The 115,343-nt window shown below is 63.9% G+C and carries 98 protein-coding genes and 13 pseudogenes (1 of these 111 only partly in view); 47 read left to right on the top strand and 64 right to left on the bottom strand.

Annotated elements, in window-relative coordinates:
* Together RHA1_RS41570 and RHA1_RS52680 are read left to right on the top strand one after the other, a co-directional pair.
* Positions 1-319, top strand: the end of a protein-coding gene (locus RHA1_RS41570; protein ID WP_011600037.1) for an SDR family NAD(P)-dependent oxidoreductase. The gene continues 479 nt to the left of window position 1, outside the view; only the last 319 of its 798 coding nucleotides appear in the window; its start codon lies beyond the left edge, outside the window; it ends in the stop codon at positions 317-319.
* 2 nt (positions 320-321) lie between these two features.
* A pseudogene (locus RHA1_RS52680) lies at positions 322-528 on the top strand (AMP-binding protein); the annotation flags it as partial.
* A gap of 151 nt (positions 529-679) precedes the next feature.
* Here the strand turns inward: RHA1_RS52680 and RHA1_RS41560 are convergent.
* The 9 genes and pseudogenes from RHA1_RS41560 to RHA1_RS41520 all read right to left on the bottom strand — a co-directional run.
* A pseudogene (locus tag RHA1_RS41560) lies at positions 680-1,652 on the bottom strand (IS110 family transposase); the annotation flags it as partial.
* 171 nt (positions 1,653-1,823) lie between these two features.
* Complete coding sequence (gene scpC, locus RHA1_RS41555) at positions 1,824-3,341, bottom strand: succinyl-CoA:acetate CoA-transferase ScpC (RefSeq protein WP_029537820.1); 1,518 nt, start codon at positions 3,339-3,341, stop codon at positions 1,824-1,826.
* An 869-nt stretch (positions 3,342-4,210) separates the two neighbouring features.
* On the bottom strand, positions 4,211-5,305 hold the full coding sequence (locus tag RHA1_RS41550; protein WP_011600034.1) for a HoxN/HupN/NixA family nickel/cobalt transporter: 1,095 nt from the start codon (positions 5,303-5,305) through the stop codon (positions 4,211-4,213).
* 422 nt (positions 5,306-5,727) lie between these two features.
* A complete protein-coding gene (locus tag RHA1_RS53070) occupies positions 5,728-5,979 on the bottom strand; it encodes a helix-turn-helix domain-containing protein (RefSeq protein WP_011600033.1) in 252 nt (83 codons plus the stop codon).
* A 120-nt stretch (positions 5,980-6,099) separates the two neighbouring features.
* Positions 6,100-7,806 carry a hypothetical protein gene (locus RHA1_RS41540; RefSeq protein WP_011600032.1) on the bottom strand — a complete coding sequence of 569 codons (1,707 nt, stop codon included), beginning with the start codon at positions 7,804-7,806 and terminating at the stop codon, positions 6,100-6,102.
* Between the two features lie 11 nt (positions 7,807-7,817).
* On the bottom strand, positions 7,818-8,117 hold the full coding sequence (locus RHA1_RS41535; protein ID WP_011600031.1) for a hypothetical protein: 300 nt from the start codon (positions 8,115-8,117) through the stop codon (positions 7,818-7,820).
* A gap of 18 nt (positions 8,118-8,135) precedes the next feature.
* Positions 8,136-9,680 carry an FtsZ/tubulin family protein gene (locus RHA1_RS41530; protein WP_011600030.1) on the bottom strand — a complete coding sequence of 515 codons (1,545 nt, stop codon included), beginning with the start codon at positions 9,678-9,680 and terminating at the stop codon, positions 8,136-8,138.
* A 209-nt stretch (positions 9,681-9,889) separates the two neighbouring features.
* The gene (locus RHA1_RS41525; RefSeq protein ID WP_011600029.1) at positions 9,890-10,927 is read right to left on the bottom strand and encodes an aliphatic amidase; all 1,038 of its coding nucleotides are present in this window, start codon (positions 10,925-10,927) and stop codon (positions 9,890-9,892) included.
* A 383-nt stretch (positions 10,928-11,310) separates the two neighbouring features.
* Complete coding sequence (locus tag RHA1_RS41520; RefSeq protein WP_011600028.1) at positions 11,311-12,384, bottom strand: substrate-binding domain-containing protein; 1,074 nt, start codon at positions 12,382-12,384, stop codon at positions 11,311-11,313.
* A 54-nt stretch (positions 12,385-12,438) separates the two neighbouring features.
* Between RHA1_RS41520 and RHA1_RS41515 the strand changes: the two genes are divergently transcribed.
* The 3 genes from RHA1_RS41515 to RHA1_RS41505 all read left to right on the top strand — a co-directional run bounded on the left by RHA1_RS41515 (position 12,439) and on the right by RHA1_RS41505 (position 14,730).
* Positions 12,439-12,897: a MarR family winged helix-turn-helix transcriptional regulator gene (locus tag RHA1_RS41515; RefSeq protein ID WP_011600027.1), complete on the top strand. Its 459-nt coding sequence runs from the start codon at positions 12,439-12,441 to the stop codon at positions 12,895-12,897.
* Between the two features lie 448 nt (positions 12,898-13,345).
* Positions 13,346-13,567, top strand: a complete 222-nt coding sequence (locus RHA1_RS50055; RefSeq protein ID WP_016880374.1) for a hypothetical protein — start codon at positions 13,346-13,348, stop codon at positions 13,565-13,567.
* Between the two features lie 698 nt (positions 13,568-14,265).
* Complete coding sequence (locus tag RHA1_RS41505) at positions 14,266-14,730, top strand: hypothetical protein (RefSeq protein ID WP_041813600.1); 465 nt, start codon at positions 14,266-14,268, stop codon at positions 14,728-14,730.
* A 31-nt stretch (positions 14,731-14,761) separates the two neighbouring features.
* On the opposite strand, the gene RHA1_RS41500 is transcribed toward RHA1_RS41505, so the two are convergent.
* The gene (locus tag RHA1_RS41500; protein WP_011600023.1) at positions 14,762-16,594 is read right to left on the bottom strand and encodes a sigma-54-dependent Fis family transcriptional regulator; all 1,833 of its coding nucleotides are present in this window, start codon (positions 16,592-16,594) and stop codon (positions 14,762-14,764) included.
* Positions 16,595-16,824: 230 nt separating this feature from the next.
* Here RHA1_RS41500 and RHA1_RS41495 point away from each other — a divergent pair, with 230 nt between their 5' ends.
* The 9 genes and pseudogenes from RHA1_RS41495 to RHA1_RS41460 all read left to right on the top strand — a co-directional run bounded on the left by RHA1_RS41495 (position 16,825) and on the right by RHA1_RS41460 (position 30,093).
* Positions 16,825-18,753, top strand: a complete 1,929-nt coding sequence (locus RHA1_RS41495; RefSeq protein ID WP_011600022.1) for a hydantoinase/oxoprolinase family protein — start codon at positions 16,825-16,827, stop codon at positions 18,751-18,753.
* Between the two features lie 35 nt (positions 18,754-18,788).
* Positions 18,789-19,211 (top strand): acetone carboxylase subunit gamma, encoded by a 423-nt coding sequence (locus tag RHA1_RS41490; protein WP_011600021.1) that lies wholly within the window; start codon positions 18,789-18,791, stop codon positions 19,209-19,211.
* A gap of 27 nt (positions 19,212-19,238) precedes the next feature.
* On the top strand, positions 19,239-21,395 hold the full coding sequence (locus tag RHA1_RS41485) for a hydantoinase/oxoprolinase family protein (protein ID WP_011600020.1): 2,157 nt from the start codon (positions 19,239-19,241) through the stop codon (positions 21,393-21,395).
* A gap of 29 nt (positions 21,396-21,424) precedes the next feature.
* Entirely contained in the window at positions 21,425-23,755 is a 2,331-nt protein-coding gene (locus RHA1_RS41480) for a hydantoinase B/oxoprolinase family protein (protein WP_011600019.1), read from the top strand.
* A gap of 121 nt (positions 23,756-23,876) precedes the next feature.
* The gene (locus RHA1_RS41475; RefSeq protein ID WP_011600018.1) at positions 23,877-24,686 is read left to right on the top strand and encodes a hypothetical protein; all 810 of its coding nucleotides are present in this window, start codon (positions 23,877-23,879) and stop codon (positions 24,684-24,686) included.
* Between the two features lie 2 nt (positions 24,687-24,688).
* Positions 24,689-25,255: pseudogene (locus RHA1_RS48185) on the top strand (CoA transferase subunit A); the annotation flags it as partial.
* A gap of 532 nt (positions 25,256-25,787) precedes the next feature.
* Positions 25,788-25,982 (top strand): hypothetical protein, encoded by a 195-nt coding sequence (locus tag RHA1_RS50050; protein ID WP_148228533.1) that lies wholly within the window; start codon positions 25,788-25,790, stop codon positions 25,980-25,982.
* A 441-nt stretch (positions 25,983-26,423) separates the two neighbouring features.
* The gene (locus RHA1_RS41465) at positions 26,424-26,819 is read left to right on the top strand and encodes an SCP2 sterol-binding domain-containing protein (protein WP_011600014.1); all 396 of its coding nucleotides are present in this window, start codon (positions 26,424-26,426) and stop codon (positions 26,817-26,819) included.
* Between the two features lie 2,080 nt (positions 26,820-28,899).
* Positions 28,900-30,093, top strand: coding sequence for an IS110-like element ISRhosp7 family transposase (locus RHA1_RS41460; protein WP_011600011.1), 1,194 nt, complete (start codon positions 28,900-28,902; stop codon positions 30,091-30,093).
* A 23-nt stretch (positions 30,094-30,116) separates the two neighbouring features.
* On the opposite strand, the pseudogene RHA1_RS48165 reads toward RHA1_RS41460, so the two are convergent.
* The 10 genes and pseudogenes from RHA1_RS48165 to RHA1_RS53880 form a co-directional block, all read right to left on the bottom strand.
* Positions 30,117-30,523, bottom strand: a pseudogene (locus tag RHA1_RS48165) (transposase); the annotation flags it as partial.
* A 244-nt stretch (positions 30,524-30,767) separates the two neighbouring features.
* Positions 30,768-30,929, bottom strand: a complete 162-nt coding sequence (locus RHA1_RS51020; protein ID WP_005569480.1) for a hypothetical protein — start codon at positions 30,927-30,929, stop codon at positions 30,768-30,770.
* On the bottom strand, positions 30,926-32,059 hold the full coding sequence (locus RHA1_RS41450; RefSeq protein ID WP_011600009.1) for an IS701 family transposase: 1,134 nt from the start codon (positions 32,057-32,059) through the stop codon (positions 30,926-30,928). Before RHA1_RS41450 ends, RHA1_RS51020 begins: the two co-directional genes overlap by 4 nt.
* A 52-nt stretch (positions 32,060-32,111) precedes the next feature.
* On the bottom strand, positions 32,112-36,935 hold the full coding sequence (locus RHA1_RS41445; RefSeq protein ID WP_011600008.1) for an AAA family ATPase: 4,824 nt from the start codon (positions 36,933-36,935) through the stop codon (positions 32,112-32,114).
* A gap of 258 nt (positions 36,936-37,193) precedes the next feature.
* Positions 37,194-38,465 carry an MFS transporter gene (locus RHA1_RS41440; RefSeq protein ID WP_011600007.1) on the bottom strand — a complete coding sequence of 424 codons (1,272 nt, stop codon included), beginning with the start codon at positions 38,463-38,465 and terminating at the stop codon, positions 37,194-37,196.
* A gap of 275 nt (positions 38,466-38,740) precedes the next feature.
* Positions 38,741-39,565 (bottom strand): alpha/beta fold hydrolase, encoded by an 825-nt coding sequence (locus RHA1_RS41435; RefSeq protein ID WP_011600006.1) that lies wholly within the window; start codon positions 39,563-39,565, stop codon positions 38,741-38,743.
* Between the two features lie 147 nt (positions 39,566-39,712).
* A complete protein-coding gene (locus tag RHA1_RS41430; RefSeq protein WP_011600005.1) occupies positions 39,713-40,078 on the bottom strand; it encodes a non-heme iron oxygenase ferredoxin subunit in 366 nt (121 codons plus the stop codon).
* Between the two features lie 29 nt (positions 40,079-40,107).
* A complete protein-coding gene (locus RHA1_RS41425; RefSeq protein WP_011599996.1) occupies positions 40,108-40,656 on the bottom strand; it encodes a 3-phenylpropionate/cinnamic acid dioxygenase subunit beta in 549 nt (182 codons plus the stop codon).
* Between the two features lie 22 nt (positions 40,657-40,678).
* The gene (locus RHA1_RS41420; protein ID WP_011599995.1) at positions 40,679-42,049 is read right to left on the bottom strand and encodes an aromatic ring-hydroxylating oxygenase subunit alpha; all 1,371 of its coding nucleotides are present in this window, start codon (positions 42,047-42,049) and stop codon (positions 40,679-40,681) included.
* 219 nt (positions 42,050-42,268) lie between these two features.
* Positions 42,269-42,501, bottom strand: a pseudogene (locus RHA1_RS53880) (IS1380 family transposase); the annotation flags it as partial.
* A gap of 62 nt (positions 42,502-42,563) precedes the next feature.
* Here RHA1_RS53880 and RHA1_RS49115 point away from each other — a divergent pair.
* Positions 42,564-43,063: pseudogene (locus RHA1_RS49115) on the top strand (transposase); the annotation flags it as partial.
* A 45-nt stretch (positions 43,064-43,108) separates the two neighbouring features.
* Here the strand turns inward: RHA1_RS49115 and RHA1_RS41405 are convergent.
* The 14 genes and pseudogenes from RHA1_RS41405 to RHA1_RS41340 all read right to left on the bottom strand — a co-directional run bounded on the left by RHA1_RS41405 (position 43,109) and on the right by RHA1_RS41340 (position 57,293).
* Positions 43,109-43,960, bottom strand: coding sequence for an LLM class F420-dependent oxidoreductase (locus RHA1_RS41405; RefSeq protein ID WP_011600002.1), 852 nt, complete (start codon positions 43,958-43,960; stop codon positions 43,109-43,111).
* Complete coding sequence (locus RHA1_RS41400; RefSeq protein WP_011600001.1) at positions 43,957-44,361, bottom strand: nuclear transport factor 2 family protein; 405 nt, start codon at positions 44,359-44,361, stop codon at positions 43,957-43,959. The genes RHA1_RS41405 and RHA1_RS41400 overlap by 4 nt, the downstream gene beginning before the upstream one ends.
* A 144-nt stretch (positions 44,362-44,505) precedes the next feature.
* Positions 44,506-45,282 carry a 4-hydroxy-2-oxovalerate aldolase gene (gene bphF, locus RHA1_RS41395; protein ID WP_011600000.1) on the bottom strand — a complete coding sequence of 259 codons (777 nt, stop codon included), beginning with the start codon at positions 45,280-45,282 and terminating at the stop codon, positions 44,506-44,508.
* An 11-nt stretch (positions 45,283-45,293) separates the two neighbouring features.
* A complete protein-coding gene (gene hpaH, locus RHA1_RS41390) occupies positions 45,294-46,097 on the bottom strand; it encodes a 2-oxo-hept-4-ene-1,7-dioate hydratase (protein ID WP_011599999.1) in 804 nt (267 codons plus the stop codon).
* Between the two features lie 50 nt (positions 46,098-46,147).
* Positions 46,148-47,005: an alpha/beta fold hydrolase gene (locus tag RHA1_RS41385; protein WP_011599998.1), complete on the bottom strand. Its 858-nt coding sequence runs from the start codon at positions 47,003-47,005 to the stop codon at positions 46,148-46,150.
* A gap of 120 nt (positions 47,006-47,125) precedes the next feature.
* Positions 47,126-48,043 (bottom strand): biphenyl-2,3-diol 1,2-dioxygenase, encoded by a 918-nt coding sequence (bphC, locus tag RHA1_RS41380; RefSeq protein WP_011599997.1) that lies wholly within the window; start codon positions 48,041-48,043, stop codon positions 47,126-47,128.
* A gap of 59 nt (positions 48,044-48,102) precedes the next feature.
* Positions 48,103-48,651 (bottom strand): 3-phenylpropionate/cinnamic acid dioxygenase subunit beta, encoded by a 549-nt coding sequence (locus RHA1_RS41375; protein ID WP_011599996.1) that lies wholly within the window; start codon positions 48,649-48,651, stop codon positions 48,103-48,105.
* A gap of 22 nt (positions 48,652-48,673) precedes the next feature.
* Complete coding sequence (locus RHA1_RS41370) at positions 48,674-50,044, bottom strand: aromatic ring-hydroxylating oxygenase subunit alpha (RefSeq protein ID WP_011599995.1); 1,371 nt, start codon at positions 50,042-50,044, stop codon at positions 48,674-48,676.
* Positions 50,045-51,107: 1,063 nt separating this feature from the next.
* The gene (locus tag RHA1_RS48150) at positions 51,108-51,578 is read right to left on the bottom strand and encodes an SDR family NAD(P)-dependent oxidoreductase (RefSeq protein ID WP_011599993.1); all 471 of its coding nucleotides are present in this window, start codon (positions 51,576-51,578) and stop codon (positions 51,108-51,110) included.
* A gap of 83 nt (positions 51,579-51,661) precedes the next feature.
* Positions 51,662-52,956 (bottom strand): annotated as a pseudogene (locus RHA1_RS52675) (CaiB/BaiF CoA transferase family protein).
* 17 nt (positions 52,957-52,973) lie between these two features.
* Positions 52,974-53,534 (bottom strand): annotated as a pseudogene (locus tag RHA1_RS41355) (acyl-CoA dehydrogenase family protein); the annotation flags it as partial.
* Between the two features lie 161 nt (positions 53,535-53,695).
* Positions 53,696-55,069 carry an NAD-dependent succinate-semialdehyde dehydrogenase gene (locus RHA1_RS41350; RefSeq protein ID WP_011599989.1) on the bottom strand — a complete coding sequence of 458 codons (1,374 nt, stop codon included), beginning with the start codon at positions 55,067-55,069 and terminating at the stop codon, positions 53,696-53,698.
* Between the two features lie 107 nt (positions 55,070-55,176).
* Positions 55,177-55,989, bottom strand: coding sequence for a 3-(cis-5,6-dihydroxycyclohexa-1,3-dien-1-yl)propanoate dehydrogenase (gene hcaB, locus RHA1_RS41345; RefSeq protein ID WP_011599988.1), 813 nt, complete (start codon positions 55,987-55,989; stop codon positions 55,177-55,179).
* 32 nt (positions 55,990-56,021) lie between these two features.
* Positions 56,022-57,293, bottom strand: coding sequence for an NAD(P)/FAD-dependent oxidoreductase (locus RHA1_RS41340; protein WP_016880391.1), 1,272 nt, complete (start codon positions 57,291-57,293; stop codon positions 56,022-56,024).
* Between the two features lie 767 nt (positions 57,294-58,060).
* Here RHA1_RS41340 and RHA1_RS51015 point away from each other — a divergent pair.
* The 3 genes from RHA1_RS51015 to RHA1_RS41330 all read left to right on the top strand — a co-directional run bounded on the left by RHA1_RS51015 (position 58,061) and on the right by RHA1_RS41330 (position 64,571).
* Positions 58,061-58,216 carry a hypothetical protein gene (locus tag RHA1_RS51015; RefSeq protein ID WP_020476725.1) on the top strand — a complete coding sequence of 52 codons (156 nt, stop codon included), beginning with the start codon at positions 58,061-58,063 and terminating at the stop codon, positions 58,214-58,216.
* A 938-nt stretch (positions 58,217-59,154) separates the two neighbouring features.
* The gene (locus RHA1_RS41335; RefSeq protein WP_016880393.1) at positions 59,155-63,945 is read left to right on the top strand and encodes an AAA family ATPase; all 4,791 of its coding nucleotides are present in this window, start codon (positions 59,155-59,157) and stop codon (positions 63,943-63,945) included.
* On the top strand, positions 63,942-64,571 hold the full coding sequence (locus RHA1_RS41330) for a response regulator transcription factor (RefSeq protein WP_011599983.1): 630 nt from the start codon (positions 63,942-63,944) through the stop codon (positions 64,569-64,571). Before RHA1_RS41335 ends, RHA1_RS41330 begins: the two co-directional genes overlap by 4 nt.
* A gap of 27 nt (positions 64,572-64,598) precedes the next feature.
* On the opposite strand, the gene RHA1_RS41325 is transcribed toward RHA1_RS41330, so the two are convergent.
* Positions 64,599-66,137 carry an AMP-binding protein gene (locus RHA1_RS41325; RefSeq protein ID WP_011599982.1) on the bottom strand — a complete coding sequence of 513 codons (1,539 nt, stop codon included), beginning with the start codon at positions 66,135-66,137 and terminating at the stop codon, positions 64,599-64,601.
* Positions 66,138-66,350: 213 nt separating this feature from the next.
* Here RHA1_RS41325 and RHA1_RS41320 point away from each other — a divergent pair, with 213 nt between their 5' ends.
* The 13 genes and pseudogenes from RHA1_RS41320 (at position 66,351) to RHA1_RS41255 (ending at position 76,718) form a co-directional block, all read left to right on the top strand.
* Positions 66,351-66,995, top strand: coding sequence for an enoyl-CoA hydratase/isomerase family protein (locus RHA1_RS41320; protein ID WP_011599981.1), 645 nt, complete (start codon positions 66,351-66,353; stop codon positions 66,993-66,995).
* A gap of 424 nt (positions 66,996-67,419) precedes the next feature.
* Positions 67,420-68,268 carry a 2-keto-4-pentenoate hydratase gene (locus tag RHA1_RS41315; RefSeq protein WP_011599979.1) on the top strand — a complete coding sequence of 283 codons (849 nt, stop codon included), beginning with the start codon at positions 67,420-67,422 and terminating at the stop codon, positions 68,266-68,268.
* Positions 68,265-69,053, top strand: a complete 789-nt coding sequence (locus tag RHA1_RS41310) for an acetaldehyde dehydrogenase (acetylating) (RefSeq protein WP_011599978.1) — start codon at positions 68,265-68,267, stop codon at positions 69,051-69,053. Before RHA1_RS41315 ends, RHA1_RS41310 begins: the two co-directional genes overlap by 4 nt.
* A 30-nt stretch (positions 69,054-69,083) precedes the next feature.
* Positions 69,084-69,993, top strand: a protein-coding gene (locus RHA1_RS41300) for an IS5 family transposase (RefSeq protein WP_255284983.1) whose coding sequence is annotated in 2 segments (ribosomal slippage) — positions 69,084-69,434 and positions 69,436-69,993 — 909 coding nt in all. Because the reading frame shifts where the segments join, the coding sequence is not laid out codon by codon here.
* A gap of 20 nt (positions 69,994-70,013) precedes the next feature.
* Positions 70,014-70,169, top strand: a pseudogene (locus tag RHA1_RS48120) (acetaldehyde dehydrogenase); the annotation flags it as partial.
* A complete protein-coding gene (gene dmpG, locus RHA1_RS41290; protein ID WP_011599975.1) occupies positions 70,166-71,176 on the top strand; it encodes a 4-hydroxy-2-oxovalerate aldolase in 1,011 nt (336 codons plus the stop codon). The pseudogene RHA1_RS48120 and the gene dmpG, both read left to right, overlap by 4 nt.
* A 488-nt stretch (positions 71,177-71,664) precedes the next feature.
* Positions 71,665-72,543 carry a hypothetical protein gene (locus RHA1_RS41285; protein WP_237727099.1) on the top strand — a complete coding sequence of 293 codons (879 nt, stop codon included), beginning with the start codon at positions 71,665-71,667 and terminating at the stop codon, positions 72,541-72,543.
* 548 nt (positions 72,544-73,091) lie between these two features.
* Complete coding sequence (locus RHA1_RS41280) at positions 73,092-73,547, top strand: hypothetical protein (RefSeq protein ID WP_011599972.1); 456 nt, start codon at positions 73,092-73,094, stop codon at positions 73,545-73,547.
* Positions 73,544-74,197 carry a hypothetical protein gene (locus RHA1_RS41275; RefSeq protein ID WP_011599971.1) on the top strand — a complete coding sequence of 218 codons (654 nt, stop codon included), beginning with the start codon at positions 73,544-73,546 and terminating at the stop codon, positions 74,195-74,197. Before RHA1_RS41280 ends, RHA1_RS41275 begins: the two co-directional genes overlap by 4 nt.
* Positions 74,198-74,207: 10 nt before the next feature.
* Positions 74,208-74,741: a hypothetical protein gene (locus tag RHA1_RS41270; RefSeq protein WP_007298122.1), complete on the top strand. Its 534-nt coding sequence runs from the start codon at positions 74,208-74,210 to the stop codon at positions 74,739-74,741.
* A 48-nt stretch (positions 74,742-74,789) separates the two neighbouring features.
* Positions 74,790-75,497 carry a hypothetical protein gene (locus RHA1_RS41265; protein ID WP_011599970.1) on the top strand — a complete coding sequence of 236 codons (708 nt, stop codon included), beginning with the start codon at positions 74,790-74,792 and terminating at the stop codon, positions 75,495-75,497.
* A complete protein-coding gene (locus RHA1_RS41260; RefSeq protein ID WP_011599969.1) occupies positions 75,494-76,141 on the top strand; it encodes a hypothetical protein in 648 nt (215 codons plus the stop codon). The genes RHA1_RS41265 and RHA1_RS41260 overlap by 4 nt, the downstream gene beginning before the upstream one ends.
* A 52-nt stretch (positions 76,142-76,193) precedes the next feature.
* Positions 76,194-76,718, top strand: coding sequence for a hypothetical protein (locus RHA1_RS41255; protein ID WP_011599968.1), 525 nt, complete (start codon positions 76,194-76,196; stop codon positions 76,716-76,718).
* 182 nt (positions 76,719-76,900) lie between these two features.
* Here RHA1_RS41255 and RHA1_RS45140 read toward each other — a convergent pair.
* Positions 76,901-77,621 (bottom strand): annotated as a pseudogene (locus RHA1_RS45140) (transposase); the annotation flags it as partial.
* A gap of 82 nt (positions 77,622-77,703) precedes the next feature.
* Positions 77,704-78,699 (bottom strand): annotated as a pseudogene (locus RHA1_RS52670) (tyrosine-type recombinase/integrase).
* 46 nt (positions 78,700-78,745) lie between these two features.
* On the opposite strand from RHA1_RS52670, the pseudogene RHA1_RS41235 reads away from it, so the two are divergent.
* From RHA1_RS41235 to RHA1_RS48110, 3 genes and pseudogenes are all read left to right on the top strand, one after another.
* Positions 78,746-79,129, top strand: a pseudogene (locus RHA1_RS41235) (DUF8462 domain-containing protein); the annotation flags it as partial.
* A 227-nt stretch (positions 79,130-79,356) separates the two neighbouring features.
* A pseudogene (locus tag RHA1_RS41230) lies at positions 79,357-80,305 on the top strand (phospholipase D-like domain-containing protein).
* A 343-nt stretch (positions 80,306-80,648) separates the two neighbouring features.
* Positions 80,649-81,140 (top strand): helicase associated domain-containing protein, encoded by a 492-nt coding sequence (locus tag RHA1_RS48110; RefSeq protein WP_029537841.1) that lies wholly within the window; start codon positions 80,649-80,651, stop codon positions 81,138-81,140.
* Between the two features lie 200 nt (positions 81,141-81,340).
* Here RHA1_RS48110 and RHA1_RS41225 read toward each other — a convergent pair whose 3' ends face one another.
* The 12 genes from RHA1_RS41225 to RHA1_RS41170 form a co-directional block, all read right to left on the bottom strand.
* Positions 81,341-82,138, bottom strand: a complete 798-nt coding sequence (locus RHA1_RS41225; protein WP_011599960.1) for a hypothetical protein — start codon at positions 82,136-82,138, stop codon at positions 81,341-81,343.
* Positions 82,138-82,287 carry a hypothetical protein gene (locus tag RHA1_RS50045; RefSeq protein WP_011599959.1) on the bottom strand — a complete coding sequence of 50 codons (150 nt, stop codon included), beginning with the start codon at positions 82,285-82,287 and terminating at the stop codon, positions 82,138-82,140. Before RHA1_RS50045 ends, RHA1_RS41225 begins: the two co-directional genes overlap by 1 nt.
* A gap of 5 nt (positions 82,288-82,292) precedes the next feature.
* A protein-coding gene (locus RHA1_RS41215; RefSeq protein WP_236603684.1) for an IS5 family transposase occupies positions 82,293-83,202 on the bottom strand; the annotation gives its coding sequence in 2 pieces (ribosomal slippage) (positions 82,293-82,826 and positions 82,828-83,202; 909 coding nt in all).
* Positions 83,203-83,232: 30 nt separating this feature from the next.
* Positions 83,233-84,933 (bottom strand): hypothetical protein, encoded by a 1,701-nt coding sequence (locus RHA1_RS41205; protein ID WP_011599957.1) that lies wholly within the window; start codon positions 84,931-84,933, stop codon positions 83,233-83,235.
* A 2-nt stretch (positions 84,934-84,935) separates the two neighbouring features.
* Entirely contained in the window at positions 84,936-85,355 is a 420-nt protein-coding gene (locus RHA1_RS53875) for a hypothetical protein (protein ID WP_011599956.1), read from the bottom strand.
* 238 nt (positions 85,356-85,593) lie between these two features.
* Positions 85,594-85,719, bottom strand: a complete 126-nt coding sequence (locus RHA1_RS53065; RefSeq protein WP_016880402.1) for a hypothetical protein — start codon at positions 85,717-85,719, stop codon at positions 85,594-85,596.
* Entirely contained in the window at positions 85,691-85,936 is a 246-nt protein-coding gene (locus RHA1_RS41195) for a hypothetical protein (protein ID WP_016880403.1), read from the bottom strand. Before RHA1_RS41195 ends, RHA1_RS53065 begins: the two co-directional genes overlap by 29 nt.
* A gap of 28 nt (positions 85,937-85,964) precedes the next feature.
* On the bottom strand, positions 85,965-87,266 hold the full coding sequence (locus RHA1_RS41190; protein ID WP_011599953.1) for an AAA family ATPase: 1,302 nt from the start codon (positions 87,264-87,266) through the stop codon (positions 85,965-85,967).
* A 70-nt stretch (positions 87,267-87,336) separates the two neighbouring features.
* Entirely contained in the window at positions 87,337-88,527 is a 1,191-nt protein-coding gene (locus RHA1_RS41185; protein WP_011599952.1) for a hypothetical protein, read from the bottom strand.
* The gene (locus RHA1_RS41180; RefSeq protein WP_016880405.1) at positions 88,524-88,718 is read right to left on the bottom strand and encodes a hypothetical protein; all 195 of its coding nucleotides are present in this window, start codon (positions 88,716-88,718) and stop codon (positions 88,524-88,526) included. Before RHA1_RS41180 ends, RHA1_RS41185 begins: the two co-directional genes overlap by 4 nt.
* On the bottom strand, positions 88,715-89,974 hold the full coding sequence (locus tag RHA1_RS41175) for a vWA domain-containing protein (protein ID WP_011599951.1): 1,260 nt from the start codon (positions 89,972-89,974) through the stop codon (positions 88,715-88,717). Before RHA1_RS41175 ends, RHA1_RS41180 begins: the two co-directional genes overlap by 4 nt.
* On the bottom strand, positions 89,971-90,600 hold the full coding sequence (locus RHA1_RS41170) for a hypothetical protein (protein WP_011599950.1): 630 nt from the start codon (positions 90,598-90,600) through the stop codon (positions 89,971-89,973). Before RHA1_RS41170 ends, RHA1_RS41175 begins: the two co-directional genes overlap by 4 nt.
* Before the next feature lie 242 nt (positions 90,601-90,842).
* Here RHA1_RS41170 and RHA1_RS41165 point away from each other — a divergent pair, with 242 nt between their 5' ends.
* The 8 genes from RHA1_RS41165 to RHA1_RS41130 all read left to right on the top strand — a co-directional run bounded on the left by RHA1_RS41165 (position 90,843) and on the right by RHA1_RS41130 (position 97,561).
* Positions 90,843-92,171, top strand: coding sequence for a hypothetical protein (locus RHA1_RS41165; RefSeq protein ID WP_011599949.1), 1,329 nt, complete (start codon positions 90,843-90,845; stop codon positions 92,169-92,171).
* A 289-nt stretch (positions 92,172-92,460) separates the two neighbouring features.
* A complete protein-coding gene (locus tag RHA1_RS41160) occupies positions 92,461-93,090 on the top strand; it encodes a hypothetical protein (protein WP_011599948.1) in 630 nt (209 codons plus the stop codon).
* A 14-nt stretch (positions 93,091-93,104) separates the two neighbouring features.
* Complete coding sequence (locus RHA1_RS48100; protein WP_148228530.1) at positions 93,105-94,223, top strand: helix-turn-helix domain-containing protein; 1,119 nt, start codon at positions 93,105-93,107, stop codon at positions 94,221-94,223.
* 463 nt (positions 94,224-94,686) lie between these two features.
* Entirely contained in the window at positions 94,687-94,953 is a 267-nt protein-coding gene (locus RHA1_RS41150) for a hypothetical protein (RefSeq protein ID WP_016880407.1), read from the top strand.
* Positions 94,950-95,279: a hypothetical protein gene (locus RHA1_RS41145; RefSeq protein WP_011599945.1), complete on the top strand. Its 330-nt coding sequence runs from the start codon at positions 94,950-94,952 to the stop codon at positions 95,277-95,279. The genes RHA1_RS41150 and RHA1_RS41145 overlap by 4 nt, the downstream gene beginning before the upstream one ends.
* Positions 95,269-95,769: a hypothetical protein gene (locus tag RHA1_RS41140; RefSeq protein ID WP_011599944.1), complete on the top strand. Its 501-nt coding sequence runs from the start codon at positions 95,269-95,271 to the stop codon at positions 95,767-95,769. Before RHA1_RS41145 ends, RHA1_RS41140 begins: the two co-directional genes overlap by 11 nt.
* Positions 95,770-95,920: 151 nt before the next feature.
* On the top strand, positions 95,921-97,003 hold the full coding sequence (locus tag RHA1_RS41135; RefSeq protein WP_011599943.1) for an IS630-like element ISRjo2 family transposase: 1,083 nt from the start codon (positions 95,921-95,923) through the stop codon (positions 97,001-97,003).
* Positions 97,004-97,036: 33 nt separating this feature from the next.
* Positions 97,037-97,561: a DUF2441 domain-containing protein gene (locus RHA1_RS41130; protein WP_011599942.1), complete on the top strand. Its 525-nt coding sequence runs from the start codon at positions 97,037-97,039 to the stop codon at positions 97,559-97,561.
* A 36-nt stretch (positions 97,562-97,597) separates the two neighbouring features.
* On the opposite strand, the gene RHA1_RS41125 is transcribed toward RHA1_RS41130, so the two are convergent.
* Together RHA1_RS41125 and RHA1_RS41120 are read right to left on the bottom strand one after the other, a co-directional pair.
* Complete coding sequence (locus tag RHA1_RS41125; RefSeq protein WP_011599941.1) at positions 97,598-97,858, bottom strand: hypothetical protein; 261 nt, start codon at positions 97,856-97,858, stop codon at positions 97,598-97,600.
* A 492-nt stretch (positions 97,859-98,350) separates the two neighbouring features.
* A complete protein-coding gene (locus RHA1_RS41120) occupies positions 98,351-98,620 on the bottom strand; it encodes a WhiB family transcriptional regulator (protein WP_011599939.1) in 270 nt (89 codons plus the stop codon).
* A 501-nt stretch (positions 98,621-99,121) separates the two neighbouring features.
* Here RHA1_RS41120 and RHA1_RS41115 point away from each other — a divergent pair.
* Positions 99,122-99,715 (top strand): hypothetical protein, encoded by a 594-nt coding sequence (locus tag RHA1_RS41115; RefSeq protein ID WP_237727098.1) that lies wholly within the window; start codon positions 99,122-99,124, stop codon positions 99,713-99,715.
* A 25-nt stretch (positions 99,716-99,740) separates the two neighbouring features.
* On the opposite strand, the gene RHA1_RS41110 is transcribed toward RHA1_RS41115, so the two are convergent.
* Genes RHA1_RS41110 through RHA1_RS41095 form a run of 4 tightly spaced genes read right to left on the bottom strand, consistent with a single transcriptional unit; the run spans position 99,741 to position 102,419 of the window.
* Complete coding sequence (locus RHA1_RS41110) at positions 99,741-100,466, bottom strand: hypothetical protein (protein ID WP_011599937.1); 726 nt, start codon at positions 100,464-100,466, stop codon at positions 99,741-99,743.
* Complete coding sequence (locus RHA1_RS41105; protein ID WP_011599936.1) at positions 100,463-101,332, bottom strand: RAMP superfamily CRISPR-associated protein; 870 nt, start codon at positions 101,330-101,332, stop codon at positions 100,463-100,465. Before RHA1_RS41105 ends, RHA1_RS41110 begins: the two co-directional genes overlap by 4 nt.
* A complete protein-coding gene (locus RHA1_RS41100; RefSeq protein ID WP_011599935.1) occupies positions 101,329-101,745 on the bottom strand; it encodes a hypothetical protein in 417 nt (138 codons plus the stop codon). Before RHA1_RS41100 ends, RHA1_RS41105 begins: the two co-directional genes overlap by 4 nt.
* The gene (locus RHA1_RS41095) at positions 101,742-102,419 is read right to left on the bottom strand and encodes a hypothetical protein (RefSeq protein ID WP_041813593.1); all 678 of its coding nucleotides are present in this window, start codon (positions 102,417-102,419) and stop codon (positions 101,742-101,744) included. Before RHA1_RS41095 ends, RHA1_RS41100 begins: the two co-directional genes overlap by 4 nt.
* A gap of 126 nt (positions 102,420-102,545) precedes the next feature.
* Here RHA1_RS41095 and RHA1_RS41090 point away from each other — a divergent pair, with 126 nt between their 5' ends.
* The gene (locus RHA1_RS41090; protein WP_011599933.1) at positions 102,546-103,400 is read left to right on the top strand and encodes a phosphoadenosine phosphosulfate reductase domain-containing protein; all 855 of its coding nucleotides are present in this window, start codon (positions 102,546-102,548) and stop codon (positions 103,398-103,400) included.
* A gap of 154 nt (positions 103,401-103,554) precedes the next feature.
* Here the strand turns inward: RHA1_RS41090 and RHA1_RS41085 are convergent, their stop codons facing one another.
* From RHA1_RS41085 to RHA1_RS41050, 8 genes are all read right to left on the bottom strand, one after another.
* Positions 103,555-104,307 carry an RES domain-containing protein gene (locus tag RHA1_RS41085; protein ID WP_011599932.1) on the bottom strand — a complete coding sequence of 251 codons (753 nt, stop codon included), beginning with the start codon at positions 104,305-104,307 and terminating at the stop codon, positions 103,555-103,557.
* The gene (locus RHA1_RS41080; RefSeq protein WP_007299950.1) at positions 104,304-104,696 is read right to left on the bottom strand and encodes a hypothetical protein; all 393 of its coding nucleotides are present in this window, start codon (positions 104,694-104,696) and stop codon (positions 104,304-104,306) included. The genes RHA1_RS41085 and RHA1_RS41080 overlap by 4 nt, the downstream gene beginning before the upstream one ends.
* Positions 104,697-104,818: 122 nt before the next feature.
* Positions 104,819-105,391, bottom strand: coding sequence for a 3'-5' exonuclease (locus RHA1_RS41075; protein WP_011599931.1), 573 nt, complete (start codon positions 105,389-105,391; stop codon positions 104,819-104,821).
* Between the two features lie 119 nt (positions 105,392-105,510).
* On the bottom strand, positions 105,511-105,927 hold the full coding sequence (locus tag RHA1_RS41070) for a hypothetical protein (protein WP_011599930.1): 417 nt from the start codon (positions 105,925-105,927) through the stop codon (positions 105,511-105,513).
* Positions 105,928-106,067: 140 nt separating this feature from the next.
* The gene (locus tag RHA1_RS41065) at positions 106,068-107,015 is read right to left on the bottom strand and encodes a C40 family peptidase (RefSeq protein WP_011599929.1); all 948 of its coding nucleotides are present in this window, start codon (positions 107,013-107,015) and stop codon (positions 106,068-106,070) included.
* A 272-nt stretch (positions 107,016-107,287) separates the two neighbouring features.
* On the bottom strand, positions 107,288-107,482 hold the full coding sequence (locus tag RHA1_RS41060; RefSeq protein ID WP_041813591.1) for a hypothetical protein: 195 nt from the start codon (positions 107,480-107,482) through the stop codon (positions 107,288-107,290).
* A gap of 56 nt (positions 107,483-107,538) precedes the next feature.
* On the bottom strand, positions 107,539-108,426 hold the full coding sequence (locus RHA1_RS41055; RefSeq protein WP_011599928.1) for a hypothetical protein: 888 nt from the start codon (positions 108,424-108,426) through the stop codon (positions 107,539-107,541).
* Positions 108,426-109,385 (bottom strand): alpha/beta fold hydrolase, encoded by a 960-nt coding sequence (locus tag RHA1_RS41050; RefSeq protein WP_041813589.1) that lies wholly within the window; start codon positions 109,383-109,385, stop codon positions 108,426-108,428. The genes RHA1_RS41055 and RHA1_RS41050 overlap by 1 nt, the downstream gene beginning before the upstream one ends.
* Before the next feature lie 403 nt (positions 109,386-109,788).
* Between RHA1_RS41050 and RHA1_RS41045 the strand changes: the two genes are divergently transcribed.
* A complete protein-coding gene (locus RHA1_RS41045; protein WP_011599926.1) occupies positions 109,789-111,801 on the top strand; it encodes a hypothetical protein in 2,013 nt (670 codons plus the stop codon).
* A 440-nt stretch (positions 111,802-112,241) separates the two neighbouring features.
* On the opposite strand, the gene RHA1_RS41035 is transcribed toward RHA1_RS41045, so the two are convergent.
* Entirely contained in the window at positions 112,242-113,105 is an 864-nt protein-coding gene (locus RHA1_RS41035) for an A24 family peptidase (RefSeq protein ID WP_011599924.1), read from the bottom strand.
* A gap of 542 nt (positions 113,106-113,647) precedes the next feature.
* On the opposite strand from RHA1_RS41035, the gene RHA1_RS52665 reads away from it, so the two are divergent.
* Entirely contained in the window at positions 113,648-113,863 is a 216-nt protein-coding gene (locus RHA1_RS52665) for a hypothetical protein (protein WP_016880425.1), read from the top strand.
* A gap of 100 nt (positions 113,864-113,963) precedes the next feature.
* Complete coding sequence (locus RHA1_RS41025; RefSeq protein ID WP_011599922.1) at positions 113,964-114,554, top strand: hypothetical protein; 591 nt, start codon at positions 113,964-113,966, stop codon at positions 114,552-114,554.
* The last annotated feature ends 789 nt before the right edge of the window (positions 114,555-115,343 follow it).

Genomic DNA, 115,343 nt, shown 5'->3' with positions numbered 1-115,343 from the left:
CCCGAATCAGTCGGTGTACAACATCTCCAAGGGCGCCCAGGCGAACCTGACCCGGTGCCTGGCCATCGAGTACGGAAAGGACCAGATCCGTGTCAACGGCATCTGCCCGACCTACGCCAAGACGGCACTGACCCGGGAGTTGTTCGACGACACGGACTTCGACACCTCCTTCACCGATTCCATCCCGCTGAAGCGGTGGGGAGAGATCGAAGACGTCGCCAACCTGGCCGTCTTCCTCGCCTCGGACGAGTCCAGCTACATCCACGGTGACCTGATCAAGATCGACGGCGGCGAAACCCTCTGCCGCTACTCGGTCTGACAGTGATCGGCGGGAACACGGGCCCGATCGTCGACACCTGGTGGCAGACCGAGACCGGCGCGATCATGATCTCCCCGCTTCCCGGGATCACCGCCACCAAGCCCGGATCGGCGATGGCACCCCTGCCCGGCATCTCCGCGAAGATCGTCGACGACGACGCCAACGAACTCGGCGCCGGCGGCTCCGGCTACCTCGTGCTCGACAAGCCCGTTACCTTATTTACGGTCCTTCACAGAAGGGCTACGGTCGCCAGACCCGGTATGACTCCTTGCCCCTGTCTCACGCATGATCCGGGGGGTGGTGTCGCCGGGTGTGGTGGCGTCGACGGACCGCTGATAGACCTCCGATCTTGTTATCGGGTCAAGCGGCGGCAGGCTCTGGCGTTGTTCCGTGACAGGGAAATGCTTTGATCGCGTCGTACTTCTGATCGGTTTGCAGGCACTGATCGAGCTGACCGAGCGTACGGTTGAACAGATGCCGGAGTGCAGCCGCGTGGCGATCACCATGTTCGCGCCGGGCAAGGTAGTACGCGCGGGCTGCACCTTCCTCGGCCGGCGGCGACGAATGCCCAGACAACCCCGACCGCGGCGAGCCGGTTGTATTTCACGTGGCGGTGAGTGACTGCGATACTGCGCCCCGATGCGCGCGTGACCGGTGCCGACCCAGCAAATGCCTTCAGCCCACGTGCGTCGGCAAAGCGGTCGCGGTCGTCGCCGATCTCGGCCAGCACCCGGGCACCGGTGACGTCGGCAAGTCCCGGAAAGCTTGTGATGACCGCATGGCCAGGGGGCTGCCGAAATGATTCGGACGCAGCCTCATTGAGTTCCTGCGCGTTCTTGCACTCGGCGTCCAGCGTCGCGACGAGGGCGCGAGCCTGGCGCCCCATCGCCTGCTCCACCAAGGGTGGCTGGCGCAGTTGCCGGCGGCGCAGCGCGTCCTGGATTCGAGCCGCGGCGTCATCGAGGCGCCGCTGCCGCCCCGCCCGACGCAACACCGCAAGGATACGGCTCTTGGTCAACCTCGCGCCCTGCTCGGGCGTCGGCGCCACCGACAGAATCGCTCTAGCTTCCACGGTGGCGAGGTTGGTGTGCACACCGTCCCCGAAGGCGTCGAGCAAGCCCGGGTAGTACTCACGCAATAAGGCTCGTAGTTCTTGAGTGGCCCTGGTGCGCCGCCAGATTGCATCCTGAGCAGCGCGGGCGAGCACCGCGATCGCCCGCGCGAGGTCGCTATCGCCCGGTAGCCGCCGATGAGCATGTGCGTCGGTCCGCAGTATGTTAGCCAGCGTCAGCGCGTCGATTTTGTCCGACTTCTTGCGGGCCACCGAATGTCGCTAGGTGGACGGGCCGATCGACAACCCAGGGCGTCCACATACCCTGCGTCAGTACGCTATCCGAATCTCCTCGACCATCGGGCCCACCAGGTCCCAGATCGCGTCGCCGACCCTCCCGGACGAGTCCCCGGAAGGTCCACCGCCCGACGGGAGAGCGGGAAGGTGACCGTCCTAGACTCGCATCGAGCCGGACTCCAGGTACCGCTGGTGGAACGAGAACGCCTCCCCAAGCAGGTGCGGCGTCTGGCCGGCTCCCGCAGTGGCCGTCGCCCGCTCGATGTAGTCGGTGAGCAGCGGCCGGAATTCCGGATGCGCGCAGCGCTCGATGATCACCCGTGCCCGTCGACGCGGCGACAACCCCCGCAGGTCGGCGAGGCCCTGCTCGGTCACCAGCACTTGGGTGTCGTGCTCGGTGTGGTCGACGTGCGGGGTCATCGGGACGATCGACGAGATCGCTCCGTTCTTCGCCGTGGACGGGCTGAGGAACATCGACAGGTACCCGTTGCGCGCGAAGTCCCCGGATCCGCCGATGCCGTTCATGATTTTGGTGCCCATCACGTGGGTCGAATTGACGTTCCCGTAGATGTCGGCCTCCAGCATCCCGTTCATCGCGATGATTCCCAGTCGGCGGACCACCTCGGGGTGGTTGCTGATTTCCTGCGGACGGAGCCGGATGTGCTGCCGGTAGAAGTCGATGTTGGAGGTCAACTCCTCGATCCCGGCCTCCGAGAGTGCCAGCGCGGTCGCCGACGCAAACCGGACGGTGCCGTGCTTGATCAAGTGCAGCATCCCGTCCTGGATGACCTCGGAATAGCAGGTCAAACCCCGATACGGGCCGCGCTCGAGTCCGCCGAGTACGGCATTGGCCACGTTTCCGATGCCCGCCTGCAGTGGCAGCAGGGTGTTCTCCGGGAGTCGGCCACACTTCACCTCGTGGTCGAAGAAGTCCAGCACGTGGGCCGCGATCGCCTCACTGACCGCATCCGGGGCGGTCAGCGCGCTCGCACTGTCGGGGGCGTTCGTCTGCACCACCGCAACAACCTTGGCCGGGTCCACCCGGTAGTGCGGTTGCCCGATGCGGTCCTCGACGTCGGTGAGTTCGATCGGCCGGCGGTGCGGGGGCAGGGCTGTGCCGTAGTAGATGTCGTGGATACCATCCATGGCGTCCGGGACCCACGAGTTGACCTCGAGAATGACTTTCTCCGCGACGTCGAGCCAGGTCTTGTTGTTTCCGACCGACGCGGAGGGGATCAGCTCACCGGTCTCGGTGATGCCGGAAACTTCGACGACCGCGACGTTCACCGCGCCGTAGTAGCCCTCCCACACCTGCTGGGCCACGTGCGAGAGGTGGATGTCGACGTAATCCATGCGCCCCTGGTTGATCTTCTGCCGGGCCGTGGATTCCGCCTGGTAGGGCATCCGCAGGGCGATTCCGTCGATCTCGGTGAGCATCCTCTCGGTCTCCGTCGACACGGACGCCCCGGTCAGCAGGTCGATGGTGAAATTCGCGCCGGCCGCGCGGGCGGCGTGAATCCGGTCAGCCAAGGCCGGGATGACCGCCTTGGGTGTCCCGGCACTGGCGAAACCGCTGACAGCGACGGTGTCCCCCGGACCGATGGCCTTCACCGCTTCCTCCGCCGACGTCACCTTCTGCTGGAGGGCCGAGTGTCGAATCCGGCTCGACTGCACCGGGGACGCGGGATCACTGATCTGGAGGCTCACGGCGGCCAGTGTAGGAGTGGGCGACGTGACGTGAACACCCCGAAAGGTCGTGATGTTCACCGGATCACATTCGGTGTTCGCCACTGCCCGCCGTCCTCGACCGTTCGTCGCGGCCGGGCCGCCGCTCGTCGGCTCCGTGAGGTCGCCCGTCGAGTCGCGCCCGAATGCGCCTCGAAGAGTGATCCTGCTCACTCCCCCGAGCTTCCCGGGTGAGAGCCGGGCGCACATGACGCCGACGGGTCTCGATTCCTGGCCTCCCGACAGCGGTCCGTCACCGCTATGGCGATGGCAGCACCGGACGGTGCCGGACACATCACGCCGATCAGCGATCCTGTGCCCTCCGCCAGGCCATCTCGGAACATCCGGCGCCGGACCCCGGGAATCGGGTTGGGCGCCGTGGGCGAGGGATCGGGCGGCGACGACGCGAGGGTACGTCGCGCGCCCCCGGCACCCCGATGACCTGGGCCCAGGATGTCCGGATGCGTGTACAGGAACTCTCGATCCCGCGAGAACAGCCATGTGAGAGCGGTCAGTACCGAGGGAGAACAGCTCCGCCGGTGAGATGGGGGATTCTTGCGAACCGCGTCTGCAGTTGATGGACGATCGCATTCCGAAGCAGGTCACGATACTCGACGAGGCTCACCCCGACTGTGCGGCAAAATGTCTCGGCGCGGGCGGTTCTTCCGAACGGGGAGCACACGATCGCGAGGCCGGGGATCTCGTTGTCCTCGACATGTTGCGTTGCGGTCGAATCTCTCTCCGCGCGATTGGTTGGTCCGATGGGTGGTCATCGTGCGGTCAGCGGCACCCTCGGTGGTGGTCCGGTGCTCTCCTGGTCAGAAGGCTGACATGGTTGGATCGGGAGCGCGCTCGGCTTCGGCTTTGTGGTAGTGCAGTTTCCAGAGCAGCACCGCGCCCAGCCAGGATGCAACAAAGAGACCGACGATGACGTATCCGAACAGTTCGAAGTGATCGGCGAGGGCGCCATACCAGCCGATCCAGCCGGTGGTTACTCCGAAGTGGTCGGTGAGTGCTCCGGCGAGGTAGACCGATGCCACGAACAGTCCGATGACGACGGTCATCGCGGTGGTGGCCAGGTTGTAGTATAGGCGGCGGCCAGGGCTACGGTAGGCCCACGAATACGCCCGGGTCATGAGCAGACTGTCGGCTGTGTCCATCATCGACATGCCGGCCGCGAACAGCAGCGGCAGGGTCAGGACAGCGGCGAACGACATGCCGCCGTTGACCGCGGTCGTCGCCGACAGCGCCAGCAGGGTGACTTCGCTGGCGGTCTCGAGACCGAGCCCGAAGAGGAAGCCGAGTGGCGCCATGTGCCAGGAAGACTTGATCAGGTTGCGGGCGCGGGAGCCGAGAACGCGGTTGACCAGACCTCGGTTCAGCAGTTGCAGGTCGATCTGTTCGGCGCGAAGAATGCCGACGCGATATTGGCGCCACAGGCGGGTCAGCCCGGTCAACACGACGGCGTTGAGCGCGGCAACGAGGGCGATGAAGCCGATCGCGACCAGGATCGATATTGTGCCGCCGACGCTGCGTATCCCGTCCAGGCTGGTGTCGCTGAGGTTGTCGCCGGCGAAGGCGACGAGAACGGCGAGGACCAGCACGACGGCGCTGTGGCCCATCGCGAAGAAGAATCCGACACCGACGGGCCGTCGTCCGCGCACGAGCATCAGCCGTGTGGTGTCGTCGATAGCGGCGATGTGATCGGCGTCGAAGGCGTGACGCATGCCGAGGATGTAGGCGAGGGTCCCTGCTCCCGCGAAGCCACTGGCGGCCGCGAGGTTTTCACTCTGCCATAGGTAGAGACTCCACCCGAGGACGTGCAGGACGGCGATGGCCGCAACGATCGCGGCGAGGCGCGATCGCTCGGCGCTGGTCCATCGGGTGGTGAACGAGTGGGCTACGGACGCCATGGTTGTCCTTTGTGTCTACAGCGATAGTTCGCTGGCCGCGAGGGTGGATACGGCTGTCGGCGTCTGGTCCGGGGTGCCGCTCAGCCTGAATCGCTCCGTCGGATCGGATATGTTGTGGCACTACGGACTACTTTGCAGTCCGCTGGTGATTCAGGCAGACGCTGAATCATTTCGATCTTCGGGCGTCTTCGAAGGATAGGAGCCGCCGATACATAGCACTTGACCCTCAGTGACAGTCACTTTTACTTTCAGCGCCATCGTCCGCTTCGCGGGCGATCAGCGACCTGTCCGGCCGCCGATCCGGTACCACGAGTCGTGGTCCGCGATGCTTGAACGGATGGCGTGAATGTGCAGCGCCCATCAGGAGCGCCGATGTAACTACTGACGTGCCGGCGCTCGGCGGATCGACTTTCACGCCTCGATCATCGGTGTTGTTCGCGGTACCGGCTCGGACTGATGCCGTGGGTCGCTGTGAATGCCCCGCTGAAGACCGACAGATCGACGAACCCGAACTGGGTTGCGATGTCGGTTAGGGATCGGGGGGTGTTACGTGGGGCCACCATCGCCTGGCGGCAGGCCTCGAGTCGGTGTTCACGAATCGTGGCGGCGGCGGTGGCGTCGAAGCCGATGCTTGTCCTGCCGAGAGTGTGGCCATGGCATTTTCTCCTAGTCAATAGCCGTGTAGGTGTGTGGATCCGGGACTTGTCGGGAACCCGGGGGGCATTGCCGCGGGCCGTAGCGCACTGCGCCGGGCGGGTGCGCTGACCACGCGGGTGCGCGGGGGAAGGCTTTGTTTACGGTGTGGGGACTACCGTTTGGACCGGTGCTTCCATGGCTGCGGTGGTGAGCTGCACCGCGGTGGGGAACCTTGTGACATCGCCGCGCAGCGCGGCGTAGGAGATGTCCAGTTTCCATCCGGTGGCCCCTGAAAGGGGTTTGCCGCACAGGCCTTCGAACTGTTCTGATGGTTCGGATAGCATGACGCCGAGCTCGAGCAGCCATGCGTGGGTTTTGAGACGCTCGCTCGGGGAGAGCGCGTCGTAAGCGTCACGGGCTTCGGTGAAGGCGGTGAGATCGGCCTTGGCCGCCCCGGTGATGATGACGTTCGTGTAGAGGGTCAGTTCGTCGAAGAACTCGCCCTCTGTCGTTCGGAGCGTTCCGCTGTCTCCGGGCAGGAGGAACTCGGAGAGCGTGTCTTCGAGCTTTTTCTGCAGGGTGGCATTCCATTTGGCGCGAGCGGCGAAGGTGTGGGCTTCGATGTACTCGGTCTTGAATCCCGGCCGCAGCCCGCACCATTGCGGGATGTACCCGATCCAGTCATTGATAGCTTTGCGCCACTTACCGATCGGCTCGCCGGGCAGGACTTGCACTCCCGGGTGCGTCAGCTTCGCGACGTCGAAGATCGTCCAGTTCCGGTCGCCGTAGCTGATCCGCTCGTGTGGGGCGCCGGTGAATCCGGCGGGCCGCAGGATCCGGAAGAGTTCACGGCCGTAGTCGTGGACGACGTAGCGGGCGAACGAGTCGTCAACGAACTTGTTGGTGACGTGCACGGCTTGCCGGTGGCGAACCTCGGGACGCACCCCGGGCTTGATGGTGGTGTAGCGGTGCAGGCGTTCCCACGATTGCTGTTGAGGCAGGGCGAGAAACCCGCCGGTGAAGGGGTTCTTGTACATGTCTCCCCAGATGGACACGATCTGCTCGTTCTTTGCCTCGTCCAGCATGCAGTCGATGTCGTTGAGCGTGGTGTACACCGACGCGCCCCGCTGGTACTCCGGATCGCCGGTGCAGGGCAGTACACCGACACCGATCACCGGGACCCGGCGGCCGAGCTGGCCGTTGGTCAGGTGTCGGGCCAGGTCGACTACCATGCCGCTGCCGGTGCCGCCCCCGATGCCGAAGGCCATGAGCACCATCGAGGGGAGCTTGGTGTCGTCGATGCTCCTGGCGAACTCCGCGAGTTCACGGTAGAGGGCCCGGTCCCCGTCGTAGTAGGCGCGCCCGTATATCGCTTTGGCCAGAGCCCGCGGGAAGTGCTCGTTCTCGGCGGGTTGCTCGAGCTGCGCGGCGTAGCGCTTCTCGGCGGTGGGGAAAGGCGTTCCCGTCTCGATCCAGGGCGCGAAGTGATCGGGTGTCCCACCGAACCGGGGGTATTCGGAGCCGAGGAAGGTGGGGAACCGCTGCAGGCTGTCCGCTAGCTCCTGCGGGGTGGGCACGGTGAGGGCGACCGTCTTGATCTGGGCCCGGTCGGCGGGGATTCCGCGTTCGGCGAGTCGCGCGTAGAACGAGTCCGCGTACTGCCGCAGCTGCCGCATGTCCGCTTCGCCGATGTCGACCGCCAGCGCGGTGAACCGGGCGCGCGGGTCGGCCAGGAGGTCCTCGACTTCGCCGGTCCGGAGGAAGGAGTCGATAAGTTGCGCACCCGCTTTGCCGAGGCCGACGATGTGGATGCAGTGCGGGGATTGCTTTCCGGTGGCGCTGTGGTACATCGAAAGTTGTGCCATTTTATCGTCCTTTAGTCCAGGTAGCCGAGGTCTTTGAGCACTGTGGCCGCGGTGGTGGGCCGCTCGTCGGCGATGATGGTCCGGTACTGATCGATGAAGTCGGCCGCGATTCGGGTCATCGTTCCCGCGGAAACCATCTCGATCGCACGCTCGAGATTGGTGCGGCTCAGTGAGTCCTTCCACAGGCGGTGTTTGACATAGATTTTCTCCTGGTCGGCGCCGCTGACCGACAGTGTGGCAGCGCCGGGGAGGGAGTCGATCTCGGCTCCGTCCCGGTACTTTTCGAGCACATTGTCCCAATCGAGTGTCATGGTGATCTTCCCTGCGATTCAGTGCGTGGTCTCGGTCAGTTCCAGTTCTCCGCGGATGGCCGCGTGCGGTACGACCACCCAGCACGCACAGCCGAGGAGGCATTCCCCGCCGACGCCTTCGAAGCGGGTGGAGGGCTCGCACAACAGCACTCCCAGATCGAGCAGCCACGCATGGCGCATCAGCTTTTCTTCCCAGTCCAGGGAGTCGTACACTTCGCGGCTGGCGACGAAGAATTCCATGTCGAGTTTGCTCAGGCGGGGGATGAAGGCGCTGACGGTGGGTGTTTCATTGGACGGGAAGACGAGGCTCCCGGGCCGCACGGCCGTGGTGACCACCGCGGCGAGTGCGCCGGCGGCCGTGTCGCCGTCCTGGTCGTCCGTCTCCTTTCCGAAGACGCGGACTTCGGCGAAGTCGGGGACGGCACTGGCCGCTAGTTCGCGGGCGCTGACAATGTCCTGACCCGGACCGGCTCCCACGCTCAGCAGGTTGATCCACCGATCGCTTTGTTCTCCGCGCGTGGCCGGATGCCAGGCGTTGGCAGGAACGTTCAGCCAGTTCAGGGCCTTGATGGACTCGTAGAGATGAGTTCCGCCATCACGTAGGACGAAATCGGCGAGGTCGCAGTCGATTTCCGTGTGAGTCTGCTGGATGTCGCCTGTGCGCTCGTAGACAGCGTTCTGCGGCACGGCGAAGAACCCTGCGGTGAAGGGGTTCTTGTAGAGGTCGCCCCACACGGCCATGACGCCCTTGTTCTTTTCCGAGTCGATCATGCAATCCAGCTCATTGATGGTGGTGAACATGCGGCCGTCCTGCAGCTCCACCGGGTCTCCGTCCGAGGGCAGGACACCGATGCCCAGGACCAACGCCCGCCGTCCCAGCCGAATCGTCGACAGATGCCGGGCCAGCTCGACGACAATGCCACTACCGGTTCCGCCAGCGAGACTGAAGACGATGCACACCAGGGGTGTCTGTGTGCTGTTCAGGACCGACTCGGCGAAGGAATCGAGTGCGGAGGTCACCTGGCCGCCCTGGTAGTACTCGATGCCATAGATTCCCTTGGCGAGGGCGCGCGGGAAGTGTGCCCCCGCGGAAGGTACTTCGAGATCGTTGGGCAACCACGGTTCGTAGTTCGGGTTCCAGTAGTAGCGGGGGTATTCCGTCTTGAGGAACTCCCGGTACCGCCGAAGCCCCGCGAACAGGGTGCTGTTGTCCGGTGCCGGAAGGCTGACGGTCTGCACGTGCACTCGGTCGACCGGGGCGTCCTCGGCTGCGTGCCTGACTCCCACGAGTTCCGCGTCCCCGATATCGACGGCAAGTGCATGGAAGGGCGTCTCGGTGTCGGCGGCGACGTCTGCGTGGGCGCCGATCATCTCCTCGATGACGTTGGCGCCGGTCTTCCCCAGACCGAGCACGTGCAGGGAGAACGGGCCCTCGTGGTCCCCAATCCGGTGCACGCCCTGAGTCACCAGCGCCTCGATGCGAGATAGATCGGTGGTCAGCCCCAGCGATTCGCTGTCACAGGCGTCGTGGTTGTGGCCGTGGTCATGTCCGTGGTCGGGCATCTATCTTTTCCTTTGCTCGAAAGTGAAAGTGAACTTGCGCGGGCGGTGACGGCGGAAGTCAGGTCAGGCCGGTATGCGTTGCGGGGTGCAGCGGCTGTTCATTCGGAAGCCCTGGGCAGGACCCGGTGGCACCCAATCCGGCTCCGGTCGAGGTCGACCGAAACGTCTGGCGGGACAGGGGCTTCTCCGGTTGGCCTTCTCGGCCGCGCTCAGGCTTCCGAGACGTTGTCGGTGGGCAGGTCGCCGACCGGGCATTCGGCGACGCCGATCGTGTCCCGGGTGAAGGCTTCGACCGATTCCTGCGCCTTCTGGGCATCGTTGACCCACAGCTTGTAGAAATCGAACGGGCAATCAGCGACGCCCTTGTCGCCGTCGCCGGCAGCGTGAACGCCGGTGTACCCACGGTGCAGAAGCTTGAACAGGTGGTTCTGGGATTGGTCGTGCCTGCGCGCGTTCCGGATTTCCGGAATCGACAGCTGCGCATACTGAATCCCGTATTCTTCCGCGCCCGTCTCCCCCAAGGTGCGGCCATCGAACCCGATGATCGCGGAATGACCGAAGTAGGTGTAGACACCGTCGAAACCGGCGGCGTTTGCGACGGCGACGTACGAATTATTGGCCCAAGCCATAGCTTTGGCCATCAGGACGGTCTGTTCCGCGGCGGGGTACATGTAGCCCTGACTGCGCACGATCAGCTCGGCGCCCTTCATGGCGCAGTCCCGCCAGATTTCCGGGTAGTTGCCGTCGTCGCACACGATCAACGAGACTTTGAGGCCTTTCGGGCCGTCGGCGACGTACGTCTCTCCGCCCGGGTACCACCCCTCGATGGGAGTCCACGGCAGGATCTTTCGGTACTTCTGCACGATTTCCCCGCGGTCGTTGATCAATACGAGGGTGTTGTACGGGGGTTTGTTCGGATGATCCTGGTGTTGCTCGCCGGTGATACTGAAGACACCCCAGGTGCCCGCGTCGCGGCACGCGGCGGAGAAGATCGCGGTCTCGGGACCGGGAACCGTTGTCGCGGTGTCGAACATCTCCTGCTGGTCGTACATGATTCCGTGCGTGGAGTATTCCGGAAAGATCAACAGGTCCAGGCCCGGCAAACCGGACTTGATGCCCCGGACCATCTCGCCGATCTTGCAGGCGTTCTCCAGCACCTCGGCCCGGCTGTGAAGCCGCGGCATCTTGTAGTTGATGACTGCTACACCGACGGTGTCGTCGTTGGATGAAATGTCGCCGTGTCGCATGATTCTCCTGATTGGTCATCGAGGGAGTGCGGACATCGTCGTCCCTCAGGGTGGGGAATGTTCCGGCTACGATTCGCGAGGTGGATGTCCGTGCGAGTGGAGCCCGAAACATTCTCATTTGAAAATATACTGTAGGTGAATGTCCGTCAATGGATAGGCGCCCCTTTGGGTTGTTTCGTAGTGCGCGGCCCGCCGCGCCGGGATCGTGACGATGATGCGAGCGGGCCGATGCACTGCCCCGATGTGGTCGGGCAGGGACCGGCGTCGTCGTCGGATATGCGTGGGGCCCGCCGATGGGTGAGTCGTCGTCGAGACCGCCGACTATCACCGGCCTGCCGGTGGCGACGTTCGCTGCGAGAGATTCAGCCAGGTAGCGGTGCAGGCTATAAGGTCGTGAGGATGTCGAAATCGAGCCCGTTGGCGACCGCCAGGTGTACCGGTTGATGCGCCCTGCGGCCTTTGAATTCGACGGTGCCGCGGGGGCCCTCGTACGCGGTCCCGTCGAGCGCAGCGTCGATCGCGGCGACCGAGGGGCTGCCGGCGCGACCGATCAGGTGCGCCAGAGTCTGCCCGCCTTCGTAACACGACTCCGATACGGCGGTGATCGGTGGGCCGTCCGGCCCGTGGAGGTCGACGTACCTGCCCAGCAGGGCCATCGAGTTCGTATCCACCTTCGACCGAAAGTAGGACGCGGCCGCGAACATTCCCACCAACGCGCCGGGCCCGCTCGCGATCATCATGTTCTCGTCCATCAAGGGTGTGAACCTGATCAGCCGGTCCTGAAGGCCGGCGCGGGCGAAGCTCCGGTTGAAGGCCACAGCGTCTTGTCCGACCAGGAGCATGCACACTCCATCGCACTCGGTCTCGGCGATGTGTCGGACGACGCGCCCGATGTTTCGGCCACCGAGACTGACGAACGACTGACCGACGATGTCCAGTCCGATTTCGTCGGCGAACGCGTGCACGGCCGCTGCGGAGCGGCGCGGCCAGACGTAGTCGTCGCCGACCACGTACCACCTCCGCATTCCCATGTGTTCGCGCATCCAGCGCAACGCGGGTTCGATCTGCAGTCGCGGCGTTTCACCGCTGCAGTAGACACCAGGTCGGTGTTCCCCGCCTTCGTACAATGCCGGATAGACGTAGGGAACGCGGCCCGCGAGCACGGGCGCGAGGGTGTGACGTACGGAGGAAATGTGCCAGCCGGTGACGGCATCGATGCGTCCCTGATCGACCAACGCACCCACTTCGGCCGCAACTCGTGCGGGATCACCACCGCCGTCCACCACCTCCATCCGGACCTCGCGGCCCAGAATGCCGCCCGCGTCGTTCAGGTCACGGGCGACCAGCTCGCTCATCGCCTCACACGAGGGCCCGAAAAGGCCGGCGGGCCCTTGCAGGGGCACCACCATCGCGATCGTCCAGTCTGACGACCGGGTACGTTCGGGTGCGTATATCATCTCAAATGAAAGTATTTGTCATGAATGCAGTTCGGGCTAAAGGGGAGGATCGAGATGGCGGAGAGACAGATCCCGGACGAGGATCGGCCGGAGTCCCTGGCGGCGTCGCTGACCCGCGCGTCTCGACGCCTGGCTGCCGATATCGACACGGCACTCAAACCCCACGGGCTTGCCCTCGATCACTGGTTGGTGCTCGAGTCGCTCGCTCGAGAGCGCGGTTTGACGATGGCGGACCTGATTGTCCGGACCGCTGCGAACGGTGCGACGCTGACCCGCATCGTCGACCGTCTGGTGTCCACCGCAGCCGTGTATCGCGAGGTCGACTCGGTGGATCGCCGCAAGGTTCGCGTCTACCTGAGCGCACGCGGACGGGCTCTCCATCGCCGGCTTGCCACCGTCGTACACGAGCACGAACGCATGTTCCTCGAGGGGAACCATTTCCCGGAGGCTGCTGTCCATCGACTGTGCTCCGCCTTCCCTCCGGTGACCGAGGTCAGAGCCGAGCACCGATAGCGAATCGGCGGCTTGCCTCACTGCGACTTCACAAAGGGCGCCGGCCACGACAACCCCGCCGGACCACGGGCCGTTCGCGATGCGGACGGCACGTGATTTCGGAGCAGCCGGCCCGCGCCGTCCGATCAGTGCGGTTTCCGTCAATCCGTGGCAGGAAGGGACGGGTCGGCGCGCCAGTGTGTCGTTGCCTACCTCAACGCCCACTGTGCCGGGGATCAGGCGTTCCATCGAGGCTCCTCGTATCGTCCGGTCGAGCCGCCTATGGCTCGCGTCACAGCTGCCGTATTTCGGAGACTAGTTTTAACCGTCGATACGGATGTTGGGGTGTCCCATTTTCGGACATCCGGGTGGTGGTGCGCTGCCGGTCCTCGACCAGTCCGGCGAGCTGTGCACGCCCACCCCTCGGTATCTGCGCCCCGGAGTGAGGAACGAAGTAGGAGATCAGCGATTGGAATCGTCGGTCCGTCGTCTCAGGGTCGACGGCGCCCTCCTGCGTCACCAACTGGTGCGTGAGCTCGTGATGATCGGTCTTCTGCGGATCCCCGGCGTCACGGTCGTCCGTGCCGCGAAGAATGATTCTTCTCGGCAGGTTGCGGATGCCGTCACGATCGCCAAGCGAAGGAGGAAAGTCGGCACCGATGACGCGCAACAGTTACGGTCGCGGGAGTGAGTGGTTCACCGGAGGTCACCGTCGTCACATCCGAAAGGATTGGGTTTCGCCGAAGTTCGTCGTGGACAGGAATTCCGTGAGGGCCGGTGCTCCGTCAGGTCGAGATCTCGGAGGATGACACCGAGATCCTCACGCTGACGGTGTGGCTTGGCGGAAGTGTCACTACCGATCGCCCTGCGGTCACCGGGCATTCGGCCGTAACCGGGAAGCTGCTCGAGACGATGGTGCCGGTTCTCGGGCCCCCGACGGATCAGGCTGGGACGCGGCGCGGGCGGGTGTCACTGGGTGTACACCCTGCCGCCGACGGGCTGCGCCGGCTGGCGGTCTCTCCCCGAGCCCCTCATCGCCACCATCTCCCTGGACGCACGAATAGTCCTGCCGGCCGGAAGACCTGTGGGGTCTGCGCACGACTATGCCGGTTATCTCGGCCGGGAACCGGCGGCGTGGTCGGCTGATCGGTTGCGTGCACAGCATCGCTGTGTATGTGGGTGGGTGTGAACTGGGCATCGTGGAGGCCGTGGACCCCGGCGCGGGGGATCGTCATGGGCGGTTCGGGAAAGGGGTGGACCAGCGGACGTCGATTCCCGCGCGTCTCCGGCTGCTGTCTGTCTAAATTTGGGACAGTTTGGGCGCGCGAGCCGCAACAACTATGAGGTGTATCACATGTTGTCGAAATGATTGAAGGAGGAACGAGCGCCATGAAGATGGTGAATGAGCCGTACTTCGGTTCGAACTCGCGACGCGTCGTCCTCGAGCCGGGGCTCGACGACGCGCCTGTACCGCAGGAGACCGCGAACAGGGACGACCTAGGGGTGACCTTGGATGTGTCCCTGACGATCGGTACCCGACGGGCCCGCTTGATCGCCTGGAGAGATGACGACGACGACTACGTCGCGCTGGCCGTGGGTGACGTGTCCGGAGCGCAGAATGTGCCCGCGCGGGCTGTCGAGGAGGAACTGCTGCTCATCGAGGGAAGTCGCAGCGGGCTGCCCGCGGAGATCCTCGTGGCGGTCCCATACGTGACTGCCGGCCCCGCTATCGGTGGGAGACGTGTCGTCGACTGCCAGGTGCGTGTGGGCGGCCCGATCCGGGACATGCTCACGATGACCGGGGTGGCCTCGGCGGTCGTCGCCTGGTGCGATACGTCGGCCCCTGCCGCGTAGCGCTCGTCATCCGGGCCGCAGCGTCGAACCGTCAGTCGACTTCGATGCCGAAGCTCTTCAGCTTGCGGTACAGCGACGAGCGCGCGATCCCGAGGCTTGCCGCGGCCTGCACACGGTTGCCGCCGGCGTCGCGCAATGCCTGCACGATCGCGTCGCGTTCGATCGACTCGAGCGCGGTGAGGGTCCTGCCCGAGGTCTGATAGCAGTAGCCGGGGAGGTCTTCGCATTGAATTTCGCCGACGGGACGCTTGTCGAGCGCCGCCTGGAGGGCTTCGTCGAGTTGGCGCACGTTGCCGGGCCAGGTGTATCTGGCCATCGTCCGGGTTGCGGCCGCGCTCAGAGAGGTGCTTCGTCCGTGGGAGTGTTTGGCGAGTAGTTGGCGAATGAGCGCGGGAAGGTCGTCGATGCGATGCCGCACGGGCGGCACCGAGGCCGACCGTTGAAAGTGTGGCAGGAGCTCGCGTACCGGGTCGGCGTCCGCGCATGCCCCCGATACTGTGGCCGCGGCGCACACCGGCCGATCGCTCATGGCTATGTCGTCGAGGAAGGCATGCGCCTTGGTGACCCCGTCGGGCGTCAGGTCCTGAAGTCGACGCAGGATGAAGAGGGTGGGGGCGTCTGTCTCGAATGTCGCCTCATCGGTCCTGTCGTGCGCGAGGTCCGCGAGGTCGTCGGCGTCGAGTTCGATGCTCCTACTGCCGGGATGGAGATGGTGGAAGGTGGCGGTGATCAGGGAGACTTTCCCCGTCCCCGCTTCCCCGGTGACCAGCAGCGACTCGTTCCGGTGCAGGGCCGCCGCGACATCGTTGCATGCCCGCCGCCACAGCGGCGAGTTGCTGTCCTGGTCCAGTGCGCCCGGGCGGCTACTCGAGGTGAAGGCGCCCGCGGCGGAGCGGGAGCCTGTGGTGCGCTTTGTGGTGTGTCGGATGCCGCGGGCGCGCGGTGTCGATCCTTCCTGGACGGCATGCACCTCTACGACGATTCCGGCGATTTCGGACCCGGCGCTGACGCGTGTGCCCTTCAGATGGGCCAGTCTCTGGCCTGGTAGCTCGATCTCGTCGTCTACGGCTTGTCTGCCTTCCATCAGGTATGTTGCGTGATGCGCGATCATTCGCTGTTCGGCCGGATCGAAAATGCTCTGCGCCAGCGCATTCGCCATCGTTACTCGCCCGCCGATCGCGAATACTGCTGTCTTCGAGCGTGACTCGATGCGCAGAAACGCCTCGAACAAGGCCTGCTGCCGCAGGCTTCGATCGTTCAGCAGGCTTTGTTCGATGTCGTTAGCGGCCGAGCGCACGATGCTGTGCAGCATCGGGGTGGAGTGTTCGGTCAGGCACGTGAGGTCGAGAACGCCTTCGATGTGGCCGGTCATCGGATCGTGAATCGGTGCGCCCGAACACGAATAGGGTTGGAAGCGTTCGTGGAAATGCTCCGGTCCGACGATATGGACGGATCGGCCGGACTCGAGAACCGTCCCGACGCCGTTGGTGCCGATATGGCCCTCCGCGTAGTCGAATCCAGGGGCGAGGGAGATGCTGTCGATGCGCAACCCAATGGTTCGGGTGGTATCGACGCGCGCGAGGACCCGCGCCTTGCTGTCGGACAGGGCGATGCTCAGGGGAAGGTCCTCGGTGGCCTCGATGAGCCGGTCGATGATCGGTTGCGAGCATCGGACCAGTCGCGAGGTGGTGTCGACGTCACCGATGTAGGGGACCTCCCCGCCGTCCGCCGCCACTCCCGCGCCCTGCGAGCGCCGCCACGAGGCGGCCACGAAGTCCGACACGGCACCGGGATCGGCGGCGCCGCTGGACAGGTATCCGGCACGAGCCGCCGCGACCCTGAGGCGACGGTCTGACGATTCCATCGGTGATCTCCTACTTCGTTTCTCGCTCCGGGGGTGGCCCGATCGACCGCCGGGGGCGGGTGTGCACAGCTCGCCGGACTGGCCGCGGACCGGTAGCGCACCCACCATCCAGGATGTCCGAAAGTGGGACAACTCACAACCTGCGTGTCGACGTGAGACTGATCTCCGAAGCAAGGGGTGGCCGTGGCCCGAGTCATCGGCGGCCCGACCGGACGAAGCGAGGAGCCTCGATGGAACGCCTGATCAATATCGACAACGGTGGGACGCTGACCGACATCTGTGTGTGGGATGGGGCGGAGTTCACCTTCACCAAGACACTCACGACCCCGTTCGACCTGTCCCAGTGCCTGTTCGACGGCATCACCAAGGCATCGACCGAAATCTACGGGCAGCCGGCTCTGCCGGAGCTGCTGCACAGCACCAAACACATCCGCTACTCCACAACGCAGGGCACCAACGCCCTGGTCGAGCGCAAGGGCCCACGGATCGCACTGATCACCGACGACATCGCCGTGGTGCAGGAGCTGCGCGGCACCGTCGCCGAACGCACCTTGTTCGATGATCTGATCGGTGAGCGGGTCGCCGCGATCGACACCGGGCTGAGCGATGAGGACCTCGCCGGCGAACTCGTTCGCCACGTCAACAAGTTGACCACCGATGGCGCAGCGCGCCTGGTGGTCGCTGCCGGAGACGGGGCCGACGGCGCCGAGGGCCGGATCCGGCGGATCCTGCTCCGCAAGTTCCCGCGGCACCTGCTCGGTTCCGTCCCGATCCTATACGCCTCGGAGTTCACCTCCGATCGGGTGCGGTCGCGCCGAATCTGGTCGAGCGTGCTCAACTCCTTCCTGCATCCGACGATGGAGCGGTTCCTGTACAACGCCGAGGACCGCCTGCGCGGTCACCGGGTGAAGAACCCGCTGCTGATCTACCGCAACGACGGCGCCTCCTCGCGCGTGGCGAAGTCGGTCGCCCTCAAGACCTACTCGTCGGGCCCGCGCGGCGGACTCGAGGGCACCCGGGCGCTGGCGCAGGCGTACGGCCTCGGTCACGTGTTGATGATCGATGTCGGCGGGACCACCACCGACGTCGGTTCGGTCAAGAAGGAGGAAATCCTCACCCACCGGCGCGGGACGATCGAGGGCGTGCCGATCTCAATCCCGATGAGTGAGGTGCATTCGAGCGGCGTCGGCGGCAGCTCGATCATCACGGTGAAGGACGGAGAGATCACCGTCGGACCGGAAAGCGTCGGGGCGGCTCCCGGGCCGGCGTGCTTCGGATTCGGCGGCACCGATGCCACCATCACCGACGTCAACCTTCTGCTCGGTGTTCTCGACCCGGACACCTACCTCGATGGCGGTTTCTCCCTCGACGCGCAGCGGTCGAAGGCCGCGATCCGGGCAGCCGTCGCCGATCCGCTCGGGATCAGCATCGACGAGGCCCTGGTCCGGATGGAAGCCGCGTACTTCGCGCGGATGGCCGAAACCTTCACCCCGGTCATCGACGATCCGCTCGAGACGACCATCGCCGCGTTCGGCGGCGCCGGCCCGATGAGTGTCTGCGGAGCGGCGCAGCTGGCCGGAGTCCACAGCGTGCTGATCCCGAAGATGGCGGCGGTGTTCTCCGCCTTCGGTATCGGCTTCTCGGACATCGCGCAGAACTACGAGTTCGCCCTTCCCGAGCCGACCGCCGACGCGGCCCGACAAGCCCACGACTCGATGCTCGCGCGGGCCGAACGCGACATGTTCCAGGAAGGCTATGAACTCGCCGCGTGTGCCGTGACCTGGAAGCTGATGGTGGAGGACTCTGCCGGACAGGTGGTGTCCGAATCCGACTACGGGGTCGGCGACGTTCCCGACACGGAGGACGGGAAGAAAGCATCGCTGACTCTCGAAGTGCGGCACGCGCTGCCGCACGTGAGCATCGACAGCGGTGATGCGGTGACGGCGCGGCCGGCGGTGCCGTCAGGGACCCGGCGTGTCCGATCGGCCGCGGACACCGTGGACGAGGTCCCGGTGTACACACTGGTCGATCAGCAGCCGGGAGCCTTCGCCGAGGGTCCGGCGATCGTCGAGGGCCCCTTCTACACCGCCCGTGTCCTCGAGGGTTGGACCTTCGAGGTCTCGAGTGCCGGGGATCTCCTCGTCACCGACATCCCCTGATACCACCCTTCGATTCTGCGAAAGAGATTGACACCATGCGAGTTCCGATGACCGAGTACCTCACCATCGATCTGGCCACCGAACAATGGGTGTGCCGGGTCTGCGATCACGAACTGGGCAGCGCCCGCGGTAATTACAAGGAGGGCACCCTGGTTTACGACCGCGATCCCCGCGAAATTCACCAGGCGATCATCGATCCCGACAAGTACGAGTTCACCTTCGCCCCGGACCCGAACTACTGCCGAATTCTGGAGTTCTACTGCCCCGGTTGTGGAACGCAGATGGAGACCGAGTATGTGCCGCCGGGACATCCGCCGACGGTCGACATGATCTGGGACATCGATTCGTTGCGCGCCAAGTGGCTTGAGCGGGGCGTCGACCCCGAAGAGGCCATCACCTACGGGCCGGGTGAGGACGCCGAGGCCGGCGCGGCCGGCGCGGCCGGACACCACCACTGACTTCAGGGCTAGAAGGAGACCATTTCAATGAAACGCATTTCCGTCGACATCGGCGGCACCTTCACCGACTGCTTCTTCGTCTGGGACGACAAGCACATCGAGGCCAAGGCCTTGACGACTCACCACAACCTCGCGCTGGGATTCAACGAGGCCCTCGATTTGGCGTGCAGCCGCGCAGATCTCGATCGTGAAGAGGTCCTTTCCGGTGTCGATTCCGTTCGCTACGCGACCACGCTGGGAACGAACGCCCTAATCGAGCGCAAGGGTCCCAGGGTCGGGGCGCTGGTGACCCACGGCTTCGAGGATACGATTCCGCTATCTCGTGGCCGCGGCTACGGCGAGGGTCTTGATCCGTCCATGCAGCAGAACCTGCCGGCCGCGGAGCGCCCGGAACCGTTGGTTCACCGCAAGCTGATCCGGTCGGTGCGCGAGCGGGTCAACTCCGCCGGCAAGGTCGTGGTGCCGCTCGATGAGAACCATGTCCGTCAGGCGGTGCGCGAGCTCGTCGACAACGGCGCCGAAGCGATCGTCGTGTCGCTGGTGAACTCGACGGAGAACCCGGAACACGAGCAGCGGATCCTGGAGCTGATCCTCGAGGAGTACCCCGCGCACCAGCTCGGTGCGATCCCGGTGCTGCTGGGGCATCAGGTTTCGGGCCGCAAGGGTGAGTATGTACGTGCCACCTCGACGATCGTCGACGGATTCCTGCACGAGATCATGTTCCACGCGCTCGGCCAGCTCTCGAGCAACCTGCGCGACTCCGGGTACACCAAGCCGATGCTCGTCATTCACAATTCCGGCGGCATGGCGCAGATGAATTCGACCGATGCGCTGCAGACCATCCACTCCGGTCCGATCGCGGGTGTCGGTGCGGGAGAACACCTGGCCAGGGCCACCGGTCTCGGTCACATCATCACCACCGATATGGGCGGCACCTCTTTCGATATCGGCCTGGTGCCGGAAGGCGGCGTCAAGCACTACGATTTCCAGCCGACGATCGATCGCTGGCTGGTGTCGGTGCCGATGATCCACCTGCTCACCCTGGGGGCCGGTGGTGGCTCGATCGCCAGCTACGACCGGATCTACAACACCGTGAAACTGGGCCCGGAGTCAGCGGGATCGGATCCTGGACCGGCTTGCTACGACCGCGGCGGTCTGAAGCCGACGGTGACCGACGCCGATCTGCTCCTGGGCTACCTGGACCCGGACAACTACGCCAACGGCTTCATCAAGCTCAATCCGAAGCGGGCCCGGTTCGCGATCGAGGAGGAGATCTGCGATCCCCTCGACATGGAGGTCATCGAAGCCGCCAAGGTCATCAAGAACTCGGTGGACGAGCAGATGGCGATCGGCATGGCCAAGGAACTTCGTGTCCGGGGCTACCTTCCGGAAGATTTCACGATGCTGGCCTACGGCGGCAACGGCCCACTGCACGCGTGCGGCATCGCCGATCACGCCGGGATCTCCCGCATCCTCGCGCCGCCGTTCGCATCGGTGTTCTCGGCCTGCGGCGCCGGCAACATGAAGCAGCTCCACTTCCACGAGCGCGGCGCCCACGTGGTGATGTACAACGCCACCGACCGGAGTTTGTACGACCGGTACAGCGAGTTCAACGCGATCGTCGAGGAGCTCGAACGCCTCGGCACCGAGGACCTCGTGCGACAGGGACTCTCACCCGATGTCGTCGAGCATCGTCTGGAAATGGACATGCGGTACGGAAATCAGTTGGTCACCACCGCAGTCGTATTCGACATCACCCGCATGCACGGGGTCGGAGATGTCCTGCACATGATCCGCACCTTTTCCGACATCTACGGTCAGCGTTACGGCGAGGGCTCACAGGCCCCGGAGGCGGGCATTCGGGTGCAGACCATCCGTGTCGCCTCCTACGTCGACGGAGACGCGGTGCAGTTCGAGTCCCTCGAATACGACGGTGAGCGCACCGTCCCGGCCCCGATCGGGCACCGGAAGGTGCACTTCGTCAAGGAAGCCGCTCCGATCGATACCCCGATCTACGACGCGGCTGCCCTGACCTACGAGCGTGTCGTTCCCGGTCCGGCGATCGTCACGACCGAGAACACCACCTACCTGGTCGAACCGAGTTGGCGTCTCGAGCCGACCCCGCAAGGAGCGGTGTGGTTCCTCAAGGACGACCAGTCCAGTACGCCGCCGGCCAGCCGCTGACGATCTGAACACCGAAGGAGTTATCCATCATGACCGCTGTACACGAGCACACCTCCATCCCCGCACCGACACCCGCACTCACCACGCCGCTGACCGGTCAGGAGCAGGAGTGGGTCGACCAGTTCATGGACGACACCACCCTCTTCCTGGGGCCCGATCGCGAGATCATGCGCTCGCACCACATCACCACCCGCAGCGAATTCGAGGACGAGTGCATCAGCAAGGGCGTCGACCCGCTGCAGGTCGACCGCATCCGTAAACGCCTTGCCGGCGCCCTCGACGAGGGCTTCGAAATGTGTGAGGCCATGGGGGCGGCACCGGGCGCCAAGTGGGGCGATCTCACCACCGCGATCTACACCGCTGCCGGCGACGTCACCTATCTGTCCTGCCACGGTGTCATCGCGTTCTCCGCGATCCTGCACCACCCGATCCGGTACATCATGAAGTATTGGAAGGACGAACCCACCGTCGGCATCAACCCCGGCGACGGATTCATTCACAACGACGCCCGCTTCGGCAACGTCCACAACACCGACCAGTCGATGATCATGCCGGTGATGCGGGACGGCCAGATCATCGCGTGGGTGGCCGCGACCATTCACGAGGGCGAGAACGGTGCGTGTGAGCCCGGTGGCATGCCGTCGGGGTCGGAGACACCGTTCGACGACGGGCTGCGGATGTCCCCGTTCAAGATCGTCGAGCGCGGGGAACTCCGCCGCGATCTGCTCACCTTCCTGCAGCATTCGGTGCGCGATCCCAAGCTGCAACTCGCGGATCTGAAGGTGAAGATCGGTGCGGTCGAGCGCATTCAGGAGCGGATCGACAAGATCATCGACGAGGTCGGGGTCGAGACCTTCGTCGCGGCACTGCGCATCACCGTCGAGGATGTCGAGGCCGAAGTGCGCCGGCGTATCAGTGAGCTGCCGGACGGCACGGTGCGGTTCAACCAGTTCATGGACTCCACCCTCAAGGAGAACATCCTCATCAAGTTCGCCTGCGAGATCACCGTCAAGGGCGACCAGATGACGATTGATCTGCGCGGTACGGGACCGGAGATCCTCAACCGGGCTATCAACTCGCCCCTCTGCTCGGTCAAATCCATGATGATGCAGGCGATCCTGGCGTTCTGGTGGCCGGATCTTCCGCGCTGCACCTCGGCGATGTCTCCGATCGAGATCATCTCCGACGAGCACACCTGGGCCGACGCCGGCTACGACGCCCCGATGGGCCAGTCACTACAGGCGTCCTTCCGCGGCTTCTCCGCCCTTCAGACCCCGTGGGCGAAGTTGCAGTTCTCGAATCCGGAGAAGTTCTCCAACGTGATCGCGCCCTGGTTCAACCAGATCAACACTTTCCTGTGGGGTGGTATCACCCAGCACGGGGATCAGGTGGGCAACCTGTGCGCAGACCTGAACGGCATGGGGGGCGGAGCCAAGGCATTCCGCGACGGTGAGGACGCCGTGTCGCCGCTGTTCTGCGCGATGGCCGATACCGCGGAGCAGGAGGTCATGGAGGAAGAAGTGCCCTTCATGCAGCTCGTCGCCAAGCGGATAGTGCGGGACAACCAAGGGTTCGGGAAGTATCGCGGCGGGATGGGCTACGAGATGATCGTCGCGGCCGAGGGAACCCCGCTGTGGGGATTCATGACGGTGACCTCGGGCGCGAAGTTCTCCTCGATCACCGGAATGTTCGGCGGATACGGCTCGAACACCTACCCGCTGGCCCGGGTGAAGGGCGTGAATGTCTACGACATCATCCGCGAGAACCCGGAGCGGTTCGATCTCTCGATCGAGAAGGTCATGAACGAACAGCCTTTCGAGGGCGGCCAGTACATGACCAGCCACATGGGGCTGCAGTTCGATGTCGCCAAGGACGGCGAACTGTACATGATCAGCCAGGGCACCGGCGGCGGCTACGGCGACGCGCTCGAGCGTGACCCCGCCGCGGTCATCGCCGACGTCGAACTCGACCGCATCTCGCAGAAGGTCGCACACGAGATCTACGGCGTCGAGTACGACCCGGACACCCTGGTCGCCGACGAGGAGGCTACCGCGCTGACACGGGCACGGCTGCGCCAGGACCGCCTCGAACGCGGCAAACCGTACAGCGAGTTCGTCAAGGAATTCGTCACGCCCGAACCCCCGAAGGATCTGCTGTACTACGGGTCGTGGGGCGATGACACCGACAAGCTCACCGCCACCTACTTCACCGTCAACGGTCCCGAGCGGGTCGAGTCCACGGTTGAGGACATGCCGATCATCATGATGCCCGACGCCCGAGACCTCAAGGTCGCCGCGCTCGAGCAGCGTGTCCGCGAGCTCGAGGACAAGCACGGCGAACAGGTCAACCGCAAGTCCTGACCTGCAACCAACCACCCACACCGCGTGGCCCGAGCCCGGGTCCTCACCGTCCATGGCTCGGGCCGCGCACCCCACGCGCCCCTCCCTCGGGGCGGACCACCCTTTCATTCCAGGAGATGTCATGACAGTCGACTTCGATTCGGTCCTGTCCGCACCGCGGTCCGGTCGCGACCGCGCGGTGATCATCGACCACCACGAGTACGCACAATCGGTGTTCCTCCGGGGCCAGCCCGTGCCCTGGACGGACCCCGTCGCGTACGCGAACTTCATCGGACAGGCGCAGGGGCTGTTGAACCCCGATGTGACATTGCTCGATCTCGGACGGTTCTACAGCTCCAGACTCACTGCGAACAATGCCCTGCGTGAGGCAATGTCGACGCGAACCAGGATCGGCTACGCACTCAAGACCTTGCTCGCCGACCGAGGGACGGCCAAGCAGGCGTCGGAACTCGCATCAGTGTTGGCGCAGACATCCAAAGCGCCCCTGGTCCTGCAGATTCCAGAACCGACCGTCTGGCTGGCATCGACGCACGAAGTGTGCGGGGCGGGATCGGCCGAAGACATCGATGTCGACGACGCGGAGAACATGTCGATCTACGTCGCCGACTGGCTACGCGGTCTGGCAGCCCTCCCCGTATCGGCACTCCTGCTCGACGCACGCTGGACAGGATCCGTGTTGCCGGACGTGCCACTTCCGACCTATTCGCCGATCCTCAATGTCACCGACCACTATCGGTGGGCCCTGGGTCAACGCAGCGCCACCGCTATCTCGATTCTGAACGGGCCCGAGGGTGCCGTGGTGCCGGAGCAGTTCTGGCTCAGCGAGGGATCGCGGGTGGAGGATGCGAAGTTCTATCTCGCCGAGATACCCGCCGGCGCGGTACCCGAGACGGTGTTGACCCAACTGGCGACCCTCGCAACAGGAGCCTGAGCATGGACAAGGTAGTGCCGTCGGCACGCGATGCCGTCGCCGACATCACAGACGGTTCCACTCTGGCGGTGGGTGGTTTCGGGTTGTGTGGGATTCCGGACGCGTTGATCGCGGCGATCGGTGCGGGAGGGGCCACGAATCTGGAGGTGTTCTCCAACAACTGCGGCGTCGACGACTACGGGCTGGGGATCTTGGTCGGCGGGCCGGATCCGGCGGGTCCCCGCCTCGTACGTCGGGGAGAACAAGGAATTCGCCCGGCAGTACCTGGCCGGGGAACCCGAGGAGGAGCTGACCCCGCAGGGCACGTTGGCCGAACGCCTGCGGGCCGGAGGGGCGGGTATCCCGGCGTTCTTCACCCCGGCGGGGGTGTGGACCCCGATCAGCGACGGTGGTCTGCCGTGGCGGTACGGGTCCGACGGTTCGGTGGCATGTCCCCTCCGAGGTAGACCCGGGAATTCGCCGGTCGGACATATGCCCTCGAAGAGTCCATCACCGCCGACTTCGCCCTGGTCCACGCCGAGGTCGGCGACACCAAGGGAAATTTGGTGTTCAACAAGACCGCGATGAACGGCTGACCGCCAGTGTTCCCAAAAACACCCGGAACCGGGTCCTCGTCGCCCAATTTTTGTCCCGGCCCCCGAGCACAATCGCGGTCTCGCCGAGGCTACCCAAGACGACGTCGATGCTGGCTCGCCGAGGGCAACACCCCGCGTTGCCGCCTACGGGACTTCGTGCGATAGGCCAACTCGCGCCAGCTCGCCACCGATACTCGTGTGCCCTGGCTCGGGAGCAAGGGCCTCGCCGAGCATCCTCCCTCGAACGAGCACGAACGCTGGGTCTTGCTGCGGTGTTGCCTGTGCGACGACGCGCTGCTTTTTGCCTCCATGTCGCCGGCACTCCCGTCCTGCTCTACGGCTAGATCCACTCCCGCATAGTCGAACTCACGAATCGATCATCTCACCGCCACGAACACCGGGGCCATACCTAAACGCTCAACAACCAACCCGTCCTCATCCCGCCCGCGCTCGCCGAACTGACGACAGATCTTCTCAGCCAGCGCATCAAGCGACATCAGCTGCAATCAGCGACGACCACACAAACTTGGCTGCTCCCCGGACCGCGCCCCGAGCTCATATCGACGCCGACCTGCTCCCCACGCTGCTCAATACCCACGCGGGCATTCCAGCCCCGCAACAGCTAGCCTGCGGCGCAGCACTCTGCGCATTCGCCGCCAACCTCTCGGCACCGGTGCTGGCGAGCCTGCTCGGACTGTCCGTCGTCATGACCACCTGGTGAACAGTGATCGCGATGTCAGACCCCACCCTTACCCTCGCGGGTAACAGCCACGAACGGGTGGGGAGGACCGGCGCGATGATTACCGCCGTCACCGGCAATCCCTGCCGCTTCCGGGGATGCCCTCCCCTGCTCCCGCACCTACGGTCGAACGGCGTGTCCTGATTGGTCAGCCACAGCCAATCCGCATCCCCGAACGGCTGTAGCGCTTCTTGCTCGACGATCCCGCGGTGGTCGCCGGCTTCGAAGCGAAACAGTGTTGTCTGATCCGATCAGAGGTGGACCGTTTCCGTACTTTTCCCGGATGCCCGGGCGTTGTGACAGACGTCAAACTTAGCCGAGCCGCACGACATCAAGCCCGTCTGCGCGGACACTTTCCGCTATCGAGCAGCTGCGGAAACTCGACACGGACCTGACGGGAACTTTTCAAGGAGGTATAGCTCAATGACCAAGCAGTTGCTTTCCGAAGAATGGATCAAAGAGTACGGCGAGCTGTGGAACACGACACCGGAGACGACTGAGGGAACTTCAGATCTCACAGTCACAATCGTTTATCGGGTGGCCGAGGATACCGATAATCGTCGGGCACAGATTAATCTTGAGAATGGGGAAGTGGTCTACGCGGGAGCTGTCCAGGAGGATAAGGAGCCCGATTTTACATTGACGGCAAAGCTGGACGTATGGCGTCAGTTCGCGGACGGTAAACTGCGCGCCCAAAGAGCCATCATGATGAAGAAACTCAAGTTCGACGGGCCACTCATGGTCGCGTTGAGTCACCTTTCCGGGCTTGAGGCAGCGCTCGGGCTTTTCGGCCGAGTGACCGAGACCGAATGGAGCTGACTCCGCCGCTTGGCACTAAGCATTGACGTCAGTGGCCACCGACGATTCCTCGGCCCGATCCCGCTCATCACCCACTGCGTCTTGATTATTCAATCATGACTCAAGCTCCTCACTCCCGCGCTGATTGTGCGGGCGCCGTCACGGTGATCTGACTATTTCAGCTGGCCGCGACCCAATAGAAGGCGCAGTAGCTCGGTGGGCTGGACATGCAGTCGTCTCCTCGAAGTCACCAGTCGGCCAATGCATTTGGCGCGGTGCTGGTATTCGATCCGCCCAGTCCGGTGCACCCGGCTCGCATAGCGAAGTTGCTCGCCACCCAATGCGCAGCGGTGCCACAGCTGATGCGCTCCGCGCGGAGTACCTTTGGCTGCCCGCTGGCGCGGCCTAAACAATGGCCTAAACAGAGGATACAAACTTCACCACCGAACACCACATCCACACCCACCGGTTGCCCGCCCAGGCACGTCCGAGCAACTTACCCTGCGCGGTCGCGGCGCTCATTGGCCCAAACCGTTGCCAGCCGGACGCCCACCGTGGCAACGGTACGTGATCTGCGAGGTGGCCTACGGCCACCTCGCAGTGCTGACGAAAACTGCACCACACCCGACCCGATGGAGCCGGCGCTCTCGCGGTCGCCGGGGCGCTGCTGGACAAGTTAGCGACCCCAGTCCCCCGCCCAAGGGTCCAAACTCGCCGCCCAACCACGATGTCAAGGTGTGCCGGTACTGGCCCCGTGCTGGGCTAGCCCTTCCCGGGCACTACAGTCCATCACCGCCCTTGCGCACACGCGCCAGAAGGTCAAGCTGATCTGCGATAGCGAGCTGGTTGGTCAACATGTCCAGCATCACGAGGATCGATGCCGTCTGGTCGAAATGATCCAATGCCAGTGTTGCCCTGCCTTATTGCGCTCGACGCCGCCTGGGCGTACTCGTAGATCGATTGGAATTGTCCGACCGAGTAAGGTCTGGCCAGCGGCCGAGGCGTTCGAATCTCCGTTGATGGGCGAGCGATTGCCCATATTCTCCGTCCAGCCGACCCAGGACCTCTGATTCTCATGCGCACTCAAGATCACGATGCCGGCACCAAGACCTTCGGTACTGCGTGGATACGCCAATGGCTCAAACAGGTTGACGTTTTCGTAGAGGTAAACTCGCTGAGTCCCGATGAAGGATGGGCGCTCCGATTCGCGATTCGATGGGCTCCGTTCGGCGGTGCAAGTCCAGCTGAAGTGTTGGTGCACTTTGGTGTCAGCCATGAACGATTCGTACAGCTGGTCCAGGAATCACTCGAACCGAAGCGGCCGGATCCCTCCAACGTTCGCGCACAGAAGCGCATGTTGAGCGATTTTCTGACGCAAGCTTGGCGAACCGGGCCGAGTGCACATCTCCAAAGTCGTCCTCGCAAGGAAGTGCGCCTGTAACCAGCCGCGGGGGAATCGCGCGGTGTCACCGTCATTGAGAATAGCCCTGCAGTCGGATTCACAAAGAGCGGATTCGAGAGATGGTCATACGGGTGGTCATCAGAATGACTATATGATCGGCGAATACGTCAGCTGTCAGCCGGAATACGCCCCATCCGAGAAGTTCGGGCCCGCGTGTTCTGGCGGTGCTCGACCTCTCACAGTACCTCGAGCGCATGCGCCGTCAGGTCGGTGCCCTTCGGGACGTTCTGGCCAAGCCGTAGAAGGATGCGCAGGCGTCGGCAGCCGGTGTGCCAGGCGACGGTGCGTTCGATCCTCCACCGGTACCGGCCGAGACGGACCTTGCCTGGTGTGGCGATGCGGTCCGCGCCGGGACTTCACCGCAGGGAATCGCATTCACCATCGGCTGCAGCACGTGCTGCCCCGTTACGTTATTTACGGTCCTTCGCAGAAGGGCTACGGTCGCCAGACCCGGTATGACTCGTTGCCCCCTGTCTCTCGCATGATCCGGGGGGTGGTGTCGCCGGGTGTGGTGGCGTCGACGGACCGCTGATAGGGACAAGGCCAACCGAAATTGTGTAGGTCTCTTTGTAACGTGGGTGCCGGGCGTCGATGCCGGATCGGCGACCGGCCGACCGAGACACAAGGGACGACCCCTGAATGGACTCGAACTATGCGGTGTACTGCGGAATCGACGTCGGCAAAGGTGAGCACCACGCCGTCGGACTGACCGCCGCCGGAAAGAAGATCTACGACAAGGCGTTGCCGAATGACGAGACGAAGCTGCGGGCGGTCTTCGACCGCCTGGCCAGCCACGGATCGGTGCTGGTGGTCGTCGACCAACCCAATACGATCGGCGCCCTACCGGTCACCGTGGCCCGCGTAGGCGGCCACGACGTCGGCTACCTGCCCGGACTGGCGATGCGCCGCATCGCCGACCTGTACCCCGGACAGGCGAAAACAGACGCCCGAGACGCCTTCATCATCGCCGATACCGCCCGCACCATGCCGCACACCCTGCGCCGCGTCGACACCGGCGACGAGGCCCTCGCCGAACTCGAGGTCCTCGTCGGATTCGACGACGACCTCGCCGGCGAGGCCACCCGGGTCAGCAACCGCATCCGCGGCCTGCTCACCTCCATCCACCCCGCCCTCGAGCGGGTCCTCGGCCCCCGCATCGCCCATCCGGCGGTGCTCGAGATCCTCTCCCGCTGCGGCGGGCCGACCGGAATCCGGCAGGCCGGCAAGCGCAAGCTCACCGCGATCGCGGTCAAGCACGCACCCCGCATGGGCGCCCGATTGGCCACCGACATCCTTGCCGCCCTCGATGAGCAGACCGTGGTGGTGCCCGGCACCGCGGCCGCCGAAACCGTTCTCCCCAAGCTCGCTGATTCACTGAAAGGGACTCTCCAGCAACGGAAAGCAGTCGCCGAGGACGTGGAGAGGGCGCTCGATGAACACCCTCTTTCCCGGGTCCTGACCTCGATGCCCGGCATCGGCGTCAGGACAGCAGCTCGGATCCTGATCGAGGTCGGCGACGGCTCCGCCTTCGCCTCCGCCGCGCACCTGGCGGCCTATGCCGGCATCGCACCGGTCACCCGTAAATCGGGCTCATCGATACGTGGCGAGCACCCGGCCCGATCCGGCAACAAGAAGCTCAAACGAGCGCTGTTCCTGTCCGCGTTCTCCGCCCTCCACGACCCCACCAGTCGCGCCTACTACGACAAAAAGCGTGCCGAGAAGAAGAAGCACAACGCGGCCCTGATCTGCCTCGCCCGACGCCGCTGCGACGTCCTCTACGCCATGCTCAAGAACAAGGAACTCTACCGGAATCCAACCCCCTCAGCGGCTTGACGAAAACCATAGGGACACCCCCCGGTATTCGCCGCCGACACGTCGACGCCAGCAGGATTCCACCAACCTGGACAGGACGTGGATTTTCGATCCCTTCTTGCCGCGATCGACGGGGCTGGATCCGGTCATTCCGAATCGTCTGGACGCTCGACGCATTCAGGATCGCTGCCGTCCAGTCGAGTTCGCCGGCGCTGCCGAGCAGGTCGAGCACTTCGCGATGCAGCTTCTCGAACACCCCGGCCGCCGCCCACGCGTCGAGCCGGCGGTGCGCGGTCGGCACCGTGACCCCAAATGAGGGCGGCAGATGCCGCCAGGCACACCCACTGGTGAGCACGAACACGATCGCGGTGAACACCGCCCGATCATCGACCGGCACGCTTCCACCACCCTGCGGACGAGCCGCGAACCGCCGAATCAACGGTTCGACCATCTCCCACAACGCATCCGGCACAAAATAGACTAGAGTGACAAGTCATTATGCCACGCATATACACTATGCAACACACAAGGCACTTCAACCACACGAGACACACTCTTAATGGGCGCTCCCCCGTCATCGCCGACTCTGTGAGTGGGAGGTCCGGCGTGCCCTCAAGGATCCGGCGGGTCCAGAACGGTTGATCCCCTGTTCATCGCACACCGGCTAACGCTAACTACTAATACTGCAACGGCACTTATGGGAGGTGTCCGCGACGTCGGTAGTGGGAGGTGCGGGCTTGGTGTTGTCGGCGCCGTCGCCAGTTCGACCAGGACCAGATGTGCTCGTCCGGGTGGGCGTGTCGCAGGATCAGTTGCACGAGCAGGCGGCGGATCTCGGGTAGCGTGTACGCGATCATGCCCTGATCTTCGATCCCGATTCCCCCTTTACCGCTTCGGTTTTCGTTCCGGCGAGCCAGGCGAGGGCGAGCATCGACAAGGTGATGTGGGCGTACCAGGCCCGGTAGGTGCGTACCTGGTACTGGTCGAGGCCGGCCTCGTTCTTGGCCTGTTGGAAGCATTCCTCGACCCGCCACCGGGAGCCGGCGATGGTGGCGAGTTCCGTGAGCGTGGTGCGGCGGGGTCCGGCGCAGATGTAGTACGCGATCTCGGTCGGATCGGAGAGGGATCGGCGGGCGAGCAGCCAGTGCCCTCGCCCAGGTGCCCAGGCGATCCGGATCGGGATCCGCACCCAGGAATACTCCCGCGGCCCGTGTGCGCCGTCGCCGACGGAGATCCGGCGCCACTGCTTCGCCGGGACCGCGGCGATCATCTCGTCGGCGCGGCCGGAGCGGCCGTGTGGGGTGAACACGTCGTCGTTGCACCGGGTAGCCAACACATACGAAACATCGCGTTCCTCGAGCCAGACCCGCAGGTACTTCACCTGCCCGTAGGCCTCGTCCGCGGTGACCCACGAAAACGGAACGTTCGCGTCGAGGGCGCGTTCGATCATGCGTTGCGCCAGTCTCGGTTTGGTCGCGAACTCCACCTCGTCACCGATCCCGGCGGCACGGCACCGGTCCCGGTCCGAGGTCCAGGATTCGGGCAGGTACAGCTCCCGATCGATGAGCGCGTGCCCGGCGCCGCTGGCGTAGGCGAGGAAGACCCCGATCTGGCAGTTTTCCACCCGTCCGGCGGTGCCCGAGTACTGGCGCTGCACCCCGGCCGAGCGGGTGCCCTTCTTGAGGAATCCGGTGTCGTCGACGATCAGTACACCGGCCGGATCGCCGAGGCGTTCGACCACGTAGTCACGGACGTCGTCGCGGACGCCGTCGACGTCCCAGTCCGCCCGCCGCAGCAGCCGTTGCATCCCGTCCGGGCTGATCTCGCCGGCCCGCTCGGCGAGGGTCCACCCGTTCTTGCGTTCCAGACCCGCAACCAAACCCGTCACATATTCACGGACCCGGGACCGCGGCTCCGACCGGGCGAACCGACCGGAGATCCGCTCATGCAACGCTTCCAACTCGGCAGCAACCAGATCGAGGACCACACAACCAGTATCGTCTACCTGTCAAGCAAGTGCCGTTGCAGTACTAACCCAATCATCGTCTGATCGGCACCTCCACCATCACGATCGTTCCCTGCCCAGGTTGGGAGTCGACGGTCAACCGACCGCGGACAAGTCGCGCCCGCTCCCGCATCCCAATCAGTCCCAGCGACCCGCTCTGCCCGCTGACGTCGACATCGAAACCGATCCCGTCATCCTCCACGACCGCCCGAACTGTGTGACCGGAGCACACGAGCACGACGCTCGCCGCCGCAGCGCGACTGTGTCGGTCGATATTGGTCAGCGCTTCCTGAACAATGCGAAAGACTGCGGTCTCCACGGACGGGGGAATCGGTCCCGCGTGCCCCGTTGCGGTCAACTCGATCCGGAGCGGGAACATTTGGCGGCAGTCCTCTACAAGCTGCTCGACGCACCCAGGCAGGCCCAGATCATCCAGACCTGACGGTCGCAATGACCATGCGCCGACGCGAGCAGCCTGAATACCCTGACGGACGATCTTCCGCACGTCCATGGTCACTCGACGGGTGGCTTCGTCTCCGACCTTCTCGAGCGCGCTCAGCCCTTCCGTAATGCCCGCGAACAGATGACCGAACTCGTCGTGCAGGTCTCTGGCTATTCTGCCTCGCTCCGCCTCCTGCACGTCGACGATCCACTCCATGGACCTGCGACGTAGTTTTTCCCGCTCGATGACCGCACCCGCCAGAGCGGCCAGTACCTCCACGGTCGGCTCGTGGTAGTGACCCTCGCCGAGGGGAAACGCGGCGACGACCGAGCTAGCGTTGTGCCCGTCTGCCACAACCGGTTTAGCGATACGTTCGGTCATCTTCATCCCACGGGCGGCCTCACCAGTCACGATCGGCTCACCCAGAGACGCTCCCGGCGACCCGTTCGGAACCCCACCTGGGCCGACGCTCTCCGGCAGACGTGAGATCTCCACCCTCCGGGCACTGGTCGTAGCCATGGTCGCTTCTCGAAGTTTTGCGAGAACCTCTTCGACGTCATCGGACGCGACGATTCTGCCGACGGCGTCGAGAAGCGACCGGTGGCGAGAGGAATCCCCGCCGGTGGGCATCACTCCTGAGGGCACCGCCTCGGCGATCCCGCGATCCACCCGGATAGCCAGCCGTCGACACAATTCCCGGGCGGGAGGCAGCTGTCCGAGCGATCCCCGCCGAAGTTTGATCCACGCAAGTTCTTCCACCGAGGAGCATGCGGCAAGATCGCCACCAGCCGCAGCGTTGACCGCACTGCGAGTCGCGGCGCGAAGGATCAGCCGCCCGCGCCACGAGTGCCCTTCCGCGAACGACATCATCGCCCATTCACGCAGCACTGTCGGACGCTCACCTCGGAAGATGATGGCCGACCGCAGCGCACGGGCGAGCTGTCGACGGGCGGCCTTCGCCCGATTTCGGCGCTCGCCCGCCCACCAGGCAGGAGCCGCGTCGTGCATCAGGCGAAGCACCTGCAGATGCCAGGTCGTGATTGGGGCGACGAAATGGTTTCTGATGCCTGAGTGACGGAGCAGCTCGTCTGCCTGCCGAAACGCGTCCACCGCTTGTTCGTACTCATCCGAATGGAAGAGTCGCCATCCCCGTGCGGCTTGCAACATGGCGGTCGTGTGGTGATCGTCCGAATTGGTCCGCCGCAGTTCACGAGAGAGCGTTTCCACGCTCACGTCGGCCGGTAGGCAGCGGACCCAGATCGCGAGAGCAGTGCCCGCACCGATCCGATCGCCGATGCGCTTGCCTTCTCGGTAGGTCTCGCGAGCAAGCACGCCGGCCTCATGGAGCATCCCAAGTCGAAAGAGGCACAGGGCCTTCTGCCACATCGCAGCTATTTGCTCCCATCGATCACCGACAGTGTCGAAGGCTGTGATCGAGGCGTCGAGAGATTCAATCGCTTCGTCGTATCTGGCGGCAGCGAGCAACACGAATCCTCGAAAGTGCTGCGCATGAGCGACGCCCCAGTCGTCTTTTGCTGCCTGGCATAATCGCAGTGATCGGACGGCAAGGCGGAGCGAGACCGGCGCGAGAATCGGCGCGGTGCCGGAGATGATCGCAGCTGCCATAGAGTATGCATGCGAGCGTTCACGCGTGCTCCCACCGGCATTCGCGAAACGCACGCCGCGGAGGATGGCCCATCTCACCCAGATCGGTGACCTGACGAACCACCACTCGTACGCCAGCCGGTCGTAGATGCGGGCGGCCAGGCGGTCACGCTCTGTTCCGGCGTTTGCTCGGGTCGGCCGGATTCGTCGTGATACCCATCCAAGAGCAAGGATGGCCACCTCCCCAAGGGAAGAAGCAGCGGCTGCCAAGGGACGACCCGGCACCCGGAGGCCGAGGTGCTGCATGCCCTGCTGCATCCAAGCGGCCGCATCCTCGAACCGGCCGGTCTTGAAGGCCAGTTCCCCGAGCAGGGTCGCCACTCGGGCCGACTCGAGTCCAGGAAGCGCCTGGGCGATTTCATGCGCGCGGGTCAGTTTCTCCGCCGCCAAATCGTAACTGGCAAGGAGCATGTGGACGGTACCGAGGCCTTCATAGACACGGAACTTCTCCCGATCGCCGATCGATTGGAGAAGCTGAAGCCCAGCCTCAGCGATCTCGAAGTTGCTCTCCGCAACGTCGAGTGCGTGCTGTCTGAGCCCGGCTTCGCCAGCCCTCAGTGCGTACGGCATCGCCGCGGCAACCTGGCCAGACCGGTTGAGGTGGTACGCGATCTCATAGTCACTCTGCCCCTCAGCGGACCCCTCGAGCGCTTGCGCGGCACGTCTATGCGTGTCGCGTCGCTGTTCCTCGGTCAGGGACCTCAGGACCGCTTCACGAAGCCGGTCGTGTGTGAACTCGAAGTTCTCCGCGCCGACACCCGCGACACGACGTATGATCCCGCGTTCCATCCCCTCCCGGAGTAGATAGCGAACGTCTTCCGCGCTCGCGCCTAGAGCGCCGCAGAGCAGCGGGGAAGGGAATTGGCGTCCGAGAATGGCGCCCTGACGCATCGCCTGCTGGGTGTTGGCCGACAACAGATCCAGCCGAGCAGAGACGAAGACATCCGTCCGGGTCCCCTCTCGCATGCCGGAAGCGTCCAGTGAGCGAGGCTGCGACAGCACAGGAAGCGAGCGCATCTCGTCCTCATTTACTACCCATCGGCCCGCTTCTCGGGTGAGGGCAGATGAGTCGATAAGCGCCCGGAATACGGACAACGTTTCCATTGGATTGCCCCCGGAGTATCTGATCACATAGGGGACGATCTCATCGGGGATATGGTTATCAATCGATCGGACCAACTCCTCCGTGTCCGAAGAAGACAATGGTTCCAGTTCCAGAAAGTCGATGCCATCGACGTCCCAGCTCTTGACTTGCGCGACGGCTTCTGGCCGGCATGAACAGATCAACGAAACGTAGACCGGCGAGCCCGCCCCCCGCGATGTCTCTGACGCGACTTTGGCGAGCACTTGCCAACTGAGATCATCAGCCCACTGGCAGTCGTCCAGCATGAGCAACCCGGGACGCGCCTTCGTGAACACACCCTGTAAGAGACGAGCAATCGCTGCGGTCGGAGCGGCTGCGGCCGACCCGTCGTCTAACGCAAGTCCGGCGACGTCAGTCGTGGGCAGATCGGCGAAGACGCCGGCCAGCCCCGGAATCAGTTCGATGGCTGGCCCGAGTAGCTCTCCCATCTCCCGGCGCATTCGATCAGCCTCACCCGGATGTGCCCTCAGATACGTCACGATGTCCCGGAATGGTTCCGCAAACAGCCCGAGCGGGCGTTGGGCCGCGTACTCGAACGCGCCGCCACGCAGAACTGTCACACCCATCGCATTGGCGTGTATGGCAACGGCGTCGAGCAGACGGCTCTTGCCGAGACCGGATTCGCCACTCATGCACAGCACGGCCCTGGTGGGACGGGTGGCCCGCTCGACGTAGAAGTTGAGGGTGTCGAGTTCCGCGCGTCTGCCCACGAGTGGAGGCTCCAGGTAGGCGAGCGATCCGCCGATAGCTGTTGAAGCTGTCGGCACCAGGCCGGCCTCCCCGATGCTGGTCGCCAGCACAGCTTCGACTGCAGCCAGAGCGTCCTCGGCGCTCTCGTACCGATGCTCTCGCAGCGGACTGAGCAGCTTCAAGATGACCGGGCGCAGCGCCGGCGGCACACCCACGACATCTACCAGATGAGCTAACCCCTCCGGGGTCATGTCTCGACCGTCCGCACCCGACCGCAAGGCACTAGCGGTACGGTTCCTCTCCGCGGCGGCTTCAAGGAGTACCCAACCGGCGGCGAAGATATCCGCCGCGAAACCGACGGTCCGGTGCAGGCGTCCGGCGTGCTCAGGGGGCAAGTATCGGCCGTCAGCGGAATTAACCGGGTATGTGGTTGCGGCCAGCTGAGTGCGCGTGATGCTTGCGTCAAGGAGAATGAGGTGGCCGCTCTCCGTCAGCATGATGTTTGCCGGCTTTAGCCCGCCGTGCGCGATCCCCATGCTATGCAGTTGGGCCAATGCGAAGAGCAGATCACACATCACCCGGAGGTAGGTGTCGATCGATGGGCGCGGCTCATGAGCAGCCCACTCAAGGATGTCCCTGCCGGCCACGACCGGACGAACGAGGACGGCTTCATCGGCGCTTTTGCGCACGATTTTGGTCGTCACGTGGTGCAGCAACTGTGAACTCGCCATGGTCTCCAGCTCGTGCGTGAGCCAGTCCCAACTCCATGGCCGCGTCACGGACAGATCGAGCTTCCGGACAACGACATGCTCATGTGTCTCGGCATTGACTCCGAGATTCGTGCTCGCCCCCCAGCCAACACGCAGCTCCCGGATTAAGTCGATTCTCTTGTGCTTGTCCACACGATCTGGCGTCATTGCCATGCTCCTAGTCGCATCCGCATTTCCGCGGCGCTTCGGTCATCGCCAGCCTCCCTCTGGCGATGACTCCAGATTTACAAACGGTTGGGGTACAGCGCATCCACCGAACGCGCGCAATGCCTTGCTCACCCGACGTTAGCTGCGCCGGGCGCTCAAACGGGGTCATGTCACCAAGGCTTATCCCAGCCTGACCGAATGGACCGGCTGGACCCGGATTCGAGCCCACCCGTTCCAAACTTGGGATTCTCAGCCCAGTCAGCGCATGTCACGATAAGTTTCGGTACCCGCCAGGCTGGGTGGATTGGCGTCGAGGCCCGAGCTCACGGTCGGGAAGGCCTTCGCGCCGTCCGCGTGTGTCCAGGTGAGCAAGGCGAGCGCGAAGAGTGTGACGGCGCCCGCGACGACGACGTAGCCGTCGCCGACTCCGTACGCCGCTACGAGTGGGCCGAGCATGATCGGGGAGAGGAACTGGCCGAGAAAGTTGGTGGTCCCGATGAGCGAGGTGGCCCTGCCGCGGAGAGATTCGGGGGCGCTGTCGCCGACCAGGACGGCCACGGCGGGGAACGCCAAGCCCATGCCGGCACCGAACAGCGCCGCGCCGACCCCCACGATCAGTACCTCGTCAAAGCCCCCCATCACGAGGAACCCCGCCGCCCAGAGGGTGACAGAAAGACTTAACAGTGCGGGGTCGGACAGTCTCGCCCGAAACTGTGGGTAGCTGAACCCAACCAGGCTTGCGGCGGCTGACGCCGTCGCGGTGAACAGGGCGAAGAGGATCGGCGCGGTAACACCGAGTCCGTGCAGCCGTAGCGGCAGGAAGATGACCAAACCGTAGAGCAGCACGCCCATCGCGAACTGAACGCCATAGAACAGCAGCATCGACGGTTTGGAGCGCAGCAATGCCAGCAGAGTCCCTTCGTTGCGATGCCGCATCCGCCGGGTATCCGGCATGAGGGCCAGCACGCCTACGCCGAGCGGGAGGCCCAGCAAGTAAATGGCAAACGGTGCGTGCCAGGACAGCGCACCCAGAGCCCCTCCGATCAGGGGCCACAGCACTCCGCCCAGCGCGGTCGTGCTGGATCGCCAGCCCATCACCCTGTCCCGGCGGTGGCCTGGATAGAGGCTAAGCATGGCGGTGGTGGTGCCAGTGAACAAGCAGGCGGCGCCGACACCGAAGATCATCCTGCTGGCGATCAGCACAGGGTAGGACTCCACAAACATGCCCGCGGCTCCGCCGACGGCATAGATCGCCAGGCCAGCCACCAACGGTGTACGTACGCCCCATCGGTCGATTGCCCACCCTACAGCTGGGCTGGTCAGCGCGATCACCAATCCGTGCGTGGTGATCACAAGACCGAGCGCGGTGTCGCCGAGGTCGAGGTCGTTGCGGATCAAGGGGAGGACTGGGCCGATGATCGCTCCGGCCATGACGCCCATCGTCGATCCGAACAGCAACAGCGCGAGCACCGCTGGCTTGACTTCGGTGGTCTTTGGTGGCGCTGCGATCGCGGTGTCGGGCTTTTGCACGTAGGCTCCCGTCGCTCGCATAAGTTTTGGTGTAGCCATGACGCAGGCGACATTGATCGCCAGTCAGGCGATCGTGTCAAGACCTTGTTTTGGATCGCGTGCCCTGAGCACGAACCCATGCAGTTGGCAATCACTGCACACCGGCGCCCAGGCACCCGGCACAGCAAGGAGCACTATTTTGCGGTGCCGGGCAGCTAACCTCTCCGGACGAGCCCACGCACTCCCGGATGCCGGGAAGGAACGGGAACACGCAACTGAAGGCATGCGATATTGGGCTAGTTGGCGAGGAAGTCGTTGAGTAGCTGGTTGAACTTCTCGGCCCATTCGATCTGTGTCCAGTGTCCAGAGCGGCCGAAGACGTGTAGCTGGGCCTTGGGGATGACTTCCATGAGCCGTATGGAGCTCGACAGGGGTACGACGCGGTCCTCCCGGCCGTGAATGACAAGCGTTTCATGAGGCAGGCGTGCCAGGTCCTCCTCAGGAGTGACCAGTGCATCCACGCCGATCTGCCGCGGTTCGGGAAACATGGCGGAGAATGCTTCCTGAATGCCCGGTTCGATGCTCGCGCGGTACCGCACTTCGGCCAGCTCGTCTGTCACGAGCTCGCGCGAGTATGCGAAGATGTCGAGCAGTCGACGCATGTTTTCAATCGATGGCTGGTAACCCCATGCCGCATCGAGGCCATCGGTGAGCGGGAAGGAAACACCCGCACTGCCCATGAGCGCCAGCCGCTCGACACGCTCCGGGTGCTGCGTGGCGACCCGCAGCGCGATTGCCCCGCCGAAGCTGTTGCCAACCAGGGACGCCCGCTCGATGCCGTGCGCGTCAAGGAAACCCACCACCTGGTCTGTCCAGGTCTTGAGGTCGTACACCACGCCAGGGGGCCGTTCGGTCCCACCGAACCCGACCATATCGGGGGCAAGTACCCGAAACCGTTCCGCGAGTGCCGGGATCGTGAGCCGCCAGTTCGCATAGGCAGTGACTCCCGGACCCGACCCGTGGATCAGCACGACAGGAGGACCGCTACCAGCCTCGAGGTAGTTCGTACTGATACCGTTCGCGACGATTGAATTATCCCCTGGGGGCATTTCCGTGCTCATTATTTTCCCTCCGACGTAATTCCCGAGCTCGCTCCGGCGAACCCACTATTCAGTTCCAACGTGCTACGACGAAGCACCCGCGGATGCCTCACGAGCTGGCACCCGTCCTAAATCGTCCGGATTTCCGTTCCCGGACTGCTGACCTCGTCATTGAGACTCGGCGCCGGGCGCCACAATCGTAATCCACCCCTCAATAAGGACGACATCAAACGTTTTCAGCGCTGTCCGGCAGGGGAACCCGGTCGCCGCGCCACTGCGAATGTCGAAGGTCCCGCCGTGCACTTCACATTCGATTACCTCGCCCTCTTGAAACCCGTCGGTAAGCAACGAGTAGCTGTGCGTACAAACATTGTGAGTGACGAAATAATCGTCGCCGACCCGGTATGCCGCTAGCGGTGGTAATCCCGGTGGGTTCAGCGCGACAGGTTTTCCCTCTGTCACTTCATCCACACAGCACAAACGAATCAAGTCCGCCGTTGTAGATTCTTTATTTGAGGGGGACGTCCAGACCATAGCCTTCAACCTCGTTGTCGTGACTGTGCTCAGAGGAAGATGTTGAGGTTCTTGCTGAGCAGCGTGTTCCATTTGGGTGTGATGATCCGCTTCACGAGGAGATAGTCGCCGTCCTTGTGACGCCAGGTGTCTTCCCGACTGCCCACCAGCGGCCTGTCTTCATCCCTCTCGTTGCGGCTACGGAACGCGAAAAAGTTGGAATAGACCCTGTATTCGTTGGGACGATCGGTGAGTTCAACCTCGATGTTGGTGATGAGGTGCTGGTAACGCGTGGGTGGATCTTCCGACCATGCGGTGCCGGTCTTCAGCCGTTCCACGCGAGTGAAGATCATGTCGAGGTCATCGTTGTAGTAGGCCATACGCGACAAATCGTTGACCGTATCCGTGGTGTCGTTACGATATCGCGTCTGGACTCCCGGCATGTAATAGAACAGATCCTCGGCCAGCATCGCCATCCACTCGTCGTGGCGTTCTTGATCAAGCAATCGGGCCTCGCGATAGAGCGTCTGCTCAAGTTCACTGATGAGTGCCAACGACGGACGTGTCGCCACGTCGTTGATCGCCGCGGTCGATGTCATAACTCGCCCTTCCTTCCCTGTGTCAGATAGCGGAAACGCCAGTGAGTTCGCGCGTCTCACGCGACGCCATGCGAGGCTCCGGGCGTTGCGGCAAATCCTTCAGACTCTTCGTCTCCATCAGATCCACCCAACGCTGGTAAAAAAGGCGCTGGTTTGAGTCGTTGTACTGGCCCCGGTACACGGTGCCGGGCAGGATCGGATGGTTGTCGATCCGACGGTTGATCCCCGAACCGTAGTGCAGCAGCTGCCGCCTCGTCGCGACTCCACGGTTGACCGTGGTGCAGTTCGACCAGTTCTCGCCGTCGTCCATTTCGAAGAGACCACCCGGACCGAAGGTCAACATGACCCTCTTGGTGATCTCCTGCTTCAGTTCGTCCGGCATCGCCTTATTGACGAGGACCCAGGTGCGCAGTTCGAACGCCTCCGGCCCCTTGGGAAGCCAAACCCTAAATGTTGAGATGCCAGGCAGAAAAGAAATGTTGGGAAAGAGCGAGCACGAAGCGACCGACCCGAAGATCTTCGAGCGCATCTCGCCGAGACGTTCGGCCATCTTCGGTCGAATCTTGTTGTAGTAGTCCATCACTTCCGGCGACCCGAGCAAGCCGATATCGCCCACACCCTCCGTCCCAAATTCCCAGCCGTGACCGTTGATGCTGGCGTGGTAGGAGGTTTCCATATCGATTTCGGGGAAGGGAGCCCCACCGGTGGTGGCTCGGGTACCGGAATCATGGGTCCAGCCGGCGTGATAGGCGTCGCCGATGAAGTTCTCCACGCCGAACTTCCAATTGGCACTGAATTCCGACTTGATGCAGCCACCGACAAACTCGGTTCCGCCCTCCTCGTTGTCCAAAATCATATCGAGATACCAGCGGAAGTCACCCAACCAGTTCTCCAGGCTCGGCGCGTCCGGGTCAAACGTCGCGAACACCAAGCCCTTGTAGCTGGCCACCTGCGCAACCGGCATCATCTTCGTCTGCGACTTGTCGATGTCACCCTCGTCATAGGCCTGCTCTGCCCACATTCCCGAGAGCTCACCCGCATTGTCGAACGACCACCCGTGATAGTTGCACACGAATCGACGGGTATTACCCGCATCCGCGAAACAAACCTTGTTACCGCGATGCGGACAAGAATTCGCGAACACCCGAATGGAATTATCCCTGTGACGCGAAACGATAACCGCGTCTTCACCCATATACGTCGTCAGGAAGTCTCCGGCGTTCGGCAACTGGCTCTCATGCGCAACAAAGTTCCACGACCGAGCAAAGATCCGGTGAAGCTCTTCCTGATAAATATCCGGATCGCTGAAGATATTCCGATCAATCCACCCATCCCGCAGATTGACAAACTGACCAAAATCTTCCCCAGGACTGAAACGCTCAGACCTCAACATGCTCCACTCCATCCTTCGCTCGCTCTAGCCAGCACGGCAAATGGTCTTATCTCGCCCGCGGATGCGTTCCTCTGTGCTCCTACTAAACAACTGGCCCACGCTCTCCGGCATCCGGGGAAACTACGGAAAATAGTGGTGTACCTCACTCTTTCTTGAGTCCCGCGTGCGGGCCTGACCGGTTTCGGATTGGTAGTTTCCGGTCGTGGATTCGGCGGTGGTGATCCGGCTCGCTATTGAGAAGATCCTCAAGCGAAGCCGTCTCGGCTCCCACCACCGCGCCGGGCGCTCGGGCAGTGCCAAGCATCTGAGTCCACGCGACGAGCTCGCAGACGAAAGCGGAACAATGCCAATCAGATCCGGCTCCGACCGAACCCGTGCAGCGGGGGCTTTTGCAGGCCAGTCGTTTTCGCGCCCGGATTGGTCATCACATGCGTTCGCCGACGACAACGAGCTAATCCGAAAATTGAGGTGCCCTTGCCGCTGGTGTCGGCACGGTCACCTCATTTTCGGATTAGGCAGCGGGGAGCCTGGGCAATGCTGTTGTGCCCCGGGAAACGCCGGATCCAATACGGCCGCCGACCACAATTGCGGTCCTACAGGACGCTCTGGCACAGCTGCCATTCGAGGCGGACTGTCTCGCCGGGAGGAAGGTGCTGGTCAGGGCGGACGGTGCCGGTGGTACGCATACGTTGATCGAATATCTGACGAAGCGGCGCATGTCGTACTCGGTCGGGTTCGAGCTCGACCATGATCGCGAAGGCCGCGATGATCCCGGACGATGTGTGGACCCCGGCCTATGACACCGACGGACGTGTCCGAGACGGTGCCTGGGTGGCGGAGCTGATCGGAATGCTCGGTCTCTCGTCCTGGCCTGCAGGGATGGCCTTGATCGTCCGCGAGGCACGACCTCACCCCGGTGCCCAACGACGCTTCACCGGTCACGAAGGACTACGGTTGAGTGGCATTCTGACGAATTCCCGTCGCGGTCAGCTTCCGGATCTCGAAACTGCCCACTGATGTCGGGCTCGCCAAAGCCGTCATCTTGCGTTGGTCGGCACATCAAACGTCATCAGGAAACTTGCCTGCCAGGATGGCAAGGCGGTCAAGGATAGGCAGGACCTCAGCCGCCGGCGCTGAGGGCAGCCAAAAGAGGCAGCGGGATACGCCTGATTCTGCGTAGATCTCGAGGGCGTCCGGGTCGGGAGGTGCACCGAAAACCGTGACCGGTACCGGTCCGCGCCCCCGCCTGGTGGCCAAATCTTGCAGCTCGCCGATCCTCCGCCCGAGCACGTGCGGTTCCTCTTTGGGCATCGTGAGCCATGCGTCCCCGAATTCGACCACCCTCTCCAGTACCCTCGGTCCGTTGCCCGCAATGAGAACGGGCGGGTGAGGCGTTTGGATCGGCTTGGGCCATTGCCACAGGGCATCGAAGTCCACAAACTCCCCGTGGAACTCGGCCACATCCTGTATCCAGATTTGTTTCATTGCGAGAACGCGTTCACGCAACAGCTTCCAACGAAGCGTCGGGTCGGTGCCGTGGTTTCTCATCTCCTCGTGGTTCCAACCGGCGCCGACGCCGAAGAGCACTCGCCCGCCCGAGAGGCGATCGAGGCTTGCGACCTCCTTGGCGAGGGTGATCGGATCGCGTTCCACAACAAGGCAGACGCCGGTGCCCAACAGTAAGGATCGAGTGGTTGCGGCGACCGCGCCCAACGCCACAAAGGGGTCGAGTGTGCGCCGGTACTCTTCCGGTAGCTCGCCGCCCGCCGGCCACGGAGTGCGCCGAGAAGCGGGGATGTGGGTATGTTCGGGGAGGAACAACGACTCAAATTCTCGTTCTTCCGTGGCTCGCCCCAATTCCATCACGCCGATCGAGAAATCAGTGGGAACCATCGCCACTCCGAATTTCACGTGTTCTCTCCAGACTCCTGCGAGAAGAAGTCATCGACAAGGTCCTGCTCGAACGGGTGCTGCCAGACCTCAACGATCTTGCCGTCCCGGATCTGATACACGTTCACGTGCTGCCATTCGATGCTCTTTCCGTCGCGGTGCGCGCGCAGGCGGTAAATGCCAACGGCGTGATCATCGGAGGCCAACACGTCCTGCACGTCGATCTCCGTGCCACTGCCGGTAAGTTCGACTATTCGCCGTTGCAGGGCGCCGATGCCCTGATGGTCTCCTGCCAACGGGCTGAGTCCGGGGAAGTGGGTAACATTGTCGGCGGCGATGAACTCGCCGAGAGCGTCCCAGTCACCCCGGGTGATGGCGTCGATAGCGCCTCGGACCACCATTTCGTTGGACTTTGTCGACATCACCGTGTCCTTTCCCTAGTGCCGCTCGCTGCTGTAACCGTCTGTGTGTTGGGCACAACCCCGAATATCCGTAATAAGTACCGGCGCGGGTGCCCGGCTTCACATCGAATAAACTGGGCGCGAAGTCTTGATGTTCTTGCAGGGTCACGAATACGCCACCTGGGCGAAGCGCGCGGCAAGTGCGCTTGTCTGCTTCGCCAGCAGGTGGGTGTCGATGCCGACCGCGACGAAAACAGCGCCATGCGCGAGATATTTCTGAGCCAGATCCTCGACGGGCGTGAGGACTCCAGGAGCTTTACCAGCCGCACGAACCCGCTGCAGGGCGTCCAGTATCGCGTCCTGCACCTCCGGATGCGCAGGATTGCCCGGGAACCCCAGTGAGGCGGCGAGATCGGCAGTGCCGATGAAGACCCCGTCGATACCATCGACCTCGGCGATCGCCTCAAGATTGCTGAGTGCTAGCGCGGTTTCCGCCTGGACGACCACGCAAACCTGTTCGTCGGCCTCATGGAGATATCGGGGATAGCGACCCCAACGGCTCGCCCGTGCGCCACCCACGCCGCGAATGCCCCCCGGGGGATAACGGCAAGCGCGCACGACCGCTGCTGCCTCATCCGCAGTGTCGACCATCGGCACCAGGAGGCTTTGCGCGCCCAGATCAAGGTATTGCTTGATCACCGTGGTATCCGCGGACGGGACCCGCACCGCCGCGTGGCAGTCACGATAGGCGCCGATCACCTGCAACTGCGCAAGTACAGAGCGCAAGTCTTGAGGCGCGTGTTCACCGTCTATCAGCAGCCAATCGAAACCCGCCCCCGCGCAGACCTCGGCGCTATAGGCGTCACCTAAGGCGAGCCAGAACCCGATTTGCGTGCGGCCCTCAGCAAGCGCCTTCTTGAAGGAGTTGATCGGACTTTGCATGATCGATCGCCCTAACCGAAACGAAATGAGAACGAGCCGAGCGGTCCATAGTCGGCGTGAAACACATCGCCCGGTCCGGCCTCGACTGGCCTAGTGAACGACCCACCGAGCACGATCTCTCCGGCCTCGATGCCTTCGCCCCATCGCGCAAGCCTTTTCACCAGCCAGACTATGCCATTGGCAGGATGGTTGAGGACGCCAGCCGCGATGCCAGTCTCCTCAACCATTGCATTCTTGCTGAGCACCGCACCGACCCATCGCAGGTCGAATGCATCCGGCCGCACCGGCCGCCCGCTCACCACGACCCCGGCGCTCGCCGCATTGTCCGCGATCGTGTCTTCGACTTTCCGGCGCGATTTCGTAATCTCACTGACGCGCTGGATCCGCGCGTCAATGATCTCTGCAGCAGGCACGACGAAATCGGTCGCCTCCAGTACGTCGAATATCGTGACACCAGGCCCTTTCAGCGAGCGACCGAGCACGAAGGCAAGTTCAACCTCCACCTTGGGCGCGATGAACCTCCTGAACGGCACATCGTCCCCTTCGGCGAAGAACATGTCGTCCAGCAAGGTCCCATAGTCGGGTTCGCGGATCCCGGCCGCCTGTTGCATGGCACGCGATGTCAGGCCAATCTTGTGACCGAGCACGGTGCGGCCGTCCTTGCGCTTCAAAGCTTCCCAAGCCCTGCTGACCTGGTAGCCGTCATCGATTGTCATGCCGGGGAAGCGCTGGGAGAACTGCTCAATCTGAACCCGCTCGGCTTCCGCCCGGTATAGCTCCGCAGCGAGCTCATTGATCGTCTGTTCGTCAAGCATCCCAACCTCCTGGCAACGCTTTCTCGATCCCTACCTCACCCATGCGGTTACTATGCCGCGCGGAAATGTTCCATCAACATTGGGCCCATCGCGTCCCAGCGTTCGAGCTGCGCCCAATGCCCGCAACGGTCAAGTACGACCAACTCCGCGTGCTTCAGATGCTTGGTGAGGTACAGGCTCGTGTCGAGGGGGACGATACGATCCTGACGCCCGTGAAAAACCAGGACATCATGTGGCAGTCGACCGAGGGTGGCGGGTGGTATCACCAGGCTTTCCATGCCGGCTTTCATCGATTCGAACATGACCTCTTGGATACGTCGGACCTCCGGATCATTCGCGACCTCGAAACGACTCTTGACGATCTCCTCCATGCCGGGAAAGTTCTCGGGATCGTAGACGAAGCTGTGGATGAGCTCGCGGTAGGGGGTCAGGCGCGGATCTGCATAGAACGCCAGAAGACGGGCCAGTTCCGGCGGCCGGGCGTTCATGGGAGCGCCGACTGAGCCCATCAGTGCCACCTTGTCAAAGCGTTCGGGCGCCTCGACCACGAGCTGCAAAGTGACTGCGCCACCCATCGAGTTACCGACTATGTGCGACTTCTCGATCCCAAAATGGTTCATCAAGCCCAGGATCTGCTCGACGCGCATCCCTACCCAAGACATGATGTGGCCGGGATACGTTTCGGGATACTCGGACTGGCCGAAACCGATCAGATCCGGCGCCACGACAAAGAAATTCTCAGCAAGGTCGGGAATGATAGGCCGCCAGTTGGACGCCGCGTGGGCGCCTGGCCCGGCGCCGTGCAACAGCACAACTGCCGGCGACTGAGGATCCCCCGCAACGAGCGCATGCGAGGCCAAGGTGCCAGACGGGAAACGCTTCTCGATGATTTCGACAGTCTTCGCCATTATCTTCTCCTACAAGATTCGATACGACATTTCTTACCGTTACGCCCGAAGCGTGGCGGGCGATCCAATCGAAGGGGCCCCACCTCTTGCGGTCACCCTCCCCACCGCCCACCTGCTTCTTTATGCGGGGATGTCGAGGCCTTTGAGGGGGATGTCCAGGCCATAGCCTTCAACCTCGTTGTCGTGACCGAAGATGTCGCGTAGGTAGTGTTCCTGCTGGGCTGGTGCGGGGCGGGAGCCCCAGCCTGGTTCCCACAGCCAGCCGGATGGGTTGGCGCAGTAGAACGTGAGTGCTTCGTCGTTGGAGTGTTTGCCGATTTGCAGGGTCACGTCGATCTTTTGCTGCCGTACTAGATCGTGTGCGTAGCCGAGGTCATCGAGGTGGGTGTATTCGATCATCAGGTGGTTGATGCGCTTGTCCATCGGACCGACCCCGAAGGCAAGGGAGTGGTGCCGATCGTTGCAGTGCATGAAGACCGGGGTCCCAACCGCGCCGTTGGGTAGCGCGAATTTGTACTCGACCGCACCCTCCAGTCCGAGCAGTCGGTAGAAGCGAGTCGCCTCTTCCACGTCGTCCTCGCGAATGATTATGTGGCCGAGTCCCTGGCCTTCGGTGACGAACTTGCCGAACATCGGCCGTCCGGGGTGAAACGGGGAGGAGGTGTCCACTTGGGGACCATAGAAGATCTCCGTCGGGTTGCCGCCTGGATCATGCAATTTGACCAGGCCAAGCACGCGTCGCTCGGCCGCGTCGGCGTCGGAGGCGACCTCGAAGGGGATACCGGCGTTCTTCAGTTGCTCGGCGAGTTCGTCGAGTTCCACTGGGCCCGCCACGCGCCAGCCGATGTAGGCGAGATCGTCGCTGCCGTCCGCGTGCAGCACGATTCGGTGGTGCCACCTGTCCATCCGGAGATAGATGCGGTCGTCCTCGCCGTCGTCGACGACCTGCATGCCCATGATTCCGGCGGCATAGTCTCGCCAGGCGTCGAGATTGGATACGGATAGTCCAAGATAGCCGAGTTCGGTCACTTTTGCCATTGGTTACTCCTTTCCCGCATCCGGGCATACCGGCTTGGCCAGCCGGTATGCCCGAATGCTCAGAGGAAGATGTTGAGGTTCTTGCTGAGCAGCGTGTTCCATTTGGGTGTGATGATCCGCTTCACGAGGAGATAGTCGCCGTCCTTGTGACGCCAGGTGTCTTCCCGACTGCCCACCAGCGGCCTGTCTTCATCCCTCTCGTTGCGGCTACGGAACGCGAAAAAGTTGGAATAGACCCTGTATTCGTTGGGACGATCGGTGAGTTCAACCTCGATGTTGGTGATGAGGTGCTGGTAACGCGTGGGTGGATCTTCCGACCATGCGGTGCCGGTCTTCAGCCGTTCCACGCGAGTGAAGATCATGTCGAGGTCATCGTTGTAGTAGGCCATACGCGACAAATCGTTGACCGTATCCGTGGTGTCGTTACGATATCGCGTCTGGACTCCCGGCATGTAATAGAACAGATCCTCGGCCAGCATCGCCATCCACTCGTCGTGGCGTTCTTGATCAAGCAATCGGGCCTCGCGATAGAGCGTCTGCTCAAGTTCACTGATGAGTGCCAACGACGGACGTGTCGCCACGTCGTTGATCGCCGCGGTCGATGTCATAACTCGCCCTTCCTTCCCTGTGTCAGATAGCGGAAACGCCAGTGAGTTCGCGCGTCTCACGCGACGCCATGCGAGGCTCCGGGCGTTGCGGCAAATCCTTCAGACTCTTCGTCTCCATCAGATCCACCCAACGCTGGTAAAAAAGGCGCTGGTTTGAGTCGTTGTACTGGCCCCGGTACACGGTGCCGGGCAGGATCGGATGGTTGTCGATCCGACGGTTGATCCCCGAACCGTAGTGCAGCAGCTGCCGCCTCGTCGCGACTCCACGGTTGACCGTGGTGCAGTTCGACCAGTTCTCGCCGTCGTCCATTTCGAAGAGACCACCCGGACCGAACGTCAACATGACCCTCTTGGTGATCTCCTGCTTCAGTTCGTCCGGCATCGCCTTATTGACGAGGACCCAGGTGCGCAGTTCGAACGCCTCCGGCCCCTTGGGAAGCCAAACCCTAAATGTTGAGATGCCAGGCAGAAAAGAAATGTTGGGAAAGAGCGAGCACGAAGCGACCGACCCGAAGATCTTCGAGCGCATCTCGCCGAGACGTTCGGCCATCTTCGGTCGAATCTTGTTGTAGTAGTCCATCACTTCCGGCGACCCGAGCAAGCCGATATCGCCCACACCCTCCGTCCCAAATTCCCAGCCGTGACCGTTGATGCTGGCGTGGTAGGAGGTTTCCATATCGATTTCGGGGAAGGGAGCCCCACCGGTGGTGGCTCGGGTACCGGAATCATGGGTCCAGCCGGCGTGATAGGCGTCGCCGATGAAGTTCTCCACGCCGAACTTCCAATTGGCACTGAATTCCGACTTGATGCAGCCACCGACAAACTCGGTTCCGCCCTCCTCGTTGTCCAAAATCATATCGAGATACCAGCGGAAGTCACCCAACCAGTTCTCCAGGCTCGGCGCGTCCGGGTCAAACGTCGCGAACACCAAGCCCTTGTAGCTGGCCACCTGCGCAACCGGCATCATCTTCGTCTGCGACTTGTCGATGTCACCCTCGTCATAGGCCTGCTCTGCCCACATTCCCGAGAGCTCACCCGCATTGTCGAACGACCACCCGTGATAGTTGCACACGAATCGACGGGTATTACCCGCATCCGCGAAACAAACCTTGTTACCGCGATGCGGACAAGAATTCGCGAACACCCGAATGGAATTATCCCTGTGACGCGAAACGATAACCGCGTCTTCACCCATATACGTCGTCAGGAAGTCTCCGGCGTTCGGCAACTGGCTCTCATGCGCAACAAAGTTCCACGACCGAGCAAAGATCCGGTGAAGCTCTTCCTGATAAATATCCGGATCGCTGAAGATATTCCGATCAATCCACCCATCCCGCAGATTGACAAACTGACCAAAATCTTCCCCAGGACTGAAACGCTCAGACCTCAACATGCTCCACTCCATCCTTCGTTTGTGAGGATCTCGTAATTGCGACTATTTGTGAACGTGAATAAGCACCTAACCCCGCAGTTGGACTGCTTATCTTGCAAAGGTTGGGCTCGCTCGCAACGGTCGCCGGTGGAGTCGCGAGCTTGCTGCCCAGTAGCTCAGAGATACGGTGCATGAAGAGAGTCATCACCCTCGTTTCTTCCACGTGCGAATGTCATGGCCAATGCGCTATCGAACGAATCGCACGAGTGATGGCGGACCGGTGGTTGCTCCGTTGGAACCAATACACGGGGCACTCGTTTCGCTCTAGCCAGCGGCCGCACGGCGAATTCTGTTGTCTCGCCCACCTTATGCGCGCTGCTGTTCCCCTAGTAAACAGTTGGTCCACACTTGCTACATCCGGAGAAACTACTGAAAACAGCGGCTCAGAGACCCGCGTAAATTCTGGCGACTGCCGTGACACGCACGAGCGGCCAGACCTACACCTCAGCGGCGCAACAGGTTCGGACACCACTGCGCATCGCTCGGGACCGTCACTCGCGTTGCTCCGAGAGTGGATCGATACCCAACCCGAGTTATGCGCCCCGCCGACCGAGCAGGGCGAGGACACCTACCGAGACCACGGCAGCGCTCACAATGGTCATCGCGGTGGCTGGGCAGACGCCGACGCCTGGCCTGGGACGGGTCCCTTCCCTCGCCGGGCGCATCCCCCGGCAGGGCCTCCGGATCTGTTGGCCGGTGTTGGTCCGCGTACTGCACGTCGGCAGCCGCAATCCGCTCCCGCATCCAGTGACCAGGAATATCGCTCGGTGCGCGCGGACTGCGAGGCCGAGAAGCGGCGACGGCGTCCGCAGTCGTTCAAAATCGACGACGACCACGTGCTGCACCGGGTGTGGGCGGATCTGCTCCGATCTCGCCTCCCCCTCGCAGCCCGACCGTGGAGACGATGGACCAGGTCGCTCGATACGTAGGGCCGCAAGCAATGGAAGCTGCTCAGGGAGCGCACCGGTAGGCGAATCATCGGCAAGGTCGGCAAACGCGCTCATCGAGAGCGTCCACGGCGTGCCTAGCAGGCACGGAAGTGGCCGGCATTGACCATGGCCACGGGCCTAGCGGTGTTCTTTGCGGACCCGCACTCACCCTCGGAGCAGCCCACGAACGAGAAACACCGTGAGTGAACGTCACTTCCTTCGCCGCGGCCTTCGTCGGCCCGACTATGCCGGGCCTTGGCGGCCGAGTCGTTCATCTGACCGACGAAACCGACCTTCCCCGACCACGAGGAGATGTTGACGATCGCTCCGGATCCGTACTCGCGCATCCGGTTTGCCGCAGACCGCGTACCGTTGCACGCGCCCTTCAGATGCACGGCGACGATGTCGTCGAAATCCGGCTCGGTCATGGTGCGCATCGTCGCATCGCGCGTCATACCCGCATTGTTAACGAACACACCGAGCCGACCGAACGCGCCCTCGGCGACGTCGATCATCGCCTCGACCGCTGCACCGTCGCGCACGTCGCAGCGCACGAACCGCGCCACCGAGTTCGGCCACCGCCTTCGCGCCCGCCTGGTCGTTAAATTTAATGTCGCCGACGACGACCTTCGTACCCTCGACGATTCGTCTACTGGACGATGCCCGCGGTGTGAAGGCCGGTGATCTGCTCGTCGGTGAGACCGAGTTCGGCGAGCACCGCGTCAGTCTGCTGGCCAAGCGCCGCGACCGGATCCGTCCGCATCGCCACGTCCCGGAATGTCATCGGGGGAAGTACGGCGCGGATCGGACCGGCCTCGGTGTCCACCTCGCGCCACCGGCCGCGGGCGGCGAGCTGCGGATGGGCGATCAGGTCGGTCATGTCGCCCAGTTGCGCGACCGGAATGCCGGCCTTGGCGAGCCGGTGATCGAGTTCGACGGTGTCGAACCGCGTTTCCCCGCCGACGACGACGTCGACCTCCGCCCGGTGCTGCACCCGCAGGATGTTCGTCGCGCATTTCGGGTGCCCGGCCAGATCCGGACGGTCGAACACCTCGATGACCAGGGTGTGCCAGCCGCGGACGTTCTGCACGCCGATGAGGATCTGTCCGTCGACGGTCGGGTAGGCGTCGTATGGACAGATCGCGACATGGGACAGTCCCATGCGTTTGATCTGGATTTCCTGGTACATCTGCAGATACATCGAGTGACCCAACCATTCGACGGTGGCATCGAACATCGCGACATCGATGGTGGCCCCGGCCCCGGTGCGCTCGCGCCGGAACAGCGCGGCCTGGATCGCGGTCAGCGCGTAGAGCCCGGCCGCGATGTCCGCGGCCGGAACACCGGTCTTGGTCAGCCGTGGCCGAGGACGGCGTAGCCGGGGTCCGTCGAGAACGCCGGGACGCCGCCGTCGCCTCGCTCGTCGCGTGTCCGGGGTGCCGGTGATCGAGCCAGGCCGGTCTGGCCTGGACGAGCATGTCGTAAGCCTTGCGTCCCTTCAGCGGCCCGCCGGTGCCGTATCCGGTCATGTTGACCACAATCAACTCCGGGTGATCGCGGCGGAGCTCCTCCGCGCCGAGCCCGAGCCGCTCGGTCGCTCGGTCGCTCCGGGCGCGACGTTCTGGACGAACACATCCACGCCGGCGATGAGCGACCGGATCGCCGCGAAACCCTCGGGAGCCTTGAGGTCGACACAGATCGACTCCTTGCCCCGGTTGAGCCACACGAAGTGCGAGGCCAGCCCGTGCACGGCGGCATCGTAGTTACGGGCAAAATCCCACTCCCCGATCCGCTCGACTTGATCACCCGGGCCCCGAGATCCGCGAGGTGCCGGCTGGCCAGCGGGGCCGCCACCGCCTGTTCGAGGCTGACGACGGTGACCCCAGTCAGGGGCAGCACTGCCGAGTCGGTGGCGCTGTGGTTCTTCTCTGTGGTGCCAGTCATGTCAGCGTGGTCCTTGATTACTTACTTCTGGCACAGGCGTGCGCCCTGGATGCCTCCTTGGCCTGCTTGACCAGGCCCCCGCCGATGATCAGGCGCTGAATCTCGCTGGTGCCCTCGTACAGCCGCAGCAGCCGCACGTCCAGGTAGATGCGCTCGACCGGCAGCCCCCGCATGTAGCCGGTACCGCCGCGGATCTGCACCGCGAGATCGGCTGCCTTACCGACCATCTCGGTGCAGAACAGCTTCGTGACCGATGTCGCGATGCGTCGGTCTGTCCCGTCGACCCAGGCGCGCGCCGCGTCCCGGGTGAGAGCGCGATCGGCGTCGACCCCGGTCGCGATGTCGGGGATCATCGCCTGCACGAGGTGGAAGTCCCCGATCGCGGTGCCGCCCTGCATCGCGGTGGCCGCATGCGCGACGGATTCGTCGAGTGCGCGCTGGGCCTGCCCAACCGACAGGGCCGCGATATGCACGCGACCGCGCGCGAACGAGGTCATCGCGGCCCGGTAGCCGACGGCCTCGCTGCCGCCGACGAGCGCCGAGTTCGGGACTCGCACATCGGTGAAGTGCACGTCCGCGAAATATCGGCGAAGTCCTCGTCCTCGACCTGCGTGCTTGAATCAATGCTGACGGTGATGCTCACTTCGGTCTCCTGTGAATGGTCCGAACTGGTCGGTCCCTGTTCGTCCTGTGTCCTCGGGTCCCGACCCACCGCGGGTGGCGCGACGTCGTCGAACCCTCAGCGCACAGTTCTGACCAACTTCTTGTTGGCGAACTCGTTGAATCCGTAGCGACCGAGCTCGCGCCCCACACCGGATCGCTTGACCCCCCCGAACGGCAGATCGGGAGCACTCTTGCTGGTGCCGTTGATCCAGGCCATGCCCACCTCGAGGCCCTCGGCTACCCGGCGGGCCTGGTTCCGGTCGGAGGTGAAGATCGCGGCGGCCAGCCCGAACGGGGACTCGTTCGCCAGTGCAATGGCCTCTGCTTCCGTCGCTACTTTGTAGACGACGGCGACGGGGCCGAAGAGTTCTTCGCTGTATACGCGCATCTGTGGGGTCACTCCGGCCAGGACCGTCGCCTCGTAGAACGCGCCCGGCCCCTCGCCCCTGCATCCACCGGTCAGCAACTTTGCTCCCTTGGCCAGCGCGTCGTCGACCTGCTCCGCGATCTCGTCCACGCAGCTGCGGGAGGACAGCGGGCCGAAAGTGGTGGCCGGATCGGTCGGGTCGCCGGGCACGATGTTCCGCATCGCCTCGGTGAACTTGTCGAGGAACCGGTCGTAGACGTCATCGAGCACGATGAGGCGTTTCGACGCCGTGCACGCTTGTCCCGCGTTGGCCATCCGGTTGTTCACCGCCGCGGCGACGGTGGTGTCCAGGTCGGTGTCGTCGAGCACAATAAACGGATCGGAACCGCCCAGCTCGAGGACGAACTTCTTCATGTGACGCCCGGCGATCTCACCGACCGCCGATCCCGCACGCTCGGACCCGGTCAAGGACACGCCCCGCACCCGGGGGTCCGCGACCATCCGGGCGACCTGCGCGTTGTCGGCGAACACGTTGACGTAGACCCCCTCGGGAAGCCCCGCCTCGACGAACAGCGTTTCGATCGCCAACGCCGACTGAGGACAATTCCGGGAGTGCTTGAGAAGGAGCGTGTTGCCGAGCATGATGTTCGGCGCAGCGAAGCGGACCACCTGGTAGTAGGGGAAGTTCCAGGGCATGATCCCCACGAGAGGACCGATCGGTTCCGTCCTCACGATCGCCTCGCCTCCCCCGGCGATCTCCAACACCTCGTCCTCCATGAACGTCGGACCGTGTTCGGCGTAGTACTCGAAGATGTTGGCACACAACGCCACCTCCCCCCTGGCCTGAGGGATGGGCTTACCCATTTCCAGAGTCAGGATCGGAGCGAGTTCGTCGGCACGTTCGTGCCACAGCTTCGCCAGAGCTCGCAACACATCGGCGCGCTCCTCCAGAGAGGACGTCCGCCACTGCCGGTAGGCGGCATCCGAACTCGTCAGCGCATCCGAAATCTCGTGATCAGTCGCCCGCGGAAACTCCTGGACACGCTGCCCGGTCAGGGGGCTGGTCGTGGCGTAGTAACTCATATGACCCTCGATTCATTGCGTCGTGATGTGCCGGTACCTACGCAATAGGGTGTGAATCCGGGAAGACTGCGAACATCGCTCGCGCGTACCTGACTAGTTGTCAGGCACTAAAGGTCATTTCCGCCTGCGGTTTCGGCGAGGCCGCGTACGCCCATTCCGCCGTCACAGTTGATGATCGCACCAGTCGCGGTTCGTGAATTATCCTTCGAGGCGAGCAGGACGTAGTGCCCAGTGTAATCCGCGGGCTCACAGAGTTCCTGCAGTACCGTGCACTGCTTGATCAGATCTGCGAGCGGGAGGGACGAGACGTTCGTTTCGCCGAGTCCGATCGATCCTGGCCCGCGCAGATCCGTGGCCATGGCACCAGGGGCCACTCCGTTTACTCGGATTTTGGGGGCGAATTCGAAGGCCAGTTCCTTGACCAGACCCACGACCGCGTGCTTCGAGGCCGTGTACAGCGGCCCGCCGCCACCTGGGTAGAAACCGGCGTTGGACACCGTGAAGACGATCGAACCACCTGTGAGTGCAAGCTCCTTGACTGCCGCTTTCGCCCCGTTCAGATAGCCCTTGACGTTGATGTGGAACATCTCGTCGAAGAGCGGGTCCAGTCTGTCCTCCGGGATGTCGACCAGCTTTGTCGAAAAGTCCCAGATCGCCGCGTTACCCACGAAGGTGTCGAGGCGGCCGAACTGTCGCACCGTTTCTCGCACGACCGAAGCGTTGTCCTCGTACTTGCTCACGTCGCCCTCGACAGTGACGACATTCTCGCCGAAATCAGCCGCAAGCTTCTTGACCTTCTCCGCCGACCTCTCCAGGACTCCTACTTTTGCGCCCTCCTCGATGAATCGCTCAACCAGCGCCCTACCCAGGCCCGATCCGCCACCGGTGATAACCGCAACGTTGCCTTCTAGCCAACCCATCTCGTACCTCTCATCTCACTCGTTTGTGACCGTCATGCGGTCTTCTCATGCCTTGCCGCGTCGGTATCGCTGAGGGCGGCACGTAAGTCGACCGACTCATCCCGAATTGTGTCGTTTGTGAATATGGGCCCCTGCTCGAGCGCTCGACGCACAGCTCTCAACTCACGTCGCCGGTTCACCACTACCGCACCCTGCACGCGTCCATGCGCCGAGAAGATCCACAGCGCACCGTCGGTACTACCTGGGACTCCTCGACGGATGACCTGCATATCTGGTCCGGGTCGGCCGGCGATTTCCCACTGATTTCCGTATTGCTTGGTCCAGGCCCACGGAATGTCGTCATAGGGTTCAATGTCGCGGTCACCGTGACCAAGCATCCCTTCAACAGCCTTCGCGGCCTGGAGCTGCGCGTTCTGCCAGTGTTCGACTCGGATACTGCGGCCGAACGTCGGGCTCGGAAAACGCGCCAGGTCCCCGGCCGCATAGATTCCGGGAACCGATGTACGGCTCAACCCATCAACGAGAATGCCGTTATCTACGGTGATCCCGACGTCGGTTGCCAAGTCAACCACCGGTTCAGATCCGATCCCGACCACAACTGCGCCTGCGGGCAGGACAGTTCCGTCGCTGAGCTCCACCGACTCCACACGATCCCGTCCACGAATAGCCTGAAGCGGCGACCGTGCCCGGACGTCAACACCGTTGGAGCGGTGCTGGTCGAGTATCCATCCGGATGCTTCCGCACCGAGTACCGGCATTGGTAGATCCCCGGCCATGAGCAGCGTGACGTCGGCGCCCTGCTCAGCGAGGGTCGATGCGACCTCCGAACCGATGAACCCCTCGCCAACAACCACCACCGGTACGCCGCGCTCGATGACTGTCTGCAGGGCCCAAGCGTCCTCCAGATCGTGGAGGTAGTGGACCCCGGGTAAGGTCCCGCCGGGCACGCCCACCGGTCGCGGACGCACTCCCATGCACAGCAGAACGCGGTCCGCGCCGACACGCTCGCCGCCTTCCAGCTCAACTGCACCATCGGCAGGACACAGCCGGATTGCCCGCCGCCCAAGGAGCAACTCGATGTCCTGCTCCTCGTATGTCTCCCGAGAATGCACCAGCAGCCGATCCTCTGGCATTTCCCCGCCCAAGAACTCCTTGGAGAGCGGGGGGCGCTCGTACGGCAGATGTTCCTCGGCGCCGATCAGGCAGACGCGACCGGAGAATCCCTGGTCACGAAGAGCGGTTACCGCGGTTGCCCCTGCCATGCCTCCGCCGACGACAGCTACTGAATCGAATGATCCCGTCACCACACACTCCTGGTTCTGGCGTCGGCCCGTCCGACGCAACTCCTACAAGCACGATCTCGGCGCTGTCCTGCACTTCAACGGCGCAGGGACGCTCGGGCTTCGCAACGGGGCAGCGGGACGGCGTTCCTGTTCGGAGGTCGAAATAGGAAATGTGCCGTGGATAATCCACTGCCTTCCAGTCCAATCCCTAATTTTGCAACGTCTATCAAATCACGGATATCGGCTCCCACTTTGGCCCTCCTTCGAGCCGTGCGTTGAGGATCTCCTATCCGTCTTCCGCCCTTGCCGTGGCGCTGGTTTGACCAGTGTGGGCTTGGTCCCAATCCCGGACATCCGTAAAAAATACGGGAAGACCCACGCATCAAAGTCAGTCCACCGAGTACTCCAACTCGCCCACAGTGGACCCGCGCGGAACTACAGCGGCAACGTGCGGGCAAGGTAGTTCGCACCGCGAGGAGCAACCCGTGTGGTGTGCATGCATGCACCACATCGGTGCACCCGAATGTCGCGAGTTGCACGGTGTTGCCAATCCCTCGCGAAGATCTGCCGGGCGCCGACGACACCGTCGACCAGGCCGGTAGCTGGGCAGCGAACTGTACCGATCTGGAACAGAACCCTCGAGCAGAGCCGATCCCGGGCGCTGAATGAAGGAGTGTTCCGCTGATCAATACGCTAGTGTGAGCATTACCAGATAAGGACGAACGCCGGTGGCCGAGAACAAAATCGCGAGACGTAGCCGATTTCAGAGAAGCGAGCGCCACGGAACTGTGGCTGACAAACTGTTGGCGGCCTACGAAAACAGGGCGCCGATCGCCCGGCTGGTCGAGCAGCATCTCAAACTGACCATCCACGATTCGTACCTGACTCAGCAGCTACAGGTGCGGCACGGGCAAACCCAGGGCGCCACGATCCGTGGCCACTAGGTCGGCATGTCCTCGGCAGCGATACAGCAGCAGATGGGCGTAAACCAGGTAGAACGTCGTGTCCATATCAGTTGTCCAGATCGCGTTAGTATTGCAACGACAGTTTGTGATGTCGGTGTTTGCAATGGCTGGCGCGGGCTCCGGCTTGGCCGCGCGCCGCCAGTTCGACCAGTGCCAGACATGGACGAGGGCGTGTCGCACGGGGCAGGAGACGCGGTGGATTAGTCGTCGAATTTCGTTGATTGTCAGCGGGATTAGGGCATCCGAGCGGTAGGAGATACCCCTTCTTGAGCGCCTCGGCGCACGATCATCAGAAGGGCGGCCGTGGCCATCGACAAGGGCGATGTGTCGATACCAGGCCGGGTAGCCGCGGACCTGGTAATGGTGCGGTATGGGGGTGCGCGGGTTGGCCGAGACGGCCGGCGGGGAACGACCTGTGCGCCCGACACCTCCCCTGGAATGAAACACCGACAGTGAACCGACACCAGGCCTATTTTCGGTACACGAGAGTTCTACGACGCGCTCGCCCAAACACTCAACACTGACCCCCGCCGAGCGAGTTCGTGCTCATCGGTGACAGCGAGAACTGGCCGCGCAGCGGATCACGGGCACGCTGGCCGTCAACACCGCTGGTCAGGAGGCAGAGCTCGGTAAAGAGGAAGATGGGACCCCTGCTGAAGAACAGCCCACAGTTCAAACATCATCACCAAGTAATCGAGCTTTAGCCCCTGCGCATTGGATCAAAGCCCGCTTGACGTCCGCTACCTCCCGAAGTCTTGGATAGGTCCTGACCGAGCCTCCGGGAGGCAGCAGTCGGTGGCCACGGTGTCGGAATCCCGCCCGCGCATTGAGGCGTTCGGAGCCGCGTGGCGCGAGTCCGGGGTGGTTGGGCAGACTGGACAGGCAGTGAGGCCGATGATGTAGGGAATGACATGAAAATGGAAATCGACACCGTGAGGTCGCTTCGGGAGAGCCCCGGCATCACGACGACGCTGGCTCTGTCGGGCGACACACGTGATCGTGTGGTTGTACGGCGGCTGGATCTGTCGATGACGGGCCCATGGAGTTGGCACTGGCTCGAAGATGAGTTGGAGGCCATGCGTAGGGCTCGGCTCCCGCACATCGTCCCCACCCTGATCGCGCGCAGAGGACCCGACCACGCCGATCTCACCCGTCCGTTCATAGCCGGTCGCGACATTCGAGAATGGTCTGCGCAAGAGCCACGCCAATCGATCGACGTCCAGCTCAAGCTGATGTGCAATCTGTTCTACGCACTGGCTCGCCTACACCGAATGGGGATCGCTCACGGCGGATTGAAGCCAGCGAACATCATGCTTACGGAGGGCAATAATCAGCTCGTTCTCCTCGACGCCAGCGTGACGCGGACTCAATTGGCTGCCGTGACCCATCCCGTCGAGGTACCGGAAGATCGATATCTGCTTTCGGAAAGGCCTGGGCTCGCATACCCGACGGCAGGCTTCACCGCCGACATCTTCGCAGCGGGGTGGGTGCTCCTTGAGGCAACGGCAGCGGGCAATCGGACGGCCAGCGTATTGCGCAGGGCAGATCCTCGCCCCGGTACTCACGCAGAGCTGTCACACCTGATCGACATCGTCGGCGCCCCGGCTCCGCTGCGCCCGATATTCCTGAAGCTGCTGAGCCCACTTGCAGGGATACGCTACGAAAGCGCCGAGGACGTGCTGGCGGCGCTTGAGGCGGTCCTCGCGACCGGCGGCGGGGAGAACGCTCACACGTCTGCTGCCGCGCCGCCCCGGCACTGCGGACCGCTCGCCTACGCAGAGCCGCCGCTGGTAGGCAGGCATAACGAGCTCGCCACCCTCACCGCGTGTGCCGACGGCGCGACTCGGTCGTCCGGCGCGGTCACGTGCCTGAGCGGTGAGTCAGGAGTCGGCAAGAGCCGCCTGCTCGACGCCGTCGCCACGCACGCCTCGACGGCCGGGGTGACAGTGATGCGGGCCGGCGCGTTCGACCATGCGCCGGCCCGTCCCCTCGGCCTGTTCGCCGGCCCGTTCTGCGACGTGGGTGCCTACCTGACCGCGCACCCGATCGAGGCCGAGCGGGTGCGCGCAGAAATGGGTGAACTACTTCCGGTAGCACTCGAACAAGTACCGGAGCTGACCGCAGCATTCGGGGATCCGCCCGCGGCGACGAACTCCGATGGCGGATTCGGCGATCGCGCGGTGACCGCCGCCCCGACTGCCGTCGCTCGACTTCTTCGCTCCGTCTTCACCCACGAACAGCCTGGGCTGATCGTCGTCGACGACTGTCAGTGGGCCGACGACCTCAGCTGGCAGGTGCTCGCCAAACTGGCTTCGACGATATCGATGGAAGAAACGCGATCCCAGTCGAACGTCTCGTTGATATTTTCGTGCCGAACGGAAGCTGTTGCACAAGTGAGGGCCTGGGGACTCAGTGATATCGAGTTTCTGGATCTTCAGCCGTTGTCCGCGGCCGATACGGAGGAATTGATCCGGTCGATCGGTGACCGTATCCCCGACGAGGTCATTCCCTATGTCACCAAGTACTCCAAAGGCAATCCGCTCGAAACCTTATTAGTTTTCCGTGCGCTCATCGACTCGTCGGCGTTGACCCTCGAGTCGGATCGATGGGTGGTGGACGAGAGCGAGATGGCATCACTCCCGCTGCAGCCACAATCCCGGGATTCCGACGCCGCGGCTGGTCGGGACAGTGCCCAGATGGATGTGTTCGTCTCGGCGCGGCTGAGCCCATTGTCGACGGACACGCAGCAGGCGATACGTCAGAGCGCGGTCCTGGGACGCCGGTTCTCGTCCAGGCTTCTGTGCGAGGCACTGGAGGCGAGCCCGAAGGACGTCGATCAGCTCCTGCTGGAGGCAACCCAGCACGGAATTGTGCGCGGCATCGCGGATGGCGACCACGCCGAGTTCGAATTCACGCACGATCGGCTCCGCGAAGCCGTGCTGAGAACCTTGACCGACGGCGCCCGGCGCGAGCTGCATTTCCGGGCCGCAGGGGCACTCGAAGGTATCGCTGCGGTTCGGGCCGACTACGACATCGCGTATCACTTCGACCGCTCCGGCAGAGCTGCATCTGCGGTGCCGTACGCCCTGCGTGCGGGCGAGGCGGGGCTGAGGCACAATGCGCTCGACGTCGCGGAGGGCAACTTCAAGATCGCTGAAGCCGGGCTGGCCCAATGCGAGTCGGCCGACGACATCGCGAGATTCCGTGTTCACGAAGGACTCGGCACAGTCCACATGCTCCTCGGGAACTACGATCTGGCCGCGAAGGAACTGGTGTGGGCATACGAGCTGACCGGTGCGCGATCGGGACTCGACTCTTCACGGGTTGCCACTCTGCTCGGCGAACTCGCCTTCAAGACAGGACGATTCGATGATGCCGCGAAGTGGATGCGACAGAGCATGCACGACCTCGGGCTTCGCGTGCCCCAGAGTTCCATGCTCGCGGCCGTATTCGCGGTCGGCGAGGTGGGTCTCCTTACCCTTGGTTGGCTCTCCCGCCGAATCCGGCCGGGCCGAGCAATCGCCGGAACAGAGCGTGACCGCCTGGCCGCACGAATCCACAACCGGCTGGTATACGAATGGTGGTTCGTAAGGTCACCCATCTGGTTAGTATTGGCCATCCTCCGTGGCGTGCGTTTCGCGAATGCCGCACGAAGCACGCGTGAGCGGGCACAGGCATACTCCACCGCCGCCGTGATCTCCGGAGTAGCACCCGTCCTTGCGCCGCTGGCGCTACGCCTCGCCGACCGCTCGCTGCGACTGCGCCAGACGGCGGACGAAGGCTGGGGCATCGCCCAGTCGCACCATTTCCGGGGATTCGTTCTCTACGCTGCCAACCGGTACGACGAGGCGATCGCGGCGTTCGACACCGCAATCGCCGCCTTCGACATTTTCGGTGATCGTTGGGAACAGGTAGCCGCGATGTGGCAAAAGGCGCTGTGTCTGGCTCGACAGGGAAAACTTCACGATGCGGGAGTGCTCGCGCGTGACACCTACTGGGAGGGCAAGCGCAGAGGCGATCGGATCGGCGCGGGTACCGCCCTCGCGATCTGGGTCCGGTGCCTTCCGGGTGACGTGAGCATGGAGACGATCTCTCGTGAACTGCGGCAGACGAATTCGGACGACCACACGACGGCGATGTTGCATTGGGCGCGGGCGTGGCGACTTTTCCACGCGGAGCAGAACCTACAGGCTCTGGACGCGTTTCGGCAGGCAGACGAGCTGCTTCGCGGGTCAGGCATCAGGAATCATTTCCTCGCCCCGATCCTGACCTCGCATCTGCAGGTGTGCCGGCTCTGGCACGAGGCGGGACCTGCCTGGACCACCGAGCGCCGGCTCCAGGCCAAGACCGCCCGTCGGCTGCTCACCCGTGCTCGGTGGTCGGCCATCGTCTTCTGGGGCGAGCGGCCCGCGGTTCTGCGGGAATGGGCGTTGATGTCGTTTTCGCGGGGACACAAGTGGCGCGGCCGCATGATCTTGGCCGCAGCATCTCGCAGCGCATCCCGATACTCGGCGCAAGGCGAACTCGCCGCATGCGCTCTGGTCGCCACACTGGTGGGGCTCAAACCCAGACGGGGGCCGCTCCGTTTGCTGCCGCCGGTGACCAAACTGTGCCGACCACTGGGTATCCGGGTGGATCGCGGGATCGTCGAGTCGGCGCACTCGCGAGACGCCCTCGTCGGCAGGGGCTCAGCCCGGCACCAGGCCCTGCTCGACGCTGTGAGCAGCATCGTCGCCTCCGAAGACATCGACGAGGTTCTCGACAAGCTCCGAGACGCAACATTCGCGACGACCACCGCGCGCCGAGTCGAGATCTCGCGCGATTTACCGGTGAGTGTCGATACTATCGACGTTCCGAACGCATCTCCGGCGTCGATGTCCGGGGATTCGGGGCCGGCAGGTGAGGCCCGGGAAATGAAGTTGACGGAGCGCGTCGCCAAGCCGGTCGTCTGGGACGACGTCACCGAGATCTCGATCGTCGCCGCGTTCCCCCTCGGTGAGAGCGAGCACCATGGACCGACAATGGAAGTACTGGCCGCGCTGGCAGGCGCCGTCATCGAGCGGGAGGGCCTTCGGCGAGAGTCCATGGAACGGATAGTGGAAGTGCAGGAGGCCGAGCGCGGGAGAATCGCACGTGATCTGCACGACGAGTTCGGTCACCTCTTTGCGGGCGTGATGGACGGGCTCGGTTCTCTGCAGAGCTCCAAAGACGCGGCCACACGGCAGACTGCGACTGATGTCCGAACGATCGTCCGCAAAGGGATACAGATTGCCCGGACTGTCGCGTGGTCATTGCGGCCCTCGGGGCTCGACGATCTGGGGCTCACCGGCTGCATCGAACAGTACGTGGAAGATTGTCGGCAGATCTACCCGATCCGCATCGAACTCACCGCAACGGGACAGCCGGAATCCGTTCCGCCGGCGGTTGCGACCGCAGTCTTTCGTATCGTGCAGGAAGCACTGACCAATATCGGCCGCCACAGTCGCGCCGCGGAGGCGAGTGTCATGATCGTGTCCTCGGCAGACACCGTGCGGGCCGTCATCGAGGACAACGGGATCGGATTCGACCTCGACCTGGTCGGGCAGCGCAGGTCACTGGGATTGATCGGAATGCGGGAACGGGCCCGGCTGGTAGGCGGACGGATGTCCGTCGAGTCCCGACCAGGACAAGGTACGACGATAATGGTGGAGGTGCCGATCAGACGATGATCAGCGTTGTAGTGTGTGACGACCATGGCATTATCCGCTCCGGGATCCGGAGGATCCTCGAGACCACGACGGACTTTCACCTGGTGGCGTCCGCACCGACCGGAGAACTTCTCCTGCAAGCAGTGCGAGACTTCGCGCCGGAACTGGTGGTGCTCGACATCCGGCTGACCGACTGCAATGGCCTCGACCTGTTGGAGCAGATTTCAGCCATCTCGCCCGAGACCCGTGTCGTGATGCTCAGCATGTACGGCGCCAAGGGGTACGTCGAGAAGGCGAAGACGCGGGGTGCGCGAGGGTACATCACGAAGGAATGCCTCGACGAGGAGCTCGTGTCTGTCCTCTACGCCGTGATGAAGGATGAAGGATTTGTCTCGTTCCGCGCCGACACCACCGAACCCGGCGGCCCCGAAAGCCTGCTCGAGGCCAATATCGACTCTCTGTCTTCAAGGGAGCTCGACGTCCTGAAGATGATCGCCTCCGGCCTCACCAACACCGAGATCGCGGAGGAACTGACGGTCTCTCCGCGCACCGTCGAGAGCCACCGAGCCAGCATTCAACGCAAGCTGCTGATCCGCACCCGCGCCGAACTGGCCCGAGTAGCCCGGGACGCAGGCCTTTTGGACTAGAAACTAGACTCTGCCGGACTGCCTGCGTCAATTCACGCCGCGCGTCGACCCTTCCCAATACGGCGCTCGGAGCTTGAACTTCTGGATCTTGCCCGTCGCGGTATGTGGAATCGAGTCACGAAACTCCACCGAAGTCGGCGCCTTGTAGCCCGCCAGGTGCTGCTTGCAGTGTGCGATGATCTCGGCCTCGGAGACTGTGGAGGGACCCGTGGTGACCACCAGCGCCTTGACGGTCTCGCCCCATTTCTCGTCCGGTACGCCGATCACCGCGACCTGGGTCACACCGGGATGGCTGAAGATGCATTCCTCCACCTCAATCGACGACACATTCTCGCCACCGGTGACGATCACATCCTTCTTTCGGTCGGAAATCGTCAGTTGGCCCTCGCCGTCGATCATCCCGCCGTCTCCCGTGTGGAACCAACCATCACGCAGCGCCTCGTCCGTCGCCTCGGGGTTGTTCCAGTATCCGTTCATCACGACGTTCGAACGCGCCAGAACTTCACCCGAGTTGGAGATATGAAGCCGTGCACCGAGGGCGGGAAGTCCGGCGCGGGTCAGTCTGTGCGCTCGTTCCTCAAGATCAAGACCGTCATCCGCAGGCAGCGACCGGTTGAAAGTCAGCAGCGGCGATGTTTCCGTGAGCCCGTAGATCTGCTGCAGTTCCCACCCCAACTCGCTGCTCAGGCGCGCGATGGTACGGCTGGGCGGAGGAGCGCCGGCGCACACCACCCGCACCCGATCGCGACCAGGAATCTCTCCCTGCCAGGACCGGGCAGCCTCGAGCACCGCGTTCCACACCGCCGGAGCCCCGCACATCAACGTCACACCGTGTTCCTCCACCCGCCGGAGGATTTCGCCACCGTCGACCTTGCGCAACACGATCTGCTTCGCGCCCAGTCCTGCCATCCCGAACGGCATCCCCCAACCGTTGCAGTGGAACATCGGCAACGTGTGCATGTATACATCGCGTTCCCACGCACGGGTGTGCATCGCGAGTGTGACGGCATTGACCCAAAGATTACGATGAGTCATCTCGACACCCTTCGGGCGCGCGGTGGTGCCGGAGGTGTAGTTGATTGTTGCCGTCGACTCCTCCGTGGGCGACGCCCAGGGGGCCGGCTCCGTATCGAAGCGCATCAGATCCGCGTCGGTGTGCTTGCCCAGTACGAACCGGTGCCGAACCTTGATACCCGACAACGCCTCTTCCAGCTCGGGATCGACAAGAAGCACTGACGCGCCGCAATCTCCGACGATGTAGTCGACCTCCGCCGGAGACAGACGGAAATTGATCGGAACACAAATCCGGCCGCTCGCCGGCACCGCGTACAAGAGCTCGAGCAGTCGGGCCGAATTGTGGCTGACGACGGCGACCCGTTCGCCGACCCTGATGCCCAGACGATCGAATCCTGCTTGCCAGGCACACACGCGGTGGGCGAGTTCCCGAAAAGTCACCTGCCCGACCGACTCGCCCGGCTGTTCCGGCTCGTCGATCACGGCCACGCTGTCAGGGAAACCGGCCGCTCCCCGCTCCAGAAAGTCTGTAACCGTAAATGGGATGTGCATCGGTCCACCTCCACGACAACGTCAACGTCACTGCCACACCGCGTGGCCACACCACACGGTATCGAGCGGCAGCCGAGTCAACTTCCGTAGTTTTCCCGGATGTTCGTGGGCAGCCGTGGATCGTTGAATGGTGGAACACGATCTGTCGCAGAACTGTTGAGCACGCACACGAAGCCGTGTCGAACAGCGGTTCGACAGGAACCGGAGGTTGTGATGGTGCTGCCAAACCTCGTTGCGGCAGAAGAGGACACCTATAGCCGCGTGCTGTGCGATCAGCACGACGGAGTGTTGCGCGTGACGTTGAATCGGACCACTGCGCTCAATGCCATCAATGCGACCATGGCCAAGCGGCTACAGCAGCTGTGGTCGCTGGTTCGGGACGACGCGAGCATCCACTCGATCATCGTGTCCGCCGCCGGTGTCGAAGCATTCTGCATGGGATTCGACGTGCGCGATCCGCCGGAGCCCGTTCCCAGTGGTGGCGATGACGTGGGATCGGGAGCGTTTCCACGAATCAGCCCGAAGGAATGCGGCGTCGACAAACACCTGATCGTGACCGTGAACGGCATCGCCTGTCGAGAATCATTCCGATTCTTGCGTGATGCCGATGTCGTCGTCGCGTCCAGCAACGCCTCCTTCTTCGAGCCGCCTCGTTTCACCCCTGCAGATGATGTGAGCAACAGGGAGGGTGGATTGCCGGCAGGACTTCGCACGATCTGCGCCACAAACCCGACCGTGCACAACCCTGTGACGGCATTACAAGCGCACCATGCGGGCCTGGTTCACGAAGTGGTCCCGCTGGCGTCGCTGCGAGGTACCGCCGAACGCCTTGCCCAGGGCATGACCGTCGACTCCTGACCCCTTACGACCCCACAAAATGACTGCAATCTTCTACGGAAGGCGCCGCGTATGACTGTCACGACGATAGAGAGTTCCAGCCACACGATCGACGTAGACGGCATCACGACGCGCTATCACAAGGCCGGACCCGACGAACCCGCGTTGCTGTTGCACGGATCCGGACCCGGCGTGTCGGCCTCAGCGAACTTGGCAGCATACGATCGCGCCGCTCGCCGAGAATCATCACGCTCTGGCACCAGACCGCCAGGATCGAGTGATTCCGCTCGACGTCGGGTCAACATGCTCAGGCGTCTCCCCAACGTCGATCTCCATGTCATATGCCACTGTAGACGCTGGACCGAGATCGAGCGTGCCGCCGAGTTCGTCGCATCTGTCGACCAATTCCTCCCGACCTACTCTCCCCGGACGGCGTGATCACGCGATGAAGGCAACAACGACCAACGTACCCACGCGAACGAGCCTGAACCCGGCCGTCAACGACACACCGGTGCAACGCGCCGCTGACCGACTGGCGGAGGCTGCACACGAGTGCCGGCCATGCCTGCCCGTGCGGGACTTACTCTCCCCCGGTGACATCTCCGCCGCGTACGCAGTCCAACAGATCCTGACGGAGAAGGCGCTCGCCTCGGGCCGGCGGATCGTCGGGCGGAAGATCGGTCTGACCTCGCGTGCTGTTCAACAGCAACTCGGCGTCGACCAACCCGACTTCGGTGTGCTCTTCGCTGATATGGCCCGGAAACAGCACATACCGATCGCAATCGACCGACTACTGCAACCAAAGGTCGAGGCCGAGATCGCGTTCATGCTGTCCGAAGACCTGGCTGACGGCAACTTCGACCTGGCTCGGATCCGCAGTGCCGCAGGCACTGCGGTGGCAGCACTCGAGATCGTCGATAGCCGCATCCGTGACTGGGACATCACTATCGTCGACACAGTCGCCGACAACGCCTCTTCAGCCCAATACGTCATCGGGGATGATGTGGTGACCGTCGGCGACCTCGACCTGACACAGATGACGATGACGATGGCTGCGGATGGCGCGCAGGTGTCATCGGGCACCGGCGCCGACTGTCTCGGCGACCCTATGCATGCAGTGCAATGGCTCGCGCGCACGGTCTACGAATACGGATCACCTCTTCGTGCCGGTGATCTCGTGCTCTCCGGAGCCCTCGGTCCCGTGGTCCCAGTCGAATCGGGCCGGTCGTACACGGCAACGATCAGCGGCCTCGGGTCCGTGAAAGCAACATTCGAGAAGGGCGAGATGCAGTGACAACCAAGGTCGCAATCATCGGGTCGGGCAACATCGGCACCGATCTGATGTTCAAGATTCAGCGCCTGTCCCAAACCCTCGAGGTCGCCGCCCTGGTCGGTATCGACCCCGAGTCGGACGGCCTCCAGCGTGCTGGACGCCTCGGCATACCGATCACCGCGGACGGCGTGGCCGGTCTGCTGGACATCCCCGGCTTCGACCAGATCTCGATTGTGTTCGATGCGACATCAGCAAGGGCGCACGTGGCGAACGCGGCGGCCCTCGAACCGTTCGGCAAGCAGCTCGTGGACTTGACTCCGGCCGCGATCGGCCCCTACGTGGTACCTGCGGTGAACCTCGAGGAGAACCTCGCGGCACGGAACGTGAACATGGTGACGTGCGGTGGTCAGGCCACCATCCCGATGGTGGCGGCAGTGTCACACGTGGCCCCCGTGGCCTACGCCGAAATCGTCGCGTCAATCGCCTCCCGATCAGCGGGGCCGGGCACACGCGCCAACATTGACGAATTCACCGAGACCACCTCGAAGGCAATCGAAGTGGTCGGTGGCGCCCATCGCGGCAAGGCGATCATCGTGCTCAATCCAGCGGATCCTCCTCTGATCATGCGAGATACCATCCTTTGCCTGATCGGGGACGCCGACCACGACGCCATCCGGGACAGCGTGCACCGGCGCGTCGCCGAAGTGTCTGAATACGTTCCCGGCTATCGGCTAAAGCAAGACGTGCAGATCACAACGGTGACGGACGACGTGCCACTCAGCACGCTAGGGCGTGTCTCCCAATGATTTGGGGTGTTGTGCTGCAGACTCTTCGCTGTGGCAGACGTTGTTAATCGGTTTGAGGTGTTGACGGACAAGCAGTGGGAGTTGCTTGCGCTGCTGTTGCCCAGTTCGGATGGGCTGCGGGGGCGGAAGTTCCAGAACAGCCGGCTCGTGGTGGAGGGGATGCTCTACCGGCTGCGTACCGGGCTCCCGTGGCGGGATCTACCTGCGCATTTCGGCCCCTGGAAGACGGTGTGGAAACGGCACCGACGCTACGCCGGGGATGGAACGTGGGATCGGGTACTCATAGCCCTGGCCGCGATGGCCGATGCCGGTGGCGACCTGGATTGGGCGGTGTCGGTGGATTCCACCGTGGTGCGGGTGCACCAGCACGGCGCCAACGCCGCGCGTGACACAGGGGGATCTACCGAATTACACGAATCTGCTTGACGAACCGGTCGATCACGGCATCGGCCGGTCCCGCGGCGGGCTGACCTGCAAAGTCCACCTGGCATGCGATGGCGACGGACGTCCCTTGTCGGTGCTGGTGGGTCCTGGCCAGGCAGGCGACAGCCCGATGTTCGGCCCGCTCCTGGAGGGCATCTGCGTGCCGCGCATCGGTGGCGGCGCACCCCGCACGCGCCCGGACGAGGTCCGTGCCGACAAGGCGTACACATCCAAGGCCAATCGAGAACTGCTACGCAGCAAGGGCATCAAGGCGGTCATTCCCGAGAAGTCCGATCAGGTGGCCAACCGCAAGAACAAGGGCAGCGCGGGCGGTCGGCCACCGAACTTCGATGCCGAGTCGTACAAGGGCCGCAACGTAGTGGAAAGGGCCTTCAACAAGGCAAAACAGTGGCGAGCGGTGGCAACCCGGTATGACAAGCTTGCGCTGACTTACCGGGCTGGATTCCTTCTCGCCGGCATCGTCGAATGGCTCAAACTATTGGGAGACATGCCCTAGTCGAACGCGGCACGGAACGCCCGCGGTGGAAGGTATCGATCTACCTCGAGGTGGAGGGGGCCGCACACTATCTCCCCTCGTATGCAGGCAATCTCGACATCATGACCTCGGCCGCTCTGCGCACCGGTGAACGATTGGCCGAACGGCTCGAAACCAGAACGGCGGTAGCACAATGACCCGGCTCTACATTCAGGACGTCACCCTCCGCGACGGAATGCACGCGATCCGCCACCGCCTCGCACCCGCACAACTGCGCACCATCGCGGCCGCGCTTGATGCCGCCGGTGTCGACGCAATCGAGGTATCGCATGGCGACGGCCTTGCCGGCAGCAGTCTCACCTACGGTCCGGGCAGCAACACCGACTGGGAATGGATTACTGCCGCAGCAGACGTGGTGACCAACGCCAAGCTGACGACACTGCTGTTGCCCGGTATCGGCACGATCGCCGAACTCGAACACGCACACACCCTGGGTGTACGTTCCGTGCGCGTGGCCACACATGCAACCGAGGCAGACATTGCGGTCCAGCATATTTCACGTGCTCGCGAGCTGGGTATGGATGTCTCCGGATTCCTCATGATGTCACACATGGCCGCTCCAGCCGAGTTGGCCCGGCAGGCCAAGCTCATGGAACAAGCTGGTGCACACTGCGTCTACGTCACCGACTCGGGCGGTCGGCTGACGATGAGTGATGTGCGAGACCGGGTACGCGCGTACCGGGATGTCCTTGATGAGGCTACTCAGATCGGTATTCATGCCCACGAGAATCTGTCACTCTCGGTGGCCAATTCCGTAGTTGCCGTCGAAGAAGGCGTGACCCGCGTAGATGCGTCGCTCGCGGGGCAAGGTGCGGGTGCGGGGAACTGTCCGATCGAGGCCTTCATCGCAGTGGCGACCCTCCAAGGTTGGGAGCACGGATGTGACCTTTTTGCCCTACAAGATTCCGCCGACGATCTGGTACGTCCATTGCAGGACCGCCCCGTTCAGGTGGACCGCGAAACCCTCACGCTCGGATATGCAGGGGTGTACTCAAGCTTCCTGCGTCACGCCGAACGTGCCGCGATCGAATACGGACTCGACACCCGCAGAATTCTCCTCGAGGTCGGTAAACGTGAACTGGTCGGCGGGCAGGAAGACATGATCGTCGACGTTGCCTTGGACTTGCTCAGCAGTCACGCCTGAGGTTTTGGTTCGTCGGCGGTGAAAGTATCTCAAGCCCACCGACGGTATGGCCGGGCCGCGGATTCATTGGGGCTGACACCTGATGACCCGAATTCGCACTCGACGTTTCAAGTGCGGCAACTACAACTCGCTGATGTCGCCAGCACAATGCTCGCGTGAAATCAGTCAGAAATGCTCAACTCCCATGCAGACAACTGATACGTGAAACCCCCGGATGTCGCACCTCACATCCAGCGGGCGGCTGCCGTCTGAGCCGCATCTCACACCGACTCGGTAAATCAGATTGCGGGGATCAAGAACTCGGAAACTAGGAGACCAGAATGCCGGCAAAGAAGCTAGCTCTAGCGGTCATAGCCGTGCTAGGTGCTGCACTCTTCCTCTTCCCCCTTGTCACGAGCATGCTTCAGAAGACACAAGGGGTAGAGCACCTTACGGGGAGCCTGCGGGCAAGTTTTGAGCCAGCGTCATTGGCTCAGACTCGCAAAGATATGGACACGGTCCAGACAATGTCCAACCAGCTCCAAGCACAGACCTTGCCCGCGCTCCCCGGTGCGCTGGGTATGACGCCCGACCAGTTCCAGAGCTACATGGGGGAGAACTTTCCCGAGGTGGCATATGGTGTCTCTCAACTCGATACGATACTGCCTAAGTTCCAGGCTCTAGTGACCGGCTTGGAGACTCAGGCGCCGAACTTCCATAGCGCAGACCAGATTCCTACAGGTTTCGTGCCCAGCACTACGGTACCGTTCCTGTTCTTGATCCCGGGAGCAACCCTATTCATGCTCGCAGGCGGAGCACTGATAGTGGGAGGAGGCAACAATCGTGCCGGACTGGTGCGGGCCACCCTGCTCATAAGCGCGATGGTGGGTGCGGTTTTCATTATTGCCCCCCTGGTGTTGTCTGTTCCGCAGAAGACCCAAGCAGTTGACGACCTAACTACCTCGTTTGCAACGGTTTTTACCGACGATGGTGCGGCCGCCGTTAGGGTGGACATGAACGTCATTCAGGAACTGTCCGATCAGTTGCAGGGGCAGATGCTCCCGGCCCTGGCCGCCGCGCTGAAGATGGACCCGACGCAGTTCCACAACTTCATGGCGCAGAACTTCCCTTCCGTCTCCACCGGAGTGGATCAGCTAAACACGATCCTCCCACGCTTCCAAGGCTTAGTTAGCGGCATCGAGCAGAACGTTGGAAGCTTCCAACTGGCGGCGAGCATCCCCACGGCCCATGAAGCGGCGGCCACGCTGTCCTGGTGGTTCTTCGTTCCGGGGTCATTCGTGATTTTCGCTGGCGCAATCGGACTCGCCGTGCGCCAACCGAGCGCACCGCAGGTGAGGCCACGCGAGGGGACTCTCGTCACTTCCTGAGTGGGCGGGTACCGGAGGGCGTGAGTGCGCAACGTTTCCCGCTCACGCCCTCCAGGTGTTCGAGCCAAACTAGACAGTTTCTCTTGTCGTCGTCGAGTTGGAAAGAACCTGAATGGCCGGAGAATGCGTCTCGCGCACCGGCGCGTTGAGATCGACTGAACGCTGTCGCACGCACGCACGCACAGTAGATTCGAGTACGAATGCAGACTTGCGGCGAACGCATACATCGCGTCGTTCGATTACCGGTCCGATCCATCGATGCGATCCAGCACCCCAGCAGCAACCGACGTGACCCCAGCGCACCCTAACCATGGGATCCAGAGTCAGCGGGGCAGATCAAGTTCGTCAAGGGGCCGATGTCCGCGGCGATCGAGAACGCGGGAGCACTCAACAACTTCCTGCTCACCTGGGGTCAGGTCCCCACCGACTGGGACGTCTGATCCCACGAAACTCTCGCACGGGGACGCGCCCGACCCCTCATCCGGGCGAGTCCTCCGTGCGAGACCGCACGAAACGCCGTCACCCCTGCTCTGAAAGGCCCACCCCCCATGACCACTGTTGAATCCGGCACGTACCCTGTATCCGAGTACGACGGGCAGGAGGCGAATGGCGTCGCCAACATTGTCGGAATGCTGCTCGGGCAAAACCTCGAGAACTTCCCGGCACGAATCACCGTCGCACGAAAGATCACTCGGCCGGTTTCCATCATCAGCACGGATACCGATTCCGCGTGCACGATCGTGTTCGGTACCGACGAGGCGGTCGTCTACAACGACGTCGTCGGGAAGCCAGCCGTGACCGTCATCGCCACCGTCGATCAGATCCTGGATGTGTCACAGTTGCCGATGAAGGCCGGCGGGCTCATCCCGGTGGGCTTCTTCACCGGCCGGGGCATGACGGTGCTCGGTGCGATCCTCACACGCAAGCTGGTCGTGAAGGGTCTGCTCACCCACACCGTGACCGCGCTGCGCACCATTGCGTTGGTCTCGGTGATCGAACCATGACCTCGCTCTCGGGCCGCAGCCGCCCGGTCAGTCACGCCTCCGAGGACCCGGCGATGCAGTTCGAATTGCCCTATGCGGACGACGACGTCGTGCAGGGCGGGGAACCGCCTCGGGCGTCGAAGGCCACGAACATCGTCAGAGGGTTGCTCCTGCTCGCCCTGATCCCGGTCTCGGTGTTCTACCTGGGCCCGCGGATCTACAACCTGACCGCCACCCCCTACCGCCTGGACCAGGCGGTGGTATCCGCCGGCAACTACAACCCTGCGCTGGACAAGATCGTCGAGCACGAGAAGGTGACTCTGTCCGCGTTCGCGTCGCTGGAGAAGATGAAGACCGCGCTCGCAAGTGTTCTCGTCACCGATGCGACCGTCACCACCGAGCTCCATACCTTGACCGGTCAGATCAGCGGCGATGTGCAGGCGACGCTCGATCAGGCCGGCGCGAACGTGACCGACCTCGTCGCCTCCCTCGACACACTGACAACGCACATCAACTCGTTGCAGCCTCCCGTCGACGGCGCCACCGCGGCCCTCGCGGCCGACAGCGCCACGTTGGGGGTCATCCTCGACGACGCCCGTTCGACAGCGGCGAAGGTGCACGATGCCCGGGTCTCCGCGGAGGAATCCGCGAACGACCTGTCAGGAAAATAGGAGAAGTTCTGTGATTTTCTTCGGACGCCGCGGCGGTCCCGCCCGGATGGTTCTGGCGATCGTGGCGGTCGGTGTACTCGGGCTGCTCACGTTCGTGGTGTTCAACCTGAACACCCGCCTCGACAACCAGCAGCGCGCCAACGTGACGAGCATCGCCGCTTCCCAGGACATCGTCGACGTCAACGACAAAGTGACCGGCCAACTCCGGCAACTGACCGAGCTCACCCACACGGCACAGACCGCGCTCGATGCCACCTCCGCGCTCGGTCCACTGCTGACGAAGTTGGATGAGGCGATCGCCCCGGCGGCGGCGATGCTGGCCAGCAGCACCTCGGGTGCACAGATGACCAACGATCAGCTCACCAACATCCAGTCCATCCTCGGCGAGGTCCAGAACACCGTGCTCCCGTTGGTGTCCTCCGCGGAAGCGTTCGGGGAGCAAGGCAACCAGCTGCTGGTGATCGTGCAGGGGCTGGTGAGTGACCTGAGGGTCTCGGTCGAGGCGGCGAAAACGATCAACCAGATGCTTCCACTTCCCGGCTGAGCACCCTTTCACCGTCGACGATCCGACACTACTTCCACTGGACGTGATATGCAGCAGCGCAAAGATTTACCTCCCGACGCGTTCCCACCCCGAGGTGTGACCAAATATCAGCGATTCGATGTGCCCGCGGCGGCGCTGCCCTACCGGAAAGGCACCAAGCCGCATCGGCCGGATGTGCTGGTGCCAGCAATCCCCGACGCGACCGGGTTCTCGGTGGCAACCGAGTGGCTGGGCCGCCTCGCCGCGGTCATCGCCGTCGTCCTGTTCGCACTGGTGGTGGCCTCCATCCACAAGGGGCTGCAGGTGCAACACAGCGCGCGCACCGTCGTGGACAACTTCCGCCTCACCAACGACTTCTTCGCCCAACGCGCGGACCTGACCGCGCCCGCCACCGCCCGCAAACAACTCGACGAACTGACAGGAGTCTTGACCCAGCTCAACATTGCGACCGCGACCGACGTCGACCACCTCGACGCCCTCCTGCCGAACGCGCGCACGTTGCTCGCCGCCGGCCAAGGTGACACACAGATCGCCGGCCAGCTCGAGGGGGTCGCCACCACATTGCAGGGCTCGGCGGCATCCCTGCACCAGATATCGGCAGGCGCGAACACGACCGTGACCGGCGTCGACAACGAACTCACCCAGGCACTCGACCTGGTGAACCAGCTCAACGCGGAACTCACCCGCACGACCAACAAGCTCGCGCTCGTTCCCGCCACCGACGCCTTCATTCCTGCCCCCGGAGGGAACCGATGATCACCAGAAAGTTGTGGACCGCGATCGTACTCGTGCTGGGTGCGGGGTCGGCGGTGGTTCTGTGCGCCCTCAACGGGTTCTTTCCCGCCGTGCGCGATGTGAGCGATCCGCTGGGACGGCCGTCGAAACTCAGTCTCGAGCTGATCGATTCCGCAGGCCAATTCGACACCCTGACCGGGATTCTCGTCCCCAAACACGCGCGTCTGGCCTCCGACATCCAGACCCTGACGCCGCTCGCGAACGATCTCGAAGGACTCACCGACAAGGCCAGCGAACTCTCCGGTCAAGCCAAGACACTGAACGCCTCCACCAGTACCGTCAGCGAGATCGCGGCGCCGCTGCCCGACCTCATCGTGACGGTGACCGGTCGTGCCGACACCGCGAGCCCGACGGTGGCCGGACTGTCCACTGCGGTGGGATCGGTGACCACCCAGCTGGAGGCGATCAACCACGGACTGACCACCGTCCAGGGATCCCTCGGTGCGCTCGGCCCGAAAGCCTCCGCCATCTCTGCGACCCTCGCAATCGTTCGGGAAGAGGCCGCACACGTGCAGGAGTTCGGCCCCCTCCTCGCGGTAATCGGCCCCCCGGTCAATGACCTGAACCTCCCCGCCCTCGGTGTCGCACCCGCACCGCCCTCATGACCGCCCGCACCGGCTTGTGGCCGACCACTGAGCGAGTGAAAGGCAGAACTTGATGTTTCGGCTCTCCTGGGCGATCGCCCTGTCCTTTACCATTGCGGTTCTCGCTGGCATCCTGATCGTGACGCGCGATCTGAGTATCTCGAACGACATCTTCAAAGACGGAGTGGCACAAGCGAAGATCGTCGACAGTACAACCGACCAGGCACTGGACGGTGCGCAGCAGTTGCCCCCCGCTGATCAGGCCCTCCACGAGGGTTTACCCCAGGTGGTGGGGGTACTCGACTCCCTCGCCAGAGCCGACCAGACTCTGGGTTCGCTCGGTGATCACTTGCAGTCTCTGGGGGACGCCTTGAAGTCCGCGGACGCCCCGCTCGGCGGGATCATCGATGCCGGCCAGTCCGCGACCGATCAGGCGAACGCGGCGGCCGCGCCGGCCGCGGAGATCGTGAACACGCTGTCCGCGGCCGATACGAAGGTTCAAGCCTTGGGCCCGTTGCTCGACCAGTCCCTCGCCCTCAGCCAGACGATCGACTCGAAACTGCGCATCGCGCTCCCCCTGCCGAAAGTAGGAAACTGAGGTCCGACGATCCGATACGCAGTCCGAGAGGCCGCGCTCCGCTCAGCTTGTTATTTAACCCGAATGCACCGATTCGCTGATCCAGTCGGGGTGAGTTTCGGTGTGCAGCAATGGTCGGTATGTGGGCATGGTTGAGCACCCGGCCTCTCGTGTCGGGTTGTTCCAGTTGATCTTTCGCGTCGAGGGCGATTGGAGCCGAACGTTCTGTCGAACAGTGTGTTCCACACTGTTTCCCACGGCCAGTTGGTCGGCAGGTGCAGCGTCAACCGTCGGGCCGACGACGCGATGCGCGCGGGGACCGAGACGATGATGCGCCGGGGTCGGTGGTGGTGGTCGCTTTCGTCAGCTTCGGATCGCCGGTGAGGGTGGCGGCGGCACGGGTGAGATTGAACGCCATCACCGCGCAGACCAGCCAGTCGGCGTTCGCCGAAAACGAGTTCGACGGCAGATGGGCGAGTGCGGAGTTCTTCAGATCCGCATGGACCTGCTCGATGATGACGTGGTGACGATGGGTTTTGTCGGCACCGCGACGGTATCGAGGGCGCCGGGGTCGGTGGTGGTGAAGAAGGCGTGGAATCGCCAGATGTCGAACAACGCGCCCTGGGCTTGGTCCTTCTTCGGTCGCAGGTCCGGGATGCGCCGCACCACCAGTCGCCCTGCAAGATGGTGGGCTTTCTTCTGGGAGGCGAACGCGATGAACGGGATCTCGGCGACCTCGGCGTGTGAAATCCAGGTGTCGGTGTCATCGTCGTAGAGGGCATCGGTGTACTCGATCGGAGTCCACACGGTCTCGTCGATCGAGGCGATCGCTCTCTTGATGGTTGTCGTCAGGCGCACGGTAACCGAGACGTCCGCGCCGGCGTTGATCGCGGCGCCGATGGTGGGATGGCCGTAAAACGCCGATTATGCGGAGGTCGTGGTTATGCCGCGGGTGGGCCGTTTCTGCTTGTGCGAGAGTGGGAATTGACCGATAGGCTCGGCATAATCACAGCGCTTGGGGGAAGGCCATCAGTGGGTCGTTGGGGTGGTATCGGGCGGCGGTGGTGCCTGTGGGGGTCGTGCGGGCGATCGCTCTTTCCTTGATCGTAAGGTCGGCGTGAAGGTAGATCTGGGTGGTGTCACTGCGCTCGTGTCCGAGCCTAAGCGCGATGGTTGTAAGGTCGACTCCGGCGTGGAGCAGGCGCATTGCCGCTGTGTGTCTGAGGACGTGGGGTGTGACCTTCTTGCTGGTGAGCGATGTGCAGGCGTTCGCGGCGGCGGCGGCGTGTAGTGCGATGCGTGCGGCGAGAGCGTCGCGGCTCATGCGGGTGCCGGTGCGGTTGGGAAACAGTGGTGTGGTCGTTGGTGTCCCGGAGTCGCGGTCGCTCATCTATGCGTGCAGGACGTCGATGGTTTCGGTGGTCAGCGGGGTGGTCCGGTCTTTGCGGCCTTTGCCGTGACACCGTAGGTGCGCCCCGGCGCCGAGGTGCAGGTCTCCTCGGGTGAGGCCTGTGATTTCCGAAGCTCTCAGTCCGGTGGTGAGCGCGAGCTGTATCAGGGCGTGATCGCGTCTGCCTGTCCAGCTCGTGCGGTCAGGTGCCGCGAGAAGCGCGGCCACTTGGGGCGGGGTGAGGAAGGTGAGTTGGCTGCGCTCGTAGCGTTTGGGCGGTATCGCCAACACGCGCGCGATGAGCTCGACGTGTTCTGGCTGACGCAGCGCGGCGAAGGTGAACGTCGAATGGATTGCCGCCAACCGCATGTTTCGAGTACGGATGCTGTTGCCGCGTTCGCGTTCCAGGTGGGACAGGAATGCGCTGCTATGCGGGGCGTCGAGGTCGGCGATGTCCAGCGCGGTAGGCGCGGCACCCAGCCGCTCGGCGGTGAATGCGAGCAGCAGTCGCCATGTGTCGCGGTACGCGGCAGTGGTGTGTTCACTGGCGCCGAGTTGGTGGGTAAGCCGATCGGTGAAGAATGCTTGGAGGGTCGGGGCGAGTACGGTCATGACAGTGTTCCTTCCCGGTGGCTGCTCAATCGCTGTGCGGCGAGGGGAGCAACTCGGGGGATGCGTGTACTTCCTGCAAGAGTTCGGCAAGGCGATCTGGCACACCGCCCCCGCCTCCCCCTTCGATGCCGAGGACGCCCACAGCGCGGTCGAGGAGGGCCGTCGAGCACTCGATGACGGGTTCTTTCCGTCCCGGTGGACCCGAGCCACCGACCGGGAGCGCCGGTACCTGCGCGCCATCGCCGAAACCGGGGAACCCACTCCCCGGTCCGGGAAGGTCGCCGCGGCCATGGGGGTGGCGACGACCGCGGTCAGTGATGTTCGTGATTCGGCCATCAAGAAGGGGCTCATCTGGTCCCCCGAACACGGTCGCATCGCGTTCACCGTCCCGGGAATGGCCGACTTCATTCGTCGCCAGCCCACCGCCTGAAACTTCTGTACTCACGCGCCGAGTCGGATATCGCACTCGTTGCCAGCACTCTTATAGGACTCTGCAGAGTCAAAGTGTGTCGGCCGAGGAATGACCCCGGATAACGCTGCGGAAATGTCCTTCTACAGCAGTCACCCGCACCTCACTAGGGAGATGGCGCCTTGCTGGTTCGGCGGGTCAATCGGGTCCACCGGCGGCAGCGCTCATCCCCGCTAACCTCTTTGGGTATGGGGACCACCTTCCACGGTCCGAGCCCGTGGCCGCACATCACTCGCGCCATCAGAACGCGGGGACCTCGGCATGCCGCGATCGCTTACCTCGGCGAGGACGCCCCCGACCTGCTGCCGCTGCGTGCCGGTGACGTCCTCGTCGTCAACGCCTCGAGGGCCGCGGTGCGCGCGCACGCCACCTCCCCGTTCGCGCTCGCGTACTACGTGGCCGCCGGTGTGAGGGTGTTGTCGTCGCCGAACCTGCACACAGGTGTAGTCGCCACCAGTAGGCGGGCGGTCATCGGCTCCGCCAGCGCGTCGTACAGCTCCACCATCGCCGATGAGGCCGTGGTCATCACCGACGATCCCGACGTTGTCGCCGCCGTCAGGGAGTTCGTCGACGGGATCGACGAGATCACCGAGGTCGACCAGGTGTTCCTCGACAACGCCACCGCCATCTGGCAGATCGGCCGGGGCGTCCCCCTACCAGGAATCGGTGGCCGGGCGCGCGCCGAACCCGAGTTCCTGCCCACCCCGGTGACCCGGATGTTCCTGTGGCACATCACCGACTACCAACCCGGCGCCGCGGAAGAACACGAGCGCGCGGCCCACACCAGCCGCCGCCGTACGTCTGCGGGGCCGGCGGCGAAGTACCAGCTCGAATGGTTCCGCATCGACACCCCCGGCCGCAGGCGGCTACAGCGGGTTTGTCCTGCTCCAGGTCACCGCCGACAACGAATGGCTCTACCCGCCCGCGGTCGTGGACTCCGACCCGATCGCGATCCCGCACACCCGTAAAGCGGTGGCGTACCAGCTGCGTACCCGAGTCGACCTGGAGCCGCTCGCGGTGACCGACGCGGAAGTATGGCTCGCCGAGGTCGGGCACCCCAATCCTCGACTGCGCACCGACCACCGCATCGTCTCCGCTCGCCTGCGGGCCGCGCTGCTCCGACTCTGGAACCTGTAAACCGATCCGTATGTCTCAGGCTTGACCCGTGAACGACATGTCCCCGCCTCGACGACGTACCGACATCGCCGCGGGCACAGGCTGGAGTGATCAGGCCAACGCCAGGACACGGGAGCGCTTCCATGTACCGCCAAGCCAAGGACCTTGGCGTGCCGGTGCGCGAGCATGGAAAGATTCTTCGCGCTGGCGATCAGCTTGTGAGTTCCACCGGCTCTCACTACCTGTGCACAAGTTGCAACCCAACACGTGTCGACTTCCGTGACAGATCGTCAAACTGGTTGACATACTTGAGTTAATGACTATTCAGGCAACGCTTGACGGCTTTCACAAGGATGTGATCTCGATGCGAGCAAACCGGTCCTCGGCCTCACCTCTGCAACTCTACGCCGCGTTTCGCCGCCATCACCCCCGAATCGTGGTGCCCGTCGATTATGTCACCGAATGCGGTTTTCGACTGGGACTTTGGCAGGACCGCCAGCGGGTTGCCCGTATGCTCGGCACCCTTCCGCCCCAACGCATTGCGCAACTCGATGCGATCGGGTTCGTGTGGAGTGATGACGATCTTCCACTTCCTGCCGTGTCACCGGCCGACGGCAAGCGGCGACGGATGCTTACCGAAATTGCCGCGTACCGCGAAGAGCACGGCGACGCACTCGTTCCCGCGAACTATGTCACCGCCGACGGTGAGCAGGTAGGCCAGTGGCTCTACCGGGCGGTGAAGAAGTGGCGAGCCAACGCATTGCCCGACGACGAGCGGCGGCCACTTGCTGTCCTCGGGGTCTCCCCCGGCCCACGCCCACGGGGGCCACGAATATCAGCACAGCCTGTCGGATAGACATCCCACCGCCTTTGTCTACGGACGCCAATGGGCGCTCGCCCCTCTATCCGGCGGACAGTGGTTGTTGACCCGCTTTGGTGGGCAGACCGCTGTCCGGGCCGGCCACGCCCACATCGAGGTGAGGGACACAGCGTCCGAAAATATCTAGCAGCCCTGTGGATTGCTCCGGCGCCCAGCCGAGGTAAGTGGAGAACTTGTTAGATCCAGTCGATGTGGACGGAGTCGATGTGGTCGAAGTGGAATCCGAATTGATCGCTGTACTTGTCGAAGCCCTTGTTCTCGGGGTAGTCGAGGGTGGCGTGCCGTTCCAGCAGGGCGACCACGCGGGCGTGGTCGTCGTTGGCCAGTGCGGCGGCCAGTTCGCGGGACTCCTCACTGGTGAACGGTGTGTCCGAGTTCGCGAAATCCAGTGTGCGGACCCGGTAGTCGTAGCCCTCGTCGGCGCCGTTGCGGACCATGACGCCGCCCTTGACCCGGATGACGGCCTTCTTCGGTGTTCCGTCTGGGCGCAACACTCCGGCGCGTTTCATGATGTCCTGCGCCTTGACGTTCTTGAGCTTCTTGCTCGCGTCCGCACGCAACTCGTTCGTTTCCCCGGACCGATACCGCGAGACCGCGGAGCGGGACCGGCCGATCTTCGCGGCCACGGCATCGACGCCGCCGAGACGTTCGATCGCGGCACGGCGTTGGGCTCGCTCGAGGACGTCGGCGTGTGGGATCCGGCCTTGTTGCGCCCATCGGCGCAACGTGCGAGCCGATGGGGGTGTGCGGCCGGCATCGATTGCCGCCTGCCGTAGTCCCTCGTTGCCGAGCTCTTTGCGTAATTGCTTGACCGAGACCTTGCTGGTCAGGCCGGCCAGTCCCCCGCTCTTGACCTGTTTTGATTTTTCGACGCCGCTGGTCGCGGCGTTGGCGACGGAGACCTTGAGGCCGTCGAGGGCGACCGCCTCCTGTGCTGGCTTCTTGGTGCGTGGCTTCGGAAGATGCAGGGCCATCAGAGCACCCCCTCCCCTTCGTCGTCGTCGGCGTCCTCGTTGTCGGCGAATGCCGCCTTGATCGCGAGGTTCACCTCGTGTACGTCCTGGGCCGAAGTGAAGGCGGACAGGAGTGTGTCGGTGAGGACCACGTCCTTCTCGACCGACATCTTCCCTAGGGCATGTCTCCCAATAGTTTGAGCCATTCGACGATGCCGGCGAGAAGGAATCCAGCCCGGTAAGTCAGCGCAAGCTTGTCATACCGGGTTGCCACCGCTCGCCACTGTTTTGCCTTGTTGAAGGCCCTTTCCACTACGTTGCGGCCCTTGTACGACTCGGCATCGAAGTTCGGTGGCCGACCGCCCGCGCTGCCCTTGTTCTTGCGGTTGGCCACCTGATCGGACTTCTCGGGAATGACCGCCTTGATGCCCTTGCTGCGTAGCAGTTCTCGATTGGCCTTGGATGTGTACGCCTTGTCGGCACGGACCTCGTCCGGGCGCGTGCGGGGTGCGCCGCCACCGATGCGCGGCACGCAGATGCCCTCCAGGAGCGGGCCGAACATCGGGCTGTCGCCTGCCTGGCCAGGACCCACCAGCACCGACAAGGGACGTCCGTCGCCATCGCATGCCAGGTGGACTTTGCAGGTCAGCCCGCCGCGGGACCGGCCGATGCCGTGATCGACCGGTTCGTCAAGCAGATTCGTGTAATTCGGTAGATCCCCCTGTGTCACGCGCGGCGTTGGCGCCGTGCTGGTGCACCCGCACCACGGTGGAATCCACCGACACCGCCCAATCCAGGTCGCCACCGGCATCGGCCATCGCGGCCAGGGCTATGAGTACCCGATCCCACGTTCCATCCCCGGCGTAGCGTCGGTGCCGTTTCCACACCGTCTTCCAGGGGCCGAAATGCGCAGGTAGATCCCGCCACGGGAGCCCGGTACGCAGCCGGTAGAGCATCCCCTCCACCACGAGCCGGCTGTTCTGGAACTTCCGCCCCCGCAGCCCATCCGAACTGGGCAACAGCAGCGCAAGCAACTCCCACTGCTTGTCCGTCAACACCTCAAACCGATTAACAACGTCTGCCACAGCGAAGAGTCTGCAGCACAACACCCCAAATCATTGGGAGACACGCCCTAGTGCCTCGCTTGCGTCGGCGATGTCCTCACCGCCTGAGAGGAGGTACACCCAGGAGTCGGTGACGGTGCGGACCGGCCAGCGGCCGTGCTCGCGGGCAATCCGCATCGCCACCCGGCGGCCGCGCCACCGGCAGTGCGCGATAATCGACGCACGCCAGAGCGGTTGGTGGTGATGTTGCATCTGCTTCGCAGTCCACATGTCCGGGTTCACCATTCGCCCGATGTAGCCCTTGTAGCAGGTGCCGAGAAACCGTTTCGCCGCCGCGTCGTCGGTGTCCACCGCGGCCTTGCGGGCCTCGCGCAGGATCTTCGCCCACTTGTCCAGGGCGCGGCCCTGCTGCGGGTAGACCCAGGCCTCGGCGATGTCGAGGTCGTCGAGATCGGCACCGATCCCCCCATCAGCGACCGGTGAGCACAACCCGTCGAGGCTCACCGTGGTCACCCAGGTCTGGACCGGTTGGTCCGCCAGCATGTGGGGGTGCGGCAGAGGTAGCTTCTCGGGAAGCGACAGTGTCTGCCCGGGCGGCAGGGTGATCCGCCACAGCCCGAACGGGGCACCCTTCTCCCCCACCGCCACAGCCGCAGCAGTGTCACCAGTCAGGAGTGTCGGCTGCCCGTAGCCGAATTCGAGCATGCCCGCGGAGGCGAGGTAGGCGGCGCGTTGGTCGATCGAAACCAACCGGCTCGTCCCGTCCAAATCCTGCGCGTCGGGGACGCGGGTCCAACCGACGGCGGGTTCGAGATCTCCCCGCGGCGGACCGTCCAGCGGTGGGACCGAACCGGGTGTGGTGACGACGATGCCTTTGCCGCTGCGGGTGCGTTCACGCTTTATCTTGTCGACGAGGGCGGCGCCGGTCCGCGCGGGCGTCGGCCCCGGGAGCACCCCAAGGTACTTGGCGCACCAGGCCAACCGGCGACCGAGCTCCCGTGCCGCCGGGAGGTCGTCGTCCGGGAGATACGTTCCGGCCGTCGGTGAGCCGAGGATGCCCATGTCACCGACCCGGTTGTGCCAACCGAAGTCCTTGTTCCAGTACGTCCACACGTACGGCTCGATCACCACATCGACCATGGAGGTGAAATTCCCGATCGAGCGGGACAGATGCACCACGTGCCCCGGGTCGCCGCGCAACTCCCAGCCCGCGGTCAGCATCGGGGTGAGGGCGGCGTGGAGGACGGCAGTCAGTTCCTGGGCGGCGCGGTTGCGAAGGGCCTCCATGTCGTCGACGTCGTCTTCACTGCCCGGGTCGATGATCCACCCGAGCAGTTCACATGCGGCCTGTCCGACGACCCAGATCTGCGCGGGGGCTCCCAACGGTGTCAGCGAGGCCCAGCGGATCAGTTTGTCCAGCTTCTCGACCGAGTCGACCGGCCCGGTCAGCTCCCGCCCGGAGGGTGTGTACGTCCCGTCGGCGGTCACGATCAACGCATGGCCATCGGCTTCTTCTCCTGCGGGCAATGTCTCCCATACCGGTGCGTGTGGTGGTGGCGCCGGCTCGGTCGCCGATGCATTCAGCAGATCCGCGTCAGTGGCGGGTGCCGGCGGTTCCGCCGAAGCTATTTGCGCTGGAGCTGTTTCCTCCGGTGCGATTTCGGTGGCATCGTCGCCAGGCTCCGGGGCGGGTGCGGGAGGTGCTGGCTCGTGCAGGCCGAACAGTGCAATCTGCTCCCACGGACGGGTCACGTTTACTGCTCCACGATCCGGCCCTCGACGTCCGCCGGCGGTACGTGGTGGCGGTCGAACAACTCCTGCAGTGCCACGTCAACCACGCTGGTCACCGAGAAGTTGCGGTTCTTCACCAGCCAGTTCAACCGCGCCTCCGTCGAGGCCAGAACCCGGGTATTGAGTTGCACTTTGGTCGGCCCCCTCCGCGGTTCCAGCTTCGCTGCCGCCCCCACGGTCGGTGCCATCGCGTCGGAATCTCCTCCTGCGCTGAGAACTTCATCCGGCGATCGCACTGCACGTCCGTTCCCCACCCCAGTCGGACGCTGGCGAGCGCCCTTCCGCTTTCCGGTCTGCACCATGCCTCGCTCCTCTGCTGCACTCCGGGGCGGCCACTGACCAACCCGCCTACGGCCGCGTATTTCCGGGACCTTCGGCATCATGCTAGAGAAGTACTCGCTGAATCACACGCATCTTTACTCGCGTGTCTGCACGCATTTTCACACGCAGGTCGACACGCGGAATGAAACGCAGGTCGGCACGCAGAGTGACACGCGTGAATCAGAGCGGTCGATACGTGTGATGGCCCCATGGGAATCGGGAAGTACCGGCCCCGGCGCATCCGGTGCCGGGGACTGCCGGCCGAACGGGTCCGTGGGACCGCCGGGCCGTCAGTTCCCTTTAGTCCGCGCCGTACAACTCGGCGGTGTAGTGGACCGCTCCCCTTCGCTGCGCTTCGTCCCAGTCGACGCCCATCACGTCGGCCAGATGGTGCAGATCACCGAGGAAGTCCCCGAAGACCGTCATGGCCTCCTCCTGATCGGTAGTGCAGATGCGCGTAGCTGATCAGCCCATCCCCTGCCCGCAGCGCGCGGACGCCGTTGTCGTGGACCTGAGAACCCTCGTCGTACTCGTAGGTGAAGTTCGGTCGGGTCGTCCCCGCGAATGCGGCTGCCAGCTGGGCTGGCGAGTCGACGTCCGGCAGCCGTTCTGCGCGGAACTCGGTCATGATTTCATCGGACATTGCCCAAATCCCTTTCATTTTGAGGTTGCTACACAGCGGGAGTGCGGTGCAGCGCGGCCAACAGGGCGGTATTGGCGGCGTGCGCGGTCGAGGGTTCGGTGTAGGCGAGTACCTCGGCGCTCGCGTCATCGATGACGACGCTCATGTGGGCGCGGTGGCGGGAGAGCATCACGCAGGCGCGGCCCAGATCCAGGCTGAATTGCTCGGCGGTGCGGTATCCGGCCAGCGGATGCAACACCACCACAGCGGCACGCTCGAGCCCTTGCAGTGAATTCGCGGTGCCGACCAGCACGTCCGGGTGATCAGACAGGAGGGCACGGATCGCCGCCGCCTGCGTCACGTGGGGAACCACCACCGCGATATCAGCGGCGCTCATAGGTCGCTGATCCTCGGCGGTGACCAGCTCCGCGCCCGCCAGCTCCCGCGCCCGCTGTGCGCACGCGGTCACCAGCGCCGGATCGGACGAGCCACCGGAGACCGTGACCGAACGGTGCGCCAGCTCGGGCAGCACGACTCCGCCCGCGTCGGTCAGGTGCTCCGGTGGTCGGCGGGAGGTAAACGGCAGGTCGGGGTAGAACAACGGTTGAATCAGGGCGGTGGTGCCGGGTCCGAGCCGCCAGGTGTGGCGCAGCCGAACCACGCCCACCGCGTCGCCGTGTGCGGCTTGCAGCGCGATCGGTCCCGGCAGGTTCGGGGCGGTATCGCTGCCGTCCCATCGAGACACGTCGCCGGTCACCACCGGATCGATCTGACCGAGATCGCCCACACAGACCACCTGCCTGGCCATGGCGCCAAGTGCGCCCAGATCGGCGTAGGTGCATTGCCACGATTCGTCGACCACGAGCACGTCGGCACTGACTTTCTCAGGGTCGGCGAACAGCCATCGGGCGGTCGTGCCGATCAGGATCGCGCCCACCTCACCGGGCCACCGCACCTTCTGCCCCGACACCGCTGGCGTCTCGCCGCTGTCGGGTTTCGACGGTTTCGCTTTCCACATCAGTGCGGCGCGATCGGTGAGGGTGCCGAGGCGCCGCGCAATCTCCACTGCCTGTTCGCGGGTCTGGGCCGCGATGCCGACACGCAGATCCGCACGGTGTGCCAGTGCTGCCGCGAGAAGGGCGACCAGTCGAGTTTTACCCGCGCCGGGTGGCGACGGGACGACGACGGCGGGATCACCCGACCACACCGAGAACAGCACACGTGCGGTGATCGGATCGGACATGATCTGCGATCCCGGCCACTGCGTGAGCGACGGCGGGGTCGGCCTGGGTGCCGGTGCGCTCGAGGGTGCCGGGTTGGGGATATCGGGGCGGGGGGCGAGGATGCGCATGACGGTGCGACCTTTCACGAAAGGTGGTGTGAAGCAAACTGTTTTCGGATATCAGTGCAGGCTGCCGGGGCTAGTCCTCTGCGCCCGCGATCAGCACGTCGAGGGGAACCTCACGCCGCGCAGCGACCGGTGTTTGGCCGGTGGAGAGCCAGGAACGGCGGGCACGGTAGAGCCGCCAGTATCGGCCCCGACCCGCGCGCATCGTCTGCGGGGACGGCGGCCCGGGCATCAAGCACACCCTTGCTCCCGGTGCGGGGGCGTGTGCGCCGACCGAGCCGAGACCGAGGACCAACTTTCCCTCTACGACCTGCGCCGAGGTGACCTCGACACAGAACCGCTCGAAGGGTCTGTCCGCTGGGGTGCCCATCCAGCCGGTGACCTCGGATCCGACACGCAACCGTGCATCGCGCCGCTCACAGGTCACCGACAGCGATGCGCCCCGCCGACGCGTGCCTGTCGGCGGCGGGGTCACCGATGCCACCCCGACCGCCACATGCCCGGTATGGACTGCGCGTTGCCGCCAGAGCGGATCATCGAGCAGGGCGGCAGCTTTCAAGTCGGCGGCATCGCATCGGGTGCGCAGTCCCATGGCGGCGCTGGCGGTGTTGTCCGGGCGCGACCAGTCATGCCCGGCTGTCGCTGCCGATAGCGCGCGGTCCCACGAATAACGGTCATCCTCGTGGATCGGCTCCAGTAGTGGCAGCAGCGGTCCGCCACTGATCTTCGCGGCCCACTCATGCAAGCCGCTGACGCTGTCATCGGAGATGCCGAACCACTGCCGCCACGTGGTCGCCGACCGTTCGGCCTCCGGGGTGATGCCGAGGACATACCGCGCCGACGACGCGGCCACCAGATTCACCACCGCCGACGTGCCGGGATGGTCTGCCCGATCCGCCCACCACGCCACCATCGCCGCAGCACCGGCCACCTGCGGGTCCGGGTGGTGTGCGTGCGCCCGCGCCAACGTCACCAGGGCAGGCAGGGTGCCGGTGTCGTCGGTGAGCAACGGTGCCGGGTCGCAGCGCCCCACGATGGTGCCACCGTGTGCGGCCAGCAGTCCCAGGGCATCCACGTCGCGGGCACGTTCCTCGCGGCCCTCGAACCCGGCCACTGCCACCGTGACGCTGCCACCACGGGCGACCGCACGCACCGCCAGCGCCGCCGTGGACGGCACGAACGTGGTGTGCGTGAGCCGAGCCACCGGCGACCGGGTTTCGGCGGCATAGAGCCGCTGAGCGAGGTCGAACCATTCCACGCTCATGCCGCTCCCCGCCCCTCATCGCTCCCCTGCACCGGATTCGCGGCACAGCGCCAACCGGCGCGCAGAGCCGACGCCGCCGCATCGGTCGCCGTACCTGCCACTACCGCCGCGACCTGGCCGGCGGTGATCCCGGTACCGGCCAACACCCGGTCGGCGTAGCGGACCAGGTCGCCGCTTCCTGCCGCGCTCACGCGCGAACTCCCGCGCCGACCGGCACGCGCACCGTCGACGCCCACGACGGTGTACGCCCCGCAGCCGTGTCACTGCCGATCACCGCGCACACCAGATGCGACCGCGACGGGCGATCCGGCCACGGCGTATCCCCGTCCGTCAGGACGATCACCACATGCGGCTGCGGACGCGCAGCGTTGGCCGCCTCGATACCCACCCGCATGTCGGTGCCGCCGCCGCCGATCAGTTTCACGTCCGCGATGGACCGAACCGGCTGCGCCGTTGTGCTCGACGCATCACAGGCCAGAATCCGCACCCGATCCCGTACCACACCGCCAGCCCGCAGCACCCCGGCAACCTCACTCATCGCCGCATCCAGATCGTCTGCCGACATCGATCCCGACGTGTCGACCACAATCGAGACCGTGATCGACGGGCCGCGCATCGCCGGAGCGACTATGCCCGAGATCCCGCGCCGCGAGGGTCGCGAATACGTGTAGTTCGTCCGCCCCGCCTGATCCGCCAGCGCACGCCGGATCACCGCACGCAACAACCGATCCCATGCCACGGTCGGCGGTGCCAGTACCTCACCTGCCCACCGCGCCAACCCGGCCGGGGCGCTCCCCCGCCCCTTTCCCGAAGACTCACGAACGGCCTTCGCGACATACCGCCGCACCAGGTCGGCCTCCGCGCCGTCGAGACCCTCGGTGACCTCACTCCCGGCCGCACCCAACTCGCCGGGCACGGCAGGGCACCCCGCACCGGACCCGCACCCCGGATCGCCGTCGCCGTCTGCGGGTGCGTTCGGAGATGGAGGGGCAGACGGATCTACCAGGTTCGTGTAGTAGTCCTCCGCGATGCCTCCCGATGCGCACCCGAACGACTCCGGGGTGATCACCCCTTCGGGCAGTCCGACACCGGCCGCGAGAAGGTCATCGTTGATTTCCGCATCGGCGGCGTAGTTCCACGCCAAGTGCGCGACCGGCTTCGGCAAGAACTCCGCGCGCGCGGCATGTGCCCGCAGCAAGTGCCCAACCTCGTGCAACAGGACCGCACCCGCCACCGGGACCGGCCACGCGTTCGCACCGACCAGCAGCGCCGGATCGAGATACAACCGCCACTGCGCATCCACCGCGAACGTGCCCAGCCCCGGCGCAGCCACCGGTTGCGCCGCGAACAACGCCCGCATGAAGTACGGCATCTGTTCGGCAGAGACCAACCGGGCCAACCGAAACGCGCGCAACTCGTCCGGGTCGAGTACCCGCACCGCGCTCACGCCGCCTCACCGACCAGACCCGCAGCCACCAACATCGGGGAGAACCGTTTCGCCGCAGCCGGAACCACAGCCTTGGCGGGCCGCGCCTTCGCCAACGTCCGCGCCGCAGCGCCCGCCACATCAGGTGCACCCGCTTCCGCAGCCGCGATCAGCGGCCCCCACGCGCTGCGCCACGCCTCGACAGTGCCCCGCCCCGCAGCCCACGCCGTCACACCCGACAGAACTGCCCACACCAGGTCCGGACGAGACTGCCAGTCGAACGCCGTTTCCGGATTCTCGATCACCGCCACCGGGTCGGGCAGATCGGCATTCCTGCGCCATTCCAGGAACTCGACACCAGTCCCCTCACCGATCAACCCGAACACCGCCGCATTGATCGCCGCGTTGTCGTCGTCACGCAGATGCGGCAACACCGCCGCCAGCATCGCCCACGTGCGTCGCGACGGCCACGCTCCCCCGGTCTGCGCCGCCGACGACGGGAACGCGTCCAACGCTTCCGGGTTGCGCTGGACATATCCGGTGATCGAACTACGCACCAGCGCCACGCGCTGTTCGTCCGTCGCCACCGCACGCGAGGCGGGCGGCGTGGCCCACCCCGTCGCCATACCGTCCAACCACTCGTCCACAGACGGAGTGAACTCCACATGGCAGAACCGATTCGCCAATGGCGCTTCCAGTTCGTACCCGCCGGGGACGCGGGACGAGCACGGAACCCCTATTTGCGCAGGTCGGAACGTATAATCGAGGAGTCTAATTCGGTAGCGAGACTGACCAACTCGCTCGACTCTGGAGGATTTTCTGTGGCTGATTTGGCGACTGCTGTGACGGTGTTGGATGGGGGCTTCCGACCGAGGACATCATTGTCAACGTGCGCGAGCGAGAGAAGTTGCTCAAGAACGCACCCGATGCCCTTGAAGGGCTCGACGACACCCAGCGAGCTCGTGCTTCCTACGTCGCCAAGATGATTCTGGCCGCTTCAGTTGGACTGTTCGATGCCGCCCTCAACTACCTCTGGAACGAGACGATAAACGAGCTGCGGGCCCGAGTCGCCTCATTCGACGTCGCCTACTTCTTCGACCTCGCAGAACCGGACCCCGCCCGCCGAAGCAGCCTCAAGAATCCGGAGGACCTTGCCAGAATCGACGATGCGAAGCTGATGGAAGCGGCCAACCGCATCAAACTAATCAGCGATATCGGCTACAAGCAGCTTGACCACATCCGTTACATGCGCAACAACGCCAGCGCTGCACACCCCAATCAGAACGCTCTCACCGGCCTGAAACTGGCCGAATGGCTGGAAACCTGCATTCGCGAGGTCATCACCCTCCCCCGCGACAACGTCGTCGCCGAAATCGGACGACTCTTGCACAACGTCCGGACGCTACGGTTACCCGAAGCTGAGCTAGATAACGCCGCAACCTTCTTCGATCAGCTTCCACAGGACCAAGCAGACAACCTCGCGGCCGGCTTGTTCGGCATCTTCAACCCGCCGGACGCCACCCCGGATACCCAAGACAACGTCCGCAACCTCTGGCCAGCTCTCTGGCCCTATGTCAGTGAGAACGCTCGCAACGAGTGCGGCATCAAACTCTCACGGTTCCGCGCAAACGCAGACCTTGACCGTGCGCAACGTGCCCGCGACCTACTCGACCTTGTTGACGGCGCCGCCTACCTGCCCGAATCCGACCGCGCTGCCGAAGTCGCCCAATCCCTCGACGAGCTGAACAACGCCCACGAGGGATGGAATAACTTCTACGAGGAACCCTCAGTTGCCCAACGCTTGCTCGATCTCGTTGGCCGATATGGTCAAGTTCCCGCACAACTTAGCCCACGTTACGTGAACCAGATCGTCTATGTCTTCCTCACGAACGGTAAGGGCGTCGCCTGGAATGCCGACCCTATCTACGTGTCCTTGATCGGCAAGTTCGACGGAGTCCAGGCCGCCCTGGCCCTGCGCTCATTCACCGACACCAGAATCTCCAGCCGCCTTCAGCATGAGCTCGCCCGTGCAAAATGGGAAGAGTTGCTGGACCTCGTCGGACCCAAGCTCACCGGCCGTCGAGATCGGGCGTTGTTGGACTCCATCCGCGGATTCACCGGCACCCCTGACCAGCTCATCTTGGACACTGCCATCAAGCGCCAAGTCAACCCGGATACCGCTCGGCCGCGCAAAAAGGCCCGAACCAATGGGCGATGAGACCTCCATGAGGCGCCGACACCACAGCCACGGTTAAGGGAGAGTTAAGGGTCAGCTTCAACCCGGTCCCTACAGCCACCCACTGGCCATCGGTCAACACCTCACCCAGGCATGAAGTTCGGCGCGCACGGGCCCTCACCAACGCATAGGCCACGAAATATCGCCGATCGGGGACTGTTGTGTGGAGCTCAAGGGCAGATGGTCCCGAAGGAAACGGTGGTTCATGTTTTACAACCTAGATTTAGGTCGTGTATCATGAACCTACCGACCTTATAGAAGGGATCTGTTCTTGATCTTGGACTCCGCTTCCACGCTTTCCGGCCAAGCCAAGCTTGCCGAGTTGGACATCGATGTTTCGACCATTCATGAGGTGCTCCTGTACGGCGACGCGGAGCGCATGACCTATACCGCCCTGGACGCTAACGGTGCCGGCGAAATGGCTCGTTGGTCACGCCATGTCCGGCGCCTAAGCGAAATGCTGATCCCGAAAGGTTGGACGCGGGTCGACTACTGGAACCAGCCGACGCTCGTACACCCCAGTGGGAGTCGGTGCCTGATCGTCACAAGCGGCGACGGGTTCACTGGCACCGACTACGGAGTCCCTAGCACGAAGAACCCCAAAGGTCGCACCGTCCGCGACGCGGTTGAGAAGAATGCGCAATTCGCTCTGATGTCCCGCGACGAGGTCGACCCAGCCTTCGCCAGCTTTCGTGAAACTTGGATGCTACTGACGAACGCGCACCCGGACGGGCAGCTTTATGCCGAGGTGAGCCAGCCGATCGACATGGAGGGCGACCAAATCTCCAAGTGGTCCTACCGCCTGCTGATCTCACCTATCGATCCTTCGGCGTCCCCGGAAGAACAAGGTAACGACGACACCGGCGCTGACTACGACTTCTCAGTCACGCGAAAGGTATGAGCAAGGAGGCAGACATGGGTGAGGCGAATCGCGTGTTCGTATCCTCACGACTCACAGCCGCCCGGAAACGCCGCGGTGTCACCATCACAGCCCTCAGCAGCGAAAGTGGTTTGAGCACAAAAAGTCTCTCTGACTTCGAGAACGGAAAAAAGGACCCCTCACAAGACACTCTCGATCGACTTGCGCAGGCGCTCAAAGTTCGGTCGAACTATTTCCTACGTCCCGCTCTTGATGAGGTGCCGACCGATTCCGTCAGCTTCCGAGCACCAACCAAGATGACAGCCCGTAACAGAGATATGGCAATTGCAATCTGCAGCCATGCCGTCGAGCTGCGAACATGGATCGACTCCCACTACGACACACCACCGGTCAACGTACCGACACTCGACAAGCACGTTGGGACAGCCGCAGCGGGGGCGGCTGCCGAGATCGTCCGTGCAAAGTGGGGTTTGGGCGAGGCTCCACTAGGCAACGTTGTGCATCTGCTCGAGCTTCACGGAGTTGCGGTTTTCTCGGCAAGGACGAAACAGGGCGCGCTTGATGCCTTCTCCTTCCGAGACAGCGGTCGCCCGTATGTACTTCTCAGCCCGCATAAGTCAGCCGAGCGTGGCAGGTTCGACGCAGCACACGAACTGGGTCATCTTGTTCTCCACAGCGGTCCGACTCGATCGACCGGCGTTGACGCTGAGCGTGAAGCAGATGCTTTTGCTTCCTCATTCTTGATGCCCGAAAGCGACCTTCGTGCCCAAGTCTCGATGAATCCACCACTTCACCAGATTCTCGTCAAAAAGAAGAGGTGGAAAGTTGCAGCGATCGCGCTGGCTTACCGTCTCCACGACATCGGATTACTAAGCGACTGGCTATATCACACCACGTGTGTAAACCTGTCCCGCAAAGGATACCGATCTGGGGAGCCTGACGGGATGAGCGAACGAGAGTCATCGCGATTACTGAGCAAGGTGATGAACGACGTCTGGACCACCAGCGGTGGCTTCAACCAGCTTTGCGCAGATCTTGGGGTGGAATCCCATGACATCAACGATCTAATTTTCGGCTTGGCGCCGGTTCCGATTACTGGAAATCAGGAGAAATCGAAACCTAGACGGCCCGAGCTAAGGCTAATCGAAACTTAGGAGCTCAATACACCCCCACCGCACCGTTGCCATCGTGACACCTCTGGGCAACAGTTTCGCGAAGGCTGGAGCCACAGGAAGCAGTCGGAGAATCGATTCCGCGCTCGTCGCCGACGCCGGTTCCGACTCAGGAACCGCCAAACGACATCGGAGTGGCTGGCTCAACAGACCGATCCGGGATCGCCGCCATCTGACGGCGTAGCTCCTCCACGCGATCCGCCTTCGACAACCACCGCAACGTGAAATCAGTGCTGATGGAGTGTGCCGTCATAGAACATCGGCCCGATCAGCCGCATGGACTGATTGCGCGCCCATTTGCGCAGCTTCGACGACCTTTTCCGGTTCTCCCAACCGAGACTGTGGCTCGATTGCGACCGCACCGACCTGCTCGGCCACCGGCAGCATGACACCCTGTCCCACGAGACTTCAAGCCCGCCGACGTCGGAAGGACCCGCCACACACCATGCCCATTTGGACTCTCTGGCTCGGCGCCGTGCTGGTCGTCGCGGGCTCAGCCGCCCAGATCACACATCGGGCCTTGGCAGCCCGAGCCCTCTGGCTGCTCGCCGTGCTCGCCTTCGCGGCCGCTGCCGTCGGGGCGGTGACCGCGTCCGAGTTCTCGCTGCCCCTGCTGCTCACCGTGTTTGTCGCGATCGCGGCGACCATCGCCCTGCACGTGGTCACCAGTGATCCGAAGAAATCCGTGGCCTCAAGAAGGGACGCCGAATGATCACAGCGATCTGCGCTATGGTCCTCGGTGTACTGCTCGGGGGATCGGACCTGGCTGACCGGTGGCGCACAGTCCAGTCGAAGCGGGTGCGTATCGCCGAGATCGCCACCAGTCTCGACCGCTTCCAGTGGTTGGTGCTCGAGGACCTCGCGGAGGCACGCCACCAGTTCCTGTACCGAGATCGCAGACAGGGGAACAAGCAGGTCATTGCGTTCATCGCAGCCCAAGAGCGCGCCACCAAGGTCGGTATCCCCGACGAACTGGCGGTGTACCGCCTGGCCGACCAGATCATCCGAGAACGGGACAAACAAGCCCATGCCCGCTGATCCCGGCAGCGTCCACACCGACTCCGACCAAGCGCTGCCACACCTGGCCACCGATGACGTCTGGGCAGATTCGCACATCATCACGGCGGCGGCCCGCACCGGAACGAATATTGAGCTTCAGATCCACACGTCCATCGCACCGTTCGACGCCGCGGCCGAGGCGTGGTTTCCCGCGGCTACCGGGTTCACTGTCACCGTCATCGTGCACACCGTCGATGCGCAGACGGGCGAGCCCCGGTATTTGCCGCCCGCCGAGCCCGCCGAGTGGGCGCGGACGATCTTCTCCACCGTTGACGCCGCGCACGGGTACTTTCTCGGCGCCGTCGACCCAGCGACCGGCGTCCACCGGGAAAGTCAGCTCGCATATCGTCTCTACCTCGACAGCACTCGGCGCACAATTCCCGTGCCCCGTCAGGTGGTCACCTGCCCGCACTACCTGCTCCCTGCCCTCGACGGCCGAGCCGAGGTCACCATCGATACCACCGCTTGACCAGCCGAGCGCCGCCCGCACGTACGTCCCTCCTGGTGGACACCATTTCGACTATGAGGAGATGGGGGCGGTCGGATGGTGAGTCGACTATCACCCACAGCTAGTGGTGTGTCTCGCAAATAATTGTCGATCGATTCGATAGAATCCGTACATGAGGAATCCGGTACCCGCTTTGGAGATTTCCGATGGGCAGCGCGTTTTGCTCGAGTCGTTGGCGCGGTCGCAGTCGGGTGCACACCGGGAGGTGGTACGGGCCAAGGCGCTGCTGATGGCGTCCGAGGGCATGGCCAACACGGCCATCGCCCAGGCATTGTCGGTATCGCCGGGGTCGGTGGCGAACTGGCGGGCGCGGTTCGCCGAGGACGGCATGGCGCGGTTGGGTGAGGTGCGCAAGGGTCGTGGTCGCAAGCCCTCGATCCCGCAGGAGAAGATCGAGGAGATCGTGGACCTGACGCAGAACTACCGCCCGAAAGGCGAGACTCATTGGAGTTGCCGGACGATGGCCGAGGCGGTCGGGGTTTCCAAGGACACCGTCCAGCGGGTGTGGTCCGCTCGCGGACTCAAGCCACACCGGGTCGAGACGTTCAAACTGTCGAACGATCCGCGATTCGAGGACAAGCTCGTCGACGTCGTCGGTCTGTATCTGAACCCGCCCGAGCGGGCGATCGTGTTGTGCGCGGACGAGAAGTCGTCGGTGCAGGCCCTCGACCGGACCCAGGCCTCGCTCCCGATGATCAAGGGCCGCGGCGAGACGATGACCCACGACTACAAGCGCCACGGCACCACCACCTTGTTCGCCGCACTCGACGTCCTCACCGGCACCGTGATCGGCCAGTGCCTGCCCCGCCACCGCCACCAGGAGTTCCTGCGATTTCTGCGCACCATCGACCACGAGGTGCCCAAGGACTTGGAAATCCACCTGATCCTGGACAACTACGCCACCCACAAACACGAGAAGGTCCGGGCCTGGCTCGACAAGCATCCCCGGTTCCACCTGCACTTCACTCCCACCTCCTCCTCGTGGCTCAATCTCGTCGAACGTTGGTTCCGCGAGCTGACCGATAAAGCTCTGCGGCGCGGGGTCTTTCACTCCGTACCGCACCTCATCGCCTCGATCGAGGAATACCTCGACGCCCACAACGAAAACCCCCGACCGTACGAATGGACCGCGACCGCCGAATCCATCCTCGCCAAGGTCGCGCGCGGCCGCGTCGCACTCGAAAAGATCAGCTAAATCAGAGACACACCACTAGAGAGGTTTTCAGAAATGCCGCGCTTCTACACCGTCAACCGGAGAGGGACCCTTCACGAGGGACTGTCGCTCGGGCTCACCCGCTTCGACGACGTCGAACCGACAGCGCTGCAACAGCACCTCGACGTGCTGTTTCCCGATGGCGTTGCCGCGCACGGTGAGATTAACTTCGTCAACGCGGCCGCTCAGTTTCAAGTCACAGATCATCTGATCGAGCTGATATCGGAGAACGTGCGTCGGGCACACTTTCCGACCGCACCGTCTCGTTTTCAATCTGCCTTCGCAGTGGACACACTCGACGAGGCCCGCGCCTTCCGCACTGCCTTCGATCCGACTGAAGCAGCGAAGATCTGGCAGGTGGAGACCGATCACGACGGATTCCGGGCCAACATGGAGCTGCTCCGCGCCCCTGGCACCGCTCTGATGACGTCGTATCACTCCTATTGCTACTGGTCCCAGCAAAGCCCGGACCACGAGGTGCCCGTGACATGGGAGGTACTCCTGAGTCCACCTATCCGGGTTCTCGGCCCCGCCGAATAGGTTGTCATTGGGCGGTTCAACGAGAAGCGGAGCGGACTACCCGGTAAAGAGGTGCGCGGTCAGTCGCGACGCGAGTTCTTCCCGTGTGTCCTCGTCGCCGGGGTGCGAGTAGACAGGGCTGATCGGGCGACCGGCGTCGATCATGTCCTCGCGGGCTATCTTGACCGCCTCTGCACACTCGCGGAGGGCTTCGGCGAACTCAGCCACGAACGAGGCGTCTGTGGAGGGCGCCGCGTCCACGGCGGCGTCGGAGAGGGCTTCGAGGTAGCGGACGGACTGTTCGAGGAGATCACGCATGCGATGACCGTAGCGCGGACGGAAGGGCCGTGTCACCGATGAATTGGGTTGTGCAGTAACAGCGGCGCCGCCAGCGGCACCGCTGAATCATAGCGAATGCCACGCCGAGGATGAACGCGTCACTCATCGCTTCCCCCCAATCGCCGGTTCTCCATTACAACAGGTCCCATCAGCCTCGGGCTCCGGCTGCGTCGGCGACATCCACAAGTCCCGCTCGTCATGCGCGCGCGAGCAGCAGCGGGATGCTCAGGATCCGCCCGCGCCCACCGCGTCTTCTGCTACGGCAAAACCGCTGTGCCATAACAGGTCTCCTGCCAACATGGCGGATGAATGCCCGCCCGCCGCGCAAGTCGGCGAAACTGTTGCGCCCGTAGTGACAGCAGGTCGGCCGGGGCACGACCCGATCCCAGAGGTATCGGGCGAGTTGGATCGCTTTGGTGCCTCGCCGCCCTTCGTCCTGGCTGGTGTGTTCGAAGTCCACGGCCATGGCGGTCACCGGCGACGCTTCGGGTATCGCTTGCGGCGCTCGGCTGCGGTCAGCCCACCCCAGATCCCGAACCGCTCATCGTGGGCGAGCGCCTCAGCGAGGCAGGCCTCACGAACCTCGCACCCAGCGCACACCCGCTTCGCTGGGCGGCCGTTCTCCCCCGTTTCGGGGAAGAACGCTTCCGGATCGGTCACTCGGCAGAGCGCGAAGTCTCGCCACTCCGGAGCGTCCAACTCCATCCTGGGCCGTATGTCGGTATCGGTCATCTCGCTCATCTCCCTTTTCCCGCAGATGGTGTCTCGGTGAGGCGGACGGTAACGCCTGACCTGGACAGCTCCACACGAACTCGCACCTCCGGGACACCCACCAGGTTCTAGCGACGAATCCGGGGGCCAGTCCGATTGGGTTGTCTGTCATATCCGTGGTGGCCTCTCCGGCGAAGTGCGAGTTGTTGTCACTGGGAGGAAGATCCGCGGCGTACGTGGTGAGTGACATCGCGCAATGGAACGTGTTCGACGAACCATCAACTACTCATCAGGGGCAGGTGGAAACGCCGCTCTGACCTAGTTCTCGGCCGGTCACAGTCCACACCAACCCATTCCGCGACGCCCGTGACCAGGACACCGGTCCCACACCGCTACTCTCGATGGCGTCGTCCGCGCCACAATCGGCACGCGCATGGAGGCTGACCACGACCCTGTTCACAGGGCGCCCAGTCAGCCAGGGGAGAAAAGGGGAAATGAACGATGATCATTCGCAGAACCACGATTGCTGCCGTGACTGCCTGCACCGCACTGGGACTGACCCTGTCCGGGTGCGGCAATGGCGACGAACAGGCCACTCCCACTAGTCAGGCCGCCACGTCGGCAGCGATGACCACCACTGGATCTACGACCACGACCGCAGCAACCAACGGGACCACGATCTCGTCGGATAACTCGGACACCATCGGCGGAACCGCTCAGTCTATTACCGCCGCCGACGTCACCGCCCGCATCGAGGTGAAAGAACCTCAGCTGATCGAAAAGACCTCCATGGGGGAGCCGCGGATACTGTTGTTCCCGATTGTGCTCGACGTCGACTCCGGAACCCTGAACGCGACATCGACCAACTGGAAGGTCCGCACACTCAGCGGACAGACCATCACCGGCGATAGTTCCTGGGGCAACATTCCGACCGCGATCGGGGACAACGCCCTCGACGGCCATGCCGAAGGCCTCGTCCTGTTCCCCGGAATCGGGGACAAGCTGACCGACGACGTGTCGATCGCCGAGGTCGCGCTCTATCCTCCGAACGGATCGAAAACCCCACTTGCTCGCTGGACGTTGCCCGAACCGGTCGCTGTGCCCGACCTCCCGCGTTCCGAATAGTCGGCGAGCCGCACCACGCGGCGGCTCATCGAGGTAGGTGGAGTTGCCGCATTCGGGTCGGGTGCATGTACGGCGGCCGCAGACCGGCCAACCCGAAGCCGGCCGATTCCGGTTCGAGTAGATCGGGCAGACAGGCCGGTGGTGTGGTGCGCCCGAGAGTGCCGTCGCTATGCAGGTGCGCCGACGCCCACCGGTCGGCGGCGGGGCAGTGTTCGAACTCCCACCGCAGGACCCTGCCCTCACCATGGGCCCGCTTCTTACCGATGACATCCAGGCCACCCAGGATCGTGGCGACGGCGTCGAGATCTCCAACTCCGCGCCAGGTGACCGTGCGAGTGCTGGTGATCATCAGGGGCATGTAACGAGCCCGGTAGCGGCCCTGCCGATCCGAGATCACCGCCGGCAGCGTGTGACTGAGTTGCTCGAGCCCGCGGTGATCGGCCCGCGACGCCCAGTGCCGCACCACGGGATCACCGGCCGGGTCCTCGGGGAACGAGCACGTCGCACACCAATGCCAGTCCTCGCCGGCGAGCTCGCATCGCGCCAGTGGCAGCTTGAGATCCGGCGGGGCGCTCCCGGGTGTCAGCGCCGGCACATACTCGCCTCGGCCCCATGCCGTGGCCTTGTGATCGGCCCACAGTTCGGCGGCGAGGATCCCGTCGAGACTGATTCCCCACGGCGTCGCGTGCGCCAGTCCCGACGACAGGTGCGCCCGCACCAGGAACGGTGCCATCTCCTCGGTGCCCGTCATGTCAGCCAGCACAATGCTTCGATGACCTCATCGCGCAGTGGCGTCAGCTCGACACGCCAGTCCACTGACCGCGGGTCCGGACCGGCCAACACCACCCGATCCGATTCGGCGCGAACCCGCCCGTGACCTATCGCGCTGCGCCCTCCAAGGAATCCGTCACGCGCGAATCTGCCCCACACATCGGTGAAGAACGAGATTTCGAGTTCGGTGGCCCGGTCCAGCCGCAAGAAGGTTTCGAAACGGGTTCCCGCAGGGAGTGTTTCGACCTCGAATCGCATCAGCATCGACGAGCCGACATCCTTGCCGGCTCCGCCCCCCGCGGAGGATTCGGGGAACGCCCGGGTGTCGGTGTCGTCGAACCGGCTGTAGCTCTCCAGGGAGACCAACTCGAACTGACTCATCAGCCGGCCGTCATACGCCCGGGTCATGATCGTCTCGGTCTCACGCACCCGCGGGACCACCTTGCCCACCTTCAGGCAGCCATCGATCGGTGGCTGACCTCCGCCGTTGCCGCCGAACACCCCGATCGGGGGAACCAGCTCCCGCAGTCGCTGCCGCCGACGACCGGTCAGACCGTCGCCGGTGACCTTCGTCAGAGAACCGCCGTTGCGTAGCGCGTGCGCCGCCGAGAGCGGGATCTGCTGTTCGTAGCCGATGACATCGCGGAACAGCTCCTCGGCGATCCTGCGCAACCCGCCGCGCAGGGAGTTCCCGGACACGATCGGCACCAGCACCGGCTTGCCATCCGGCTGGATCACCGGCTCGCGCCGCAGCAGTGTCGTCGTCGTTCCGGAGTCCTCCCCCTTCTGGGAGATCGAGGACAGCGCGGTCAGCTCGACATCCCAGCGCACCGTCGACCTCATCATTTCTTCCTTCCCGAAGTGCGAGCGGCGGCCACGGCTTCGGCGACGATCCGTGTGCGCAGCACGTACGACGTTGGACGCTCACGTAGCAACGTCAGCACCGGCTCGGACTCCTCACGGAGCAACGTCGCCAGCTCCAGCCGTTGGTCGGTGTTCGTCGGTTCCGATTCGAGGGACCGTGAGACCACCGACCACCACCGGTCGAGATCGCCGCCACCGATATAGGTGGCGACCCGAACACGGTTCGGCAGGTGCTGGGTCCAGTACGTTTCCCGTCGCCGGCCGACCCATCCCGAATCCCAGTCGATCCCGTAGTGCAGCAACAGCAGCAGGCGTTCTGCTGTTGCCGCCGGCCCCTTGAGCGGCGGCAGCCCCGCCGGTGCGGCCGCGAGCCATCGATCGGTCGGGCTGGTCATTTCGTTCCTTTCGCACTCGCCGACACGGTGGCTCGCAGTGCGAGCTCCCACCACTGCCCGATCTGGCGGTACGGGGCGAGACGGTCCCAGTCCGCGAAGACCGCCGGCCACCGCCTGGGGGCGATCGTGGTGAGCACCGGATACGGGGCCGCAGGCTCGGCGAGCATGCGGGCACCGAACCCTAGCGCCCGCAGTCGGCGCATCGCTGTCACCGCCGCGACGTCACGCGTAGTCCAGGGCAGGCACGTGTCCTCGACCGCAATCCCGCCCCACCGTGCGTGCGGCAGGATGTGCTTTCGGCCGGGCCGCAAGGGCACCACCACGGCGGTGTCCGGCTCGAGCGGCTGCGACAAGATCCGTTCGAGATCCGCCGCGGTCACTGCCCTCATTGCTGATCGTGTGGTGACCACATGCATGCTTCTGCGCAGATCCGGGTGCTGGTAGGCCCAGGCGCAGGACGTGCACAGCCCACCCTCCGCGGGCGCTTTCCACGAATCGAAACCCGTGAACGTTCGGGAGACCACCTTGGTCACCGCCTCCACCGGAACCGGGAACGCCGCGCATCTCGCACACCGGCCCACCCTCGCCAGCTCGACTACCTCACGCGTCTTCGTCGACGCGAATGCCGCGGCGACGACGTCCTGCCGGCCGGCCACCTCGCACAGTTTCCCCACACCAACACTCCTCACATGCCCAGGCGACTTCAAACGCCCTACGCATGGAGGAAGATCCACCGGGCGGACACTGTGTGACAGAAACTGCGAGATCTCGATACCGACCGGACAATGCGAGGAGGACGTGTGGCGGGCAAGCCCGAACCCGACGGCCTGGACCTGAACACTCTCCGGGCACTGCGCCGGCCCCGCCGCGACCTCAGGGCCCTCACCGGGCGCATCGAGCAGCACCTCGATGACCACGACGGATACCTCGCCTTCTCCGGCGGCAAGGACTCACTCGTCGCACTGCACCTCACCTTGCAGGTCGAACCGAACATCCCCGTCGTGTTCTTCGACTCCGGCCTCGAGTACCCCGAGACCTACACCTACATCACCGCACTCGCCGACACCTGGAACCTCAACCTCGAACCCCACCGCGCCGACCCACCACTGCTGACCGTCCTCGCCCAGTCCGGCGAATGGGACCACCAACAGCCCACGCGAGCCACGAGCCAGAAGCTGCGCGAGATCCTCATCGGTGCACCCTCCCGCGCGGCGCACGCGACACACGGGCCGGGAGAAATCTGGGGCGTACGCGCCGACGAATCACCGAAAGGGACCGGACGCTGGTCGCTGTACTACAACGCACTCAGCAGCCACGTCACACGCGACTGCGACGGCTGCTGCACCAACACCACCGAGCAACGCCGACACCACGGCGGCCTCATCGACCGAGCCGACGGAACACATGTCTTCGGGCCCATGTGGGACTGGAGCGTCGATGAGATCTGGGCCTACATCGCCCACCACCAGCTACCGGTGAACCCCGTCTACGACACACTCCGCCGACTCGGCACCCCCGAAAAACACCTACGGGTCTCCCACATGCTCGACGGCGCCTTCCTCGAACACGGCCGTATCACCCGCCTCCGCCGCGGATGGCCGAACCTCTTCGAAGAACTCGCCCACGTCCTCCCCCGGATCCGCGAATTCGTCTGATGGCGAGCGGGTATCACGGGACCGCGACAAGAGAGAGAAGTTAGCGCGGTGTCACGTCGCTGTGGACCTCCGCCGACCCAGCCACAACCGGTGTCGCGACTGTGGTTTCCACCGCGACGCTGCGGAGAATCTCGTGATCCCCCAGCCGCCGGACTCACGTGTCGTCCCATTCGAGTCCGAGCAGACGCATCGCCCCGGCAAGGTCACCGTCGTCGGGTGCCACCGGCATCTGATCCAGTGCGGTGACATGGGGGCTGACCACCGGGTCACCCGGTCGCTCGTAGACTGCCCACAACCGCAGCCCGTCACCGTGCCGCGAGTCGAACTCGACACCGGTGATCGGATATCCGTCCGGACCGCCAAGGGTATTGATCCACTTAGAGATTGCCTGCGTCAACGCCCGCGGGCGGCCGTCCCGAATCGCGGCGCCGTCGAGATCATCGAGTCCGTGCCGGATCGCGGCCGACCGAAACCCGACACGCAGCGTGGCCAGCGTCTCGGGATGCCCGGGGACCGCAAACCACCCCGTCAGCGCGCCGTGGGCGGCCATGCGAGGCACGCACCACGACCGCGGCACCCGGCCGGGTTCGACAGTGGGGAATGCGGCGGCATCCTCGTCGTCGACGACGATCTCGTCCAGATCCGCGATCACCTGCGCGCTCGGCCGGGCGTAGGCGAGGACCTCCAGGTAGCAGGCCAATCGGCTGGCACCCACATAGAGGGTGCGCCACACACCGTCCGGGTCGTCCCACCGGCCGGTGAACCGGCCGTCGGTGGCGTACACCCACGGTGTCCATTCCCACGGCGACGGCGCGAACCCGACCCGATAGACCTCGCACCCATATCGGTGGGCGCACCACATCGACCCTTGCGCCGTGGCGACGAGGGCATGGTCGACCTGGGTCATCCGACGGCGGCGAACTGCCGGGCCGCGGCGAGGACCTGCGGCCCGACATCGGCGAGTTCCCCCTCGCGCAGCAACAAGGCGGGGGCGCGGTCGTCGAGGATCGGATTCAAACCCTGAAACCAGGCCTGCGCCACCGCCGGGGTGTCGCGGGCGGTGATCAGCCGTGCCGCCCGGTACGCGATCCGCAGCCGTTCCACATCCGAGTCGCTACCGATCGTCCGTGTGCCCTCTGCCCACTGGCGCACTGCACGGGTCTCCTTGACCCGCCCCAGATAGGCGACCAGCTTCGCGCCCAGCAGCTCCCGCAACGCGGTGACCAGCTCGGGCTGGGACATACGGGCGGCCTGGTTGTACGCCTCCAGATCCGGCCGGGGATGTGCTGCGGTCATCACGAACCACCTCCAGATCCCAGGGTAAATCACAATCAGGATCCCAGCAAGGACACCAGCCGAGAGAGCAGACCCACAAGGAGACTGCTACCGGACCCGCCTCGAACGTGCGGCACGGTGGACTACGCCGGCAAGTGGGAGGTAGTGGCGGGGTCCACGGTGGTGGATGCCGCCGAGGCGCCCTCCGCGATGCCGAGCAGGACGGTGCGGGCGGCCGCAGCGTCGCTGCGGGCTCGGTGTCCGCCATCGAGCCGAATGCTCTTCTCGGTGCCCTCGGCCTGCGATCGCATCCGCATGATGCATCCCCACATCTCGGAGTCGGCGAGGTGCGCAGGGTCGAGACCGTGCCGAGCACAATCATGGAGAACGCGACCCTTGTCGAACTCACTGTGGTAGCTGAGCGTCACTCGCCCAGTGGTCACCGCAATCAGAGCCTGGTGGACAGTAGACCAGCCAGGTGCGCCGATCAGATCGGCCGGGGCAATTCCATGCACGGCATACGCGTCCGGGTGGATCGGAACCTCGCCCGGATCGACCAGGGTATCGAGCAGTGGATCCCCGGTCGCGGCGTCCAAAACGCAGATTTCGATGATGCTGCCGTCCAAATTGGTCGATTCAACGTCCAGAACCACTGCCCGGCCGGGGACGAGCATGCCCCGTGCCCACTGCTGCGGAGACGTCTGTGTACTGGTCATGCCACCTCCTTCTCGTGATCATCGTGACGGCACCCTCTGACATGTGGCTCTGACTCCGGCCCCCATGCCAGCCCGGCGAAGTTCCTGGTAGCCCTCGGGGCCACACCACCGGCCGCTTCCTAGCTGTAGGAATGCTCAGGTTCACGCTCGCTGGAGATCTGCCCGTCGGTGCTCGGCGGCTGATCGCCTCCCTGCGGTGCAGCAGCATCTGCGACGTCGGTCGTCTCAGTCGCGTCCTTGCCGGCGCCACCACGCACGGCCTTACCGGATGTGCTCTTCCGCTTCTTCGGGGCGGTGTAACCCATGGCTGCGAGCTCTTTGGCCGTCCATCCGCCTTCGATCGCGTTCTCGTGGGCCGTCCTGATTGCATCTACAGCTGCCTCGCGTGCGGAATCGAGCGCGGCAAGCTCTTCCACCGCTTCCCCGATGGCTCCGACAAGCGCGACTCGTGTTTCGATTGCCTTCTGCGCCAGTGCTTCCGCATTCTTTCGTGCGGCCTCGATTGCCTTCTTGTGGGCTGCTGGCGTAATCGTCATGTGTCACTGTCTCCTTCTTCTCTGCGGTCGTGCCGCACGTCGCGACACGACCTGTTGCCGGTCTGGGTCTATAGTGGCGATCGTATTGTTCCGCTTCGGGATCAAGCGCAGGGCACCATCCCTGATGGTGCCGACTGGGGTCACAGGAAGCGGGCGGGCACCATGTCCGGACGGACGGCGCTGATCTGGACGAGCTGCCCGGTCTGCGGTGCCTCGAGCATTTTTCCGCCACCGAGGTAGATCGCGACGTGGTTGGCCCCGTCTGCCTGCCAGTTCCCGAACAGCAGGTCACCGGGCTGGGCTTGGTCCATGCTGATCTGCTGGCCTGCCCGGAACTGTTCCTGTGAGGTTCGCGGCAAGACCTTCGTGCCGCCGGTACCGATGTAGTAGGCGAAGCGAGTGAGCCCGGAGCAGTCATAGCCGGCGGTAGCTCCTCCGGTGCCGTCGCCCATCGACGGTCCGGCGAGAAGGCCGCCGCCCCATTGGTAGGGCAATCCGATCGCACGCATCGCCGCTTCGATGACCGCACGCGCGAACTCGAGGTTGCGGGGAAAGCGGGGATCGAAGGTCAGATCACTGATTGCGGTCGGGGCGAGCATCCCTGTCAGGGAGGGGATGCCGGCCGCAGTGGTGGGTGCTCCGCTGACGACAGGAGGCAGAACTACCGGCTTCGTCTCCTGCTGCGGATCCGATGACGGTGCCTGAGCTGCGGGGCCTGCCGGGTGGGTGACACCGCCGGCGGGCCGGAGTTCCGGACTGGGGGCGGGCAGGACCACCTCGGGAATCAGGCCCTGCGCCTCGGGCGGGAGCTGTTCCCTGGCGCCTGCAGCGGCATCCTGGACTTCCGGTGGAATGGCGTCCTCGATCTCGGCTTGCCACTCGGCGGGCAACTGCTCCTGCGCCTGCTGCACTGCCCGGGCCGCGTCGTCGAGATAGGGCTGCGGGTCCGGGACATACTGGGCGAGAGCGGGCGGTAGTTCCTGTGCGACCGACGTGACGCTGTCGGTGATCGCGGGGTCCACTCCGCCGCCCTGGGCAGCTGATGCGCCGGCCACTGCGACGCCGACGATGATCGATGCGAAATCCATGATTTCTCCTTTGCCGTTGGTGTGGCGGCCAAGGGCGGAAGTACTGTCTCGATGACCGCGAGGGTGTCGTGCGATCACCGACAGTAGAGAGAGACCTGTACAACTCGACCGAACTCACAACCGGGGCAACCCAGTCGGGCATCCACATCGACCAACAGGGCGTGGAGAATTGGACCGGATGCGGAAGATCAAATAGGGTGTGGGTACTGAGAATGCACCGGGTGAGTCGGAGGCACACCATCTTGTAGGTGGCCTCCGACTTTTCTTTCTGCTCACAGCCCCTTGCCATCTCGTCGTCCGGTATAAGCGTCGGCGCCGGAGCCCTCCTTCCCTTGCGTTGTGTCCGCGGCCGGAACCGCATCGTCGTGTGGCGCGGCTTTCACCACTCTGAATTGCGCGGGCGCAGCGAAGATATCGGGATGAAAGGTCAGGTCGGGGCGCCGGTGGCGCAGCTTGTCCGCAGTCATGACTGTGTGATCCTTCCGGTGATTTGAATCTGTCTCGAACGCCCCGCCTCGACTCGTCATGGCGTCTCGTGATCGACAAGTTGGACGACCAGGCGCTCCCCCGGCGGCTGTCCGGGCCGCTCGTACGGCACAAAATGAGCCCCCACCACCCGGAGTTGCATTCCTCGTGGCAGCAGATGGTGTGAGTTGACTACGCGGGAAGATTGCCCGTAGTACATGCCCCGGTCGGTCTGGATCTCAAAGACGACATCGGAGGGCCGGGCGGTCAAGTCCAGCTCGTGCAGCGAATGGGTTGCCGCAGTGAACCGGTCGAAGGACAGGACCGTCCCCGGCGATAGCGTCGAGGGCAGATCTGACGGGTTCACGACCGCGTTGGGGATGCTCACCGAGGTGTACACCAAATGCCCTCGTCCGGATTCGCGTTCGTATCGTTGGATTGCCCTGTCCACTCGTTGGACCTGCTTGCGGCGAGCATCGTCGAGCTCGACAGCGTCGCCGGCCACCGCGGAGAGGGCGTTGTTCGTCTCCCGCCAGGTCTTCGGGTCCGACGTCAACGCCGCCAGCGCCGTGTACTGGGCTTTCGGCATAGCGTCGAGGACGCGGCGCTTCGCCGCGGATCGGGTGTTCCGTTGCCGTGCCGAGAGTGTGCGACGGAGTTCGATCGCTGGTGGCAGCCGGGGGCGTAGCCGAGAGTTTCCGATTGCCGCCGGCGTGGGCCGTGGATAGGCACGGTTGAGGTCCCGCTGCGCCCGGGTCAATCCGGGTAGGTTCTCGGTGGCGGTGTCGAGTTCTCGTGCTCCGCTGCGGAGATCGGCGCGGGTGTCGTAGGCGTGCTGCGAGATCAGGGCGCCTTCCTTGCGGGTGGCGACGTCGCTGTCGCCCCGGTCGGGATCGAAAACACCGTTGCCGCGGTCTGGGCTGATCCGGTCATGGCTGCGTCCCATCAGATCTCACGCCCGACGAGGGTGTATTTGGATCTGCGGGTGGTGGCCTGTTCGCGGCGCCCCACCGCGCGGCCGAGCAGTCGATCGAGACTCTCGCTCACCACGGCAGGGCGCTCGAGGCCGACCATGTGTCGCGCTCCGCTCACCGGGATGAGTTCGGCGAGTGGAAGAGCCGCTGCGAGTCGCTGTGAGTGTCCGATCGGGGTTACCCTGTCCCGGGTTCCACAGATGATCGACGCCGGCACCCGCGCGAGCACGTCGAGCGCCGGGGAAGCGTCGTATATCCGCGGATCACGCAGGAAGGCGGCCACAGTGGCGATCGGCGTCGCGTGAACCATCCCGTAGGACGTGGCGGCGGCACGGACACTTGCACTCGGAGCAAGCGGGCAAGTTGCGCCGACCACCGGCGACAAGATGCGACGTGAGAGATCCCAGCTGCGGCCAACGAGCCCTGGGGCGTGAGCTGATGCCGTCCGCAGCAACGTCACCGCCGGCGTTCTCAGAGCGCGCCCGATGCCGGCGCCGGCGACATTGTCGACGGCGGTCGAGATCAACCCGACCCCGATGATTTGCGCGGCCGCGGCCTCTTGGTGATGGGCGACGTAGGACATCACGGCCATCCCGCCCATCGAATGCCCGACGAGGACAATCGGCCCCTTTGGCGCCACCGTGCGAATCACCACATCCAGATCCCGTCCAAGCTGGACAATCGTGTAACTGCCGACGTCCGCCCCGCCAGATCTGCCATGGCCGCGGTGATCGAAGAAGACCAACCGGGCACGCCCCCACCAGACCTCGGCCAGGTAGGCCCGTTGCGGTGCCCATGCGTCCATGTGGAGACAGAATCCGTGCGCAAAGATCACAGTGACCGGCGCCGTCCGGGATCCGACCTCACTCACAGCCAAGGAGGTGCCATCAGCGGTGCGGATGAAATGCGTGCGACCGGTGGGGACACTCATCGTCGACCCCCCAACTGGCGGATCATCTTTGCTTCCATCGGGTGGATGCGGCGAACTTCGACATTCATCGGTACCACTCCTCAGTCCTGACACAGCAATTGCGAGGACCATAAGTTCGGACCTGGACTGCCCCGCCTGAACTACGAGCGTTCCCCAGCTTCGCTGCATCACGTACGCCTCCCGTCCGGAGCAATCGGCACTCCCTCTCATTTGGAGGAAGATCCACTCCACCGGAGTTGTGTGACATTGCTTGAACAGCACCTCTTGGGTTAACCCATCGAGAACTCACAATCGCGGTCTCTTGGCGTGATCTGCTTCGGCATGAAGCTGCCGCGACGGAAAGGCCAAACCCAGCTGGGAGTGTCGGCCACGCCCCGCGTTGCGCGTTGGTGAAGATATCGTCATGCCGACAACGCGCCCGCTGACGAAGACCGAGCAGCAGATACTGGATGATCTTGTTACCGGGGTCGCCACAGACTGCCGCGCTTCTGACGGTTCGCGGAGGCGGGTGTCCGGACAGTTTATCCGTGATGTGCTCCGCGGGGTCGTCGATCCCGACTTGATTCCAGATCCCCACGGGTTACGTCTGGTAGGTGCGGAGATCTGCGGCGAGTTGGACCTTTGCTATCTGGTGACACAAATCCCTCTGTCACTGGAGGATTGCACGTCGTCCGATTCGATATCAGCGGAGGACGCGAACCTGACCTCGCTGACCCTGAAGAATTGCCACTGGACCACAGTCGACGGCAGCGCGCTCAACGCCAACGGACTCCAGGTCACCCATGATGCTTGCTTCGAAGGGTTCGAAGCCACCAGCACCGGCGCGGACGCGGTGCAATTGGTTGGGGCTAGCATTGGCGGACAACTGAACTTCCGAGGAGCGCACCTGGTTAGCGACACCTGTACAGCCCTACAGGCCGACGGCCTGAGCGCCGCCGGCGTGTTCTGTGATGAGGGATTCACGGCCACCAGCACCGGGGGTGATGCGGTGCGGCTGCCTGGGGCTACCGTCGGCGGCCCAATGACCTTTGGGGGTGCGCACCTGGAAAGCAAGATGGGTACGGCTCTCCACGCCGACGGCCTGAGCGTAACAGCCGACATGCTTTGTAACGAGGGATTCAAAGCCACCAGCACCGAGAAGGATGCGGTGTCGCTATCTGGTGCGAGTATCGGCGCCCAACTGAACTTCGAAGGTGCCCACTTGGACAGCAAAGCCGGCACAGCCCTTGATGGCGACGGCCTGAGGGTCACCGCCGGCATGTTCTGTAACGAGGGATTCAAAGCCACTAGCACCAAGAAGGATGCGGTGCGGCTACCTGGAGCTACCGTCGGCAGCGAACTGAACTTCAAAGGTGCGCACGTGGACAGCAAAGCCGGCACAGCCCTACAGGCCCACGGCCTGAGGGTCACCGCCGGCATGTTCTGTAACGAAGGATTCAAAGCCACCAGCACCAAGAAGGATGCGGTGTCGCTACTCGGGGCGAACATCGGCGGCCAACTGAACTTCAAAGGTGCCCACCTGGAAAGCAAAGCCGGCACAGCCCTACAGGCCGATAGCCTAAGCGTGGCAGCCGACATGTTCTGCGACGAGCAATTCACAGCCACTAGCACCGACGCTGACGCGGTGCGGCTGATCGGGGCGAACATCGGCGGCCAGCTCATATGCGGAGCCGGAGCAAATGGAAAACCTTGTGTCAGCAGTTTGAATCTCCGGGATGCATCAGTCAATTCCCTGCTGCTTCCGACTGGTTTTGGGCCCGGCTCGGGCCTATGGCTCAATGTAGATGGATTGACGTATCCGCACGTTCCACAGGACATGTCCGCTGACGAATGGATCGAATGCCTCCAGCGGCACACCGCGGAATACGCGATGCAACCGTGGCGGCAGCTCGCCTCGACGTACACCGCCTCGGGTCACGACCAGGAAGCTCGGAAAGTTCTCATCGCCCAACAGACGTATCACCGTCAATGGCTCAAGACGCAGGGCACGGGTGACAAGGCCGGTATCGCTTTTCGCCGGGCACTGTCATGGGTCACGGGTAAAACGACCGGCTATGGGTACCAAACATGGAGGGCAGCACTGGGACTGTTCATTGTGGTAATTCTGTCGATGGGGCTCGGCTGGGCCTCCGGAAATATTCACGCGGACACGCCAGGACCCGGTGTCTACGTCGCTCAGCATTCGCGTCTGACCAGTAACGAAGGACAACCGTGCACCAAGACTGAGCGCCTAGCACTCGGAATTCAAATCGGATTGCCGCTGATCAAACTACCCGCCAGTGACCGCTGCAAATTAGATACAACAGCCGCAACGGGCCAGGTCATCACGGTTCTCAGCTGGATACTCCAACTACTGGGATGGGCATTCGCCACCCTTGTCATAGCGGGATACACCGGTCTGATCAGACGCCTATGACGTGCCGCAGAACACCATTTCACCCCGCGACATCTTATCGACCGATCATGGGCCACACTTGGTCGACAGTCCTCCCCAGGGGGACCTCGGCACACACGATGTCCTCGACCGAGTAGGCGATCGCCCCGCATCGAGGGCACTGCCCGGGTAGCTGTTGGTGTCGGATCATTGCCCAGTGCTCGTCACACAGCAGGTAGTCCACCCGAGCATCGAAGTGACAGCAGTCCTTGACCACCGCCGCCCAGCGGGCCGCACGCACGAAGCCGACGGGGTCACCCGGGAAGTACTGGGGATGACCCGCGCAGAACTCACACGGCAACTCCGTTTGAACGATCGACGGCATCGGAGCGGAGTGAGCCACCTCGTCCATACGAATACACCTCGCCGCTCTCTGGAGACCAGTATGCAACCGATCCTAGACACCTTCCCGTCGAAGGCGTTCAGATCCAGACGATCCACCACAGCGGCGGGACGGCCATTGCCAGGGCGGTTCCGGCGATGAGGAACGGTGCGAAACCGAACTCTCCCAGGTCTTTCTGACGCCGGATCGACTTCACCCCCGCCATCACCAAGAGCGCCAGGACGTTCGGTAGCAACATGCCCGCGAGCACATTCATCCAGCCGACCCACCCCAGGGCTGCACCGAGGATGAAGCTCAGCCGCACGTCGGCGAGCCCGGGATAGCCGCGCGTGATGATCGCGAAGGCAAGGTTGAATGTGAAGACCAACGCTCCGGCGAGAAGTGCGCGCCCGCCTGCCGCAGGATCTTGATCCATCGCCACCGCGAACGCCCCCAACATCAGGCCCACTGCGGTGGTCAGCCGGATCAAGGTCAGCGGAAACCGCAGCGTGAAGTGATCGATCCACGCCGTCCACACGCACAGCAGGCTCAGTGCTAGCCAGGCAGGCAAGATCGCGTCGCCGCCGACGAACAGCACGGCGCCGAACCACATTCCTGCGGTCAGAGCCGCGGGACCGAACCGCCGGGAGCAGCCCTCTGTCGGGATCTCGACGGCAGCACACAGCCTGGCCATCATCGGTGCCGTCGCCACGCTCAACGCCGCGCCAGCCGCGGCACTGGTGACGGCCGGCCACCACAGCCCGGCGGTGCCGTACTCGGCATCAATCCACCGCGCCGCGAACCACACCACCACACTCGCGACGACGACAAGCCCAGCAGGCGCATACACCGCCGCCGACAGCTGGTCACTTCGTTGCCCTGCCGCAGTTCCAGCACCGACGGCCGGCGATTGTGGCTCCTCACTTGAACCACTGCCCGCAAGCTCGGAAGTCGGTTCGGTCATCGTGGGCACTCCTCCGCAACTGTGCGACAGACATCAGGGACGGATCGACACTAGCCGTCCACCTGGACAGTCTCAGCACCACCGAGCTGGGAGGGCCTTCGAGAAGCCGCAGCCTGACGCGCTAGTGCGGCGGTGGTCTCGGCGGGCGTCGTTCTGTCCAGGTCATCACATATCACTGGGCTCGACATTGCGTCCTCCCTGTCGGACTGGAATAGAAGCGAGTACTCATGAATCGACGAACCACCAGCGAAATTGCTGCACTGTCCCTCATCACGGCCGCCATCCTCACCGGGTGCAGTAGCACACAAGCCGAGACCGCATCCCCGTCAGCCGAACCAACTGCTGCTACCACACGCGTCGAGTGGTCGGCGAACCCCACCGCCGTGGGTCAAGGTCAGCCAGGAGTGACAGACGCTCAGACCCGGCTATCCGAGACACAGCCGGCGACGACTGCCACGCAGGCCACCACTACCGCAGAATCGCCGCCCACAAGCGCTCAGTGCGGAACCGTCACGAACAACCTGAACGGTGCGACTGCACCTGTGAGCATCATCGCCGGAACTCCGAGCTGCCCAGCAGCACTGAGCATCAGTGATCGCTACCTCAACGACCGCACGATCGCAGCACAAGGACAAGGGCGATTCGCTGTCATCGACGGTTGGAACTGCAACTGGCCCTACCTTCCGGACCGATCACACGCCGACTCCTATCTGCAATGCGTCGACCCGACCGGGAATGCCGTCAAGATCGGCGACTGACACAGAACACCGAGCCACACCGAACCTCGTGTAGCCCACGCGCGACGCGCCGGACATCGACGATCGCACGAACGACACCAGACGAAGGCATTATTGATTCATGGGGGCACCAGTGAAGAAATCCACGCGCAACTCACGCCGGCCGGATCGTGGCCGCTCCGCATCGCCCGTCCGCAGCTATGCGGAATACACCAAGCGCCTTACCGCTGGAGCGAAAAGCGTCGTCATCGACGCCGACCCGGAGAACTGGCTGGACCTCGGTCACATCCCCAGCCAAGTCGAGGTCAAAATTATCGGACAAACCTGCGCGGGAATCGCCGGCGGCTCCATCGCAGCCGCCGGCCGATGCTTCGTCCAAGCGTCCAACCACGCCAGGGTCACCGCCTACGAACATGCTCACATCGAAGCGTTCGACGACAGCACCGTCGATGCCCGCGGCAAGAGTTGCGTTGTCGGCACCGACAACGCCAGAATCCGCGCAGAAGACACCGCCATCGTCTTCGCGCACAGCCACTGCCACGTCCAAGCCAACGGACAAACTCTTATCGCCGCCACTGACACCACCACCGTCCGCATCGACGGCGAGGCCCACGTCCGAGTGAGCCCAAGCGTGCACACCACCGGGCCCGGTCAACCCGCGAATATCGAAACCCATCCGATCAGCCGCCTCGCACGCCACCTGAACTTCTGAGCGAAAACGATTCCAGCAGTGTGCACGCCAGTCAGTTCGGCGTTACGAGCACCTGTAGCTCGCCGATCCTTTGCTGGTACGTAGAGGTCAGAGGTACAGGAACAACACCTCCCGCAGCTCCTCCCGGCCATGCGGCGGTCCAATTCACGAGCCACGCAGAGGTCGCTGAAACCTTGAATGTCCCGCCGGGCTCTGTGATCGAAGTTTTCTCGATGTGATGACCACACGTCGGGGATGGCATTCCACTCGGCGGCGTCACTGGGCTGGCGTCGACAATGTCGGTATATGGGGTGAACGGCAGTAGAGCACCAGGGCAAATCACAGGTGGGCTTCCGTCTCCGTAATTTATGGTCACACTGGTGTTTACGGCCGTCGCGGTGACCACCACCCCGCCTGGACCAGGAACTACCCGTGTAACCGGACCGATATTCGTCTCCCTAATCTGGTCGGGGCAGAGCCAAGCCCATGAAAATTTGCCGACTAATCCGGTTCTCCCACCTGGGAAATCAGCAGGTTCGGGAGTCCAGCACATCGGCGGTTCCTCGAGTTGCATGCCGGTCACGGCCGTACCCACAACGTTCATGACCTGGGCCATACTCACTGGGGTGGCCGGCATACCCACGTCCGGGCTCAGCGGAACGCAGTCTGTGAATCGGCCGCACGCCTTCAGCTGCTCCCTAACCGGAGGTCCTGTGGGGGCTGCTACGACGTCACTGCCACCACCGCTGTATCCAGACCCGCCGCCGCCCGTCCCCGCTGCACTCGCCCCTGGGGAGCCTCCGGAGCCAG

The sequence above is a fragment of the Rhodococcus jostii RHA1 genome (assembly GCF_000014565.1).
In the GTDB taxonomy this organism is placed as follows: domain Bacteria; phylum Actinomycetota; class Actinomycetes; order Mycobacteriales; family Mycobacteriaceae; genus Rhodococcus_F; species Rhodococcus_F jostii_A.
This window is presented reverse-complemented; position numbering and strand designations above follow the sequence as displayed.

What these genes read in the sequence shown, in the direction of transcription:
- RHA1_RS41325 (WP_011599982.1), bottom strand. Translation starts at nt 66,137, where the DNA reads ATGCACATCCCATTTACGGTTACAGACTTTCTGGAGCGGGGAGCGGCC.
- RHA1_RS41135 (WP_011599943.1), top strand. Translation starts at nt 95,921, where the DNA reads ATGAGGAATCCGGTACCCGCTTTGGAGATTTCCGATGGGCAGCGCGTT.
- RHA1_RS51020 (WP_005569480.1), bottom strand. Translation starts at nt 30,929, where the DNA reads ATGATCGCGTACACGCTACCCGAGATCCGCCGCCTGCTCGTGCAACTG.
- RHA1_RS41530 (WP_011600030.1), bottom strand. Translation starts at nt 9,680, where the DNA reads ATGCCCGACCACGGACATGACCACGGCCACAACCACGACGCCTGTGAC.
- RHA1_RS41145 (WP_011599945.1), top strand. Translation starts at nt 94,950, where the DNA reads ATGATCACAGCGATCTGCGCTATGGTCCTCGGTGTACTGCTCGGGGGA.
- RHA1_RS41335 (WP_016880393.1), top strand. Translation starts at nt 59,155, where the DNA reads ATGGAAATCGACACCGTGAGGTCGCTTCGGGAGAGCCCCGGCATCACG.
- RHA1_RS53875 (WP_011599956.1), bottom strand. Translation starts at nt 85,355, where the DNA reads ATGATGCCGAAGGTCCCGGAAATACGCGGCCGTAGGCGGGTTGGTCAG.
- RHA1_RS41460 (WP_011600011.1), top strand. Translation starts at nt 28,900, where the DNA reads ATGGACTCGAACTATGCGGTGTACTGCGGAATCGACGTCGGCAAAGGT.
- RHA1_RS41065 (WP_011599929.1), bottom strand. Translation starts at nt 107,015, where the DNA reads ATGGATTTCGCATCGATCATCGTCGGCGTCGCAGTGGCCGGCGCATCA.
- RHA1_RS41350 (WP_011599989.1), bottom strand. Translation starts at nt 55,069, where the DNA reads ATGAGTTACTACGCCACGACCAGCCCCCTGACCGGGCAGCGTGTCCAG.
- RHA1_RS41025 (WP_011599922.1), top strand. Translation starts at nt 113,964, where the DNA reads ATGGGGGCACCAGTGAAGAAATCCACGCGCAACTCACGCCGGCCGGAT.
- RHA1_RS41320 (WP_011599981.1), top strand. Translation starts at nt 66,351, where the DNA reads ATGGTGCTGCCAAACCTCGTTGCGGCAGAAGAGGACACCTATAGCCGC.
- RHA1_RS41100 (WP_011599935.1), bottom strand. Translation starts at nt 101,745, where the DNA reads ATGACCAGCCCGACCGATCGATGGCTCGCGGCCGCACCGGCGGGGCTG.
- RHA1_RS41330 (WP_011599983.1), top strand. Translation starts at nt 63,942, where the DNA reads ATGATCAGCGTTGTAGTGTGTGACGACCATGGCATTATCCGCTCCGGG.
- RHA1_RS41465 (WP_011600014.1), top strand. Translation starts at nt 26,424, where the DNA reads ATGACCAAGCAGTTGCTTTCCGAAGAATGGATCAAAGAGTACGGCGAG.
- RHA1_RS41140 (WP_011599944.1), top strand. Translation starts at nt 95,269, where the DNA reads ATGCCCGCTGATCCCGGCAGCGTCCACACCGACTCCGACCAAGCGCTG.
- RHA1_RS41225 (WP_011599960.1), bottom strand. Translation starts at nt 82,138, where the DNA reads ATGGCCCTGCATCTTCCGAAGCCACGCACCAAGAAGCCAGCACAGGAG.
- RHA1_RS41255 (WP_011599968.1), top strand. Translation starts at nt 76,194, where the DNA reads ATGTTTCGGCTCTCCTGGGCGATCGCCCTGTCCTTTACCATTGCGGTT.
- RHA1_RS41265 (WP_011599970.1), top strand. Translation starts at nt 74,790, where the DNA reads ATGCAGCAGCGCAAAGATTTACCTCCCGACGCGTTCCCACCCCGAGGT.
- RHA1_RS41150 (WP_016880407.1), top strand. Translation starts at nt 94,687, where the DNA reads ATGCCCATTTGGACTCTCTGGCTCGGCGCCGTGCTGGTCGTCGCGGGC.
- RHA1_RS41195 (WP_016880403.1), bottom strand. Translation starts at nt 85,936, where the DNA reads ATGTCCGATGAAATCATGACCGAGTTCCGCGCAGAACGGCTGCCGGAC.
- RHA1_RS41130 (WP_011599942.1), top strand. Translation starts at nt 97,037, where the DNA reads ATGCCGCGCTTCTACACCGTCAACCGGAGAGGGACCCTTCACGAGGGA.
- dmpG (WP_011599975.1), top strand. Translation starts at nt 70,166, where the DNA reads ATGACCCGGCTCTACATTCAGGACGTCACCCTCCGCGACGGAATGCAC.
- RHA1_RS41495 (WP_011600022.1), top strand. Translation starts at nt 16,825, where the DNA reads ATGGAACGCCTGATCAATATCGACAACGGTGGGACGCTGACCGACATC.
- RHA1_RS41075 (WP_011599931.1), bottom strand. Translation starts at nt 105,391, where the DNA reads ATGACCAGTACACAGACGTCTCCGCAGCAGTGGGCACGGGGCATGCTC.
- RHA1_RS41045 (WP_011599926.1), top strand. Translation starts at nt 109,789, where the DNA reads ATGCCGACAACGCGCCCGCTGACGAAGACCGAGCAGCAGATACTGGAT.
- RHA1_RS41070 (WP_011599930.1), bottom strand. Translation starts at nt 105,927, where the DNA reads ATGACGATTACGCCAGCAGCCCACAAGAAGGCAATCGAGGCCGCACGA.
- RHA1_RS41315 (WP_011599979.1), top strand. Translation starts at nt 67,420, where the DNA reads ATGAAGGCAACAACGACCAACGTACCCACGCGAACGAGCCTGAACCCG.
- RHA1_RS41475 (WP_011600018.1), top strand. Translation starts at nt 23,877, where the DNA reads ATGACAGTCGACTTCGATTCGGTCCTGTCCGCACCGCGGTCCGGTCGC.
- RHA1_RS41285 (WP_237727099.1), top strand. Translation starts at nt 71,665, where the DNA reads ATGGACACGGTCCAGACAATGTCCAACCAGCTCCAAGCACAGACCTTG.
- RHA1_RS41085 (WP_011599932.1), bottom strand. Translation starts at nt 104,307, where the DNA reads ATGACCCAGGTCGACCATGCCCTCGTCGCCACGGCGCAAGGGTCGATG.
- RHA1_RS41430 (WP_011600005.1), bottom strand. Translation starts at nt 40,078, where the DNA reads ATGGTCTGGACGTCCCCCTCAAATAAAGAATCTACAACGGCGGACTTG.
- hpaH (WP_011599999.1), bottom strand. Translation starts at nt 46,097, where the DNA reads ATGCTTGACGAACAGACGATCAATGAGCTCGCTGCGGAGCTATACCGG.
- RHA1_RS41080 (WP_007299950.1), bottom strand. Translation starts at nt 104,696, where the DNA reads ATGACCGCAGCACATCCCCGGCCGGATCTGGAGGCGTACAACCAGGCC.
- RHA1_RS41505 (WP_041813600.1), top strand. Translation starts at nt 14,266, where the DNA reads ATGAAGATGGTGAATGAGCCGTACTTCGGTTCGAACTCGCGACGCGTC.
- RHA1_RS41445 (WP_011600008.1), bottom strand. Translation starts at nt 36,935, where the DNA reads ATGACGCCAGATCGTGTGGACAAGCACAAGAGAATCGACTTAATCCGG.
- RHA1_RS53065 (WP_016880402.1), bottom strand. Translation starts at nt 85,719, where the DNA reads ATGACGGTCTTCGGGGACTTCCTCGGTGATCTGCACCATCTGGCCGAC.
- hcaB (WP_011599988.1), bottom strand. Translation starts at nt 55,989, where the DNA reads ATGGGTTGGCTAGAAGGCAACGTTGCGGTTATCACCGGTGGCGGATCG.
- RHA1_RS48100 (WP_148228530.1), top strand. Translation starts at nt 93,105, where the DNA reads ATGGGTGAGGCGAATCGCGTGTTCGTATCCTCACGACTCACAGCCGCC.
- RHA1_RS41500 (WP_011600023.1), bottom strand. Translation starts at nt 16,594, where the DNA reads ATGGAATCGTCAGACCGTCGCCTCAGGGTCGCGGCGGCTCGTGCCGGA.
- RHA1_RS41420 (WP_011599995.1), bottom strand. Translation starts at nt 42,049, where the DNA reads ATGTTGAGGTCTGAGCGTTTCAGTCCTGGGGAAGATTTTGGTCAGTTT.
- RHA1_RS41190 (WP_011599953.1), bottom strand. Translation starts at nt 87,266, where the DNA reads ATGCGCATCCTCGCCCCCCGCCCCGATATCCCCAACCCGGCACCCTCG.
- bphC (WP_011599997.1), bottom strand. Translation starts at nt 48,043, where the DNA reads ATGGCAAAAGTGACCGAACTCGGCTATCTTGGACTATCCGTATCCAAT.
- RHA1_RS41120 (WP_011599939.1), bottom strand. Translation starts at nt 98,620, where the DNA reads ATGAGCGAGATGACCGATACCGACATACGGCCCAGGATGGAGTTGGAC.
- RHA1_RS41275 (WP_011599971.1), top strand. Translation starts at nt 73,544, where the DNA reads ATGACCTCGCTCTCGGGCCGCAGCCGCCCGGTCAGTCACGCCTCCGAG.
- RHA1_RS41520 (WP_011600028.1), bottom strand. Translation starts at nt 12,384, where the DNA reads ATGATATACGCACCCGAACGTACCCGGTCGTCAGACTGGACGATCGCG.
- bphF (WP_011600000.1), bottom strand. Translation starts at nt 45,282, where the DNA reads ATGCAAAGTCCGATCAACTCCTTCAAGAAGGCGCTTGCTGAGGGCCGC.
- RHA1_RS41260 (WP_011599969.1), top strand. Translation starts at nt 75,494, where the DNA reads ATGATCACCAGAAAGTTGTGGACCGCGATCGTACTCGTGCTGGGTGCG.
- RHA1_RS41490 (WP_011600021.1), top strand. Translation starts at nt 18,789, where the DNA reads ATGCGAGTTCCGATGACCGAGTACCTCACCATCGATCTGGCCACCGAA.
- RHA1_RS41125 (WP_011599941.1), bottom strand. Translation starts at nt 97,858, where the DNA reads ATGCGTGATCTCCTCGAACAGTCCGTCCGCTACCTCGAAGCCCTCTCC.
- RHA1_RS41385 (WP_011599998.1), bottom strand. Translation starts at nt 47,005, where the DNA reads ATGGCGAAGACTGTCGAAATCATCGAGAAGCGTTTCCCGTCTGGCACC.
- RHA1_RS41105 (WP_011599936.1), bottom strand. Translation starts at nt 101,332, where the DNA reads ATGATGAGGTCGACGGTGCGCTGGGATGTCGAGCTGACCGCGCTGTCC.
- RHA1_RS41485 (WP_011600020.1), top strand. Translation starts at nt 19,239, where the DNA reads ATGAAACGCATTTCCGTCGACATCGGCGGCACCTTCACCGACTGCTTC.
- RHA1_RS41375 (WP_011599996.1), bottom strand. Translation starts at nt 48,651, where the DNA reads ATGACATCGACCGCGGCGATCAACGACGTGGCGACACGTCCGTCGTTG.
- RHA1_RS41400 (WP_011600001.1), bottom strand. Translation starts at nt 44,361, where the DNA reads ATGTCGACAAAGTCCAACGAAATGGTGGTCCGAGGCGCTATCGACGCC.
- RHA1_RS41480 (WP_011600019.1), top strand. Translation starts at nt 21,425, where the DNA reads ATGACCGCTGTACACGAGCACACCTCCATCCCCGCACCGACACCCGCA.
- RHA1_RS41280 (WP_011599972.1), top strand. Translation starts at nt 73,092, where the DNA reads ATGACCACTGTTGAATCCGGCACGTACCCTGTATCCGAGTACGACGGG.
- RHA1_RS50045 (WP_011599959.1), bottom strand. Translation starts at nt 82,287, where the DNA reads ATGTCGGTCGAGAAGGACGTGGTCCTCACCGACACACTCCTGTCCGCC.
- RHA1_RS41535 (WP_011600031.1), bottom strand. Translation starts at nt 8,117, where the DNA reads ATGACACTCGATTGGGACAATGTGCTCGAAAAGTACCGGGACGGAGCC.
- RHA1_RS41055 (WP_011599928.1), bottom strand. Translation starts at nt 108,426, where the DNA reads ATGGGACGCAGCCATGACCGGATCAGCCCAGACCGCGGCAACGGTGTT.
- RHA1_RS41435 (WP_011600006.1), bottom strand. Translation starts at nt 39,565, where the DNA reads ATGAGCACGGAAATGCCCCCAGGGGATAATTCAATCGTCGCGAACGGT.
- RHA1_RS41550 (WP_011600034.1), bottom strand. Translation starts at nt 5,305, where the DNA reads ATGGCGTCCGTAGCCCACTCGTTCACCACCCGATGGACCAGCGCCGAG.
- RHA1_RS41425 (WP_011599996.1), bottom strand. Translation starts at nt 40,656, where the DNA reads ATGACATCGACCGCGGCGATCAACGACGTGGCGACACGTCCGTCGTTG.
- RHA1_RS41050 (WP_041813589.1), bottom strand. Translation starts at nt 109,385, where the DNA reads ATGAGTGTCCCCACCGGTCGCACGCATTTCATCCGCACCGCTGATGGC.
- RHA1_RS41110 (WP_011599937.1), bottom strand. Translation starts at nt 100,466, where the DNA reads ATGACGGGCACCGAGGAGATGGCACCGTTCCTGGTGCGGGCGCACCTG.
- RHA1_RS41185 (WP_011599952.1), bottom strand. Translation starts at nt 88,527, where the DNA reads ATGAGCGTGGAATGGTTCGACCTCGCTCAGCGGCTCTATGCCGCCGAA.
- RHA1_RS41525 (WP_011600029.1), bottom strand. Translation starts at nt 10,927, where the DNA reads ATGCGACACGGCGACATTTCATCCAACGACGACACCGTCGGTGTAGCA.
- RHA1_RS41370 (WP_011599995.1), bottom strand. Translation starts at nt 50,044, where the DNA reads ATGTTGAGGTCTGAGCGTTTCAGTCCTGGGGAAGATTTTGGTCAGTTT.
- RHA1_RS41035 (WP_011599924.1), bottom strand. Translation starts at nt 113,105, where the DNA reads ATGACCGAACCGACTTCCGAGCTTGCGGGCAGTGGTTCAAGTGAGGAG.
- RHA1_RS41515 (WP_011600027.1), top strand. Translation starts at nt 12,439, where the DNA reads ATGGCGGAGAGACAGATCCCGGACGAGGATCGGCCGGAGTCCCTGGCG.
- RHA1_RS41540 (WP_011600032.1), bottom strand. Translation starts at nt 7,806, where the DNA reads ATGGCACAACTTTCGATGTACCACAGCGCCACCGGAAAGCAATCCCCG.
- RHA1_RS48110 (WP_029537841.1), top strand. Translation starts at nt 80,649, where the DNA reads ATGCGAGCAAACCGGTCCTCGGCCTCACCTCTGCAACTCTACGCCGCG.
- RHA1_RS41060 (WP_041813591.1), bottom strand. Translation starts at nt 107,482, where the DNA reads ATGACTGCGGACAAGCTGCGCCACCGGCGCCCCGACCTGACCTTTCAT.